Origin of the sequence: Paenibacillus sp. XY044 (genome assembly GCF_002257645.1) — a bacterium.
Lineage (GTDB): Bacteria > Bacillota > Bacilli > Paenibacillales > Paenibacillaceae > Paenibacillus_AQ.
This window is the reverse complement of the sequence record NZ_NQMO01000005.1, coordinates 346,028-461,370: the sequence shown is the minus strand read 5'-3', so window position 1 is coordinate 461,370 and position 115,343 is coordinate 346,028. Positions and strand designations below refer to the sequence as shown.

At 54.7% G+C, this 115,343-nt stretch carries 108 protein-coding genes and 1 pseudogene (2 of these 109 running past the window's edge); 72 read left to right on the top strand and 37 right to left on the bottom strand.

Annotated features, from left to right (window positions below; all coding sequences use genetic code 11):
- Positions 1-272 carry the start of an iron-siderophore ABC transporter substrate-binding protein gene (locus tag CJP46_RS21935; protein WP_094597756.1) on the bottom strand. 823 nt of this gene lie to the left of the window's left edge, so 272 of the gene's 1,095 nt are visible here — the first part of the coding sequence; the start codon lies at positions 270-272; the stop codon falls past the left edge of the window.
- Between the two features lie 170 nt (positions 273-442).
- Positions 443-1,186, bottom strand: coding sequence for an SDR family oxidoreductase (locus CJP46_RS21930; RefSeq protein ID WP_094597755.1), 744 nt, complete (start codon positions 1,184-1,186; stop codon positions 443-445).
- Positions 1,187-1,384: 198 nt separating this feature from the next.
- Between CJP46_RS21930 and CJP46_RS21925 the strand changes: the two genes are divergently transcribed.
- Entirely contained in the window at positions 1,385-1,975 is a 591-nt protein-coding gene (locus CJP46_RS21925; protein WP_094597754.1) for a TetR/AcrR family transcriptional regulator, read from the top strand.
- Between the two features lie 93 nt (positions 1,976-2,068).
- Here the strand turns inward: CJP46_RS21925 and CJP46_RS21920 are convergent, their stop codons facing one another.
- The 3 genes from CJP46_RS21920 to CJP46_RS21910 all read right to left on the bottom strand — a co-directional run bounded on the left by CJP46_RS21920 (position 2,069) and on the right by CJP46_RS21910 (position 3,781).
- On the bottom strand, positions 2,069-2,461 hold the full coding sequence (locus CJP46_RS21920; protein WP_094597753.1) for a Dabb family protein: 393 nt from the start codon (positions 2,459-2,461) through the stop codon (positions 2,069-2,071).
- Between the two features lie 303 nt (positions 2,462-2,764).
- The gene (locus CJP46_RS21915; protein WP_076172322.1) at positions 2,765-3,121 is read right to left on the bottom strand and encodes a hypothetical protein; all 357 of its coding nucleotides are present in this window, start codon (positions 3,119-3,121) and stop codon (positions 2,765-2,767) included.
- Between the two features lie 69 nt (positions 3,122-3,190).
- The gene (locus CJP46_RS21910; protein WP_094597752.1) at positions 3,191-3,781 is read right to left on the bottom strand and encodes an NAD(P)H oxidoreductase; all 591 of its coding nucleotides are present in this window, start codon (positions 3,779-3,781) and stop codon (positions 3,191-3,193) included.
- A gap of 170 nt (positions 3,782-3,951) precedes the next feature.
- On the opposite strand from CJP46_RS21910, the gene CJP46_RS21905 reads away from it, so the two are divergent.
- Positions 3,952-4,308 (top strand): winged helix-turn-helix transcriptional regulator, encoded by a 357-nt coding sequence (locus CJP46_RS21905; RefSeq protein ID WP_094597751.1) that lies wholly within the window; start codon positions 3,952-3,954, stop codon positions 4,306-4,308.
- Positions 4,309-4,652: 344 nt separating this feature from the next.
- The gene (locus CJP46_RS21900; protein WP_094597750.1) at positions 4,653-5,009 is read left to right on the top strand and encodes a winged helix-turn-helix transcriptional regulator; all 357 of its coding nucleotides are present in this window, start codon (positions 4,653-4,655) and stop codon (positions 5,007-5,009) included.
- A gap of 76 nt (positions 5,010-5,085) precedes the next feature.
- On the opposite strand, the gene CJP46_RS21895 is transcribed toward CJP46_RS21900, so the two are convergent.
- Positions 5,086-5,577, bottom strand: coding sequence for a pyridoxamine 5'-phosphate oxidase family protein (locus CJP46_RS21895; RefSeq protein ID WP_094597749.1), 492 nt, complete (start codon positions 5,575-5,577; stop codon positions 5,086-5,088).
- A gap of 200 nt (positions 5,578-5,777) precedes the next feature.
- On the opposite strand from CJP46_RS21895, the gene CJP46_RS21890 reads away from it, so the two are divergent.
- The 3 genes from CJP46_RS21890 (at position 5,778) to CJP46_RS21880 (ending at position 8,920) form a co-directional block, all read left to right on the top strand.
- Positions 5,778-6,347: a cysteine hydrolase family protein gene (locus tag CJP46_RS21890; RefSeq protein ID WP_094597748.1), complete on the top strand. Its 570-nt coding sequence runs from the start codon at positions 5,778-5,780 to the stop codon at positions 6,345-6,347.
- 233 nt (positions 6,348-6,580) lie between these two features.
- Positions 6,581-8,089, top strand: coding sequence for a malate dehydrogenase (quinone) (gene mqo / locus CJP46_RS21885; RefSeq protein ID WP_094597747.1), 1,509 nt, complete (start codon positions 6,581-6,583; stop codon positions 8,087-8,089).
- A gap of 132 nt (positions 8,090-8,221) precedes the next feature.
- Positions 8,222-8,920: a Dph6-related ATP pyrophosphatase gene (locus CJP46_RS21880; protein WP_094597746.1), complete on the top strand. Its 699-nt coding sequence runs from the start codon at positions 8,222-8,224 to the stop codon at positions 8,918-8,920.
- A 17-nt stretch (positions 8,921-8,937) separates the two neighbouring features.
- Here CJP46_RS21880 and CJP46_RS21875 read toward each other — a convergent pair whose 3' ends face one another.
- The gene (locus CJP46_RS21875) at positions 8,938-9,318 is read right to left on the bottom strand and encodes a hypothetical protein (RefSeq protein WP_256992458.1); all 381 of its coding nucleotides are present in this window, start codon (positions 9,316-9,318) and stop codon (positions 8,938-8,940) included.
- Positions 9,319-9,469: 151 nt separating this feature from the next.
- Here CJP46_RS21875 and CJP46_RS21870 point away from each other — a divergent pair, with 151 nt between their 5' ends.
- From CJP46_RS21870 to CJP46_RS21855, 4 genes are all read left to right on the top strand, one after another.
- Positions 9,470-10,549 carry an ankyrin repeat domain-containing protein gene (locus tag CJP46_RS21870; protein WP_094597745.1) on the top strand — a complete coding sequence of 360 codons (1,080 nt, stop codon included), beginning with the start codon at positions 9,470-9,472 and terminating at the stop codon, positions 10,547-10,549.
- 11 nt (positions 10,550-10,560) lie between these two features.
- Entirely contained in the window at positions 10,561-10,761 is a 201-nt protein-coding gene (locus CJP46_RS21865) for a hypothetical protein (protein ID WP_094597744.1), read from the top strand.
- 192 nt (positions 10,762-10,953) lie between these two features.
- The gene (locus CJP46_RS21860; protein ID WP_094597743.1) at positions 10,954-11,454 is read left to right on the top strand and encodes a DinB family protein; all 501 of its coding nucleotides are present in this window, start codon (positions 10,954-10,956) and stop codon (positions 11,452-11,454) included.
- A gap of 223 nt (positions 11,455-11,677) precedes the next feature.
- Complete coding sequence (locus tag CJP46_RS21855) at positions 11,678-12,703, top strand: SMI1/KNR4 family protein (protein WP_094597742.1); 1,026 nt, start codon at positions 11,678-11,680, stop codon at positions 12,701-12,703.
- A gap of 188 nt (positions 12,704-12,891) precedes the next feature.
- Here the strand turns inward: CJP46_RS21855 and tatC are convergent, their stop codons facing one another.
- Together tatC and CJP46_RS21845 are read right to left on the bottom strand one after the other, a co-directional pair.
- Positions 12,892-13,662 carry a twin-arginine translocase subunit TatC gene (tatC, locus tag CJP46_RS21850; RefSeq protein ID WP_094597741.1) on the bottom strand — a complete coding sequence of 257 codons (771 nt, stop codon included), beginning with the start codon at positions 13,660-13,662 and terminating at the stop codon, positions 12,892-12,894.
- A gap of 32 nt (positions 13,663-13,694) precedes the next feature.
- The gene (locus CJP46_RS21845) at positions 13,695-13,946 is read right to left on the bottom strand and encodes a MerR family transcriptional regulator (protein ID WP_094597740.1); all 252 of its coding nucleotides are present in this window, start codon (positions 13,944-13,946) and stop codon (positions 13,695-13,697) included.
- A gap of 283 nt (positions 13,947-14,229) precedes the next feature.
- Here CJP46_RS21845 and CJP46_RS21840 point away from each other — a divergent pair, with 283 nt between their 5' ends.
- The 4 genes from CJP46_RS21840 to CJP46_RS21825 all read left to right on the top strand — a co-directional run bounded on the left by CJP46_RS21840 (position 14,230) and on the right by CJP46_RS21825 (position 18,431).
- Positions 14,230-15,834 (top strand): flavin monoamine oxidase family protein, encoded by a 1,605-nt coding sequence (locus CJP46_RS21840; RefSeq protein WP_094597739.1) that lies wholly within the window; start codon positions 14,230-14,232, stop codon positions 15,832-15,834.
- Positions 15,835-15,860: 26 nt separating this feature from the next.
- Complete coding sequence (locus CJP46_RS21835) at positions 15,861-16,412, top strand: RidA family protein (protein ID WP_094597738.1); 552 nt, start codon at positions 15,861-15,863, stop codon at positions 16,410-16,412.
- A gap of 69 nt (positions 16,413-16,481) precedes the next feature.
- Positions 16,482-16,691, top strand: a complete 210-nt coding sequence (locus CJP46_RS21830; protein ID WP_094597737.1) for a twin-arginine translocase TatA/TatE family subunit — start codon at positions 16,482-16,484, stop codon at positions 16,689-16,691.
- Between the two features lie 261 nt (positions 16,692-16,952).
- Entirely contained in the window at positions 16,953-18,431 is a 1,479-nt protein-coding gene (locus CJP46_RS21825; protein WP_094597736.1) for a protein adenylyltransferase SelO, read from the top strand.
- 142 nt (positions 18,432-18,573) lie between these two features.
- Here CJP46_RS21825 and CJP46_RS21820 read toward each other — a convergent pair whose 3' ends face one another.
- The 4 genes from CJP46_RS21820 to CJP46_RS21805 all read right to left on the bottom strand — a co-directional run bounded on the left by CJP46_RS21820 (position 18,574) and on the right by CJP46_RS21805 (position 23,093).
- Positions 18,574-19,923, bottom strand: a complete 1,350-nt coding sequence (locus tag CJP46_RS21820) for a glycoside hydrolase family 5 protein (RefSeq protein ID WP_179281263.1) — start codon at positions 19,921-19,923, stop codon at positions 18,574-18,576.
- 24 nt (positions 19,924-19,947) lie between these two features.
- Complete coding sequence (locus CJP46_RS21815) at positions 19,948-20,793, bottom strand: carbohydrate ABC transporter permease (RefSeq protein ID WP_094597734.1); 846 nt, start codon at positions 20,791-20,793, stop codon at positions 19,948-19,950.
- An 18-nt stretch (positions 20,794-20,811) separates the two neighbouring features.
- The gene (locus CJP46_RS21810) at positions 20,812-21,702 is read right to left on the bottom strand and encodes a carbohydrate ABC transporter permease (protein ID WP_094597733.1); all 891 of its coding nucleotides are present in this window, start codon (positions 21,700-21,702) and stop codon (positions 20,812-20,814) included.
- A 92-nt stretch (positions 21,703-21,794) separates the two neighbouring features.
- Complete coding sequence (locus CJP46_RS21805; protein WP_094597732.1) at positions 21,795-23,093, bottom strand: ABC transporter substrate-binding protein; 1,299 nt, start codon at positions 23,091-23,093, stop codon at positions 21,795-21,797.
- Positions 23,094-23,442: 349 nt separating this feature from the next.
- Here CJP46_RS21805 and CJP46_RS21800 point away from each other — a divergent pair, with 349 nt between their 5' ends.
- The 3 genes from CJP46_RS21800 to CJP46_RS21790 all read left to right on the top strand — a co-directional run bounded on the left by CJP46_RS21800 (position 23,443) and on the right by CJP46_RS21790 (position 26,092).
- Entirely contained in the window at positions 23,443-24,990 is a 1,548-nt protein-coding gene (locus CJP46_RS21800) for a sensor histidine kinase (protein WP_094597731.1), read from the top strand.
- Complete coding sequence (locus CJP46_RS21795; RefSeq protein ID WP_094597730.1) at positions 24,983-25,705, top strand: response regulator transcription factor; 723 nt, start codon at positions 24,983-24,985, stop codon at positions 25,703-25,705. Before CJP46_RS21800 ends, CJP46_RS21795 begins: the two co-directional genes overlap by 8 nt.
- A 99-nt stretch (positions 25,706-25,804) precedes the next feature.
- On the top strand, positions 25,805-26,092 hold the full coding sequence (locus CJP46_RS21790; RefSeq protein WP_094597729.1) for an alpha/beta-type small acid-soluble spore protein: 288 nt from the start codon (positions 25,805-25,807) through the stop codon (positions 26,090-26,092).
- A 275-nt stretch (positions 26,093-26,367) separates the two neighbouring features.
- On the opposite strand, the gene CJP46_RS21785 is transcribed toward CJP46_RS21790, so the two are convergent.
- Positions 26,368-27,762, bottom strand: coding sequence for a sensor histidine kinase (locus tag CJP46_RS21785; RefSeq protein WP_094597728.1), 1,395 nt, complete (start codon positions 27,760-27,762; stop codon positions 26,368-26,370).
- Positions 27,762-28,439 carry a response regulator transcription factor gene (locus tag CJP46_RS21780; RefSeq protein ID WP_094597727.1) on the bottom strand — a complete coding sequence of 226 codons (678 nt, stop codon included), beginning with the start codon at positions 28,437-28,439 and terminating at the stop codon, positions 27,762-27,764. The genes CJP46_RS21785 and CJP46_RS21780 overlap by 1 nt, the downstream gene beginning before the upstream one ends.
- A gap of 298 nt (positions 28,440-28,737) precedes the next feature.
- On the opposite strand from CJP46_RS21780, the gene CJP46_RS21775 reads away from it, so the two are divergent.
- The 8 genes from CJP46_RS21775 (at position 28,738) to CJP46_RS21740 (ending at position 38,575) form a co-directional block, all read left to right on the top strand.
- Positions 28,738-29,487: a polyphosphate polymerase domain-containing protein gene (locus CJP46_RS21775; RefSeq protein ID WP_094597726.1), complete on the top strand. Its 750-nt coding sequence runs from the start codon at positions 28,738-28,740 to the stop codon at positions 29,485-29,487.
- Positions 29,484-30,164: a DUF4956 domain-containing protein gene (locus CJP46_RS21770; protein ID WP_094597725.1), complete on the top strand. Its 681-nt coding sequence runs from the start codon at positions 29,484-29,486 to the stop codon at positions 30,162-30,164. The genes CJP46_RS21775 and CJP46_RS21770 overlap by 4 nt, the downstream gene beginning before the upstream one ends.
- Before the next feature lie 19 nt (positions 30,165-30,183).
- Entirely contained in the window at positions 30,184-32,724 is a 2,541-nt protein-coding gene (locus CJP46_RS21765) for a carbohydrate-binding domain-containing protein (RefSeq protein ID WP_094597724.1), read from the top strand.
- A 197-nt stretch (positions 32,725-32,921) separates the two neighbouring features.
- Positions 32,922-33,587 (top strand): YdeI/OmpD-associated family protein, encoded by a 666-nt coding sequence (locus CJP46_RS21760; protein ID WP_094597723.1) that lies wholly within the window; start codon positions 32,922-32,924, stop codon positions 33,585-33,587.
- 14 nt (positions 33,588-33,601) lie between these two features.
- A complete protein-coding gene (locus tag CJP46_RS21755; protein ID WP_094597722.1) occupies positions 33,602-33,967 on the top strand; it encodes an MmcQ/YjbR family DNA-binding protein in 366 nt (121 codons plus the stop codon).
- Between the two features lie 133 nt (positions 33,968-34,100).
- A complete protein-coding gene (locus CJP46_RS21750) occupies positions 34,101-35,876 on the top strand; it encodes a stalk domain-containing protein (protein ID WP_094597721.1) in 1,776 nt (591 codons plus the stop codon).
- A 69-nt stretch (positions 35,877-35,945) separates the two neighbouring features.
- Entirely contained in the window at positions 35,946-36,371 is a 426-nt protein-coding gene (locus CJP46_RS21745) for a DUF1801 domain-containing protein (RefSeq protein ID WP_094597720.1), read from the top strand.
- A gap of 167 nt (positions 36,372-36,538) precedes the next feature.
- Positions 36,539-38,575, top strand: a complete 2,037-nt coding sequence (locus CJP46_RS21740; protein ID WP_373558027.1) for a bifunctional diguanylate cyclase/phosphodiesterase — start codon at positions 36,539-36,541, stop codon at positions 38,573-38,575.
- Between the two features lie 78 nt (positions 38,576-38,653).
- On the opposite strand, the gene CJP46_RS21735 is transcribed toward CJP46_RS21740, so the two are convergent.
- The 3 genes from CJP46_RS21735 to CJP46_RS21725 all read right to left on the bottom strand — a co-directional run bounded on the left by CJP46_RS21735 (position 38,654) and on the right by CJP46_RS21725 (position 44,676).
- A complete protein-coding gene (locus CJP46_RS21735) occupies positions 38,654-43,126 on the bottom strand; it encodes an S-layer homology domain-containing protein (protein ID WP_094597718.1) in 4,473 nt (1,490 codons plus the stop codon).
- Positions 43,127-43,379: 253 nt separating this feature from the next.
- Complete coding sequence (locus CJP46_RS21730) at positions 43,380-43,619, bottom strand: hypothetical protein (RefSeq protein WP_094597717.1); 240 nt, start codon at positions 43,617-43,619, stop codon at positions 43,380-43,382.
- A gap of 286 nt (positions 43,620-43,905) precedes the next feature.
- Entirely contained in the window at positions 43,906-44,676 is a 771-nt protein-coding gene (locus tag CJP46_RS21725; protein ID WP_256992456.1) for an ArsR/SmtB family transcription factor, read from the bottom strand.
- 192 nt (positions 44,677-44,868) lie between these two features.
- Here CJP46_RS21725 and CJP46_RS21720 point away from each other — a divergent pair, with 192 nt between their 5' ends.
- The 12 genes from CJP46_RS21720 to CJP46_RS21665 all read left to right on the top strand — a co-directional run bounded on the left by CJP46_RS21720 (position 44,869) and on the right by CJP46_RS21665 (position 58,161).
- On the top strand, positions 44,869-45,420 hold the full coding sequence (locus tag CJP46_RS21720) for an NADPH-dependent FMN reductase (protein WP_094597715.1): 552 nt from the start codon (positions 44,869-44,871) through the stop codon (positions 45,418-45,420).
- A gap of 115 nt (positions 45,421-45,535) precedes the next feature.
- On the top strand, positions 45,536-45,886 hold the full coding sequence (locus CJP46_RS21715) for an ester cyclase (RefSeq protein WP_094597714.1): 351 nt from the start codon (positions 45,536-45,538) through the stop codon (positions 45,884-45,886).
- 48 nt (positions 45,887-45,934) lie between these two features.
- Positions 45,935-46,336 carry an ester cyclase gene (locus CJP46_RS21710; RefSeq protein ID WP_094597713.1) on the top strand — a complete coding sequence of 134 codons (402 nt, stop codon included), beginning with the start codon at positions 45,935-45,937 and terminating at the stop codon, positions 46,334-46,336.
- A gap of 225 nt (positions 46,337-46,561) precedes the next feature.
- Complete coding sequence (locus CJP46_RS21705; RefSeq protein ID WP_094597712.1) at positions 46,562-47,053, top strand: GNAT family N-acetyltransferase; 492 nt, start codon at positions 46,562-46,564, stop codon at positions 47,051-47,053.
- 109 nt (positions 47,054-47,162) lie between these two features.
- On the top strand, positions 47,163-48,854 hold the full coding sequence (locus CJP46_RS21700) for a sigma-54-dependent transcriptional regulator (protein WP_094597711.1): 1,692 nt from the start codon (positions 47,163-47,165) through the stop codon (positions 48,852-48,854).
- Positions 48,855-49,022: 168 nt separating this feature from the next.
- Positions 49,023-49,985, top strand: a complete 963-nt coding sequence (locus CJP46_RS21695; protein WP_094597710.1) for a 2-keto-3-deoxygluconate permease — start codon at positions 49,023-49,025, stop codon at positions 49,983-49,985.
- Between the two features lie 39 nt (positions 49,986-50,024).
- Positions 50,025-51,329 carry a four-carbon acid sugar kinase family protein gene (locus CJP46_RS21690; RefSeq protein ID WP_094597709.1) on the top strand — a complete coding sequence of 435 codons (1,305 nt, stop codon included), beginning with the start codon at positions 50,025-50,027 and terminating at the stop codon, positions 51,327-51,329.
- Positions 51,326-52,330 (top strand): 4-hydroxythreonine-4-phosphate dehydrogenase PdxA, encoded by a 1,005-nt coding sequence (gene pdxA, locus CJP46_RS21685; protein ID WP_094597708.1) that lies wholly within the window; start codon positions 51,326-51,328, stop codon positions 52,328-52,330. The genes CJP46_RS21690 and pdxA overlap by 4 nt, the downstream gene beginning before the upstream one ends.
- A 316-nt stretch (positions 52,331-52,646) precedes the next feature.
- A complete protein-coding gene (locus tag CJP46_RS21680) occupies positions 52,647-53,636 on the top strand; it encodes a substrate-binding domain-containing protein (RefSeq protein WP_094597707.1) in 990 nt (329 codons plus the stop codon).
- Positions 53,633-55,114, top strand: coding sequence for a sensor histidine kinase (locus CJP46_RS21675; protein WP_094597706.1), 1,482 nt, complete (start codon positions 53,633-53,635; stop codon positions 55,112-55,114). Before CJP46_RS21680 ends, CJP46_RS21675 begins: the two co-directional genes overlap by 4 nt.
- Positions 55,089-56,438 carry an AraC family transcriptional regulator gene (locus CJP46_RS21670; protein ID WP_179281262.1) on the top strand — a complete coding sequence of 450 codons (1,350 nt, stop codon included), beginning with the start codon at positions 55,089-55,091 and terminating at the stop codon, positions 56,436-56,438. Before CJP46_RS21675 ends, CJP46_RS21670 begins: the two co-directional genes overlap by 26 nt.
- Before the next feature lie 325 nt (positions 56,439-56,763).
- Positions 56,764-58,161, top strand: a complete 1,398-nt coding sequence (locus CJP46_RS21665) for a sugar porter family MFS transporter (RefSeq protein ID WP_094597704.1) — start codon at positions 56,764-56,766, stop codon at positions 58,159-58,161.
- A gap of 117 nt (positions 58,162-58,278) precedes the next feature.
- Here the strand turns inward: CJP46_RS21665 and CJP46_RS21660 are convergent, their stop codons facing one another.
- The gene (locus tag CJP46_RS21660) at positions 58,279-59,316 is read right to left on the bottom strand and encodes a stalk domain-containing protein (RefSeq protein WP_094597868.1); all 1,038 of its coding nucleotides are present in this window, start codon (positions 59,314-59,316) and stop codon (positions 58,279-58,281) included.
- Between the two features lie 373 nt (positions 59,317-59,689).
- On the opposite strand from CJP46_RS21660, the gene CJP46_RS21655 reads away from it, so the two are divergent.
- A complete protein-coding gene (locus tag CJP46_RS21655) occupies positions 59,690-61,597 on the top strand; it encodes a CotH kinase family protein (protein WP_094597703.1) in 1,908 nt (635 codons plus the stop codon).
- A gap of 116 nt (positions 61,598-61,713) precedes the next feature.
- On the opposite strand, the gene CJP46_RS21650 is transcribed toward CJP46_RS21655, so the two are convergent.
- Positions 61,714-62,424 carry a zf-HC2 domain-containing protein gene (locus CJP46_RS21650; protein ID WP_094597702.1) on the bottom strand — a complete coding sequence of 237 codons (711 nt, stop codon included), beginning with the start codon at positions 62,422-62,424 and terminating at the stop codon, positions 61,714-61,716.
- Positions 62,421-62,909, bottom strand: coding sequence for an RNA polymerase sigma factor (locus CJP46_RS21645; RefSeq protein ID WP_094597701.1), 489 nt, complete (start codon positions 62,907-62,909; stop codon positions 62,421-62,423). The genes CJP46_RS21650 and CJP46_RS21645 overlap by 4 nt, the downstream gene beginning before the upstream one ends.
- A 191-nt stretch (positions 62,910-63,100) precedes the next feature.
- On the opposite strand from CJP46_RS21645, the gene CJP46_RS21640 reads away from it, so the two are divergent.
- The 4 genes from CJP46_RS21640 (at position 63,101) to CJP46_RS21625 (ending at position 66,504) form a co-directional block, all read left to right on the top strand.
- Positions 63,101-64,051 carry a bile acid:sodium symporter family protein gene (locus CJP46_RS21640; protein ID WP_094597700.1) on the top strand — a complete coding sequence of 317 codons (951 nt, stop codon included), beginning with the start codon at positions 63,101-63,103 and terminating at the stop codon, positions 64,049-64,051.
- Between the two features lie 175 nt (positions 64,052-64,226).
- Entirely contained in the window at positions 64,227-64,541 is a 315-nt protein-coding gene (locus CJP46_RS21635) for a DUF6944 family repetitive protein (RefSeq protein WP_256992455.1), read from the top strand.
- 115 nt (positions 64,542-64,656) lie between these two features.
- Positions 64,657-65,400 (top strand): hypothetical protein, encoded by a 744-nt coding sequence (locus tag CJP46_RS21630; RefSeq protein WP_094597698.1) that lies wholly within the window; start codon positions 64,657-64,659, stop codon positions 65,398-65,400.
- A gap of 87 nt (positions 65,401-65,487) precedes the next feature.
- The gene (locus CJP46_RS21625) at positions 65,488-66,504 is read left to right on the top strand and encodes an SDR family oxidoreductase (RefSeq protein ID WP_094597697.1); all 1,017 of its coding nucleotides are present in this window, start codon (positions 65,488-65,490) and stop codon (positions 66,502-66,504) included.
- A 206-nt stretch (positions 66,505-66,710) separates the two neighbouring features.
- Here CJP46_RS21625 and CJP46_RS21620 read toward each other — a convergent pair whose 3' ends face one another.
- A complete protein-coding gene (locus CJP46_RS21620) occupies positions 66,711-67,148 on the bottom strand; it encodes a MarR family winged helix-turn-helix transcriptional regulator (RefSeq protein WP_094597696.1) in 438 nt (145 codons plus the stop codon).
- Between the two features lie 121 nt (positions 67,149-67,269).
- Between CJP46_RS21620 and CJP46_RS21615 the strand changes: the two genes are divergently transcribed.
- On the top strand, positions 67,270-67,857 hold the full coding sequence (locus tag CJP46_RS21615; RefSeq protein WP_094597695.1) for an NAD(P)H-dependent oxidoreductase: 588 nt from the start codon (positions 67,270-67,272) through the stop codon (positions 67,855-67,857).
- Positions 67,858-68,013: 156 nt separating this feature from the next.
- Entirely contained in the window at positions 68,014-69,069 is a 1,056-nt protein-coding gene (locus CJP46_RS21610; RefSeq protein ID WP_094597694.1) for an LLM class flavin-dependent oxidoreductase, read from the top strand.
- Between the two features lie 212 nt (positions 69,070-69,281).
- Here CJP46_RS21610 and CJP46_RS21605 read toward each other — a convergent pair whose 3' ends face one another.
- The 3 genes from CJP46_RS21605 to CJP46_RS21595 are packed head-to-tail and all read right to left on the bottom strand — an operon-like array spanning position 69,282 to position 73,614.
- The gene (locus CJP46_RS21605; RefSeq protein ID WP_094597693.1) at positions 69,282-72,905 is read right to left on the bottom strand and encodes a CheR family methyltransferase; all 3,624 of its coding nucleotides are present in this window, start codon (positions 72,903-72,905) and stop codon (positions 69,282-69,284) included.
- Between the two features lie 38 nt (positions 72,906-72,943).
- Positions 72,944-73,312, bottom strand: a complete 369-nt coding sequence (locus CJP46_RS21600; RefSeq protein WP_094597692.1) for a hypothetical protein — start codon at positions 73,310-73,312, stop codon at positions 72,944-72,946.
- Complete coding sequence (locus CJP46_RS21595; RefSeq protein WP_094597691.1) at positions 73,309-73,614, bottom strand: antibiotic biosynthesis monooxygenase family protein; 306 nt, start codon at positions 73,612-73,614, stop codon at positions 73,309-73,311. Before CJP46_RS21595 ends, CJP46_RS21600 begins: the two co-directional genes overlap by 4 nt.
- A gap of 253 nt (positions 73,615-73,867) precedes the next feature.
- On the opposite strand from CJP46_RS21595, the gene CJP46_RS21590 reads away from it, so the two are divergent.
- The 17 genes from CJP46_RS21590 (at position 73,868) to CJP46_RS21510 (ending at position 93,228) form a co-directional block, all read left to right on the top strand.
- Entirely contained in the window at positions 73,868-74,527 is a 660-nt protein-coding gene (locus CJP46_RS21590) for a cobalamin B12-binding domain-containing protein (protein WP_094597690.1), read from the top strand.
- 9 nt (positions 74,528-74,536) lie between these two features.
- Positions 74,537-75,106 (top strand): hypothetical protein, encoded by a 570-nt coding sequence (locus tag CJP46_RS21585; protein ID WP_094597689.1) that lies wholly within the window; start codon positions 74,537-74,539, stop codon positions 75,104-75,106.
- Between the two features lie 289 nt (positions 75,107-75,395).
- Positions 75,396-75,767, top strand: a complete 372-nt coding sequence (locus CJP46_RS21580) for a hypothetical protein (protein ID WP_256992454.1) — start codon at positions 75,396-75,398, stop codon at positions 75,765-75,767.
- Between the two features lie 164 nt (positions 75,768-75,931).
- A complete protein-coding gene (locus tag CJP46_RS21575; RefSeq protein ID WP_094597688.1) occupies positions 75,932-76,678 on the top strand; it encodes a class I SAM-dependent methyltransferase in 747 nt (248 codons plus the stop codon).
- Between the two features lie 17 nt (positions 76,679-76,695).
- The gene (locus CJP46_RS21570; protein ID WP_094597687.1) at positions 76,696-77,064 is read left to right on the top strand and encodes a hypothetical protein; all 369 of its coding nucleotides are present in this window, start codon (positions 76,696-76,698) and stop codon (positions 77,062-77,064) included.
- Positions 77,065-77,192: 128 nt separating this feature from the next.
- Entirely contained in the window at positions 77,193-77,975 is a 783-nt protein-coding gene (locus CJP46_RS21565; RefSeq protein ID WP_094597686.1) for a GNAT family N-acetyltransferase, read from the top strand.
- 201 nt (positions 77,976-78,176) lie between these two features.
- Complete coding sequence (locus CJP46_RS21560) at positions 78,177-78,638, top strand: acyl-CoA thioesterase (RefSeq protein WP_094597685.1); 462 nt, start codon at positions 78,177-78,179, stop codon at positions 78,636-78,638.
- 57 nt (positions 78,639-78,695) lie between these two features.
- A complete protein-coding gene (fabF, locus tag CJP46_RS21555) occupies positions 78,696-79,934 on the top strand; it encodes a beta-ketoacyl-ACP synthase II (protein WP_094597684.1) in 1,239 nt (412 codons plus the stop codon).
- 82 nt (positions 79,935-80,016) lie between these two features.
- A complete protein-coding gene (locus CJP46_RS21550; protein WP_256992453.1) occupies positions 80,017-81,690 on the top strand; it encodes a class I adenylate-forming enzyme family protein in 1,674 nt (557 codons plus the stop codon).
- Positions 81,691-82,007: 317 nt separating this feature from the next.
- Complete coding sequence (locus tag CJP46_RS21545) at positions 82,008-83,603, top strand: PTS sugar transporter (RefSeq protein ID WP_094597683.1); 1,596 nt, start codon at positions 82,008-82,010, stop codon at positions 83,601-83,603.
- A gap of 224 nt (positions 83,604-83,827) precedes the next feature.
- Positions 83,828-84,718 (top strand): LysR family transcriptional regulator, encoded by an 891-nt coding sequence (locus CJP46_RS21540; protein ID WP_094597682.1) that lies wholly within the window; start codon positions 83,828-83,830, stop codon positions 84,716-84,718.
- A gap of 222 nt (positions 84,719-84,940) precedes the next feature.
- The gene (locus tag CJP46_RS21535) at positions 84,941-86,137 is read left to right on the top strand and encodes a M20 family metallopeptidase (protein ID WP_094597681.1); all 1,197 of its coding nucleotides are present in this window, start codon (positions 84,941-84,943) and stop codon (positions 86,135-86,137) included.
- A gap of 4 nt (positions 86,138-86,141) precedes the next feature.
- On the top strand, positions 86,142-87,548 hold the full coding sequence (locus CJP46_RS21530) for a YfcC family protein (protein ID WP_094597680.1): 1,407 nt from the start codon (positions 86,142-86,144) through the stop codon (positions 87,546-87,548).
- Between the two features lie 213 nt (positions 87,549-87,761).
- Positions 87,762-88,652 (top strand): DMT family transporter, encoded by an 891-nt coding sequence (locus CJP46_RS21525; RefSeq protein WP_094597679.1) that lies wholly within the window; start codon positions 87,762-87,764, stop codon positions 88,650-88,652.
- A gap of 86 nt (positions 88,653-88,738) precedes the next feature.
- A complete protein-coding gene (locus CJP46_RS21520; RefSeq protein ID WP_094597678.1) occupies positions 88,739-89,713 on the top strand; it encodes an aldo/keto reductase in 975 nt (324 codons plus the stop codon).
- 76 nt (positions 89,714-89,789) lie between these two features.
- Positions 89,790-91,208 carry a hypothetical protein gene (locus tag CJP46_RS21515; protein WP_094597677.1) on the top strand — a complete coding sequence of 473 codons (1,419 nt, stop codon included), beginning with the start codon at positions 89,790-89,792 and terminating at the stop codon, positions 91,206-91,208.
- A 193-nt stretch (positions 91,209-91,401) separates the two neighbouring features.
- Positions 91,402-93,228, top strand: a complete 1,827-nt coding sequence (locus tag CJP46_RS21510) for an APC family permease (RefSeq protein WP_094597676.1) — start codon at positions 91,402-91,404, stop codon at positions 93,226-93,228.
- 86 nt (positions 93,229-93,314) lie between these two features.
- Here CJP46_RS21510 and CJP46_RS21505 read toward each other — a convergent pair whose 3' ends face one another.
- Positions 93,315-94,850: an ABC-F family ATP-binding cassette domain-containing protein gene (locus CJP46_RS21505; RefSeq protein WP_094597675.1), complete on the bottom strand. Its 1,536-nt coding sequence runs from the start codon at positions 94,848-94,850 to the stop codon at positions 93,315-93,317.
- 766 nt (positions 94,851-95,616) lie between these two features.
- On the opposite strand from CJP46_RS21505, the gene CJP46_RS21500 reads away from it, so the two are divergent.
- Positions 95,617-96,264, top strand: a complete 648-nt coding sequence (locus CJP46_RS21500; protein ID WP_094597674.1) for a FusB/FusC family EF-G-binding protein — start codon at positions 95,617-95,619, stop codon at positions 96,262-96,264.
- A gap of 122 nt (positions 96,265-96,386) precedes the next feature.
- Here the strand turns inward: CJP46_RS21500 and CJP46_RS21495 are convergent, their stop codons facing one another.
- On the bottom strand, positions 96,387-96,926 hold the full coding sequence (locus CJP46_RS21495) for an NAD(P)H-dependent oxidoreductase (RefSeq protein WP_094597673.1): 540 nt from the start codon (positions 96,924-96,926) through the stop codon (positions 96,387-96,389).
- A 262-nt stretch (positions 96,927-97,188) separates the two neighbouring features.
- Here CJP46_RS21495 and CJP46_RS21490 point away from each other — a divergent pair, with 262 nt between their 5' ends.
- Positions 97,189-97,566, top strand: a complete 378-nt coding sequence (locus CJP46_RS21490) for a winged helix-turn-helix transcriptional regulator (protein WP_094597672.1) — start codon at positions 97,189-97,191, stop codon at positions 97,564-97,566.
- A gap of 39 nt (positions 97,567-97,605) precedes the next feature.
- Here CJP46_RS21490 and CJP46_RS21485 read toward each other — a convergent pair whose 3' ends face one another.
- From CJP46_RS21485 to CJP46_RS21460, 5 genes are all read right to left on the bottom strand, one after another.
- On the bottom strand, positions 97,606-98,499 hold the full coding sequence (locus CJP46_RS21485; RefSeq protein ID WP_373558026.1) for a helix-turn-helix domain-containing protein: 894 nt from the start codon (positions 98,497-98,499) through the stop codon (positions 97,606-97,608).
- 215 nt (positions 98,500-98,714) lie between these two features.
- Positions 98,715-99,134 (bottom strand): hypothetical protein, encoded by a 420-nt coding sequence (locus tag CJP46_RS21480; protein ID WP_094597670.1) that lies wholly within the window; start codon positions 99,132-99,134, stop codon positions 98,715-98,717.
- A 302-nt stretch (positions 99,135-99,436) separates the two neighbouring features.
- The gene (locus tag CJP46_RS21470; RefSeq protein WP_179281261.1) at positions 99,437-100,600 is read right to left on the bottom strand and encodes a winged helix DNA-binding domain-containing protein; all 1,164 of its coding nucleotides are present in this window, start codon (positions 100,598-100,600) and stop codon (positions 99,437-99,439) included.
- Between the two features lie 99 nt (positions 100,601-100,699).
- Entirely contained in the window at positions 100,700-101,131 is a 432-nt protein-coding gene (locus CJP46_RS21465) for a hypothetical protein (protein ID WP_143813010.1), read from the bottom strand.
- A gap of 71 nt (positions 101,132-101,202) precedes the next feature.
- Positions 101,203-101,931 carry a hypothetical protein gene (locus CJP46_RS21460; protein WP_094597667.1) on the bottom strand — a complete coding sequence of 243 codons (729 nt, stop codon included), beginning with the start codon at positions 101,929-101,931 and terminating at the stop codon, positions 101,203-101,205.
- A gap of 317 nt (positions 101,932-102,248) precedes the next feature.
- Between CJP46_RS21460 and CJP46_RS21455 the strand changes: the two genes are divergently transcribed.
- The gene (locus tag CJP46_RS21455) at positions 102,249-102,662 is read left to right on the top strand and encodes a MerR family transcriptional regulator (protein ID WP_094597666.1); all 414 of its coding nucleotides are present in this window, start codon (positions 102,249-102,251) and stop codon (positions 102,660-102,662) included.
- Positions 102,663-102,766: 104 nt separating this feature from the next.
- Here the strand turns inward: CJP46_RS21455 and CJP46_RS21450 are convergent, their stop codons facing one another.
- Together CJP46_RS21450 and CJP46_RS21445 are read right to left on the bottom strand one after the other, a co-directional pair.
- Entirely contained in the window at positions 102,767-103,684 is a 918-nt protein-coding gene (locus CJP46_RS21450; protein ID WP_094597665.1) for an NAD(P)-dependent oxidoreductase, read from the bottom strand.
- Between the two features lie 60 nt (positions 103,685-103,744).
- Positions 103,745-104,674, bottom strand: coding sequence for an NAD(P)-dependent oxidoreductase (locus CJP46_RS21445; protein ID WP_094597664.1), 930 nt, complete (start codon positions 104,672-104,674; stop codon positions 103,745-103,747).
- Between the two features lie 267 nt (positions 104,675-104,941).
- On the opposite strand from CJP46_RS21445, the gene CJP46_RS21440 reads away from it, so the two are divergent.
- The 3 genes and pseudogenes from CJP46_RS21440 to CJP46_RS21430 all read left to right on the top strand — a co-directional run bounded on the left by CJP46_RS21440 (position 104,942) and on the right by CJP46_RS21430 (position 107,357).
- On the top strand, positions 104,942-105,547 hold the full coding sequence (locus CJP46_RS21440; protein ID WP_094597663.1) for a TetR/AcrR family transcriptional regulator: 606 nt from the start codon (positions 104,942-104,944) through the stop codon (positions 105,545-105,547).
- Positions 105,548-105,633: 86 nt separating this feature from the next.
- Positions 105,634-106,104 carry an SRPBCC family protein gene (locus tag CJP46_RS21435; RefSeq protein WP_094597662.1) on the top strand — a complete coding sequence of 157 codons (471 nt, stop codon included), beginning with the start codon at positions 105,634-105,636 and terminating at the stop codon, positions 106,102-106,104.
- 132 nt (positions 106,105-106,236) lie between these two features.
- Positions 106,237-107,357, top strand: a pseudogene (locus CJP46_RS21430) (DNA alkylation repair protein).
- Between the two features lie 86 nt (positions 107,358-107,443).
- On the opposite strand, the gene CJP46_RS21425 reads toward CJP46_RS21430, so the two are convergent.
- A complete protein-coding gene (locus CJP46_RS21425) occupies positions 107,444-108,532 on the bottom strand; it encodes a bifunctional transcriptional activator/DNA repair enzyme AdaA (protein WP_094597661.1) in 1,089 nt (362 codons plus the stop codon).
- 331 nt (positions 108,533-108,863) lie between these two features.
- On the opposite strand from CJP46_RS21425, the gene rlmN reads away from it, so the two are divergent.
- Complete coding sequence (gene rlmN, locus CJP46_RS21420; protein WP_094597660.1) at positions 108,864-109,961, top strand: dual-specificity RNA methyltransferase RlmN; 1,098 nt, start codon at positions 108,864-108,866, stop codon at positions 109,959-109,961.
- Between the two features lie 133 nt (positions 109,962-110,094).
- On the opposite strand, the gene CJP46_RS21415 is transcribed toward rlmN, so the two are convergent.
- Both CJP46_RS21415 and CJP46_RS21410 read right to left on the bottom strand, forming a co-directional pair.
- Complete coding sequence (locus CJP46_RS21415; RefSeq protein WP_094597659.1) at positions 110,095-110,460, bottom strand: DUF423 domain-containing protein; 366 nt, start codon at positions 110,458-110,460, stop codon at positions 110,095-110,097.
- Positions 110,461-110,545: 85 nt separating this feature from the next.
- Positions 110,546-111,175, bottom strand: coding sequence for a hypothetical protein (locus CJP46_RS21410; protein WP_256992452.1), 630 nt, complete (start codon positions 111,173-111,175; stop codon positions 110,546-110,548).
- Positions 111,176-111,587: 412 nt separating this feature from the next.
- On the opposite strand from CJP46_RS21410, the gene CJP46_RS21405 reads away from it, so the two are divergent.
- From CJP46_RS21405 to hxlA, 4 genes are all read left to right on the top strand, one after another.
- On the top strand, positions 111,588-112,562 hold the full coding sequence (locus CJP46_RS21405; protein WP_094597658.1) for an AAA family ATPase: 975 nt from the start codon (positions 111,588-111,590) through the stop codon (positions 112,560-112,562).
- 5 nt (positions 112,563-112,567) lie between these two features.
- Entirely contained in the window at positions 112,568-113,659 is a 1,092-nt protein-coding gene (locus tag CJP46_RS21400; protein ID WP_256992451.1) for a DUF58 domain-containing protein, read from the top strand.
- Positions 113,656-114,930 (top strand): DUF4129 domain-containing protein, encoded by a 1,275-nt coding sequence (locus tag CJP46_RS21395; protein WP_094597656.1) that lies wholly within the window; start codon positions 113,656-113,658, stop codon positions 114,928-114,930. Before CJP46_RS21400 ends, CJP46_RS21395 begins: the two co-directional genes overlap by 4 nt.
- 205 nt (positions 114,931-115,135) lie before the next feature.
- Positions 115,136-115,343, top strand: partial view of a 3-hexulose-6-phosphate synthase gene (gene hxlA / locus CJP46_RS21390; protein WP_094597655.1) — the start only. It continues 425 nt past the right edge of the window; only the first 208 of its 633 coding nucleotides appear in the window; the start codon lies at positions 115,136-115,138; its stop codon lies beyond the right edge, outside the window.

Here is a 115,343-nt window from a genome sequence, read left to right as displayed (position 1 = left end):
TCCTGGTTCCCCCATTGAATGGTAACGACTCTTTCAGGCTTTTTCTCAATATTTGTTTCTCCAAAAGCATGCTTGATCACGATTGGATACTGCGTATCTGCATCTTGGGAAGCCGTGGTTTCGGTTGTGGCCGTTTCGGTGCTTGCCGAATCACCCTCAGTTGGTGTAGATGCAGAGGAACCGGATGGCTGACTGGAGCAGCCAACAAGTGCTAATATGAGCACCATTGAGACTAGTAATGTGGTTAATGAGAACCTTCGTTTTGAATTCATGTGCAGACCCTTCCTTGTTATAAGATATATGATGACTATTCCGATATGATAATGATTATCATTGTCATACAATATATAGTTGGTTTGGCGGGTTGTCAATGAAAAATTTGTAAATGGAGAACAAAAAAGACCGCCCTCTGTCATGCATTGCATGCGAGGACGGTCCGTTTTCAGATTTCTTGCATGGTTGGCCGAATCGTGATTTCGTTTACAGCGGCATCGTCAGGCTCGTTGATGGCGTAGGCAACGGCTCTGGCGACGCTGTCTGGTGACAGTGCCATCCCGCTCCCTGGCGCAACGGCATCTTGGTACTCGGGTGGAAGAACACTGATCGCCGTTTCCGTCGCCACCATCCCTGGAGAGATGTTGGTGGTCCGGATGCGCGAAGTCGGTGATTCCTCCTGACGCAGTCCTTCAGTGATCGCCCGCACGGCATGCTTAGTGGCGCTGTACACGGCCGTTACCGGAACGACCTTGTGCCCCATAAGCGAAGAAATGTTGACGATATGCCCCGCTTGCTGCTCCCTCATCGCTGGCAAAGCCGCGGCGATGCCGTACAATACTCCCTTGATGTTCACGTCGATCATGCGGTCCCAATCGTCGATCTTCAATTCGTTCAACCAGGAATTGGGCATAATACCGGCATTGTTGACCAGCACGTCGATCCGCCCGTATTTTTGCAGTGCAGCCTGCGCTAATTCCTGCATCCCACGCGCTGAGCTCACGTCGGTCGGCAGGACAATCGCTTCTCCACCGCTCTTTATGATATTGTCGGCAAGAGATTGCAGCCGATCTTCCCTTCTGGCAGCCAATACGAGCTTGGCTCCGTGCTGGGCGAGCAGTTTCGCTGTCGCTTCACCGATTCCACCGGTCGCTCCGGTCAAAATAACTATTTTCGATTTTATATTTTCCATGGGTCATCGTCTCCCAATAATAATTTATTGTATCGTGCTGTCGACAGCATTTCACTACACGTGTTGTTTATTTAACGTCCGTTGATTAATATTATATAGAGAGAAGGAATGGATTCAATCGTTAAATCACTAGGATCCGTATGATACGCGACATTCATATTAATATTGTCAATTAACTATAGGGAGTGTAACCGATCCATGGAGGCTAAAGTCAAAAAAGACCGGCGCATTACAAGAACAAAGGAAGCCATCAATCGAGCGTTCGTGGAACTGTTCGCAGAGAAGGCGTTCGATCGGATTACCATAAACGATATTGCCGAACGGGCAAACATCAACCGGGCAACGGTGTATCTTCATTATGCAGATAAATACGATCTGCTCGACAAATGTATCGAAGATCATTTGAACCAAATGGTTACGGCTTGCTCGCTCAACAAGTCTTTCCAGCAAAAAGTAACGGATCTATTCGAAGCAACGGAAGCGTTGAAATCGCTGTTCGCTTATTTCGAGGATCATTTTCTGTTTTTCTCTTCCATGCTATCCAGTCAAAATACGGTCGCGTTTCGCGAATGTATGCTGGGGATTACGAAGACCTTGATCCAGAAGCAGATCGATATGGAGGGAGCCAACCGAGGCATGGATCCGGAAGTCACGCTTCAGTTTACGGCTTCGGCATTCGTTGGAACGGTAGAATGGTGGATTGCGAATCAGATGCCGCATACGCCCGCAATGATGGCGGAGCAAGCCATGAAGCTGCTCAAGCGTCACGACATTTATTGTACGGTTTAAAGTGAAAAAATCCCGGTTAAGGGATCTTTGGGTGGTTCACGAGTTGATTCGTTTTACGGCTGTTGTTAGCTTGCTGCTGGAGAGCGTTCTCGCTCACGCCTGATCCGTTTTGCCAATCCGGTCAAACAACGCCATCCACTCGGGATCAACCGCAGCGTTTCGGCAGGCAGCGATTTTTACCAACATATCGGGATCGGGATCATCCAAAACCGTCATTTGGGACAGTTTGGCCAGTAAAGGGATGAACTGAAAATCCCCTTCGCGATGGGCAGGCTCGCGAAAATACCGGTCGAGCGCCGTCAGGTCGGGGATACCGACACAATATGCATGCGTGAATCCTTCCTGAGGATCGCCGAAATATCGGCCGATGGAATAAAACGCGACCGATTCCGCCTTGGCTGTACGCTCGATGATGGAGAGAACCCGTTGTATTTCCGCTTCATTGACACCATCCTTGAATTGTAACCGCAAAATGCTTGTGATCATCTCTGTCCCTCCGAATATCGTTTAATTAATAACGCTCGTCGTTTAATTAGAAACGCTCTAAGATTAACACTGCGTTTCAACGACATTGTATCAATCTCACTTACTGAATGTAAGTAGTCAAATTACTTGGATATAATCATCTATTATGGATCAGCTTACTTTAATAAAGTTAAAGTAACTTGAAATCATGCGGACCTTAGATGAGGCGCCCTGGATAAAAAAAGCCCCATCCGGCCAATGGCCAGAAAGGGCTGAATTCCGCTTTCCCAAACTTCGTTCGACTCACAATCGCAACCTGTAAAATCAACGCTTGAGGGTCATACGCCAGCTGTCTGAGCGGCTGAGCTCCGTGGAGGTTCTCGAGGTATTCACGGCGCTCACCAAGAGGAAAATGATTTGATCTTCACCGGTGTTGTTGTTAAATAACACTTTGTTTGGCGTTAAATCCCCGGCACCGCCACGGGCAACAAATTTTCCCGGGGACGGCTGGGCCTCTATTTTAATCGCAAAGGCTTCATTGTTAAATAAGAAATTGAGGTTATTTAATACCAATTTTCTTCCCTTTTTCACTCGGATGACGATTTGCTGCAGCAGCAGCGTCTTCCGCGGCCCTACTTTAACCGGCGTTTTTCCGCCTACGATCCCGCTAAGTTGAATCATGTTCTCACCCCTCTAATGAAATTCCTACACTATATTCATAGAGGATGAGCTTGGACACGGCACATGGGATTATTTCGCGGCCTCTGAAACGTTGTCGTAATGCAGTCCCAATTGATAAGCTCGCGTCAGGAGATTATCGAAAATATCCGGCCTGGAATCCAGGGTATCGTATAGGATCTCAACACGGCTGTTAGAGATACCGCAGTAATCGGCTATGCCGACGTTTAGAAGCTGGGAGAGCATTGTATCGTACTGCCTCTTCTCAAAATGCTCTTTCGGGGCTGCCGCCAAACCAAGCCATAGGGCTTGTTGATGATGCAGGTGACTTGCGCCATAGGCATATCCGTTGTTCCATACCCGGTCGATATATCCTTTTAGCATGGCAGGCAGGCTGTACCACCATATCGGGAAAATAAAGGCGAGCGCGTCGTGCTGCTTCATCCGTGCGATTTCTGCCTCCACTTCAGACGAATAGACTTTATGATCCGATGACCAATCCGGCTCGTCCGCTTCCCACAACACGGGATTGAAGCCCCTGCGATGCAGATCCAGCACCTCGGTCTCATGCCCTGCGTCGGCAAGTCCCTGAATAAACCGGTCCGTCACGGAAAAGGTTAAGGAGTTCACCCGTGGGTGCGATACGACCGTCAAAATTTTCATTGATGTCACCTTCCCTACTCAAATTTCAATGCGAAGTGAGGTACGATAAAATTATCGGGTATGCTGAGATAAATAGGAAGTACTTACTTTATTGTGATATAAACACTCCGAAGTGATATACTCACCCAAAAGTAACTGTTCATTCGAATCGACGAGAGGATGGTGATTCCATGGAGATCCAAACAACCCGGACGTTTAACATTCCCGCGGAAGCGACGCTTCAGGTGATCGGGGGAAAGTGGAAGCTGTTGATTTTATGCCATCTGGACTGTGGGGACGGACCGCAAAGAACAAGCGAATTAAAAAAGGCGATTCCCGAGATTACGCAAAAAATGCTGATCCAGCAGCTCAAGGAGCTGGAGGAAGACGGCATCGTGACGAGAACGTCTTACAATCAGGTTCCGCCGAAAGTAGTCTATGAAATGAGCGAGTTGGGAAAGTCGCTGAAATCGATATTAGATCAATTGGATGAGTGGGGCGAGAAATATATGAGCCACCGTGAATGGAAGTCTTCCTGTGCGGAATGAGGATAATCCTAGGCCAATGCCGGCTTACAAATACATCTCCCGGGAGGTTTTCTACACGAAGGCGGGGCATAACCTCCTGCGAAACACATCAGCCTGAGCGTATCCGTTCCAACCGTTCGGAGCCTGAAGGGTGGTCTACGATGTACCGCCAGCTTCCGTCGGTTTGTCGTCTTATCACTTCGGACGTATGTCCTTCCATTTGGGCCAGATTACCGTCTCCATCCCGTGTATGAAGGATGAAATGTGCACGCAGCAAAGCGATATTTTCGAATGGGATGCAGTAAATATTGAAGTACGCAGAAATAGATGACTTAGTCATAAAAAACGGACCAGGGGAGGAAAAGATGCCTTATCAGGATGGAACATTTGGTTGTCCGGTAGATGTAGGGCTGCAGCTGATCAACGGAAAATGGAAACCGAAGATTATCTACGAGCTGCTTCAGCAAACGTGCCGTTTCGGCGAGCTCCACCGGCGAATTCCCGGCGTTTCCAGGCATGTGCTGACGACACAGCTTCGGGAGTTGGAAGACGGCGGCATCGTACAGCGAAATGCATTTTTGACCGTGCCGCCGAAAGTCGAATACTCGCTAACGGAGTTCGGTCAACGTTTGGAGCCCATTTTGGAGCAGATCATGAAAGTGGGAGAGCACTATATTTCACGGCAAAAACAGGAGACGGCAGGCGACCCCGAACTGAGTTGAGTCATGTCGATGTAAGTGCACTGTGGTCTGAAAATAAAAACGGACGCTGGTCTTCAACCGGCATCCGTTTTTTATCCTATTCCAAATCCACGATCCGATTGATATTCGTGCCTTCACCGCTTTTGCCCAGCAGCCTGCGGAACAAGAACTTGGCCATCTTGAACTTGTTGCCGGCATCCCAGTACTCGGCGGTTTCTGCATTGACCTTGATGAGAACGAGGTTCGGATCGTCGTAGGTCGTTTCCAGCAGTTCCTCGTAAACGGGGTTCCATAATTCTTTCAGTTTTTCGGGGCTTTGGACCAGCTCAGCTTCCCCGCGGATGGAGACGAAGGACTTGCCGGCATAGGCCACGTTGACCTGCCGGTTTCGCAGCAACTCATGGAACTTTTCGGTATCTTTCTTGGTCAGGAACCATAAGTCACCATCGAACTCAATGTCCTGGGTCTTCATGGGACGTGATACCAGCCCTTCATCCGAAACGGTCGTCAGCATCGCCGTGTCGATGCCCTTCATCAATTCGCGTACTTTCTCGATCGCTTCTTGGTTGTCCGAAGTTGGATTTGTCATGTCAGCTCACCTTTTTCATAATATATTTTCCTTATTATTACACTCGTTACGGTTCGGCAAACCACGGGATGGGCGAATCTATAATTGTGAGAGAAGTGATCCGCGTCAGATTGAATCACCCCTGGGACAAGCCTATACTTAAATATATACATATCGTTTTCCAGCTCGCTAAGATCATATACAAAGGAGCCCAGATTCCTATGCAAAATTCAGAGAGCCAAACTGCCCTGTTGGTCATGGACATGCAGAACAGCATCGTGCCGCGGTACGTGAACGACGAGACAGCATTGCAGCCGTTTCAGACGGCCATCGAAGCCGCGCGAAGTCATGATATTCCCGTGATTTATGTGCGGGTTGCGTTTCGCCCGGGTTACCCCGAGATCAGCCCTAGAAACAAAATGTTCGGTGGCATGGCCAGCCGGGCCGGATCTGCGCCCATGGAAGGAGCTACGGAAATATACGAATCGGTCAAGCCTCTCCCGGACGAGCCTGTTGTGACCAAGGTGCGGGTGAGCGCGTTTGCCGGGAGCGACCTGGAGGTCATCCTGCGCGCGAAGCGGATCGATACGCTCGTTCTCAGCGGGATCGCGACAAGCGGCGTTGTGCTGTCAACGCTGCGGGAAGCAGCCGATAAGGATTTTGTCCTTAAGGTGCTTTCCGACGCCTGTATCGATGCGGACCCCGAAGTTCATCGCGTCTTGACGGAGAAGGTATTTCCGAAGCAGGCCGAGGTGCTTACCGCCGATGAGTGGGTGAACTCTTTAAATTAGGACTAAACCAAAACCAAAGCCGCAATGCCGGTATGCTGCGGGCGATGGCTTTGGTTTTTTGTCTATTTCCGAGTTGTACGCACGACAATCATTTAACAGACCAAAGAATAGTGCTATACTATAAATTAAGTAATCATTCATCAGAAAAGGTGGATAACCGGGTCGCACTCTGGCTTGCCTCTTGAGAGCGCCTACATCTTTTCTTCAAATACTAGCGTGTAAGGACGGTAATTATGAGCAACAGACAAACCGAAACAGACGTTATCTTAATTGGTGCCGGAATCATGAGTGCGACTCTGGGGACACTGTTGAAAGAATTAGTGCCGAACTGGAAAATTACAGTGTTTGAGAAGCTGGCAAGCCCGGGAGAGGAAAGCTCGAACGAATGGAACAACGCAGGAACGGGGCACGCCGCCCTATGTGAGCTGAACTACACGTCCGAGAAACCGGATGGTTCCATAGATATCAGCAAAGCGATTAGCGTGAACGAGCAATTTCAGGTTTCCATGCAGTTTTGGTCTTATCTCGTGAAAAGCAATTTGATTCGCAATCCTCAGGACTTTATTATGCCTCTCCCCCATATGAGTATGGTGCAGGGGAAAGAAGATGTTGTGTTTTTGAAGAAGCGTTTTGAGACGATGTCCAAGAACCCGCTGTTTCAAGGGATGGAATTTTCCGATGATCCGAAGAAATTAATGGAGTGGATTCCGCTCATTATGCAAGACCGGACCTCGGATGAACCGATCGCAGCCACCAAAATGGACACGGGAACGGACGTCAACTTTGGCGCTTTAACGCGCATGCTGTTTGAACATTTGAAAAACAAAAACGTCGGTATCCATTACAAGCACAGCGTAGACGATATCAAGCGCACCAGCGATGGCGCGTGGGATTTGAAAATACGCAATTTGAGCAGCGGCAGCGTCGAACGCCATACGGCGAAGTTCGTCTTTATCGGCGGTGGCGGCGGAAGCCTTCCGCTCCTTCAGAAATCAGGCATTCCGGAAGGAAAGCATATCGGCGGGTTCCCGATCAGCGGGCTCTTCATGGTGTGCAACAATCCGGATGTGGTGGCTCAGCATCATGCCAAAGTGTACGGCAAGGCTAAGGTGGGGGCGCCGCCGATGTCGGTTCCGCACTTGGATACCCGGTTTATCGACAATCAGAAGTCGCTGCTCTTCGGACCGTTTGCTGGCTTTTCGCCGAAGTTCCTTAAGACCGGCTCCATGTTCGACTTGCTTGGTTCGGTTAAGCCGAACAATGTGCTCACGATGCTGGCGGCAGGCGCTAAAAACTTGTCGCTGACCAAGTATCTGATCCAGCAGGTGATGCTGTCGAAGGATAAGCGTATGGAAGAGCTGCGTGAGTTCATTCCGAACGCCAAGAGCGAAGATTGGGATATGCTGGTGGCCGGTCAGCGCGTGCAGGTCATCAAAGATACGGTTGCCGGCGGCAAAGGTACGCTTCAGTTCGGTACGGAAGTCGTTACCGCCGCGGACGGATCCGTCGCTGCTTTGCTTGGGGCTTCTCCGGGGGCCTCAACCGCCGTTTCCGTCATGCTCGAGGTCATCGAAAAATGCTTCCCTCAGCATGCGAAGGCGTGGGAGCCGAAGATCCGGGAAATGATACCATCCTATGGCGCGCCTTTAATGAAAAATCCGGGGCTGATCCGCGAAATTCATACGTCGACCGCACGGACGCTCGGCCTCAATCGAGGACTGCATTCGGCCAACGTGATGTAACTTATATACCTCCATATATCGTGATAGCGGCCTTCGTCCTAAAGTTTTATGGGGCGGAGGCCTTTTTGTTCCATCGAGGTTAATTGGATAGGCGGTTATGAAATCCGGGAGAGAAGGGTGAGGAAGAAACGAATGGATTGGAAAAATGGTGCCGATGGTCAAACCTTTATTGCCTCTTTTAGCGGAGGGAAGGACAGTGTCCTGGCTTTGTATAAAGCGATGCAGGTTGGAGAAGCGATCGGGCTGATCGCGATGCTGGAAGAGGAAGGAAAACGCTCTAGATCCCATGGCATGCCGCCTGAGCTGATCTGCGCCCAAGCCGATTCGATCGGTTTGCCGCTGCATACCGGGGCAGCCAGTTGGGCGGAGTATGAGTCCGTCTTCACCGGATTGCTGAAGCAGGCCAAGATGCTCGGCGCCGAGGCGTTAGTGACCGGGGACTTGGATGTGCCTGCTCACGGATGCTGGCATGATAAGGTCACGAAAAACGCCGGCCTTAAGCTGGGGATGCCCCTATGGGAGACAGATCATGCGGATGCCGTCAGGGAATTTATCGACCTGGGATTCGTCACGGTTCTGGTCACGGTTAATCTTTCGTTAGGGATGAAGGAAGAGGATTTGGGGAGGGTTCTGACCCGAGCGTATGTGGAAGAGCTCCTCGCCCGCGGCATCGATCCCTGCGGAGAAGGCGGCGAGTTCCATACGACGGTGATCGACGGCCCTCTTTTTCAGCGCCCGATTTCCATTCGTAAAGGCGAGATCGTCAGAGACGGCGACTATGCCTTTTTGCCCTTGGAACTGGATGTTGCAGCGGTTCATCGCCAAATATGAGCGGCCCAGTCGGCGCTTCAAGGGATGTAGGCACCGACGACCTCGAACTTTGGTTCGCCTGCGATCGTCATATACTTCACATCAACGACGCAGCCTTTTTGAAAAGAAGGGATATTCACGATCGGGATGAAGGTCTTCACCACGGTACGAAGAATCTCACCATCCGGTTTGGTCACGGTTAGATCAAGCAGGACCTCCGGCTGATCGTCGAGCTGCGCATTCGTTTGCTGGATGGAATGGATGACGGCTTGCGCGGATGTACCGTCCGTAAGAATGGCTTTTCGCTGCGAGAGCCGTTTGCGCTGGCCTCTCAGCGATTTGATGGTAAAGGCGATCGTCAATGACGCTGTGAACAACGAGAAGATGATGATAATCATAACAACCGTAGTCAATGGCATGCACCTCGCTTCCATTTTAACTCCAATACAGATAAATCATCCCAAGTATTAAGCTTAATGGACCAGAGGTGCTTTCGTCTATGGAATTCGTAAATAAATCATCGGCACTATCGTGTTGATGCATGAACTTCCGAACAGGAGAGAAGAATCCATGATCCAATTGAAAGATATCGGGAAATTCAAGGAGCTGCCGGAAATCGCGATGCACATATATCAAGGGAATATTCCAGCTTTACAGGATGCCCTTGCGGCAGGTTGGGAAATGGAGGAGGACATCGCGCTTAGCCAATATACCGCCTTAAGCCCGCTTGATCTCGCTCTGATCGTGGAACGGATGGAAGTGGTTAAGCTGCTGATAGAGCACGGCGTCAATCTTAATGCCAAACAAAATCCGGCTTTTTTACGGGCCGTCCGCTATGGCAGGGAAGAGATGGTACGCTATATCGCCGCACAGGGCGCCAAGCTGGACATGCTTAATCGGGTGGGCTCCGGCGCGTATTCGCAGGCTTACTATGGCGACAAAAACAATATCCCGCTCATTCAGGAGCTGGGGCTCGACATCAAGCTGCACGGCGGGGCCGTACTGCGTCAGGCGGTGTCCGATCATGACTATAAGACTCTCGATTATTTGCTCGATCAGGGGGTGGACATTAACTACAACCAGCCGGATCAAGTCTACCCTTACGAAGCAACGCCGTTAACCGTGGCCGCTCGCATGGGGAATTCGGGTATGGTCAAGTATTTGGTAGAACGGGGCGCGGATGTGACGTTAGCGGAGAAGGACGGCGACCGGCCGTATACGATTGCGGTCAGCCAAAAGAACGCAGTCCTGGCGGACTATTTGAAATCGCTGGAACCGCCGGGATTTCATGATCTAGCGAATAAGAAACATGAGCTCAGAGCCTATAAATTGCCAGAGGAGTTGGTCATTTTGTTGACCGGTGGCAACCTGCGCCTTGAGCTGGCCCCCAATGAATACGCTATCCGGCATATCGATTTCTTCGCATTGACCGACACGATTCCGATGAAGATCGGGCGGCTGAAGCTGCTGCGCCTGTCGGCTGACATAGACAACTACTCGGATCTTCAGCTCGTATGGAATCCGAAGAAAAAGGGATGGATCGGCTGCTATGACGTCGAGCATGAGAATTATTCGGACTTGTGCGGTTTAGGAGAGTTTCTCGAGCAGCCCGAAACGTATCTGATTCGTTTTCTGGAGGGAGAGCTGTAGAAACGAGTCCGGTGCCTGAGGATGGTTCGGATGAAATAGGCAAAGCCATGACGACCCTGCGGAAACCGGACCTGTATGATCTGTTCACGCTCCATGCCAAGGCCCGAGGGGAGCTGACCGAGACCCCGGGGCAGGCCGATGCGGTGTTCTCCGTGGAGCAAGGGCTGACGCCTTACGATATCGAGGAAATTATGGCGGAATTTATGGTGTAAAAAATATTGAAGCGAGAAACCGACACATGATCGCTATGAGTCGGTTTTTTTGCATTCCTAATTTTTTATGGATAAGCCTATAACTATGACAAACCCTGTCACCAATATGCGATATGATGGATGTATGAAAGGCCGAAAGGAAGCAGAGGCTGGTCGTAGGGAGTTTGATCAACTTAAAGGAGGAAGTATGTTATGTATGTGACGGTTCAAGATTTTATTATGGAATGGAACAAGGAAGCCGAATTGACGCAGGGGATCCTGGATGCCCTGACGGATGAATCACTGGGGCAGCAGGTCTATCCGGAAGGACGCACTTTGGGCAGAATCGCTTGGCACTTCGTCTCGAATGTCCCCGACTATTTGAATGAATTCGGCGTTGCGATGGACAAGGTTGCGAATCCGGGTGAAGTCCCTTCCGCCAAGGAAATTGCGGATACTTTCCGGACGGTCAGCTCGGAGACCGCCAAGGCACTGGAAGAGCAGTGGACCGACGAGTCGCTTAGCAAGGTGCAGAACGCTTTTGGACGAATGGAATCCAATGCATCCATCCTGATGGGGCTTATCAAGCATATTGCTCATCACCGGGGCCAGGCGACGGTTCTGATGCGCCAAGCGGGACTGGGCATACCGGCCGTCTACGGTCCATCGAAGGAAGGCTGGATCAAGTTGGGGGTACAGCAACCACCGCTGTAAAAGATTGTAGAGCAGTGACGCCAGTGAAGACTGCAACAGGCTGTGTGAAGCGTCCCGGCTGCAGCCTTCTTTTTATTCAAAAGGGCACATCCACAACAGCGCGCCGTCTTAGACGTACCATTCATAAATGCAATGCTGCTCCCTGATGCGGTCGTGGCCTGGAGAACCTCCTTCGGAAAATGCTATAATCACACCAAGAAGGATAATGCTGGGGGGCAAGAGGATGAGCGAGGATTTGTTGGAACAGTTGGAAACATGGCATGAAGAGGATGATTACGAACGGATCGTGGAGGCCGTGACGGAAATTCCCGCCGAGGAAAGGAATTACGAGCTGGTCAGCCATTTGGGCCGGGCGCTGAACAATCTGGAGCGCTACGAGGAGGCGGTGCAGCAGTTTCTGACCGTTGCCGAAGAAGGAGCGGATGATCCGCTCTGGCATTACCGGATTGGACTGGCCTACTATTACCTGGAACAGTACGATGACGCCGAGCGGGAGTTTACCCGTGCCGATGAGCTGGAGCCGGGGGATGAGGATACGTTGGAGTTCCTGGAATGGATTCGCGCCAAGAAGGCTGGGGAGTTCGAGGAAGAGACGGATGAAGACGTGGAATCCGACGATTCGGCGGACGACAGCGACTCGGATGACGCCGAGGAAACAGAAGAAACGGGCGGTGCTGCGGCGGTCGTGGCTTCCGTGGATGTCATCCCATCCAGTGAAACCGATTTAGGCGAAGGGTATGACTCGCCAAACATTGGTTTCGATATCAACAACTTCTGGAATGACGCCGATCCCGATTCGGAATCGTACGTTTCGGCACCGCCAACGGATGATCTGATCGATTCCGTGCAGGAGGAACTGGTGTTCAAGCTGCCGGCGTTTTATGTGCAGATGATGAAAATACATAACGGGGGCATCCCCCGCAGCCGGTACTTCCCGCTGGGGGAAGCCGCTGATGGAGCACCAAGCGGGGTCCGGATTACCGGCATGCTCGGCATCGGCCGGGACAAGCCCAAGTCGCTCTGCGGCGCCTCCGGCAGCCGGTCCATTATCGAGAACGGAGGTTATCCGGAATTCGGCGTCGTCATTTGCGATGGCCCACAGGAATCCGGCGTGGTTATGCTGGATTACCGCGGCTCCGGCAACGACGGGGAGCCTGAGGTAGTGCATGTGGATCAGGCAAACGGGCGTCGGATTACCCGGCTGGCGCCGGATTTTGAAACCTTCGTCCGTGGATTGGTCAACGCCTAAAGCCCTAACAAGGCGAAACCATAAAAACGTGAGCGGGAGATAGAATCCCTGCAATATCGCCAGAAAATCATGAGGAAGCTGCTCCCTCTCAGGGAGACAGCTTCCTTTTTGCGTTCATGTGAGGAACTTTCCCCTAGAATGGGCACTGCAGCTGCAATCCCATACACTTGCACTTCCATTTCTGCAGTTTAGGTTGCCGAATAGGTGCGATCCGCGCCAGTAAGCTCTAAGGCCTCCTTGGCGCGCTGCTTCTTGCGATGGACCCAGCCCGCCAGCCAGGCGCTGATTTCGTACAATGCGATCAAGGGGATGGCCACCATCAGATGGGAGACGAGGTCGGGCGGCGAGATCAGCGCAGCCACGGCGACCAGAATGACGTAGGCGTAACGCCTCATCCCTTTTAGAACCGAAGGGCTTAAGATTCCGATCCGGGCCAGAAACATGACGATCACGGGCAGCTCGAAGGCGATGGCGAGCGGAATCATGATATTGAACATAAATCCGAAGTACTGAGAGACGCCATAGGTCTCCACAAGGCCGATCTGGCGGTTGATGCCGGCCGTAAAGCGCAGGCTCATCGGAAAGACGACGAAATACGCAAAGGCCACACCCACCAGAAAGCAGGCGGCGGAGAACGGGATGTAGCGGACTGCGGCCTTCTGCTCGCCAGGCTTGAGCCCCTGGCTGACGAACCGCCAGATTTGAAGCATCCCGAAAGGCACGGTCGGCAGCAGCGAAAGCACCATGGCAATGCTCATATAGATTCGCAGTCCGTCCCATGGTGAGAAGACGTTCCATGCGACCTGGAGCGGGGAATGCGTCCGCAGCAGCGTCAGGATATGGGGGGCTGCTACCAGGCCGGCTGCCATACTGACGATGAATACGGCGGCGATCCGAAGGATCCGTTTTCTAAGCTCGGCGATATGGCCAAGCAGGGTCATCGTATTTTTCGCTTCCATTGGCGAATGTCACTCCTCCCAAGTCATGTCCGTTACCGGAAGACCGGCGTGCAGCGCGGCGTTTTCGATTTTTTCATTTCCTTCAGCTCCAGCGTATTAAATCCCTCCTGCATTTTTTGATGTATGTCCTGTATGGCCTTCACGTCTTCAAAAGAATAACGGCGGTTACCTCCTTTCGTCCGCTCCGGGAAGATCAGTTTCCGTTCCTCGTAATACCGGATCTGGCGTTCCGACAAGCCGGTCAGCTCGCAGACGACCCCAATGCTCATCACCTTGCTCTCCATACTTTTTACCTCCTGTGCAAGTATAGTTAACCCCGGGCTATTTGCGGAAATGGCCAGGATTGAAACCTAAAGAGAAGATAAACGGAAGAGAAGAGATACACCTTTCGGAATCTTATGGAAGGAATTATGACATGATTTTAAGGAAATCCCTTTGAAAAAGCAATCGGTTTTTTAAAAATAAAAAAACACTGTCAGAAATCCTTACACAAAATCACCGAAAATCAAAGTTCTTTGCTAAGATCGCCTCAAGAGGTTCCAATCCACTAGTGAAGGAGTGATCGAGGTGACGATGAAGGAGCAACCGAAAGAGATGACCCGCAGACAATTTCTGTCGACTGTCGGCAAGGTGGGGGGATCCGTAGCCGTCTTCAGTCTGATGGGAACGATGGGTCTGCTGTCGCCGGAGACGTTGAAGGCCGCCGAATATGAACCGCCGGGGCCGAATGATCTGCACTTAAGCGGACGGGGCGGCAAAAAAATCATTATTCTCGGCGCCGGGATCGCCGGCATGACGGCAGCGTACGAACTGGGATTGGCCGGGTACGACTGCACGATTCTTGAGGCGAAAAGCCGAGCAGGCGGCCGATGCTGGACCATCCGCGGAGGCACGTCGGAAGCAGAAATCGGCTCGGACATCCAAACGTCCCGCTTCGATAAGGGTTTGTATTTCAATGCGGGCCCGATGCGCATACCGCAATTCCATGTCACCTTGGAATACTGCCGGAAATTCGGCGTTGCGATCGAACCGTTCAACAACGTGAACGAGAGCGGCTATTACTACAATGAAAACGTAGGCGCTTTGTCCGGCCAGAAGGTGCCGAAGCGGGCCGCCAAAGCGGATGTGCGCGGCTACGTCGCGGAAATGCTCGCGAAGGCGGTCGACCAGGACGCGCTCGATCTCCCGCTTACGGCCGAGGAGAAGACGAAGCTCGTCGATTACTTAAAGGTAGAGGGCGACCTAAACCCCGATTTGTTCTACAAAGGCTCGCAGCGCGGCGGCTACAAGGATGAGCCGGGAAGCCGCCTTGATGCCGGGGTGCTCCGCGATCCGTTCGACCTGAAGGCGATCATCAACTCCGGATTCGGCAAGTACTTCAGCAATGAGTACGAATATGACCAGCAGATGATGATGTTCCACCCGATCGGCGGGATGGACGCCATTGCGAAGGCGTTCGAGAAGCGGGTCGGCCAGCGGATCAAATACCGGGCCGAGGTCAAGGAGATCCGCCAGTCCTCGACCGGCGTGCGGGTCGTATACACCGACATGTCCTCCGGCCGGGAGCAGGAGGTCAAAGGAGATTACTGCATATGCACGATTCCGTTATCGGTGCTGAAGAAGATCCCGGCCGATTTTTCCCCCGAAATGTCCAAGGCGATTCAGAGCATAAACTACGCATCGGCCGGGAAGATCGGGCTGCAGTTCAAGCGGCGCTTCTGGGAAGAGGATGAGCACCTGTACGGGGGCAGCAGCTTGACGAATATGGACATTACGCAGATCTATTACCCGCCGACCGATTATTTCGGGAAAAAGGGAGTCCTGCTCGGCTACTATGCCTACGGCGGCGTTGCCGACAAGCTCGGAGCCATGTCGTACGCGGAGCGGGAGAAACTCGCGCTGGCACAGGGAGCCAAGATTCACCCGCAGTATCCGAAAGAGTTCGAATCCTCCTATTCGATCAACTGGAAAACGGTCAAGTACCAGGAGGGTGGCTGGGTTTCGTACTCGGCGAACGACCGCAAAACCTACTACCCTACCCTTTGTAAGCCTGACAACCGGATATACCTGGCAGGTGAGCATATCAGCTATATTACGGCCTGGCAGGCCGGTGCGATCGAGTCCGCCCGCGAGGCGGTCACCGATATTCATCAGCGCGTGATGAAATCATAAATCCATAAGAGAAGGAGCTTGATTCCATGATGAAAAAAGCGAAAGCGGCGCTGCTGATGACGGTTCTGCTTGGCACAGTCAGCGTCACGGCTTATGCTGACAGCGCCGCCCATACCCCGGCGAAACCGACCAAGACGGCGCCAGCACCTTTATTTTACGGCAGCCCGTCGTCGTCCATTTCCAGCGGTGTGGTCGTTCCCGAAGGCGCATCGTATCTGTTCACGAGCGGCACCGTCCCGCCTGTGCTGAACAAGGACGGCAAGACGGTCTACGAACGCTACGGGGATACGAAAACGCAGGGCATCGGCATTTTGAAGGAAATCGAGAAGCAGCTGAAGGAGCAGGGCCTTGGCCTGAAGGACGTCGTTTACCTGCGGGTATACATTGCTCCTGACGCCCAGAAGGGCGGCACGTTCGATTACACGGGATGGTTCGATGCCTATGCGCAGTTTTTCAATACGGAGGCCAATCCGGTGAAGCCGGCCCGCTCTACGGTAGGCGTGGCAAGCCTGGTGAGCTCCGACTGGCTGATCGAAATCGAAGCGGTGGCCGTGAAGCCGGATTCCAAGAAGAAGTAAGGCCGGGAGCGCTGACTTTGATATGATAAATGGTTTTTACCATGATAAGTGAGAAGGAGCTGATTGGTTATGTTTCAAAACGTGGGATTTGCCGGGTTGATGATGATTCTGGTCGTCGTGCTGATTTTGTTCGGACCTTCCAAGCTGCCGGAACTGGGTCGTGCCGTAGGACGCACGCTCTCCGAATTCAAATCTTCCGCCAGGGACCTGGTCGGCGAGGACAAAGAGGAAGACAAAGAGCGTGAGCGAGAGTCCGGTGTCATTAAACTCAAAGGATAACGTATAATGGAGTCAGCCCCGCCATTCTGCACGAATGGCGGGGTTTGTTTGTGCGCAGTCTGACAGAACGGCCGCATGGCCTCTTCCGCTGTGTTCTTTTATAATAGAATGATCAGCCGTGGTTCGGCCGCCGCTGCCCTGAGCCGTATAATAAATTCCGTACGGCACAGGCTATGAAGCAGTGGAACCGGCCTTGGTCGGAAGAAAACAGGTTGCCATGATACGAAGAAGATTTCATTAGGATTTAAAAAGGAGACCTTTATGACAGATACACAAGGAAAGCTGGAGGCGGGATGGCATTTTGACAACAGCTACGCCGGACTGCCGGATCTGTTTTATACCCGGCAGGATCCGGTGCCGGTGCGCTCGCCGCGGATCGTCGTATTTAACGAGCCGCTCGCCGCGTCGCTGGGCTTGAACGCTCAGGTGCTCATGAGCGATGAAGGGGCGGCGGAACTGGCGGGAAATCGCGTTCCGGAAGGGGCGCAGCCACTCGCTCAGGCATACGCCGGTCATCAATTCGGCCATCTCACGATGCTGGGCGACGGGCGGGCGATCCTGCTGGGGGAGCAGATCTCTCCGCAGGGTGAGCGAATAGATATTCAGCTGAAAGGAGCGGGCCGCACGCCATACTCCCGGGGAGGCGACGGACGGGCGGCCCTGGGGCCGATGCTGCGCGAGTACATCATCAGCGAGGCTATGCATGGCCTCGGCATTCCCACGACGCGCAGCCTGGCGGTGACGGCGACCGGCCAGCCGATCACCCGCGAGAAGGAACTGCCGGGCGCGATTGTGACCCGCGTGGCGGCCAGCCATATCCGCGTCGGCACGTTTCAGTTCGCGCGGGGAGCGGGCACGACAGATGACCTGCGGGCTTTGGCCGATTATACTCTGCAGAGGCATTATCCGGACGCTGATCTTGCCTCCGGCGAGAACCGCTACCTCGTGCTGTTGCAGGAAGTAATCAAGCGTCAGGCCGCCCTGATCGCCAAATGGCAGCTGGTCGGATTCGTTCACGGCGTCATGAATACGGACAACATGACCCTCAGCGGGGAAACGATCGACTATGGTCCGTGCGCCTTTATGGACACCTACGATCCGGCCACCGTATTCAGCTCCATCGACTCGCAAGGCCGGTATGCCTACGGCAACCAGCCGTACATCGGCTCCTGGAATCTCGCCAGATTGGCCGAAGCCTTGCTGCCGCTGCTGCATGAGGACGAGGAGCAGGCCGTTAAACTGGCGGAGAACGCGGTCGGGACTTTTGCCGGGCTGTTTAATGATCACTGGCTTGCCGGGATGAGGGCGAAGCTCGGGATCTTCCAGGAAGAGCCGGAGGACGAGGCGCTCATCGAGGAGCTTCTGGAGATGATGAAGACCCACCGCGCTGACTATACCAATACGTTTCTTGCTTTAACGTTTGACCGGTTGGAGGGGACGCGGCTGCATGGCACCGAAGAATTCGAGGCCTGGCATGGGCGCTGGCAGGCAAGGCTTGACCGGCAGTCCGAAACCCAAGAGGCTGCACATCAGTTGATGCGGGACAGCAATCCGGCGGTCATCCCGCGGAACCACCGGGTGGAGGAAGCGCTGGAGGCGGCGGAGCAGGACGGCGATTACGAAGTGATGCACCAGCTGCTGCAGGTTCTTGCCGATCCTTACGCGCATACGCCGGAACAAGCTGAGTATGCCGTCGTACCGGAGCCATCGTGCCGTTATCGGACCTATTGCGGCACCTAAACCCGATAACCTTCTACAGGGGGCATCCAATCTCCATACCTTACAGAGAAGGTCAGCCGAAGCTCCCTTCCCATCCATCGAAAAAGACCGCAGCTTCCATGGCTGCGGTCTTTTTTACGTTCATTCACTTGTTCAATTGAACTTATTCCTCACTGCCCGTGTACTTTCGGATCACGGCCGACAGCTCGTCCCACTGCTCGCATTGGTCCCAGTGGAAGGACTCAGGAAGCCGGTACGCTTCTTCCCAAGGCAGCTCACGCAGGAACGGCTTCAGGTTCTGCTCGACGCAAATGACCTGCATGATTGTCCGCATGCGGAACTGCAGCGGATAGCGCTCTTCCTTGGAGATCGGCTTGAAGTGCGTTTCGGCCATGTAATCGACGAGTGCTTCGCCTTTTTCCTGCTCCTGATGCTGGTTCCACACCTCTTTGATCCGTCCGGTGAGCTGACGCCACGGCGTATCTTCCCGGGGATACACGATACCCATCGTGGCCGCGTCCTTATAAGTCCACAGCGCCCAGGAGACGTCGCTCTCCTCGCACAGGTCGAGCATGTCCTCGATAATCGTCATCTCAAAGTCGATCGATTCTTGGCTGAACACGAGTCCGAGCTCGCCGCACCAGAGCGGGCGTTTGTATTTGTCCCGAATGCTGACCAATTGGCCGAAGGCATCCTTGAAGATTTCCCGGCGGCGGGTACGGTCCATTTCCGGCGTGAGCACAGCGGGCTCATCCACGAACGGATAGAAGTGGAACTCATAGGCCACCTGCGGGTCGTCTACCGGATCCAGCATCGAGAAGTCGGTGGTGAATTTGTTGCCTTCGATGAAAATAATATGGTGCGGGTCCACCTTGCGGATCTCCGCGATGACTTTGTGGTAAAACTCGTTGAACACTTCGGCGTTCGTGACGAGCGACGGCTCGTTGACGATGTCGTAGGCTGCCACCCAAGGCTGGTCCTTGTAGTAGTCGGCGATATGCCCCCAGAGCCCGATCACGGTGTCGCGCAGCGCTCCGTATTCCCAGAACAGCGGCAGGCCGGAGTTCGTATCGCAGTGCCAGTCCGGATTCTGCCCGCCGGGAACGGAGTGAAGGTCGAGGATCGCGTAAATTTCGTATTTTTCGCATAAGGACACGATGTGATCCAGGTACTTAAAGCGGTTTTTATATTCGCCGGGGTGCTGGTCATCGATAAAATATTTGTAGTTAAACGGAATGCGCAGTGAGTTGACGCCAAGCTTTTTCAAGAACTGAAAGTCTTGTTCGTCCACGAACTCCAGCAGGAATCGGTCGAAGAACCTGTCGCTGCGCTCTTTGCCGTACACTTCCGCAAAGGCCTGCTTGATCATCGTGTCCGTTCCCGGCAGTCCGATCATGAAATGCTCCAGGTTCATCCATGAGCCGAGTCCAAATCCGCGGAACAAGATCTTTTCCCCATCAACCGTAAAATCCTGACCCTTCACTTGTACAAAATGCTTCAAATTTGTTGCCATAATACCTCTCCTTTGCTGCATTTACTAGTTTTTCATGCCGGTCGTGGCCACGCCCTGAATAAAGAACCTCTCGCCGATCAGGAATACGATAATCATTGGCAGCGTGGACAACAACGTTCCGGCCATCAGCAGGCCGTAATCCATCGTATGTTCGGTCTGGAATGCTTTCAGCCCGAGCTGCAGCGTTTTTAAGGTGTCGTCGTTCAAATAGATCAGCGGCGCCAGATAGTCGTTCCACATATACGTAAAGGTGAAGATCGCCAGTGTGGATACCCCGGGTGCCGCCAGCGGCATGATGATCCGCCAAAAGATACGCCATTCGTTAAATCCGTCCACCCGCGCGGCTTCGTTCAGCTCGATCGGCAGCGTCAGAAAGAACTGCCGCAGCAAGAAGATGCCGAATCCGCTGAAGAGCTGGATTAGAATGTAGCCGATATGGGTGTTGTACAAGCCCAAATGGCTGACGATCGAAAACTGCGGAACCATGATCGAATGCCAAGGCATCATCAGGTTCGTCATGAACAAAATGAACACGACGCCTTTGAAAGGCACCTTCAGCTTGGCGAACGCATAAGCCGCCATGGAGCAGATGATCACCTGCACCACCGTGATGATCACGGACAGCTTCAGCGTGTTCAGAAAATACCGGGCAAACGGGATCGTCTCCCACACTTGCTTGTAATTGTCTAAATATAACGAATGGGGAATCCAGTTCGTCGGGTTTTTGAACAGGTCCACATCCGTGCGAAGCGAAGTCGATATCATCCATAAGAAGGGGAAAAGGGTGATGATCGAAGCGACGACCAACAAGACCAGCAGAAGCGTATGCAGCAGCTTGTCTCTTCTGGTACTTCCGACGGCATTCAACATGTGCACTCTCCTCCCATCTTAGTAAGTGACCCACTTCTTCTCCAGTTTGAACTGGATCAGCGAAATAATCATGATGATGATGAACAAGACCATCGACATGGCGGAAGCGTAGCCCATCCGGTAGTTGATGAACGCTTCTTGGTAAATCCGGAACACGAGTACGTTGGTGGATCGTCCCGGACCGCCGTCGGTCATGACCGAGACGAGGTCGAAGACCTGAAAGGAATTGATGATGGTCAGCACAAGCACCATGAATAAGGTAGGCGACAATCCGGGCAGCGTAACGTAGAGGAAGCGCTGGAATTTGCCGGCGCCGTCCAGTTTGGCCGACTCATACAAATATTCCGGGACGCCCTGAATGCCCGCAAGCAAAATGATCATATAATAGCCGAAGCTTTTCCACACTGCGACGAGCACGATGGCGAGCAGCGCCCAGTGGGAAGACATCAGCCACTGCGGCGGATTGGCGATGCCGACCGCTTTCAGGATCTGGTTGATCGGACCGGACATCGGGTTGAACAGCAGTCCCCAGACGATGGCGATCGACACCATCGAGGTGATCTGCGGGAGATAAAAGGCCATCCGCAGGTACCGCTTCAGGCGCAGCACGTTGTTCAGGGCAATGGCCGAGAAGAGAGCCAGCGCCATCGTGAGCGGCACGAACAGGACGGTATAGATCAGATTGTTTTTCAGCGAAATAAGGAAATAGTCGTCCTTCATCAGCTTCTGGTAGTTGTCCAGGCCGATCAAGTGGGGCTTGATATTAAATCCGCCGTAATCGGTAAAGCTCATATACAAACCGTAAAGCAGCGGAAGGAAAATAAAAATGGCAAAAAGCACGAAGGCCGGAAGGATGAACAAGGTTCCTGGCACATAGGTTTTCCACTGTAAAAGACGTCTGTTTGTCACGTTCCATCAACTCCCTTTTCGTGACGTCTGTCATCATTGAAAGACCTTCTGCCGCCTTAAAACCGCGCGGCAGAAGGTCGCATGCAGCTTACTTATTTGTTCAGAACCGACTGGCGCTGGGACATAAAGTTTTGAATCGTCTTATCGGCATCCTGCTCGTGGAACAGGAACAGATCCCGCTGTTCGCCGTATACGCGGTTCACTTCTTCGATCTGTCCTACCGGCTGGTTCTCCGCTACAGCCTTCGCTTCGAAGAAGAAGCCGCTGCCCTGGATGCCCGTCCCGTTCAGGAAGGAATCCTTGGTCTTGTCGCTGGAGAAAGCAGGCAGCACGCCGGAGTCGGCGATGATCGATTCGCCTTCCTGGCCGGTGACGAACTGCACGAACTTGAAGGCGGCGTCTTGATTGCCGCTGGCCGGGTTGATACCCATAAAGGTGCTGACGCCGCCGACGGTGACCGGATCCTTGACACCGTCCGGCTGCGGAAGCGGAGCCATGTCGAAGTCGATATCCGTTTTGCCGGCAGCGATGTCCGCTTTTAGCATGCTGATCGTCCATTCGCCGTTGACCATCATGGCCACGTTGCCGCTTTCAAACTGCTTGATCCAGTCGATGCTTTCCGCTTTCATTTGTTTGTAGCTCATGTGGGACTTGTCCTGCTCATACAGGCGGTCCTGGAATTTCAGCCAATCGCCGACTTTGTCCAGGTTGTCGTCCAGCAGGGTCGTTCCTTGCTGCAGTGCTCCGAGCGGAGCCGTGATCCAGTCGGCATAATAGCCGCCCCACTGCTTGCTTGAACCGTCTCCCTTGGTCAGGCTTTTAGCCAAATCCGCGTATTCATTCCAAGTCATTTGCTTGGGAGGTTCAATGCCTTCTTTTTCAAAAATGGCCTTGTTGTAGAACAGCGCATATTCGGAGGTACGGTAAGGCAGGGCGTAATACTTCCCTTGGGTGAGCACCTGGGTGATGTCCTGGAAGCTCGGGCCGTAGGCGCCAACATCCAGGTTCGCCTGCTTAATTGGGTCGGACAGGTCGACCAGCTGGTTCCGGGATGCGTACAGCCCAAGGCTGCTCGTACCGTTGATGCTGTAGACGTCCATTTTTGAACCGCCGGACAGGTTGTTCATGATTTTGGTATTGTATTCGTCGGAGTTGTTGCTGATCGTGTTCATTTTGACCTCAATGTCCGGATTTTTGGCATTGAAGGCATCCACGACCTTGCGCATGTAGTTTTCTTCATCCGTCCATGTGTAATATTGCAAGACGACCTTACCCTGGTCGCCGCCGCCGCTGCTGCCTTGATCGCCGGCATTATTGGAGCTGCAGCCGACCGCAGTCAAGGTGAGCGCCGTGACGAGAAGCATGCCGATGAAGCTGTGCTTTTTCCTCAAAATGAACCCCTCCTGTATCTCGTTGTGCTTTTAATATTAGATCGTATCAGGCAGCCGGGTAAGGTTGAACTTTTATCATCGGCCGGGGATGAGCCCTTTCAGGTGCCCGGAAGTCAGGTGTTCGGGAGAAGAACCGGGGCAGACCGGATGAGCCGGAAAGGAGCAAGAGCGGCAGAGGTTGCATAAAATTTCAACCTTTACAAGAGGAACGGCGTGCCTTAAAATTTGTTAAATTTAGAGGTTATATAGAATGAACTAAAGTTTCTACTTGTCATTCCATGATCCACGGGGAATAATCGTAACAAAGTTGGGGTTTTCATAAATTCAATCTATATAGGATGGAGTCATCATGTTTATCTTCCTGGTGTTTATCCTTTTTATCGCTATAGCCATCTTCTGTCTCACGCAGCAAAAATATACGAAAGCCACGCTGTTCATGCTGGTGATGGGGCTGTCCTATCTGCTCGTCGTTTCCGGCATCATCATCTACATGTCCAAGGATGCGTATTACTATTACAGCCTGTACAGCTATTTCGGGATCAGCCAAAAGTTCCAAAACCAGCTGATGTTTCTGCCGGTTTCCCGGATGGTGCTGATTCGGATGTCCGTTTTTTTTACGATGACATTCCTGTATACGGGGCTGTGCTCGGCCATCTATTTTGCGTTCACCGTGCCGCGGAAGCGAAGCCGCCTGATCCTGCCGCTGTTGGCCGTACCGTGCATCATTCAGGTGATCGCGTATGATCCGGGCTTTTATACATGGCTTTACTACAAGCTGTATCCGGCCTATACCTCATCCCAGGACCTGATCTCCGCGTACGAGACGTTTCACCGGGTGACTTCAGTCGTGAACGCGCTGTACATCGCCGCGGGAATTCTGCTGCTGGTGTATGCGTTTTTTGATGCGCCGAAGGTTCGCCAAATCCGCAGCAACATCCTGATGATCCTGATCGGCTATGTATCGGTTCAGGTGACGTATTATTACATCAATTTCTGGGCTCCGGACATGCTGATCATTGTATCCAAAGCAGCTCACTTCATCCGGTACAAGCCGATCAACCTGGTCGGCAACCCGTCCATCTATATTCTTCTGCCCTACATCGCGGGGTTCTGCCTGTTCGTCAGCCTGTATGGCATCTACAAGTATGCCCGGATCCAGAACAGCATCCGCAATCAGGAATCGTTCATTTCCCGCAACATCGATTCCGCCGTGCTGACGTCGCGGGTGTTCAGCCATTATATGAAAAACGAGCTCCTGGCCATCATGGCGCAGACGGAGTTTTTGGAGGAGATGTGCGAGAAGTCGCCCGAGGTGGTGGGGGAGATCAAAGTCATCGAACAGCGCTGCCGCAGCATCTATGATAGACTGGACGTAATCCACCAGAAGACGGTCAAGTCCAAACTGGACCTTGAACCCGTCGCCATCGACGAGCTGATCGGAAAGGTGCTGAGCGATATGAGCCTGGAGCTGAAGGCCGTGCAGGTGGACTACGCGAGAAATCAGCGGAAGCTCATGGTGATGGCGGATCCGTATTATTTTTCTCAGGCTGTGGAAAATATCGTATCCAATGCGATCGATGCGCTGGAGCACATTCCGGAGAAATCGAGAAGAATCGAGATCGAAACGCATGTAAAACATAAATGGGTGGAGCTGGTCATCCGCGATAACGGTGTCGGCTTTCCTGAAGAGGATGCGGCAAACATCTTTCAGCCGTTTTATTCGTCCAAGCCTACGTCCACCAACTGGGGCATGGGCTTGTCGTTATGCCGGGCCATTATTACGACGCACGGGGGCAAAATCGGAGCTGTCAGCAAACCGGGAGAGGGCAGCACGTTTCATATCATCATGCCTCTGCTTTCGATAGCAAAGACGGAAGGGGGAAGACCGCATGAGTAATCCTGTCATCAAGGTGCTGATCGTCGAAGACGATAACCTGATCGCCAAACGCTATCAGATGATTCTGACGAAGGATCCGGAGATCGAGTGCGTCGGCAGGGCCGCCAGCGGCTACGAAGGGACGATGTTGGCAGCGCTTACGAAGCCGGATATCATCCTGATGGACATTGAACTTGAGGATAAGCAGGCGGGTTTGCGCGCCTCGTCGGAAATTTTGAATTACATGCCGAACGTCAAAATCGTCATGCTGACCGTAAATGAGACCGACGACACCGTGTTCCGGGCGTTCGAGATCGGGGTAACGAACTATTTGCTGAAGAACATGCCGGCCGAGGAGATTCTGAGCGCCATCAAAGACGCGTATTACGATATGCCGTCGCTGCATGCCAATATTGCCGGGAAAATCACCCGGGAGTTTAAACGGATCAAGTCGACGGAGGACAGCCTGATTCATAACTTTCATATTCTGACGAAGCTGACGCCGACCGAAATCGAGGTGCTGGATTTGCTCCTGCAGGACTACACCCGCCAGGAAATCTGCAAAGCGCGGCAGGTGGAGCCGTCCACGTTAAAGTCGCAGATCAACAGCATTTTGAAAAAGTTCAACAAAACCAGCATGCAGGAGGTCATCCCTATGCTGCGCGAGCTGCATATTCCGCAAATTTTGGCCCAGCGTAAAGGAGGCATTCCGTTCCAGGATAAACCCCATATATAAGCCTTAATACAGGAGGCAGGATCAGGCAGCATTTATAAAGGATGGCCCTTGCCGTCTCCGGGCATGTTAAGGGAAAACCGATGGGGAGATGAAGCAGGAATGTCCAGAAGAAACCGAAAATACGCGGTGCCTGGTGTGGCCAGGGGAATGCAGAATTTTAAAGCGGAAGTCATGCGGCGCGAGGGGTATGACGTGGACCCGAACCGGCCGGATGACGTGAAATACGAAGTCGCCAAAGAGCTCGGCGTGCCGCTCAGTCCGGACGGTAACGGCGAGCTGACGACGGAATCCGTCGGCCATGTCGGCGGTAAAATCGGCGGATCGATGGTCCGCGAAATGATCCGGCTGGCCCAGCAGCAGCTGGCGGAGCAGGACGGGCAGAAGTAACAAGCTTAGGCTGTGGTATGACGGCTTCTCTTGCGATAAAGGAAGCCTGAGTCTCTGAAGCTTATCTTCTCTTATATCTAAAAAAGGAGGCACCCCAAAGGGTGCCTTTATGCTATTCACTACCGTTTATAGCCCGGCCATGTGCCGGTCCCTTGTGAATTCAAAGTAAACCAAACCCTGCTGCAGCTCTGGTAACCGGACAAAATGCAGTTTGTCCAATAAGCGGACGGACCGTTCATTATTCGGCTCGACGGTGGCGTGGCCGGCAAAAGGGCTTACCCCAGCTGCACATCAAACGTCGTTTTCTCGTTCGGCACGCTTTTCACGGATATTTTCCCTTTATGCTGCTCAATGATCGATTTGGCGATCGCCAGGCCAAGGCCGTATCCGCCGTGCCTACGGGAGCGGGAGGCGTCGACGCGGTAGAAGCGGTCAAAGATGCTGTCCAGATGCTCCGGGGCGATGCCCTCGCCCGTGTTCGTCACCCTCAGCAGCTGATGGTTATGCTGTTTCTTCAAACTTAGATGGATCGAGCCCCGGGGATTGGTATATTTGACGGCGTTGTCCAGCAGGATCATGACGACCTGCTTGATCTGCTCGCTGCTGCCGGTCAGGGTCAGATGCGGCTCGATATCATAGGTGAAGGACAGCTCCTTTTCGAAAATAACGGCTTCCATCGTAAGGATGACGCTTTCGACTGCCTCGCTGAGGTCAAACGGCACGAAGATCATATGGCCCCGCGCATCGTCCATCTGAGTCAGGTACAAGAGATCGTTCGTGAGCGTCTTCATGCGCTCGGTCTCTGATTTAATATGCTGCAGCCATTTCGACTGCGACCGGATCGACTCGTCGCTGTTGGCCAGAAGGACGTCGGCATTCGTGTTGATGACCGCAAGCGGCGTCTTCAGCTCATGCGAAGCGTCCGCGATAAACTGCTTCTGCTTGTCGAAGGCTTCGCGGACCGGTTCGATGGACCGGTTGGCGAAATATCGGCTCGTCAGATAGATGACAGCCAGCATGACCAGCGCCACGATGGAAAAGGTGTAGATCAGGGTGGTGATGATTTTCAGCTGGGCCGTCACGTCGAGGAACACGATGGAGTAGCCGCTCGGAGTCTGCTGAACGCTGTAAGCCCAGCGCGTTCCCTCCAGTGTGAACTGGGCGTTGCGGACGGGCTTTGAAGCCGCCTCCTCCTTGGCCGTCTCATAGAACGTATCCTCCATATCAAACCGGGTGTTCTTGGACAGGAGGTTCCATTCCCGGTCCGTCTTCAGCTCGAAGGATACCGACAGTTCCGGCGGCGGCGTCTGTCCGCCGTCCCGGGGACGGCGCGGATCCATATCTCCCGAGCCGGACGGCTCCTCGCCGATGCCTGCAGAAGCCTGGCTCTGGGCGACGGTGTTGCCAGTGCCGGACAAGCTGCCCGTCTTCCCGCCGCTGCCGGTCTGCGCCATCGAGGCCCCGCCCTGCCCGGAGCCCTTCCCCGGGCTTTGCTTCCCGGGCACTCCATCCTTATGGTAAAACTCCGAGACACGCTCCAGTTCCATGCCGATGTCGCGGCGCACGTTTTGATAGGTAATCACGTAAATCGTTGCAAAGGCGACCAGCATGATGATGGTGATGATGACCATGTTCATCAGCAGAAACCGGTTGCGCAGCTTCTTGAACATTAAGAAGTCGCCTCCAATACATAGCCGACGCCACGGATCGTGCTGATCCGCACCGAGGCGTTCAGGAACGTGATCTTTTTCCGCAGAAATGAAATATACACTTCCACGTTGTTGTGCTCCGCATCGGAGTCAAATCCCCACAGCTTCTCAATCATCTGCTCCTTGGATGTGACCGCCGATTTCCGCAGCATCAGCAGCTCGAGCAGCTCGCATTCTTTCAAAATCAGCTTCAGCTCCTTGCCGTTGCAGCTCAGCTTCAGCGTGGATGTATTCAGCTCGATATCCCCGAATTTCAGGCCGTCTTCGGGGACGACTTCCCCTTTGCGGCGCAGCGCCGCCCGGATCCGGGCAAGCAGCTCGCCCGTCGAAAACGGCTTGGCGACATAGTCGTCGGCCCCGCAGTCCAGCCCCGAAATCGTATCCGAAATTTCCCCCTTGGCGGTAAGCATGATAACCGGCGTCGCGATGCCTTCGGCCCGGATCGTCTTCAGCAGCGTGATTCCATCCATCCCCGGCAGCATAATGTCGAGCAGCAGCAGATCGTAGATCCCGCTGAGGGCGTTATCCAGACCCGTCTGGCCGTCATGGACGGCATCGACGGAGTAATGGTTTTTTTTCAAAATCTGGGTTAGGGCCTCGGCCAGGTTGACCTCATCTTCCACAATTAATATCCGCATGATCGTAATCTCCTTCATACCTTCTGGCGAAGCGTTATTGTCTCACTATTATAAGAAGCGAACCTTTAATCAACCTTTAACGCCTTGAACGGCGGCCCCTTGGGCTGCGGTTGGGGTGGCTTAAGCCCTGACCCGCGCTTGTTCCCTATTGTACAATGGTGCACTTGTTTTGTAATCGGAATGTAAACGGAATGTTATCGCAATGTTTAAGATTCGTTAAAGGTTAAGCCATTAAGCTACAAACATGAAGGGCGATGAGCCCGGGTGAACCTGCATAAACGAAAGGAGCGAAATGACAATGGCTATTGAAGTGTTTAACCGGTATGAGAACAAGTATCTGATGGACACCAAGGCTTTTTACAACATTTACAACGATCTGATGGCATATATGGAACCGGATGAAAACAACAAGGACAACAAGTTCTACACCATCAGCAACCTGTACTACGACACGGAGCATCATACGCTCATCCGTACGAGTTTGGCCAAGCCCAAGTACCGGGAAAAGCTGCGGATCCGGTCGTACGGCGTGCCGGAGAGCGACGCCAAAGTGTATCTGGAGCTGAAGAAAAAGGTGTTCGGCCTGGTGAACAAAAGAAGAACCTCGCTCAAGCTTCATGAGGCATATGATTTCGTTCGGACCGGGGTTCCGCCGGAATTCCGGAAGGGCATGAACCGCCAGGTGGTCAGCGAAATCGAGTATTTTCTGAGCCGGTACGAGCTGAAACCGATGGTGTATCTGGCATACGACCGCATCGCCTTGTTTTGCAAGGGAAACCGGGATCTGCGGATCACCTTCGACACCAACATCCGCTCGCGGCGCTGCGACCTTGCGCTTGAGGCCGGAGATTACGGCGATCAGCTGATGGAGCGGGGGCAGTGGCTGATGGAGGTCAAGGCCGAGAAGACCGTTCCGGTCTGGCTGTCCAAAATGCTCTCCGAGCATCAGATGTACCGTACAAGCTTCTCCAAATACGGGAACGAGTATAAAAAATCGATACGGCATGCAAATGCACCAGTTGTGGAAAGGGAGAGAGTTGTTTTATGATCGATTCCATTTTGAATTCGTCCGCTGCGGACACGACATTATCGTTATCCCATGCGCTTCTGACGCTGGCTATCGCCATCGTGCTGGGTGCCATTATCAGCTTCACTTACATGAAAACACAGCCTGCCTATTCGCCGAGCTTCACCTTGACGATGATGGTGCTGCCGGCGATCGTAGCCATCATTATTATGCTGATCGGCAGCAATATCGCCCGGGCGTTCAGCCTGGCCGGCGCCTTCTCGATCATTCGCTTCCGGAGCGCGCCGGGAGACTCGAAGGACATTTCTTATGTTCTGTTCTCCATGGCGGCTGGTTTGTCGGCCGGCGTTGGCGCTTTTGGCTATGCCGTGTTGTTCACGATCATCCTCTGCGCACTGATGTACGTGCTCAAGCTGGTCAAGTTCGGCACACGCAAAGACGCGATCAAAACGCTCAAGGTGACGATTCCGGAGAATCTCGGTTACGAAGAGGCGTTTGAGGAGATTTTCCGCATGCACAACGTCGAATACGAGTTGAAAAAGGTCAAAACCACGGAGCTAGGCAGCCTCTATGAGGTGGTGTACTCCGTGAAAATGGGGCCGCAGACGAACCAGAAGGAATTTCTGGACGCCATCCGGACCCGCAACGGCAATCTGGATATTACGCTGACGATGAACCCTGCGGTGCAGGAATATTAAATGAAACGAGGTTGATACGATGAAACATTCCTATAAAACGAAATTTGCCGCGATTCTGATCCTGTCGGCCATGCTGGCCTCCGGGTGCACGACGAATGCGGCGAGCAATACGACGACTGCGGCGGACGGCGCGGCGACCGAGGCGACGGAAACAACAACGGTAGATGCGAGCGAAGCGAACGCGAAGCTGGCCAGCCTGAAAATCAAGGACTTGGTGGAGTATGACGACGACGATACCACGGTGGATTGGTCAGCCGGTGATTCCACGGTCATCAAGCTGAATGGCACGGACGCGACCGTAGCCGGGGCGGGCGCAAAGTCCAGCGGGGGCGATGTTACGATATCCTCGGCCGGAACGTATGTGATCAGCGGCAAGCTGCAAGGAGGCAGCATCGTGGTCGATGCGGGCGAAGACGACGTCGTGCATCTGGTTCTGAACGATGCGCAAATCGCGAGCTCGGACGGCCCGGCCATCCAGGTTAAGAAAGCCGGCAAAACGGTGCTGACGCTGCCGAAAGGGACGCAGAACACGCTGTCGGACGGCACGAAGTATGCGGATACGTCCGATGAGGCGCCGACGGCAGCCCTGTTCAGCCAGGACGATCTGACGATTAACGGCACTGGCCAGCTGACCGTGCAAGGGAATTATAAGGATGGCATCACCAGCAAGGACGATCTGAAAATCGTCAGCGGCACGCTGAGCATCAACGCGGCGGATGACGGCATTATCGGCCGCGATCTGGCCGCCGTCAAAGCGGGCACGATTACCGTCAACGCCGGTGGAGACGGCTTCAAGACGACCTATGATGGGGACAAGGACAAAGGGTACCTGCTTATTGAGGACGGCACGTTCCATGTTGAATCCGGAAGCGACGGCTTTCAGGCGGCGGCATCTCTGCTGATCGCCGGCGGTACCTATGATGTGGTGAGCGGCGGCGGCAGCGAGAACGCCGAACCGCATGAGGAGGAAATGCCGATGCAGCGCCCTGATTTCGGCGGCCAGTCCGGAGCGGACGGACAGGGAGGTAAGTCCGGTGCCCAAGGCACAGACAGCGGCGCGGCTGCGGATTCGACGAGCGGCGACGCGGCATCGGCTAAGGATTCCGCATCCCAGGTGAAAGATGACGCCGCTGCGGGTACGAACAGCAGCAGTGGAACAGACGCGGATGCGGCACAGACGGAAGATGAAGAAAGCGAGTCCACGAGCTCGAAAGGACTCAAGGCGGAAGCGGGCATTGCCGTTTCGGGCGGCACGTTCGCGATCGACTCGGCGGACGATACGGTGCACAGCAATGGCAGCATCCTTGTTTCCGGCGGGCAGCTGGATCTCGCGACCGGCGATGACGGCATTCACGGCGACGTATCGATCGTCATTTCCGGCGGCAAAGTGAACATCAAGAACAGCTACGAAGGCATTGAGGCCGCGGATATCAACATCGCCGGCGGCGAGGTGAACGTCGTCGCCAGCGATGATGGCGTGAATGCTTCCGACGGAAGCGGCAGCTCAGAAGGGCCGGGCGGCATGTTCGGCGGACAGCCGCCGGCAGGCATGCCAGGACAGGCGCCGGATCAAGCGACCGGCAGCCAAGGGCAGACGGGCGACCAAGCGCAGTCCGGATCGTCTGCGCAAACAGGCAGCAGCTCGCAGTCTGGTACGGACTCGGCGCAGTCCAATACTCAAGCGAATGCCGGTGACCAGGCGGCGCAGAACGGCTCGGCCGACCAAAACGGCGCCCAGCAGCGTCCGGACGGCCAAGGCATGTCTGGCGGCCCGAGTGGAGGCGCCGGCACTGCGCAGCTGACGATCAGCGGCGGCTACCTGACGGTGAATGCGCAAGGCGACGGCCTGGATTCCAACGGCTCCATCACGATGACCGGAGGCACTGCGATCGTGAACGGTCCGACATCGGGCGGCAACGGCGCCCTTGACTATGACGGCACGTTCGAGCAGTCCGGCGGTCTGCTGGTTGCCGCAGGAAGCGCCGGCATGGCCCAAGCGCCATCGGAAAGCTCGTCGCAGCGCTCGGTGCTCATGACGTTCCCGAGCACAGTCAAGGCGGGCACGCTCGTGACAATGACCGACAGCGCAGGTACACCGGTCTTGAGCTTCGCACCGGCTAAAGACATCCAGACCATCGTCATTTCCACGCCGGATCTGAAGTCCGGAGAGACATACGCCTTCTATACAGGCGGCACGTCGACAGGCACGCTGAAGGACGGCTTGTACACAGGCGGCAAGCTGAACGGCGGTACGAAGGTCGTCAGCTTCAAACTCGGTGACACGGTCACTTATGTGAACGAGTCCGGCGTGACCACCGGCGGCGGTGGATTTGGCGGCGGATTTGGCGGCGGCCGGGGGCCGGGCGGCAGAGGAGGAGCGAACGGTAACGGATCGGGAGCGAGCGGCCAAAGCGGTACCTCCGGCACCAGTGGAGGCGGCAGCGCATCCGGTAACTCCAGCGACAGCACGTCCGGCAGCGGAACAAGCAGTACCGGACAGTCCGGCACGTCGGGCTCCGGCAGCTCGGATGCTGCTGATACAAGCACATCCTCGATCTAATGACCGGCACGAAAGTGTGCAGAATAAGCGGTGTTACGCATGATTCTCGAAGAGCCCCCATTCCTATGGGGGCTCTTTTCGTCGTGCTGTGAGTGGACGCTGCTGAAGGGAGGTTGCTTTTTCTCCGAATGTTCGCTTTACTATATACGAAAAAAGTACAGAATATTAGATAGATTAACTTATGGAGGTTCTTGGGGATGGCAAAAACGATCGTAGAAAAGTTGAACCTGCAAAAATATAACAAGACGGCGGTACTGTATCCGCCGGAAGGGGAGGAACTGCTGGCCGGTCTGGAATCGTACGATACCGAGCTGAAAGACGGCGGATACGACCTGATTTTCGCCTTTGTGCTCGACATGGAGTCTCTGCAGGAGCTTGTACGGACGGTGATTGACGACAAGCATCTGAACGAAGGGGGATATTTGTACGCGGCGTATCCCAAAAAGGGAAACAAGGTGTACTCCACCTATATTCACAGGGATGAGCTGCTGGAAGGGCTAGGCGCAGATCAGGATGGATATATCGGGACAAGCAGCATCAAGTTTGCACGCATGGTCGGATTGAACGACGTGTTTACGGTCGTCGGCTTAAAAGCAGAGGGGCGAAGCAAAAAGCAGCCTTCGTCCAAACCGAGCCAATCGGTCGGCGATTATGAGACCTTGATTCCGGAGGTGGAGAAAGACCTGCAGGATGCTCCGGAAGTGCTTGCCTTCTACCAGTCCCTCACGCCGGGATACCGCAGGGATTGGGCCCGGTACATTTACAGTGCGGTACAGGAAGAGACCCGGGCGAAACGTCGCGAGGACATGAAAACAGCGCTGGCGGCGGGCTATAAAACGATGGACTTGTATCGGAGAAGATAGGGAGGTAGGCTGTCATGAAAACAAAGCAGGGCTTGGACATGCTGGAGCGGGTACGGGGCATCTGCCGTCCGCTGCCGGAGGTGGAGGAGATCATCGACGGCTTTGGCCACAACGTCATGAAGGTCAGGGGGAAAACTTTCGTCATGATGGGGGAGAACGAGGGCATTCCGAGCCTTTCGTTCAAATCGACCAAGGAAGAGCAGTTCCTGCTGCTGCAGCAGGAAGGCTACGTCAAAACGCCTTATATCGGGCACCACGGCTGGGTTTCGTGTGATAAATCATCCGTCCCGGACTGGGATGAGTTGGCCGTGCTGATCAAGGAGGCATATCTGCTTGCGGCGCCCAAACGGCTGGTGAAGCAGGTCATGGAAGGTGCATGATTTTGGAGTTTAGCACAAAACTAGAAACATATTCCTTTCCCCGGACGTCTATAATCTAGGCGGTCCCTGGCAGATCGATTAAGCCGGGTTCGTCTGAGATGAGACTACATTCTGAGGGTAAGGAGAATTTTCGATGTCGACAAAATTGAAGTTCACGAGTTTGCTGCTGTCTGCGGCGTTGGTATGCGGGGCGGTCCCGGCTTATGCGGCAGAGAAGGCGGCGCCTAAGCCTTTAAGCCAGACCTTCGACCAGATGGTCATCATCCCTTATGATTATCACGGAAAAGCTTTTGTTAACGGGGAAAAGACTAATCTTTACGGTGATTATGACATCGTCCAGCGCAGCGGAAGGGTCATGGTACCGATCCGCCTAATGGGAACCCTGGCTTCGCAGTTCCGTTCTCAGGGTTCGTGGCAAACGATTTGGGAGGCGCAAAATCCGGATGACGTTACGTTTGTGAACTATGGGCTTAAAAAAACGATCAAGTTCAAAGTGAACAGCACCACGATGCTGGTGAATAACGAGTCCAAAAAGATGGACGTCGCTCCACAAAAAATCGGCGGCCGCGTCGTTCTGCCTCTAAGAAGCGCAGCGGAGGCACTCGGCAAAAATATCCAGTGGCTGGACGGTCTGATCGTGATGGGAGACGAAGTCGTTGACGAGAAGAGCGCCGAAACGCTGGCCGTCAAAGACCGTATCCTGACCCAGCTGAAGGACACCCGGAAGCCGGTGGCGGACGAAAAGATACTGACGCCGATCACCAAATACGGAGACGCGCTGTACTATTACAAGCAGATCTATCAAAGCAGCGGCACGTTAGAGCGTTTATATCGGAAGGCCGACGGCAAAAAGGAAGTTCAGGTTGACATTCCGGGTGAGCCGGCACTGCACAGCGGGAAGGTCATCGGACATGACCTGTATATCGCATCCACGGTGAACAATCAGGGCGTACTGTATGCTATGGACCTTACCAACAATAAAGTTCGGAAGGTGAGCTCGCTCACGGATTGGAAGCCGTCGGACGGCTGGCTGCAGAGTGTCTCGATGATTGACAATGAGCTGTACGTGAACCTTCATAGCGGCGATCTTACGATGGGATCGGAGACATTGTACCGAGTCCTAAATGGCGCCCTGAAAGAGGTAACAGGTGCCAAAAGCATGATCGGTCCTGTCAAGTCGGGCGATTTCCTGTATCATGCCGATTTTAACATTATGGGCAAAACGGTCGATAATCTGAACCGGGTTAATCTCAAGACCGGAGACTTCAAGGCGATCGGTCAGGACGACTTCGTCTATGCCATCAACCGGAAGCAGCATGACGGGGGCGGGACCAGCTATGGCGTTAATGACGCCATTTACGTCAAAGGCGGCTTTGTGTACGTGCTCGGTTACAAAGACAGCGATCCGAAGGATGAGGGCTCGGTGTACAAAGTCAACCCGTCTGACCAGACGCAGGTGAAGCTCACTCCCGCCGCCGGTCCGTTCTGGATGGTGGATAACCAGATTTATTACGTCGACGGCGCAACTGGTTATTTGGCCAAGACCGACGTGAATGGAGCGCAGCCCAAAACCCTGATTTCCAGAAAGGTGCTTAATACCCAGCTCTTGAACGGAAGCTTGTATTATACCTCGAACGCCGCTGGCAGCTCCTCCGATCCGGGTGTTCTGTACCAATATGACTTGTCGAGCGGCAAGGAAACCCAGCGCAGCGACAAGCCGGTGAGCTCGTACTACATCGGAAAGACGGGGATTTACTACCTGTCGGAAGGCTATGATCCAGGTATATACAAGATTGACGCGAAGGGGAACACCCGTCTGGTATCCGACCTGATCCAAACGGCAAAGCTCACGGATGAAGGCTTGGTTTACACCTTGACCTACAAGGAAGGGGTTTATTCGGTGAAATAAGCCGACCCCGTTGGTCTGCCCGGGTAAACGGGCAGGCCATTTTATTTACCTGCAAAAGGAGTGACGACCATGTATGAGCTGAAAACGAAAGAAACCGATGACAGCGTCCTCGCGTTCATCGAACAGGTGGAGCATCCCGGGAAGAAACAGGATGCGTACTGGCTGCTGGACATTTTTACGGAAACAACAGGGTATCCGGCGAAAATGTGGGGGCCGAGCATCATCGGCTTCGGTTCGTACCATTACAAGTATGCGTCAGGGCATGAAGGGGACGCGCCGCTCGTGGGCTTTTCACCCCGCAAAGCCAAGATCAGCCTCTATTTCGCGCCTGGAGAAGAACAGCGTGAAGCCCTCCTGAAGGACTTTGGCAAGCATACGTCAGGCAAAGGCTGCGTCTATATCAACAAGGTTGCGGATATCGATGCAGAAGTGCTGAAGGCGCTGATCCGGCAGTCGGTAAAACATCTGCAAGAGACGTATCCGGACGGGAAGTGACGGCAGGTTATCGGGGTCATGTAAACATATCATTCAGGCGGTAAAACGAATGCAAAGAGTGGCGAAAAATAGCGGATTTTGCTAAAATACTTCTTTCGTTTTGAAGGGGCGGTCCTTTATACTTGCTCTATGAGCTTTTCTGCGTTGACAACAAGGAGTGAGCCCCCATCGTCCTGTTAGATGAATCATATAATTTATGGATTGTTATGCTCTCGTTTATTATCGCCGTATTTGCGTCCTATTCGGCCCTTAACCTGGCGGCCAAAATATCAAGGTCCCGGGGCAGGACGCAAAAATGGTGGCTGGTTGCCGGCTCATGCGTCATGGGCAGCGGGGTATGGTCCATGCATTTCGTCGGCATGCTCGCCTTTCATTTGAACGTGCCCGTGAACTACGATATTCCGATTACGCTGTTATCGATGCTGTGCAGCATTGTGGCGTCTTTTATTGCTTTTCAAATACTGCTGTCCAAAGGCGTGAACTGGGGCAAGTTTGCTTTGAGCGGGTTTTGCATGGGCAGCGGCATTGTGGCGATGCATTATACCGGGATGGCCGCGATGCGTCTTCCTGCCGAGATTATCTACGACAGATCTTATTGGCTGCTCTCAGCATGCATTGCGCTGGCGGCTTCTTACGTCGCACTGCTTCTATTCCTCCGCTTTCGCGATCATGCTGAAGTCAGCTGGTGGAAGTGGGCTTCGGCTCTGCTGATGGGGCTGGCCATTTGCGGGATGCATTTTACCGGCATGAAGGCCGCCGATTTCTGGTGCGTGAACCCGAATGCGATGGCCTCTACCGATGCCGGAGAGATGAACCTATTGCTGCTGGCCGGCGTGACGCTGACGACGTTCTTCATCCTGATGGTTTCATGGGGAGCGATGTTATTCGATCGTCATGTGCTGGAGAAAATGGCGTACAGCGACCCGCTAACCGGGCTGCCTAACCGGCATGACCTAAATCGGCTGCTTGGCGAAGGCGTCGACACCTCGAAAGAAACCGCCGTATTGTTTATCGACCTGGACCGCTTTAAAACGATCAACGATACGCTGGGTCATGACATCGGCGACATGCTGGTTCAGGAGGTGGGAAGACGTCTGAAGGGGCACCTGCAGCAAGGCCAGATGGTGTTTCGCTTAGGCGGCGATGAATTTCTGGTGGTTGCGGATGGCTGCGGCCAAACCAGGGCTGAGGAGCTCGCGGCCGGCATTTTGGATATCATCACCAGGCCATTTGTTCTGCAGGGCAATGAGCTGTACATTACGGCCAGCATCGGCATCAGTCTGGCTCCGAAGCATGGAGCGGACCGGGCGTCGCTGCTGAAGACGTCGGATACAGCCATGTACAATGCCAAGAATGCCGGCAAGAACCGGTACTGCGTATTTGACGACGAAATGGACAAAAGGCTGCTGCGCCGCCTGGAGCTGGAAAAGGATATGCGTGGAGCGTCGGAACGCAAGGAGTTCTATGTCGTGTATCAGCCGAAGTGGGATGCCCAGACGGATACTCCCGTCGGACTCGAGGCGCTGATGCGCTGGCCGCACCCCAAATTCGGCGTCGTCTCACCGGACGAATTCATCCCGATTGCGGAAGAAACCGGACTGATCATCCCGATGACCCGTTGGATACTGGAAGAGGCTTGCCGCCAAAACAAGGTGTGGCTCGACAAAGACATGCCCTCGATGATCGTGTCGGTCAACGTGTCCGTCCGTTTGTTTGAAAGCCAACATCTTCTTTACATGGTGGAACATGCACTTCGCGCGACGGGGCTTCCTGCCCGGTACCTGGAGCTGGAGATCACCGAATCGACGATGCTGTACGATGTACCCGATATGATACGGCAGCTGAATGAGCTGCGTGAGATTGGGGTGAAGATATCGATGGACGATTTCGGATCGGGGTACTCCTCGCTCGGGTCCCTGGATCAAATCCCGATCGATACGATCAAGATCGACCAGCTGTTTATCCGGGAAAGCGATTCTCCCTCCAAACGGGCGATCGTGGGCGCCATTATCGATATGGCGCTCAAGCTTCATCTTGAGCTGGTGGCTGAGGGTGTGGAGACGAGAGAACAGATCGATTTTCTCCGTGCATCCGGGTGCAATGTAATGCAGGGATATTTCTACGGCAAACCGATGAATATCGATCAGATGGATGAGTGGCTGCTGCAGAATGCGGGCAAGCCGATCGGAGAGACAATGGTTTGAATATAATGAAAAAAGGATGCCAGTGCTAGCTGGCATCTTTTTTATTTTGCTGAGTACTCGGATGTTTCTTGATGCTGACTACTTAACGTCATCCTCAAGGATGGCTTGCCAAACCTCGGAACCTTCATCGCTGCGTGTGGACACGTGGGAAACCGTCGCTTCCTGCACGTCGCCGAAGGCCCAGAAGCTCTTGTCCACATCCGGGAATACCGGATCCAAGCCGGTCAGAGGTCCGCGGTATAACGCTCTGTTCATCAGGGTCACCGCTTCCGCCCGGGTGATCTGGTTGTTCGGCCGGAACTTGCCGTCCGGATAACCGGAGAGGAGATTGTTCCGGTACAGTGCTTCGATGGCATTCGCTGCCCAATTTCCGTCCAGATCCGTGAAATGACGGTTAACGGCCGGAGCATTGTCTATCTTCAGGAATCTGGAAAGCACGGAAGCCAGCTCACCGCGGGTAACCGGGGCATCCGGACGGAATGTGTTGTCCGCATAGCCGTTGAAATACCCTTGGGACGTTGCCACTTGAATGTAGCCCGCTGCCCAGTGCCCTTCGCGGATATCCTTAAACGTCGATGTACCTGTTGGTGTTTCGCCCGACAAACGAGCGACGATGGCTGCCAGCTCGGCCCTGCTCAAAGAACCGGCCGAATGGAATTTGCCGTCTGGATAGCCGAGAATATAACGCTGATGCTTCAATTGTCCGAAACGGTCGGAGAAAACTTGGACATAGACGGAAGCATTTTTGCTGGTGCCTCCCGCCAGAAGCTGGCCATCCAGCTTATAGGTGGCCTGTTCGGCTTGGATCAGTCCCCATTTCACTTCAATTTTGAAGCTTCCGGTACCACCGGCGGGTAAGCTGGAGACGTTCCAGGATACGGTTCTGCCTTCGACCGTACCGCCACCTGCATTAACAAGTTCCGTTCCTTCTGGTAGGGTGACCTTAACGACCGCACCGTTCACGGCAGAGCTGGTCCGGTTGTTGTAATCGATCGTAATGGTCGATGTCGCGCCTTCCTTTACCTGATTTTTGTCGATCGACAAATTCAGGGCTAGATCCCCTTGAGGGGCAGGGGCCGATGCGCTTGTACTTCCGCTGCCTGAGCTGCTCTTAGGCAGCGACTGCATGGCAAAGTCAAAAGCGACGATGCTTTGTCCGACATGAATAATGCCGTCTTTAATGTAGCTGTCGGCTCCGTCCGCATTTGGCTTGGTCTGACGAGTATCGTAGGTGTAATATCCTGCTTTTTTCGCAATGATGTAGTAGTCGCCTTCAGGATAGACCATCCACGCGTATTCGCCTGCTGCATCCGTATCCTGCGGATTGGCGTTTTCGTTAGGAGCAAATCCTGGAAGACCCGGCAGGGAAACGAGAGCATTCGGCGTGCGTCCCTTTTGCTTGTTGAGGTCTGTATCTGCCCAATACAGCTGAACGTCAACGCCGCTCAATACGGATCCGTTGGACGAGTCGGTGACGACACCGTAAGGATCAATCAAGGAATAGACAATGCTGGTTTGTCCATCTTCGGTGAAATTGATGTTCACAATGGAAGAAGGTCCCGCAAGCGTCTCTCCACCTGATGTAGTAAGCTGATACGTCACTTCGTATTTGCCTTTAGGAACATTGTCCAACGAGAACGTTCCGTCTTCGTTGATTGGGAGCTGTTGCTCGAAATTGCTGCCGTCCAGGCCTTTTAGAACAGCAAAGGCTGTTCCATTACCGAATAGAGCTCCTACGGTAGGATTAGAAGAACTGCCGGCAGGCGGAGCGATGAACAGCTGTCCGTTCAGCGCGTTGACGGGCTTAATGATTTCTCCCGTCTGAATGGTGCCGATCGTAACTCCCTTGGTTTGGGTCAAGACGGCTTGTTGACCGCCTACTTGAACCGGAGTTTGAATGTCCAGGACGTATTTATAATCCCCGCGAGGGACCGGAATTTGGTATGAACCGTCTTCGCCAGTCGTTACCTCGGTGGAATAATCAATGATGCCGTCATTATTGAAATCGGATTTCACGATAATGGTTGCACCTGCGACCGGTTTGCCGCTGACTTGGTCGATAATGATTCCGTCAATGGCAGCCGGATAATAATCGATGCCAATGCTGGCTTGGGCATTCGGGTTGTCATTGCCATCCTTCGTTTGGACCGTAACCGTGTGGTGAATCGGCGTCGTGCCGGACAAGGCCTCAGGAGTATATTCCCAAACGGCTGAGCCCTTTTCGTCCGTGACCTTTTGGATGCTATCCCCGCTGTCAAGGGTAAACGTCACCGGCACGTTAGCCGCAGGATTTCCTTGGTCATCGGTTACCTTGGCTGTAACGGTCACCGGAGTTTTGCCATCGGCGAGCACGCTGTCAGGTGTTACGGTGAGTTCCACCTTGTACTGCTGTTCTTGATCCCGATCCCGAACATATACAGTTTCGGTAACCGTCTTTCCGTCATAGGATGCGGTAATCTGTGCCACACCCGGCGATACGGCAGTAACTTTGCCGTTGGCATCCACAGTTGCCACATCCGGATTGGAGGACGTATACGTTGCTGCGCCGGTTACATCATGGATGCTTTCATCGGCTGCCGTTACCGCGGTCACTTTGGGCGTATGCTGTTCTCCTGGTTGAAGTGTCACGCTGGATGGATCGATCAACAGGTCGCGCAGGCTGGATGCTATCGTCGTTACACTCACAGGTGCAGACGGATCCGATTCGATGCCGTTGCTGACCGATGTGATCTTGTAGGATTGTGTGGTCTCCGGTTTCAATCCTGTCAGGGCGAAATGGAGATCCGTCAGATCCTTGGCAACGGGGTTGCCTGCATCATCATACAGGTTATACTTTTCGGCACCCGGAACAGCACTCCAGGTCAGTTCGGCACTGGTTGAGGTTTCGTTGCCGACTTGCAAAGTAGGTGGGTCAATCGTTACCTTAATCGTTGCCTCGGCGGTTTTATCGTTATATACCGCTTTAATAACTGTGGTGCCTGCACCTACGGCGGTAATTAATCCGTTCTCATCGATGGTCGCTACGTTGGGGTCCGTAATGCTAATAACCGTATTCGGATCCAGCGTCACGTCGGTTGCGTCTTCGCCAGAGTATACCGATGTAACGACGGTTTGATGCGTTTCTGTCAGTTTTAACTCATACAATTGCTGATCCAGCCGGAGACCAAAGTCGACAGGAAGCTCAACTTCATTGGAAGGGGGAGATTCCATGGTACCTTCACCGGTCTCTACCACAGCCGTTACCGTGAACCGGGCGGGATCCTCTGGCGTTACGCCGCTAACCTCGTACTGTGTGCCTGTTACATCGGATGCGAGTAAAACTCCATCCTTGTAAACATTGTAGTGGGTAGCACCTGGAACGGTATCCCACTTCAGAATGTTACCTGTTTCAGGTGTATCTCCTCTGGTTAGAGTCGGAGCCGTCGGAATTGCGGCCTCTGCATAAGCTCCTCCTACGGTTACGACCTTAATGATTCCTGTTGGGGGCGCGGAATCTAGATCCCAAGTGGTTTCCGCCTGGCCACTTTCGTCAGCGACGAATTGCGTCTCGGCGAGTACTCCACTAAGGGTTGAAAAAGTGAGGGGGGCCTTTGGCACCGGGTTACCGTCTGGATCTAGTGCGGTGCCGATCACGGTATATATACCGGATTCGCCGGTTGGAACGGCTTTGATCTTAACGCTTGTCGGCGCTTGTTTATATACGTAGCTTGGGTTTGCAGTATCGATGGGTTCCGGCGTATTCGTGAAATACCAGGAAACGATATCATGCGTCTCCATGGATCCGCCGGTAGCTGAAGTAAAGCCGGCGTAAACGCCAGGTAATCCTTTGAAAATATTATCTAAATCAATATTGGATGTTTGCAGAACGGGGGTCTCCGGGCGATTCTCATTTTGGCTGAGGTAGACCTTGACGACTTTGTTCTCACCATCGTAATCGATCCAGGAATATAAGTCTTCTCCGCCCGATAAGCTAATATCGTTCAGGTTGGTTGTATACCAGGTAGGATTAGTATTGTTTACGTCACCATTCATAGCTAATCCAATATAGTTTGCCGAAGGATCGTTGACCGGGCTGGCATTTTTGTAAGTATCATATTTCACGGCAAAACTCGGGGTAATTCCCCCGTATCCAATACCCTGGCCGACACTCCCGGCATTGTTGGATTGGGCTTGAACTGTGAACGTAATTCCATCTGCGGGTGAACTTTTCCGGTTATCCCCATTGAGGCGGAATTTAAAGAAGGTGCTGAAGGAATAATGGTTACCCGCTGCGATTAGTTTTTTATTAAATGCGGTACCGAATTGATTTCCCTGAGCCTCTGTCAGGCGTAGGATTTGGCGGTCCCTGGTGTCCGTTACAATGCGGGACTGACCGTTCAACGCGAACAAGCCGACCTGCTTGGAGTTGCTGAAATTATCAATCTTGTACGTTACCCATCTGTCCTCGGAGCCAGTGGGGTCGGCGTAGACGGCACCTGTCATTGGCTGAAGCGTTGCGATCAGTATACAGATGACGAGAAGAAGCGGTTTGAATTTGATAGAGCGCATCATGTTGTTCTTTTTGACCTCCTTAGGTGTGTGAATGCTGTGTCGTTGGTACTAAATAACTAAAAGTTAGATAAGACCAAATTCCTAATTTTCGACACATAATGACACTCTACTAGAGTCATCTGAACAGATTCTGAACAATCCAAAGGGAATTCCTCAGCAAAAAAACCTCTGCGTAAAAAGCAGAGGTTAAATGATGCGACTTTAATTTAACGCCTCACAAATTTACGGAGGAGGCTTATCAAGTGCTATCAGACTATTCCCATGGATCTCCGGAGGGGTTGTAGAGGTTAGGATCTGTATGGGTATTTGGTTCATTCCGTTGGTTCTGGATCAAGGATTTCAGCTCCCGGACCTCCCGGCGTAGATGCCGCAGCTCGGTACGCATATTGGATTTGTCCACGGCCAGCCGGACCAGTAAAAAGAAGATCAGCGCAAAAACCCCCCACATCACCAGAACAGCCACCAGGCCCCCCATGCCAATAGCGCTCATCATAGCATTCAACTCCCTTCTCAATCACTTTTGGTCATCTGCTACATAAGCAGGTGCAATCAATCAACCTCTTAAGACGTTTGCTGCCATCTTTTTATAACAACGCCTTGAAAGGCATAAAAGTTATCAATGTTCTGATAAGACCAGCTATGAGCCTGCATTACAAAGCTTGTCGATAAAACCGTACGAAAAAACCCACTCGCGGGCAGTCGCGACTGGGCTTGAAATACTTTAAAGTGCGCATGGGATACACGGTATCCGGGCTGCCTTTTTCACCGATTTCTGAAAATCAGATATCCTCCAGCGTAGTCCCCGTTTCCAGGAAGGTTTTCATTCCTGAAAGGACGAGCGGCAGGCCGTTCTCCAGCACGCCCGCGGTAGAGAGCGCCTGTTCAAATTCGTCATGGACCGCCGTGACGAGCGTGACGCCGGGGATTTCCGCATGCGGGGCGATCTCCCACGTGACGCGGGAAGCCGTATCGTTCTCCGTGCCGGGGAGATTTATAAACTGCCAGCTCACGGACAGCTTATGCGGACGGTCCAGCTCAAGGATGATTCCCTCGACCTTCTTTTCCCCCTCCGGCCCCAGCAGCTCAAAGGAAGAGCCGATTTCCCAGGTGGAATGAATGGCACAGTTGAACCAAAACTTTGTCGTTTTGGCCGGGTCGGTCATCGCCTGCCACACCTGCTCGGGACTTGATTTGATGGCGATCCGGTTGACATGCTTCGGTTTGGTTTCCATTTGCGTCTCACGCTCCAATTCGAATTGAAGTGATGTTAATCCCGCCGCCCAAGGTTCGGCGTATTTGCTGACCCATCGCTCGTATATTTGGCGGATGGGTACGGCATTGAGGTAGTGCAGCTTTTCCCGGCCGACCTTTCTTGTTGTAATGAGTCCGGCTTCCTCCAGCAGATTCAGATGCTTCATTACGCCGAACCGGGACATGTCAAGCGGGGCGCACAAGTCGTTCAGCGTCCGTCCGTCGTGCGCCTGCAGCAGGTCCAGAAGGGTGCGGCGTGTAGGGTCGGCGAGCGCTTTAAATACTAGATTGTCCTCCAATCGTAACACCTCCTTTACCACATGCATAGAAAAAAGCGGAACAATGCCCTTGACATGTTACTATATAGTAACGTATTATAATCTCATCAAGAGTGACAATATAGTCACATATTATCATACCCCGTTTCGTTTGTCAGCCGGCGGCCGTCAGGACCGGATGCAGCGCAGGGGAATCCAAAGGAGATGTAAGAGATGAAAGTAACATTAATTGCCGGAAGCAACCATGAAGGATCCGTGAGCACCAAGCTCCTTCGTTATCTGAAGAGCCTGCTGGGCAGCAGCGGAATTACGGTTTCGTTCGTGGATATGAGGGAGCTTCAGCTGCCGCTGTATTCGCCGGTAGCGGGACCAAATCCGGGTGCCGTACGGCTGCAAAATGAGATCATTGCGGCGGATGCGCTGGTTTTGGCAACACCGGAATATCACGGCTCCATCTCGGGCGTGCTGAAAAATGCCCTGGATTATTTGACGCCGGGACATGTGGAAGGAAAGCCGGTTCTTTCCGTAAGCTCGGCAGGAGGGCCGCTTGGTATCAGTTCGCTGACGCATCTGCAGACGATCGTCCGGAACCTGCATGGCGTTAATTGCCCGGAATGGATTTCCGTGGGGTACGGATCGAATGAGTTTGGTCCGGATGGCGTGCCTTTGGATGCTGGAGTGAGAGAACGGGCCGCCGCGGTTCTTGGGCAATTCATAAAGGTGACCCGGCTGCTTTCAACCGAGGCGGCAGCAGTAATCGGATAGTCGGCGTATTTTTTTGTACAATATGTGACTAAATGGTAACATAATAAAATCAATCATGAAGCGGATGTACGCCGAAGGATTTGAAATATGACAAACAAAAAGGAGATGGACCGATATGAACACAACGCGGCAGCAGCAAGTAGAAGCGGCAGTAAAGTGGATTGAAGAGGCATGGAATGAAGGGACGTTGAGCCAAACGGGGCAAGGATTCATCGGTCAACTGGAAGAGGCCTTTACGGACCGTCAATACGAAGTGGATGACGTGATCGTCCAGGGAGAGAAGATCATCGCAAGAGTCCTCATCACGGGCAAGCATACCGGATCGTTTGCCGGTAATCCCGCCACGGGGAAAGCGGTCCGCATCACGCAGTTCCACGAGTTCACGTTTCAAGAGGGGCGGATCACTCATCGTTTCGGCTGGTTTGACACCGGTACGCTGCTCCCCCAGCTGCAAGCGGGTGCCTGAGGTCACCTGGAACGATACGGCCAATATAAATTAGAGGAGATGGACGATATGACAACGACCGAGCAAAAAAACACCGAGGTGATTGAGGCCTTTATTCAGGCGTTCTGGAACGCAAACGATCTGAATGCGGCGGATACCTTCACGACAGAGGACTATCGGGAGCTCAGCTATCAATCGAAAGAAGGGCTGAAGCAGTTTGCTGCAAAAATTTTGGAAGCTTTTCCGGATAAGCAGTATACGGTAGAAGAAATCATCGCCGAGGGCGACAAGGTTCTCGTTCGGATGACGGTCCGGGGCACCCATCTGGGTGTGTTCTTCGGCACCGCACCGACCGGACGCACGATGAATGTGACGCTGTACCGCCAGTACCGTCTTACGGACGGCAAAATCGCCGAACACCGCGGCTGGATCGACATGGTGACGATGAGGAGCCAGATTCAAGCGGGATAACCCCGAACGCGATTGGAGCCGAAAATTCAGCGCCATCGCTCACTCCATTGCCTATGCTATATCCAAGCCGCCGTAAACGGCGTCAATGAAATCGTTGTAAGGCCCACCAGACAGGAATTATAATACGAATAACCACGGCTCACCTGTCGTCAGGTGGGCTTTGCGCTTAAGAGGGATCTGGACCGCAAAATCGGTCTTTATCAAAAATGCCCAAAGGAGACCTCAATGAAAAACACCATAGATAACGTCCGGCTGGCCTTATATCACCCAGAACACGAAGCTGCGCTCGAAGCTTTTACGCTGCCGAAGGAGCAGCATGAATTCACCGCACTGCCTGGCGAAGTCATACAGAAGGCACTGGAGCGGAAGGAGCGGCATCCGATCGTCATTTTGGGGGAAGAAGGGCCGGTTGGCTTTTTCGTTCTCGATACAGGGGAAGACCGGAGGCAGTACTCGGACAACCCGAATGCTTTGCTGCTGCGGGCGTTCTCCATCGATCACAAGCACCAGGGGCATGGGTACGCCACGAAGTCTCTGCTCGGACTGAAGGAGTTTGTCAAAAAGCATTTCCGTACGGCCGATGAAGTGGTCCTTGCGGTCAATATGAGAAACGCAGCCGCCCGGCATGTCTATCTCAAAGCGGGGTTCCGTGACGAGGGACGTACCCGAATGGGTCCGGCGGGTCCGCAGCACATTCTGGTGCTAGGGGTATCATAGCGAGAGCTCCCCTTCCCCAAACCCCCGACAGACGAGACAAAAATTGCATACCACCCGATTATATGCTATGACTGAACTACAATCATAAAGGATATAGGTGTGGGATTAGATGAAAATAAAAGCCCTATTTGTAGCTCCATATGCAGCCATGGAAAACTTGATCGAGACGTGCCGTTCGGAAGAGAAAGATTTGGACCTTCAGATCCGGGTCGGAAATCTTCAAGAGGGGGTCGCCATCGCCAAGCAGGCGGAAGCCGAAGGGGTCGATGTCATCATCAGCCGCGGCGGAACGGCCAAGCTGATCGGAGAGGCCGTCGATATCCCCGTCGTCGACGTTCACGTGTCCGGCTATGACATGCTGCGGGTGCTGACGCTGGCGAACGATTTTCCGCGAAAAAAAGCGATTGTCGGGTTTCCCGCCATCACCCTCGGTGCCAAGGCCATCATCGATTTGCTGGAAATTCCGATCGATATTTTCACGATCCATGACGAAGACGAGACGGAGAGCCTGCTCAGAAGGCTCAAGGAGGAAGGCTACCAGCTGATCATGGGGGATGTGGTGACCTTCGAGACGGCGTCCCGCCTGGGACTTGTGGGCATCCTGATCCAGTCTGGGCGGGAAGCGATCTTTGACGCCTTTCAGGAAGCGAAGACCGTCTCCCGGTGGATGATGAAGAACCGGCAGGAAATCGACAGGCTCAAAGCTGTGCTGCACGTCACGGCAGGGGATGTGATGGTTTTGGCGGAGAACGGACAGGTTGCGTACGAGCAGTGGAAGCATTTCGATTCCCGTCCCGTCCCGAATTTCGGCGTGGATCCGCACGCTTTCCGGGAGACGGCGGCCCGGGAGATCAGCCATGCGAGCGATGCGGAAGGCCGGCCGCTGAAGATCGTCAAAACCCGGGTAAAGGTGGAAGAAGGGGCTTATTTGGTATGCGAATTTTCGCGTGTTCATATGGATTCGCCGGCCGAGGCATATTTACAGGTGAAGACGGGCACACCGCCGCTGATCATTCATCAGAGCGAAGCGATGGATTCTTGCTTGTCGATGATCGATCGCTGCCTTTCCGCAGCCCGGTTTGTTCTGATCGGGCCGAAGGGTGCCGGCAAGGAGTCGATCGCGCGCTATATTCATGACCGTAAGTTCCGCGGGGAAGGCCTATTCGCCTCCGTCCAGGCGGCCGATATGCTGGCCCTTGGTCCCGACGAAGTGGACGCGGAGATCAAAACGCTGTATATCCACGCGCTTGATATGATGGATAGCGGCCTGAAGGCCGAACTGTGGCGGAGGATGGAGGCTTTTCAGGGAAGGGGAATCACCCTGATCCTCTCGATGATTGAAGAGCAGCATTTATGGGGAGCCTATGAGGACGGCATCGTCCGGATTCATATTCCTGCACTGGCGGAACGCAAAGAGGATATCCGGGAGCTGGTTACCTCGTTTTTGCTGTACTTTAACCAAACGGAAGGCACCTCGGCCATTAAGATGACGGAAAAGGGGCTTGCCCTGTTAATGGATTACAGCTGGCCGGGCAACGTATCGGAACTGCGGGCGCTGCTTCAGGAGGCGGTGCTTTTGGAGAAAGGGTACGTTATCGAGCATGCCTTGATTGAACAGCTGCTGCAGCGAAAAGGCACGGCTAACGGAGTGAGCGGCGGGGATCTGCTGAACGGCACCCTGGAACAGATCGAGAAGGCGATCATTGAGAAGGTGCTGGAGCAGGAGGGTTTTAACCAGACCAAGGCGGCGAAACGGCTGAACATCAATCGGTCGACATTATGGAGAAAGTTGAAGGAATAAACCCAGTATTGTTTAAATATGCAACACTTTTGGTTAAATGATATTTATTTAGCTAAGAAGTGTTGCATTATTTTTTGTAAACGTTTATTATAATCGATGTAATCGTTTTTTGTAATCGCTTTTACAAAACAAACTGTTTAAATTTACAACACGGGAGATGACACAGCCATGAAGATTAAGGCAGCCATTGATAAAGTCCCCGGAGGGATGATGTTGATCCCTTTGCTGATCGGCGCCCTGATTCGTACGTTCTTTCCGCAAATGTTCGATATGCCGGAATTTAAGAGCTCGTTTACAGGCGGCCTGTTGACAGGTACATCCGCGCTGCTTGCCGCCTTTTATATTTGCTTGGGGTCGACGATTCGGTTTCAGGCAACCGGTTACATTTTGAAGAAAGGCGTCAGCCTTTGGGTGGGTAAAATCGGTACCACCTTCCTGATCGCCCTGCTGATCAAAGCGATTTTCCCGGACCAGAACAATCTGTTCCTGGGACTGTCGGCTCTGGCCATCATTGCGGCGTTCTCCGACACCAACGGCGGCCTGTACATGGCGCTGATGGGTCAACTCGGCAAGAAAAAAGAAGACGTCGCCGCGTATTCGATCATGTCGCTGGAATCCGGCCCGTTCTTTACGATGCTCATTCTGGGCGTCGCCGGCCTGGCCAGCTTTCCGATTATGGCGTTTGTCTTTGCCCTTCTGCCGCTTTTGCTCGGCATGCTCCTCGGGAACCTCGACGAGAAGATGCGCGAGTTCCTAAGCAAGGGACAGGATGTCATCATTCCGCTCTTCTCGCTCGCGATCGGCGCAGGCATTAACTTGACCAACGTTGTTAAAGCCGGATTATCCGGCGTCATTCTTGGGATTGGTGTCGTCGTGATCACCGGCGTCGTCCTGTTCCTGATCGACCGCCTGACCGGTGGCGACGGCGTTGCCGGGATTGCGGCTTCGTCGACGGCAGGCAACGCTTCGGCGGTACCGATGGCGGTTGCCGCAGTGTACACCGGCTACAGCAGCATTGCTGCGGATGCAACGCTTCAAGTAACGGCATGCGTCATTGTGACGGCGATTCTGACCCCCCTTCTGACGACCTGGTTCGCAAGACGGGCGCAGCGGCGGAGTTCACAAGCGTAAGTGGCATGGAAAAGGATTCAAGTAAGGGAGTCGTTCATTATGCAGCATATGTACATTATCGCAGATGATTTGACGGGAGCTAACGATGCCGGCGTGCAGCTGTCCAAGATCGGGATCACGTCCACCGTGTATCTTGATTCCTTGGCGGCTCCGGCCAAGCCAGACGGGGATGTTGCCATTATCGATACGGACACCCGGGCAGCCGGTGAACAGGAAGCTTACGACAAGGTATTGCAAGCGAGCACTTTGTTTTTTCAGCAAGGGTATCATCAAGTATATAAAAAAATGGACTCGACCTTACGGGGAAACGTGGCTGCCGAACTGGCAGCCGTCGTTTCCGTTCATCAGCCGGAAGTGGTCGTGATTGCCCCGGCATATCCGAAGATGAACCGTCAAACCCTTGACGGTTATCAGCATGTCCATGGGCAGCGCGTCTCCGAGACCGAATTCGGGCGCGATCCCAAAACGCCGGTCAAGGACAGCTTCATCGAGAATTTGTTCCGGCCGTATGCAGGTCAGCAGAGCATCGTCCTGATCGACCTTACGCAGCTGCACGGGCCGGCGGAACGGCTGGTGCAGACGATCGAGGAACATGCCGCATCGGGACGGACCTGGTTTATATGTGACGCGGCGACGGATGATGATTTGAAAGAGATCGCCGAGGTTTTTGTCCGGGCGGGCAAAAAGACGGTATGGGCCGGATCGGCCGGCCTGATCGAATATTTGCCGGAGACGCTCCAGCTTGAGCGGACCGAAGATTGTCTGGAGGACCGGCTTCGGGTCGCCAAGACGCTGACCGTGTCCGCGAGCTTGTCGCAGGTGACCAAGCAGCAGCTGGAGAACGTGCGGTCGCTGCCGGACACCTGTTTCGTGGAGATGGACCCGGTGGACCTGATCAAGCGCACCTATGCCCTGCCGGACGTCATGGCGGCCGTAGCTAAGGAAGCGGACAAGAGGCATTTTGTATTGTTTGTCGATTCGTCTGTCAACAATAGAGAGGCGACGAAGCAACTGGAAGCCGAGCTTTCGATCGGGAAAACCGAAATCGGCGAGACGATTTCCAGGGAACTCGGGGCGATTGCCCGGGAGATTTTAGGCGCATACGAGGACATTAACGGCCTGGTTCTGACCGGCGGCGATACCGCCAAGGCGGTATGCAACCAGCTGAACATGAACCAGATGCAGCTGTGCACCGAGGTGGAGGCCGGGCTTCCGCTCGGAATACTGCGCGGCGGGGCGGATACAAGAGAGTTTTGGGCCGTGACGAAAGCTGGAGGATTCGGTAACGAGCATTCGCTGAAGAATGCGTTGATCTATATGAGTGGAGAGGATGATTGGAAATGAGCGACACCAAAGCGGTCATTGGAATTACGATGGGGGACGGAGCCGGGGTTGGCCCCGAAATTATTTTGAAAAGCCTGCAAAACCAGGAGATTTACGACCTGTGCCATCCGCTGGTGATCGGGGATGCCAAAATCCTGAATCGGGCCAAGGCATATGTAAACAGCAGCCTGAACGTCGAAGCGGTAACCGAGGATCAGCTCAGCGGTCTGACCTATGAGCACGGTACAGTCTACTGCCTTGATCTGAACCTGCTTAGCGGGGATCTTCCGCTTGGACAGGTGTCGGCTGAGGCCGGCCACGCAGCGTTCGAGTATTTGGCTAAAGCGATCGATTTGGCGAAGAAGCAGCAGATCGACGCGATTTGCACCGCTCCGCTGAACAAGGAAGCCCTGCATAAAGGCGGCCACAAATACCCGGGACATACGGAAATTTTGGCCGATCTGACGGGAACGAGCGAGTTTTCCATGATGCTCTCCGCGCCGAACCTCAAGGTCATCCACGTCACGACGCACGTCGGTCTGATCGACGCCGTGAAGATGATCAATCCGGAACGCGTATATCGCGTCATCCAATTGGCGCATGAAACGCTGAAGAAGTCGGGCATCCCGCAGCCGCGCATCGCCGTCTGCGGCATCAATCCGCATGCGGGCGAGAACGGCCTGTTCGGCTACGGCGAAGAAGAGGAGAAGGTTGTGCCCGCTGTGAAACGCGCCCAGGACGAAGGCATCGACGTCGTCGGACCGCTGCCTGCCGACACGCTGTTCTTCCGCACCGTCCGCGGCGACTTCGACATCGTCGTAGCCATGTATCACGACCAGGGACATGGGCCGGTCAAGGTGCTCGGCCTCGACGCGGGCGTGAACATTACCGTCGGTCTGCCGATCATTCGTACGAGCGTAGACCACGGAACCGCCTTTGACATAGCGGGCAAAGGAATCGTGGAAGAGAAGAGCATGATGGAAGCGATCCGCCAGGCAATTGAGCTGGCGCCAAAGAAATAATCATTTGTGGTTGAGAAGAAGATGGCTCCCTTAACGGGAGCCATCTTTTTTTATTCGCCAGGTTCGCGCCCCATCGTTCAGAAAATATTCAGAAACCATTCAGCTACTTTTCATCCAAATGCTATACTGTTCTAATGGGGAAGCCCTCTGAACTACCATCATAACGTTGATAGATGCGGCCGGTTTTTCGCATACTAAATAGACGCCAAACGTTCAACGCAAAACTTTAGTTCAATCTATATCATAGGCAGCATTTACGGTAGAAGCACGCCGATTTCTGTGGATACATCTCATTTGGACGAAGGAGGGGACGTTCATGCTCAAACGAATCTGGCCCTTCGGCTTGATTGTCCTTGTTCTGATTTTTGCGTATATTTTGGTCCGATTCATTCTTTCTTCCATGACTGTCGGCGACTTGGTCGGGCAGATCCGGCTCCAGCGGGCCGATGATCCGTCCATCAAACATGTCGTGCTGATCGCCCAGGAGCTCGACAACCCGTTCTGGCGGGAAATGGAGCAGGGGGCCGTGGAAGCGGCAGACAAGCTGGGGATACGGATTGATTATACCGGCCCGATCCGGATTAATCCCACCGAGCAGATGAGGCTGCTGGAAAAAGCAATCTCATCCAGGCCCGACGGCATCCTCGTGCAGGGAATCGTGGATCGGGACTACGATGCGCTGATTCAAAGAGCCGCCGGACAAGGGATTCCCGTGATCACCGTTGACGCGGACGAACCGGGCAGCTCCCGCCTGGCGTATGTGGGGACCGATAACCTAGGGGCGGGAAAACGAATGGGCGACTTGGTGCTGAAGGAGGCGGCCGGCAAAAGGAAGATCGGCGTCATGATCGGAAGTGAACGGGCCGAAAATATGCAGCTGCGCCTGGCGGGGTTCCGTCAGGTGATTTCCGCTGCTCCCGGCTTCGCCATCGTGGATGTCCGCTCGTCCAACATCTCGCGGATCGGGGCGGCCAAGCAGGCCGAGGCGATCCTGAAGCAGCACCCGGACATCCAGACGATCGTTGGCTTCAGCTCCCTTGACGCGGCCGGAATCGTGGAGGGTATTCAAGCAGCGGGCAGGACGGGAATCCGCGTATACGGCTTTGACGACCTGACCATGACCCGGCAGGGGATCGAGCAGGGGGAAATCGCGGCGTCCATTGTGCAATCGCCGAAAGAAATGGGGGCCCGGTCGATCGGTCTCCTGAACGAGTACTTCCTCGGCCAATCGTTTGCCGCCGAGCATTTTATCCCAACGAGCGTTATGGACAAGGCTGCGCTGAACGCGGAGGTGGACGGCCGATGAACATGCGCCGAATGCTGCTGATTGTCATCCCCGCCTTGTTTGTCCTGACGAACGCGGTATCGTTTTTTATTTTTCAAAGCGGACGAACCGTTCAGCAGAGCTATAATATGATGCTGGACCGGGTATTACTATACAAACAAATCGATGCGGAGACCCGCAGCAATTTAAGCGCCGTCAATGTGTATTTGACGGACCGGAGCGAGCGAAGCCGGCAAATCTATCAGGAGCATCAGAGCCAGCTCAAGAAGCTGCAGGCGGAATTGAACGCTCAGGACGCCATCCCGTCCACGGAATTGAGCGTGCGAAGCTACCGGAACCTGCTGGAGACGTTTATTTCGCAGGAATCCGGCATCCTGCAGGCATTAAACGGCAAGACGCCGCTGGCGTATGCGAATTCCTATGCGGCAGCGGAGAAGACGGCCGGTTTCATTCAGGAGGAGGCGTACCAGCTGATCGACCAGGAGCTGAGCTATTACCAGCCGCTCTACCGTAGCATACTGGCACAGACCGACCGTATGAACCAGTGGGGCGTCGCCTTGTTTATATTCAGCACGCTGATCAGCGTGCTGCTGGCCTACTGGATTTCCCTCCGCATCACCAGTCCGATCCGGCAGCTGGCCTGGACGGCCCAGCAAATTTCGAACGGCAACCTGGGGGTTAAGCCGCCGGAGATGAAGAGCCGCGATGAGTTTCGGATTCTGTCCGAAGCTTTCGTGCAGATGCAGGACAATTTGAAATCGCTCATCCGCAAGGAAAAAGAGGGGTTGGAGAAGGACCGGCTCGTCAAGGAATTGGAACTTGCGGTACTGCAAAATCAGATCAATCCCCACTTTCTGTTCAATTCCTTGAACGTGCTGTCCAAGCTGGCGCTGATCGAAGGAGCGGAGAAGACGAGCGATCTTACGGTAACGATGTCCAATCTGCTCCGTTATAACCTGCGCCAACTGGACCGGCCGGTGCCGCTCCGCGACGAGGTGGAGCACGCGAAGGAGTACTTCACGATTCAGCAGGCCCGTTTTCGCGACCGCATCCGGTTCGTCACCGCTATCGACGAGAAGGCTCTGGACGTGCTCGTGCCGGTGCTGACGCTGCAGCCGCTGCTGGAAAACGTGTTTGTGCACGGCATTGAAGGCATGGAAGAGGGAGCCGAGGTGCGGCTTGCGATCTCTTCCCAGCCGGGCGGGACACGGGTTGCCATTTCAGATAACGGGATCGGGATGAGCGAAGAGACCCGGCGGTCGCTGCTGCATACCGATGTGCCGCGGCTGGAAAGCCAGGGAGACGGGGAAGCCCGGCATGCCACCGGGCACTCGACGGGCCTCGGAACCCGCAACGTGTTTAAGCGCCTGGAGCTGTTTTATGATAGGAAGGACTTGATCGACATTGACAGCGAGCCCGGGAAGGGGACGACGGTCCTCTTGAACATCCCTGCCGCACGAAAGGAGGATGGCCATGTATCGTCTGCTGATCGCGGATGATGAAGCACTGGAGCGGGAAGGCATCGAATGGATTGTGAATCGGATGATGCCAGATACGTTTGAAACGATCCATGCGGAGAACGGCCGGATGGCCATACAGAAGGCGGAGGAGCATCGCCCGCACATCGTCATGATGGACGTGAGAATGCCGGGCATTCAGGGGCTGGAAGCGCTGAAGGAAATTAAAGCCCAGAATCCGCAGGCCAAAATGGTACTCATCACCGCTTATGAAAATTTTGAATATGCCAAGCAGGCGATCTCCCTCGGCGTGCACGAATATTTGGTCAAGCCGGCCAAAAGGGAGCAGATCGTTTCGGTGCTGAGCCGCCTCGTGCAGGAGCTGGAGGAGGAGCAGCATAAGCGGGATGAGGAGCTCGCGGTGCGCGAGCAATTTTTTCAGCTGCTGCCGCTGGCTGAGACGGAAATCGCGCTGCATCTGATGTCGGGCCATGTCAATGAGACGGAGACGGGCCATCTGGCCGATATTTTGCAGCTCCCGGTCGACAAAGGCTGCTCCCTGGTGCTTGGACTGTCCGAAGTAGGGGACGCCAAGAAAAAGGTGTACGACGCCGTGAAAACGGCTGCGCATACAGCGCCCAAGGACAGCTACGGCACGGTCGTCAGCTCGCTCATTCACAGCCATATGGCCTTGTTTCTGCTGGGAACGAGGCAGACCGGGGACACGGCGCTGGCTGAAGGCGCCAGCGAGCTCGGCACAAGGTTGGCGGATGTTCTTCGGGAGCAGTGCGGGACGGCCGTCCCGGTCGGCATCGGTACCGTCCGGAATCGGTCGGAAGGCATCAAACGGTCTTATTATGAGGCGGTATTCGCCTCCAGGTTCGATCCGGAAGGGAGCGGCATCTGCCGCTTCGAAGACCTGATTCAGGTTTCGGGCGCCGACAAGGTTCATGCGGAGAGGCTGATCAACGGATCCGGCGATGCCGGAGAGAGCGCCTACGTTGAGCTGGCGATCCGCCAAATCCGCGACGAGCGGGAGCAGCGGACCACCAACATGCTGGACCGGGCGGTAATGTATATCCGGAGCAAGTTTCAGGAGGAGCTGTCGCTCGAGGATGTGGCGGAGTATGTCCATTTGAATCCGTACTATTTCAGCAAGGTATTCAAACAGCAGACCGGGGAAACGTTTATCGACTATGTGACCCGGCTGCGGATCGACAAAGCCAAGGAACTGATGAAGGACGGCCGGTACAGCATGAAAGAAGTCTGTTACCAGGTCGGATACAAGGATCCGAACTACTTTAGCCGGGTATTCAAAAAAGTGACGGGTCTCACGCCGTCCGATTATAGAGTGCAGCACCAATAAGAGCAAAGTCCATGCCGTATACTGGCATGGACTTATTTGTGATGAATAGCGAATTTGTGCTAGTCCGAACCTCAAAGGCGGCGGACGGAGCGATTTTATGCTGATCTACCGCAAATAAGTGAAGGGAATCGAAAGCGGATGCAAGCGACCCCCATGTTACAATGGATGTAGGTTATTAGTGATGATTTCTTGGACTTCATCAATCCAAATAGATTGAACTAAAGAAGTTTTGCACTGAACTTTAGCTCATTCTATCTAAATAGATTGAACTAGAATCGAACTTTAGTTCATTCTATCCAAATTAATGACATGGAAGGGATAATATATGAGCTCAATTACATTGGAACACGGCAGCGAGCAGGATAGCCAGAAGATCAGCATGAAGTTCGTGACGCTGGTGTCCATCGTAGCCGCTTTGGGCGGGCTGCTGTTTGGTTTTGATACAGCCGTCGTATCGGGCGCCGTCGGTTTCATGGAAAAGCGCTTTAACCTAAATGATTTCCAGACGGGGTGGGCAGTTTCCAGCTTGATCATCGGCTGTATTCCCGGGGCGCTGTTCTCCGGAATGTTAAGTGACAAGTTCGGCCGGAAAAAGGTCATCATTGCGGCAGCGCTTCTCTTTATCATCGGATCGATCGGTTCGGCCATTCCGAATACGTTCAGCGGGTTTATTATCGCCCGGATGATCGGCGGTCTTGGCATCGGCATTACCTCCACCTTGTGTCCACTGTATAATGCGGAGATCGCACCAGCCAAATATCGCGGCCGCCTCGTCGCATTAAACCAGCTGGCAACGGTTACAGGCATCTCGCTTGTGTACTTCGTCAACCTGTGGATCGCCGGACTCGGCGACGACGCCTGGGACATATCGAGTGCCTGGCGCTGGATGTTTGGCTTCGGCGTCATTCCCGGCGCATTGTTCCTTGTGCTGCTGTTCTTCGTACCGGAAAGCCCAAGATGGCTGATCAAGCAAGGACGCGCAGCCGCAGCGCTGCCGATTCTGCTCAAGATTCACGGCGAAGAGCTGGCGAAACAGGAAGTTCGCGATATCAAGGAATCCTTTGATCAGGAGAAAGGATCGTTCCGCCAGCTGTTCAGCCGGGGGCTTCGCATGGCGTTGATCGTCGGCGTCGGTCTGGCGGTTCTGCAGCAGGTGACCGGCATCAACGCCGTGATGTATTATGCGCCGGAGATCTTTAAAGAGACCGGTGCCGGTACGAACGCGGCGCTCATTCAGACGATCTTTGTCGGCTTGATCAACCTCTTGTTTACCATTTTGGCCATTTGGCTGATCGATAAAGTGGGACGGAAGGCGCTGCTGCTGGTCGGATCGGCCGCGATGCTGATCTCCCTGGCCGTTATCGGAACGGCATTCCAGACCGGACATACCTCCGGCCCGCTGGTTCTGATCTTTATTCTGATTTACGTCGCCGCCTTTGCGATCTCGCTCGGACCGGTGGTATGGGTTCTCATTTCGGAGATCTTCCCGAACCGGGTCCGCGGCATCGCGACGGCGATTGCCTCGATGGCTTTGTGGATCGCCGACTACGTCGTATCCCAAGCCTTCCCGCCGATGCTGTCTTCGGCAGGTCCGGCGGCCACCTTCTGGATCTTCGGCGTGATGTCGCTGATTTGCCTCGTGTTTACATGGCGCGCGGTGCCGGAAACCAAAGGAAAGTCACTGGAGGAAATGGAATCCATGTGGGCGCAGAAAAACGCGTAATACGGCATGCAAAAAGGGGATGTTCCCGGGTCGATGAACCTGGAAACATCCCCTTTTTTGTTTTGGATACGGCAGGTATGGAGCGATGTTATCTCCTGGTTCCAGCCGACGATCGGGTTACAGAATCCGGCGCGCGGTGACGAAATGCTTTTTCCACTGGCTGTCAAAGGCTTCGACGTGAACGCCGAGCTCCTTGGAGTACGTGTGCAGAATCTGGTTATTCCCCATATAGATGCCGACATGGCCGATATCCAGCCCACGGGCGCTGAAGAACAGCAGGTCCCCTTTGCTAAGGTCGCTTAAGGGAACTTCCTTGCCGACCTTAGCCTGGTCGTAGGACACGCGGGGCAGCTCGACGGACAGCGTATCCTCGTAAACCCGCTTGACGAAGGAAGAACAGTCGAATGTCTTCGTCTGATCCGAGGAGGCGCCGAACTCGTACGGCGTGCCAAGAAACTTCTTGCCGTAAGCGATCAGCTCGTCCGCCTGCATGTCGGCCAGCGAAGTGCTGGCGTAGTCGGTATATTTCGGTTTGGCCGATATGTATCCCGTTTGATGGTTTTCGGTTTCCACCTCCAGCCAGAGGGCGTTCACCTCGCGGATGACATGCACCTTCTGTCCGGTTGGAATCATTCCGAGTGATGTCGCATCGCTCGATGAATCCGGCTTGCTCCGCAGGTTCACGCCCCAGCGGATGGAGGTTTCAAGCGTAATCTTGGACGTAATCCGGATGGTGCGCGCATCCGGCTGCCAGGCGACCTCGCTGCCCAGCGTTTCGCTCACAAAACGCAGCGGTACGAGGGAGTATCCGTCCGAGATTTGGCCGGGCACCGTCACCGCAAGGGCTTGTCCGTTCAGACTCGCGGTATGCTCGCCGATCCGGTAGATCAGCGTGGTGGCTCCCTTGGTGGCCTTCAGCGTTTTTGTGGCGTTGTTCCAGGCGAGCTTGGCCCCTTGGCGCTCAAACAGGCCGCGCATCGGCACGAGTACCGTACCGCCGACATTCAGCGGCTGCACTTCGGTCTGCAGCTGCTGGCCGTCCAGATAGACGGCGATCGGCTTGGCGGCTGGCGGGGCGGTGTCTGCATAAGCCGACGTGCTTCCGATCATGGCGGCGGCCAAGCCGGCAAGAACCGCTCCTTTTTTTCTCATCATGTCATCATCACCTTGCTTTAACAGAATTGACGGTTCGTGGGTGATGAACCGCATAGGGCAGGGGCTCCCGGCGGATATCTTTACCAACAAGTCCCTGTATAGTTGGACGAGGGGGAGGCGGATTGGTTTTGTTCTTCAGGATTGGTAAATTCATGAAATGGATCTTCCCGGATCGTTTTATTCGATTGCCGTATAGAATGAACTCAAGAAATGAATGATAAAGTGCCGTATTGGACCGTTCTACCAGGAGATTCAATGCAAAACTCTAGCTCCATCTATATGTCATTTAAGATTTACTAAAGGTTCGTCCACTATCTTGGTTCCATAAGCATCCGTTGCTTAACCCAGAAACCAAGAAGGAGGATTCAGTCATTTGAATAGCCTACTACGAAAATTTGCAGTGACGGCCCTGTCCGTGACGATGGTGACATCGTCATACGGCCTGCCCGGAAGTTCGGGTGCTGCCTATGCAGCAGCGGAAGGGACTGGAGTTGCGCAGGCGTATGAGTCGTTGTTCCAGACGGATAACGTGATTGATGTAAAAGTTACGATTGATGACGCGGACTGGAAGAGCATGCTCGAAAGCCCCCTCGATAAAGATTACAAGAAAGTCAGCGTGGAAGTGGACGGTCACAAGCTGGACAACGTCGGGTTCTCCACCAAAGGTAATCTAACGCTAAAGGCGGTAGCCTCCATGGATGATTCCGACCGTTACAGCTTCAGGCTGAAGTTTGACAAATACGACAAAACACAAACGCTGCTCGGTTTGGACAAAATGGTCTTGAACAACAACTACGCCGATCCATCGTATATGCGGGAAGTTCTTCATTATGAAGCGCTGCGCAGCATTGGCATGGATGTGCCGATGACAAATTACGTCAACCTGTATGTTAACGGTGAACTGGTTGGCTTCTATACCGGTATCGAAGCGGTAGATGACAGCTACTTGGAGCGCAACTACGGGGATGATTATAAGGACGGCGTCCTCTATGATACCGAGGAGAAGAGTTACCTCCAATATGAAGAAGGCAGCGATTACAGCACAATCACGGAAGATTTGGGTACGGACGATAACAAAACCAAACTCAAAAACTTCATCAAAACGCTGAATGATATGCCAGAAGGAGAAAAAGGCGATATCGAGAGCGTGCTGGATGTGGATTCGGCGCTCCAATATATTGCAGGCAACGTGGTCTTCGGAAACTATGACAGTTATAACGGAGACAAAGGGCATAATTACATGCTCTATAGCGATGCAAATGGCAAGTTCACCGTGGTACCATGGGACTTTAACATGTCCTTCAACGGGTACTCGGGTGGCGGAGGACGTGGAACCGGTACAGCGGGATCGACAACAACCAATACGAATGCTACCAATGTATCCATAGATCAGCCTGTTCTGGGTATTAGCATGGAGAGTGTCCCTATGATCAACAATCTGCTTAAAGTGCCGGAGTATAAGGAAAAATACTTAAGCTACGTTAATGAGTTGACGGACTACCTGGAAGGCATCCAGGACCGGATCACCGGACTTGCTAATGTCATTCGTCCTGATGTGGAAGCAGACCCAACCAAGTTCTACACGACAGAGCAGTTTGAATCTAACATTGCTTATTCGGCGAATGGTGATGCAGCTGGCGGTATGGGGGAAGGCATGACCCCGCCGGATGGAACAACACCACAGGCGAGGCCGGAAGGCACGGTGGGAACAGGTGCAACAGATACAACAGCCGAAACGGGTAATACCCAACGCCCGGGCGGCAACTTCGGCGGTGGACAGGGCATGGGTTCCATGGCTGCAGGTTCACTGACGACTTTTGCCTTGAATCGACTGGCCAACCTCCAGGAACAACTTGGACGTGAAGTGACGCCTTTGCCTGAGACCTCAGAAAATACAAGTACGGATACATCGTCAGGAACGACGGACAAAACGATCTCTGTAACGCTGGATGGCCGGACTATTGCGTTTCCGGATCAAGATCCGCTGCAGGAAAGCGGACGGGTGATGGTACCGGTTAACGCTATCCTTGAAGCATTGGGTGCGGAAGTGACTTGGGACAAAACAGCCAAGACGGTAACAGCTGTCCTGAATGACCGGAAATTCGTGCTGAAGATCGGCAGCAGCACAGCAACCGTGAACGGGACGCCGCTGGAGATTGACGCACCGGCCATCATCAAGAGCAGCCGCACCCTTGTGCCCGTCCGCTTCATTTCGGAAGGATTGGGACTGACAGTAGACTGGAATCAATCCGCTGCCCAAGTACGCCTTACAAGTAAATAAACCAGCTCGATCCCTTGCGAGACGTAAGGAGAAAGAGAAAAAGGGGTTCGATGTCTCCATCGAATCCCTTTTTTGTGCTGGCGAGGCGCTCATGCGTCCACGACGCACGGGCAGAATCAGCCGTCCGAAGCAAGCTGGTACTCAGCCGCATCGCTGGCGGGTGGCAGCGTCATGCCCTTTTTCCAAATGAGAATATGGTCCTCCGGGGTGCCCAAATAGATCGCCTGGATCTCGGCTCCGGTGCCGCCAGGGTTGTGATTGGCATTTTGCTCGTCGACGTTGATCCAGTAATACGTATTCGCCAGGCCGATATCGGCAAAGGCCTTCGATTTGATGACAGGGCGAAGGGGAGTCATGTAGAAGTTTCCATTCTGATCGAGTTTATAGCTGACCTGCTTCACGTTATAGCCATCCGTCATTTTGACGTGGTACGCGATGTTTCCGTTTGTCATCCGGCCAACATCGGTAACCTCGATTACTTTGGTGGGTACGCTCCGGATATTCCAACCGGTTAATAACAGGTAGCCTCCGAACAGCATTCCGCAAACGACGGTTGCGATGGCTATTCCCTTGATAAAAGAGACAGCCTTGGAGCGGCTCCAGTACGCGGCGATCCGGCGCAGGCTGTTAGCCTCAGTTTGTTGCTCACGGGTGGGCTCCGGACCCAGCATCAGCCCATCCTTCATTTTTTCTAACACGGACCGGCAATCCGGGCATAGCCCAATATGGCCTTCGACCAGCTCGCGGGTATCCGGACTGCACACATCGTCGTGATATAACGGCAGCAAGTCTTGAATCACATGGCATGATATAAAAGGTTTGTTCATTGTTCCTCCTCCTGATAGCGCTCCTGAATTTTCTGCTTCGCCCGGTGAAAAGTCACTCGGGCCCAGCTCTCCGTTTTGCCGAATAGGCGGCAAATGTCCGCAAAGGATAACTCACCGAATACCCTGAGCGTAAATACTTCTTTATAGGGCTCCCCGAGTTCGTGCAAAATGCGGTGAATCCGCAGTGCTTCCGATTGGAGGACAATCTTGTGTTCCACATTCAGCTGGCTGACGGGGTCTGTCTCCGGTTCAGCACGAGGATACCGCTTTTGCCCTTCCCAATACGAGAAATATGTATTCTTCGCGATTTGGCACAGCCAAACGCTGATCTTGCAGGTTCCCTGAAAGGAGTTGATCCGCTTGAGCGCTTTATAGAACGTCTCCTGGGTGATCTCTTCGGCAATGTGCTCATCCCGACTGAGCGAGAGCACAAACCGGTATACTTCCTGAAAATATTGATCGTAGATTTGTTGGACATCCTCCACCGATTCACCTCCTTGTCTTTTATAAGACCTCGATGGAGAGGATTCGTTACACGCTTTTCAAAAAAATGATTGTACTTGTGCCCAGTACATTCCTGCAACAGTAACCCTCTCCAATTCTCCAGAGTTCATAGACGATTCACAGGTTTTGTCGTAGAATGATTTCTATTACACAAGAAGTGAGGTTCGGAGAGATGAATGCTGTTGCAAAAGTGAGCAAAGTTGTGGGTGGCACGTTTTCGATTTGGGTCATTCTGTTTGCATGTCTGGGCTTTTTTTTACCTGATGTCTTTACCCCGTTAAAGGGCTACATTTCTATCTTTTTGGGAATTGTGATGTTCGGCATGGGGTTGACTTTATCCTCCGCCGACTTTCGCGAAGTTTTCCGCAGGCCGCTCGAAGTGCTGATCGGCGTGGTCGGGCATTTCATCATTATGCCACTCCTGGCCTATGTCCTGGCCCTGGTGCTGAACTTGCCGCCGGATATCGCCGTAGGCGTCATCCTCGTCGGATGCTGCCCGAGCGGCACCTCGTCCAATGTCATGACGCTGCTGGCGAAGGGGGACGTTGCGCTGGGGGTATCCATCGCTTCCGTGTCCACCATTATCGCACCGTTGGCCACGCCGGCGCTGATCAGTTTGCTGGCCGGCCGCTGGATGCCGGTCGATGCCGGGGCGCTCATCAAGGACATTCTGATGGTGGTCATTCTGCCGATCGTGCTCGGGGTAATCGTCAAGTCCTTGTTTAAAAAGCAGGCCGAAGCCAGCGTTCAGGCGCTCCCGCTCGTCTCCACCCTGGCGATTGTGCTGATTGTGGCGATCGTCGTCGCCGGCAGCCGCACCAAAATTATCGAAAGCGGTTTGCTTATTTTTGCGGTCGTCATTCTTCACAATCTGCTCGGGTACGCCCTCGGCTATTTGTTTGCCAAGCTCTTCCGCATGAATCTTGGCAAGCGTAAGGCGGTTTTATTTGAGACCGGTATGCAGAATTCGGGTCTGGGCGCGACGCTCGCTGCCGCTCACTTCAACCCGGTCGCCGCCGTGCCGAGTGCGATATTCAGCGTGTGGCACAACATTTCCGGATCGCTCCTTGCCACCTGGTTCGCCCGGCGCTACGAGAAGGCGGAGATGGATAAGAACCGGTAAGGCAATATTGAAATCATAACCTTTGTGGGGGGCTTGTCCATATGACAAGCCTCTTTTTGCATGGGAATCAGACAGGCGCCGCACCAGGGAGGGCATACACCATCAGCGGGCCATGCTAGTGAAGCGTATGTTATAGCAGAAGATGTCTCGTAGATTTTAGATTGAAAGAAGGGATATGATGCGGTCAAAGCAAAGAAAGATTCAGGAGCAGCTTGCGGCGTTTGCTTGGCTGCAGGCATGGGGGACCAACGTCGCGGCGATAGGCCAGACGAAAATGCTCTCATCCCGCAAAAAGCAGCAGCAGGAGGGAGAGAAGCTATCGCTCATCGGGAATGCGATGCAGGCGATCGCCAATGCCGCGCAGGCTGAGTTAACCGCCAGGCTGCGGAGCTCGGCTTCGAGCAAGGAAGTGAACGATCTGATGGTCACTGGTAACCTGCTGCAATCCCTGGGGAACTCGCTGGAAGTGATCGCAGGGGATGGGTCCTAACCGGCGGGGCAAGGATAAGAATAACTGGCCGGGGAGCTGCTCTAATACCAGGCAGCAGCGGGTATGCACTGCAGGAGACAAGATTCCCGCGTTTAGCACGACAGGAGAGATGATATTGCTGTTATCAAGCGCCTTGAACACGTACCGCGGCGCCATCATGTCACTGCCGGCAGACCGGCGGCTTACCCGGGAGGATCTGCTGATCCCGGAGCTGCGTATATCGGCAAGCGGCCTTGTAGAGACATTTTACGCTCCGCACAATGATTATGTTCACTCATCGGCGTGCCTATTTATCGTAGGCTTGACCCCGGGTTTTACACAGATGAGAACCGCTTATGAAGCGGCACGGCATGCGATGGATCAAGGGATGGGCGATGAGGCGGTGTGCCGGAAAGCGAAAGAGGCGGCCAGTTTTGCCGGAAGTCTGCGGGCGAACTTGATTTCCATGATGGACGAGTTAGGGTTGCCGGGTTATTTGGGGATCGGCTCGAGTGAAGCTTTGTTCGGCGGAGAGCGGGAGCTGCTGCATACCAGCTCGGTGCTCCGCTATCCCGTTTTCGTCAACCGGGCCAATTACAACGGCAGCCGTCCGGGTCTGCCGGGAACCCCAAGTCTTAGGGACACCGCGCTAAATGGCATGGCCGAAGAGTTGAGCATCTTCCGAGACCGCCCCTTCCTCATTCCACTCGGAACCACCGTGGAAAGCGTACTTCGCCTTTTGGACGAGCAGGGAATGCTGGACGCCGGGCAGTGCTTGTGGGGATTTCCGCACCCATCGGGGGCCAACGGCCATCGGCACAAACAGTTTGCCGCCCGGAAAGCAGAGATGAAAAAGACCCTGCATCGTTACTTCTCTTGATTGTCTGGCGGGCGTTCCCGTGTTATCGTAAGGATGGGCTTAAGGAATCCAAAAGTTTCTAGACCATCTTGATGGAGGTGTCTTTTTATGAAAGCGCTATTTATTGGAGGAACGGGAACGATCAGTACTGCTATTACGAAGCAGCTGCTGGCGCAGGGATGCGAGCTGTATCTGCTGAACCGCGGACACCGGAATGATGCCCTGCCGGAAGGGGCTCATATCATTCAGGCCGATATTAACGACGAGGAGCAGGTGGCTGGTCTGATCGCCGATCTCCATTTTGACGTCGTGGCTGACTTTATCGCCTTCGTGCCGGAGCATTTGGAGAGGGATTACCGTCTGTTCAAGGACCGTACGAAGCAGTTTATGTTCATCAGCTCGGCTTCGGCTTACCAGTCGCCTTTATCCGATTACATCATCACCGAGGGAACTCCGCTGTCCAATCCATATTGGGAGTATTCCCGGAACAAGATCGCCTGCGAGGATTACTTAATGAAGCAGTACCGTGAGAATGGCTTTCCGGTCACCATCGTAAGGCCAAGCCATACGTACGACGAGCGCTCGATACCGCTGGGCGTGCACGGCAGCAAAGGCAGCTGGCAAGTGGCGAAGCGGATGCTGGAGAACAAGCCCGTCATTATTCACGGTGACGGTACGTCGCTGTGGACCATGACGCATAACCGGGATTTTGCCAAAGGCTTTATCGGCCTGATGGGCAACATTCATGCGATCGGTGAATCCGTGCATATTACATCCGATGAATCGGTTACCTGGAACCAGATTTACGAGATCATCGCTGACGCTCTGGGCGTGAAGCTGAACGCGGTTCATGTCGCATCCGAGTTCCTCGATGCCTCCAGCAAGGAGGATTTTAGGGGCAGCCTGCTGGGAGACAAGGCGAATACAGTCGTCTTTAACAATGCCAAATTGAAAAGGCTTGTTCCCGATTTTGTGGCGACCACGCGGGTCGATCAAGGCATTAAGGAGACGGTACAGTACATTCTGGCCCATCCGGAGCACCAGACCGAGGATCCTGAATTCGACAGCTGGTGTGACAAGGTGGTCCAAGCTCTGCAGGAAGCGGCTGAGCGGATTAACGGGTAAGTGGGCAGCAGGTAAAGCTGCCGATGATATATACTTCGTTTATTAAAAGGTGCCTGGAGACAGGCGCCTTTTTTTGCGTTCATTTATAGATCGTTGCCTTGCCCGTAACAATTACACGCGCCGGTACGCGGACCCTGACCATAAGGAAACAGGCCTCCTAGTCTGGATAGGAGAGCCTGCTTTTGGGCTGATGGCCGTTCACACCATTATTTATCCGTAAAAAATACCCGGGAGTGCAGCACATCCATCGCATGCACGATCTCCTGCACATCCTGCTTGGAAGCATCCTGCAGCCGGGCCAGGAACCGCCCTCCGATGTGGCCGAAGGCTTCTTTCATCACACGCTCCCCTTCGCCAGTCAGGCGAACGTACTGTTTGCGCCGGTCTTTGGGGTCATCGTATTTTTCGCACAGCTGCTTATCACATAGCTTTTTGATCTCCCGGCTCGTATTGGGCATGGACATCTGCTGGCAGTCACTGATTTTGCTCAAGGTTACCGGCTGGCTCACGGCGATGTATTCGAGCATGCTGTATTGTACGGGTGTAATGCCCTCAGGTTTGATGCCTTGGGTCATTTCATGCTTGACCTGATGCACGGCTGCCGTAAAGGCAATCAACTTGTCAAAAAGCGTATTGTGGTCCATGACGTCACCTCTTCCCCACGAACATATCAAAATTATTATCAATAAACAATTATCATTTGACAACTAAATATTCGGCGTGGTAGGATTTGGTTATCAAATGATAAGTAAATGAGGTGGCACGATGAAGGTACTGGTCATTTACACGCATCCGAATCATCAAAGTTTGAGTTACTCGTTTTTGCAGAAAGTATTGGAAGGCGGCCGTGAAAATCCGGCGTTTTCGCAAATCCAGACGCTGGATCTGTATGAAGAGAGCTTTAATCCGGTTCTCTTCTTCAATGAGACCAAGCGGAGACGGGATATGCATAAGGACCCTGCACTGCAGAGGTACCGGGAGATGCTGCTGTGGGCGGATAAAATCGTTCTGGTTTATCCGATTTGGTGGGGCCGGCCGCCGGCCATGCTGCTGGGTTTTATCGACCAGATGTTTGCTTCGGGCTTTGCTTACAGGGATAAGGGCGGATTGCTGCCGGAGGGACTGCTGAAGGGCCGATCGGTGGTATGCATCTCTTCCATGAAAGGGCCGGCGTTATATCCTCTATTTTGGCTGAATAACGCACACAAAGTGCTGATGCGGAAGGCGCTGTTCCGGTATGTGGGCATCAAGCGGGTCAAATTTTTTGAGTTCGGGAATATGGAAAGTCCCAAGGCCAGGCATGAGGCGAAGCTGGACCGGGTGTATCGGTACTTTAGAACCGTCGCACGGTGACCGGGCTGGTGCAGGACGGCGAATCGGCGATTTTTGTGGGAGGGCTTGAAATGGGATCCAAAATAGTTCAATATAAAGATATACGCAATTAAGAAAAATGGACTCGCTGCGGCGGTCGGTTTGAGTATACAAAACTATTGAAAACTAGGGGATCCCATGGAAATAGGCATCAGTACCTTTGTGGAAACGACACCTGACGTAGAGACGGGTGAGGTCATCAGCCACGCGCAGCGTCTGCGCGAAGTGGTCGAGGAAATTGTGCTCGCCGACCAGGTAGGGCTGGACGTATTCGGGGTAGGCGAACATCATCGAAAAGACTATGCGGCATCCTCGCCGGCGCTCGTGCTGGCGGCGGCTGCGCCGCAGACCCGGCGAATCCGGCTCAGCAGCGCGGTCACGGTGCTGTCATCGGCCGACCCGGTCCGGGTTTTTCAGGATTTTGCCACGCTCGATGGAATTTCGAACGGACGCGCCGAAATTATGGCGGGCCGAGGGTCCTTTATCGAATCGTTCCCCCTGTTCGGATACGATCTGAACGATTACGATGAGCTGTTTGACGAGAAGCTGGAGCTGCTGCTCAAAATCCGGGCTTCCGAAAAGGTGACCTGGGAGGGCCGCCACCGCCCGGCGATTCATAACCTGGGCGTGTATCCGCGCCCGGTTCAGGATCCGCTGCCCGTCTGGATCGGCAGCGGAGGGAACCAGGAGTCGGTCATCCGTGCCGGCCTGCTGGGCCTGCCGCTGGTGCTGGCCATTATCGGAGGCAGACCGACGCAATTTGCGCCGCTGGTGGACCTGTATAAGCGGGCGGCTGCCCACGCGGGCCACGATGTGTCGAAGCTGGCGGTGGGTTCCCATTCGCACGGCTTTATCGCCGAGAATACGGAGAAGGCCGCCGACCTGTTCTTCCCTTCCACCCAGTACAGCATGAACGTGCTTGGACGGGAGCGGGGCTGGGGCCAGTATGACCGCAACAGCTTCGACAACGCCCGCAGCTTCGAAGGCGCTCTGTACGTCGGCGATCCCGAGACGGTCGCCCGGAAGATCATTCATCTTCGCAAGAACGTAGGCGTCACGCGTTTTATGCTGCATGTGCCGGTCGGCTCCATGCCGCATCATCTCGTGATGAGAGCCATCGAGCTGCTCGGAACCGAGGTGGCGCCGCTCGTGCGCGAGGAGATCGCGAAGTGGGAAGAGGCGGGAGAGGCTTGAAGCCGCAGACTAAAGCGATGGCAGTGCTCGGGCATGCGGTAGGTGAAGGCCAGGAAGCTTTCGCAGACATAACAAGCACAAAAAAGAGGGGGATATCCCCCTCTTTTTTAGTATGCTCGAGTCGCGGCATACCGGTGTGAAGGCAGGCCGCGCTCTATTCACCGCTCTACCAATGAAAACTATACCGGATCGCCGCCAATCCCATGCTCCACCTACGCCACGCCCGGAATCGTGATTGTGACCGTTGTTCCTTCGCCTTCAGCGCTTTCAAAACGGATCGATCCCTGGTGATTCTCGATGATTTTATAGCTGACCATCAGGCCGAGGCCCGTACCCCTATCCTTTGTGGAATAGAACGGCTCTCCCAGCTTCGCCAGCTTGCTCTCCGGAATGCCGGAGCCGTTGTCGGCAAACTGGACGACAATGTTGTGGTTGTCGCACAGGCTGGCCTGGATATTCACCTCGCCGCCGCGCGGCATGGCTTCGATCGCATTTTTCAGCACGTTGATGAACACCTGCTTGAGCTGGTTCTCGACGCAGACCACCCGCATGCCCGGCTTCAGGTCGATGTTCATCTCCACATTGTTCATGTTGGCCTGCGACTCCAGCAGCATGATGACGTCATGCAGAATAGGCTCCAGGTCCATTTGGACAAAATCGACCGCCTGCGGCTTTGCCAGCACCAACAGTTCGCTGACGATCTGCTCGATGCGGTTCAGCTCGTTCAGCATGATGCCGATATACGAGTCGTTGCCCGTCCCCTTGTTGGACATCAGCTTGGTGAAGCCCTTCAGTGCGGTCAGCGGGTTGCGGATTTCATGGGCGATGCCTGCAGCGAGCTGGCCGACGGCCGACAGCATTTCGGTCTTGCGGAGCATTTCTTCCGCCTGCTTGCGTTCACTGATATCTTCGGACAGCTTCACGAAGTGGATGATTTCCCCCTTCTTGTCCTTGATCGGAATGAGCTTCACCGATTCCCAGTACAATTCTCCGTTCTTCTTGGTGCTGGTCAGCTCGCCTTTCCAGATGCCGCAGCTTTTGGCCGTCTCCATGATCTGATCCACCGTGGGACTGCTTTCGGACGTCTGGCAGAATTCCTTCAAGCTGTTCCCCCGCGTCTCAAACAGGCTGAACCCGGTAATTTCGGTGAACTTCGGATTCACGTACTCGATGGAGCCGCCGACGTCGGTAATGACGGTAATACTCGGGCTTTGTTCGACGGCATAGCTGAGCTTCGTCAGCTCTTCATTGACCGCCTTAAGATCCGTGATGTTCACGAACGTGAGCACGACCCCGCTGATAAAATTCTGCTCCGTCCGGTACGGCAGGATGCGCATGCTGTACCAGGTGCCATCCTGACTCTGGATCTCTTTCTCGAAAGGGACGAGCGTTTGCAATACCTGCTTCGCATCGGCTACCAGCGTATCGTATTTAAAATGGTGGGAGATGTGCTCGATCGGCCTGCCGTAGTCGACCTCCAGCAGGTTGATCTCCTTCGTGATGGCCGGAGTAAACCGGCGGATGCACATCCGTTTGTCCAGAAAAATGGTGCCGATGCGCGTGCTGACCAAAAAATTGTTCATGTCGTTGTTCACGTCGGTGAGTTCCTGGATTTTAAACTGGTATTCCGTGTTGACGGTCACCAGCTCCTCATTCACCGACTGCAGCTCTTCATTGGCACTCTGCAGCTCCTCGTTTGCGGCGACCAGCTCTTCGTTCGTCGCCTGCAGCTCCTCGTTGGACGTCTCGAGCTCTTCGACGGTGGCCTGAAGGGATTCCTCCGCCATCAGGAGAGCCTGCTCCAGCTCGATAATCCGGGAACTGACGTTGTGGTCGATTTCGAACGGTTCCAAGACCATTTGCGCCGCAGCTTCCGGCTCCTCGGGGCCCATGAACAGGATAAGCACGTATTTATCGAAGGCTTTGTTCTTCAGCGAAAACGGCCGAATGTGCAGGTCCACCATTCTTTCGCCGGCGTTAGTGTCGATGCTGAGCGAGTGATACACAACGCCGCTCCGCTCCTGCCGAACCTTCTGGACGGCGGCCGATACTGCGACGGTTACGTTCGGGTCGATCATTTTGTACAAATTCCAGCTGGGTTTACCCTGGGCAAGCATGAGATAATCGTTGATCGCTCCGTTCAGGTGAATGACGTCGTTGTTCTGGTCCACGATCAGGCCGGGAGGAATGTGCTCCTCGACCAGAGCCCCCTGCAGATCGTCTAGACGTTTGGGCGATGCCGAGTCGCGGACGGCGGCCGGAGGAGGCGCGGTTTTGCGGTAGGACTGGGTTTGCGAAACCCGGCCCTCGAGCGAAAACAGCCGTGTTTCCGCTTCGACTTTTCCGTTTTTGTGCGAGAAAATGTTCCAGCGCCGGTCCACAAAATCGAACTGTCCGGCAAAGCGCCCGATCGTTTCGCTGGGCCCGAGAAACAGGAAGCCGTCCGGATTCAGGGCAAAATGAAACAGGGACAGCACCTTCTGCTGCATTTCCGGCTGCAGGTAGATCAGCATGTTCCGGCAGGTGATTAGGTCGAGATTCCGGAACGGAGGGTCCTTGATGATGTTTTGCGGAGCGAACACGACCATCTTGCGGATGTCTTTGCTCACCTGGAACATATCGTCGTCTTTAATAAAGAAGCGCTCTTGGTCCTCGTCCGAAAGGTGGCTGATGTTGCTCTGCGTATAGATGCCTTGGCTGGCGTATTCGATAGATTCCTTGTCCAGATCCGTGGCGAAAATTTTAATCAGGTAGGGCTCTTCCAGCGTATCCGCATATTTGCGCAGCAGCATTGCAATTGAGTAGGCTTCCTCGCCCGTCGAGCACCCCGCCACCCACACGCGGATTTCCTTGGAGAGGCTTTTGCGCTCGAAGATTTCCGGTAGCACCTTGTCATATATGGTCTGGAACGCTTCGGGATCCCTGAAAAAATTGGTGACGCCGATCAGAAGATCCTTCCGCAGCGCCTGCAGCTCCTCGCGGTGTTCTTCCAGGTAGGTCATGTAAGCCGCCATAGACGGGGCGTTATGGATGGCCATCCGCCGTTCGATCCGCCGCAGCACGCTGTTTCGTTTGTAATAGGTAAAATCCACGCCGCAGTCCTGGCGGATTTTCTCAAAAATGAGCTGAATATATTGCTCGGTCGTAATGCTCTCACGGACCGTTGTCATGCTCTCGTATTCTGCGCCATGCAAGTGCTGCATCAGCCTTTCTGTCATTTCTTTCGGGGCGAGCACCACGTCCGCGTTGCCGGACAGCCTCGCGCTGCTGGGCATCCCGTCAAATTTAGCCGATTGACTGTCCTGTACAATGACGAGTCCCCCGGCCTCCTTAATGTCATGTATTCCCCGTGAACCGTCAGTGCCGGTCCCGGACATAATCACGGCTACGGCTTTGGGGCCATAAGCCATGGCAAGTGAGCGGAAAAACATATCGATCGGCAGATGCAGCGCTGTAGGCGGAATGGAATCGGTCAGCTGCAGACGTCCTTCCAGAACGGTGAGAATTTTACGGGGAGGGGTCAAATAGATATGATTCGCGTTGATCTTCATATTGTGCTTAGCTTCGCGAATGGGCATGGAAGTATACTTGCGCAAGATCTCGTCCATCAGGCTTTTATAATCCGGAGAAAGGTGCTGAACGACAATGAAGGCCATCCCTGTGTCTGTCGGCATTTGGTCAAAGAAAACCTCCAATGCTTCCAGTCCGCCGGCTGATGCGCCCAGACCCACCACAAAGCTGGGGGCCAGTTCCTGTGTATCCTTAGCCACGAGCGTCAGTTCTTGTGTCGATACCGGTGCTGCAGCTTGCAGCTCATTACGTCCATTCCCGTTCATCCGCGTCTACCCCTTCCGTTATCATTCTTGAAAAGCAATCAATCGTGATCTGCCTCAAGCCGCTGTATCGCATCGGTCAGGTACTGGCCGAAGGCCCGCTTGGTGGGCTCGTCCAATTCATCCACTGTGGAAAGGGACTGCTGAAGATATCGAAAATTATCCGTCAGCGTACGCGTTTCCATGCCGTAGGTGTTCAGAATCCCTTTCAGCCAAACGGCATAATCGCTAAATACCCGTGAATTATCAAGTTCGAGTGCCGTTTCCAGATGACGCATGTGGTGAGCATTATCATCTTTGCATTTTTGCACTCCTTTCTCGCCGTACCGGTCCATGAGCGACGGGTCGGCTTCGTAAATCAGCTCCGTCACCCGATCGATCAATCGTTCGTATGTGCCGGCTTGTCTCATCGGGCGACCACCTTGTACTTGCTGACCTTCGGGACGATCGCTGCCAGCTCTTGGTCCGGATACTGCTTCTCCAGTTCATGGACCCGCTTGAAATCTTCTCCCCTGGCCCAGCGGAGATAGTCCTCCTTGGTTTCCCAGGTAATTTGTACCGTCAGCTCATGCGGCTTGTGTTCATTCTGCAGCAGCATGAAGGAGTGAAAACCCGGAGCTTGATCAACTAATTTGGATCTGTGGTTATAAATATGGATAACTTCGTCGGCCTTGTCGGCGGGTACAACGACAGTCGAATGAACGATATACATGCATGGTCCTCCTTGCCTCTTGAATGAGGGCTATTTATATTATAATAAAGATCATGGGTATAATCTCCCAAAGTTCTCAAGTCTTTCATTTTTTTATTTGTGTCCATGGTAGAGGAACAGACCCTAGGTCGTCAAATTCGACAAAGACCGGGTTGAATCTACATTTCCTTCTGTTCGTATGGATGGTAGTATATAATGTTAATATATATTACGTGATATATCCTTGCCTGACGGAAAAGGAGGCTGCTGCTGTATGAATATGGGTTTTGAACAGCTCGCTGAACAAATGATCCGCGGAATGACTGAAGCATGCTGGGTTAGCCTTATGGAGCAAGTCGAATCCGGCAGGAACAGCCTGTATATCTACGAGCAGTGGCTGGGACCGGCCATGCGATACGTCGGATCGCTGTGGGAGCAAAATTTGATTACGGTGGCCGATGAGCACCTGGCCTCAGGAGTCTGCGATATATTGTTGACCCGGTATGCCGCTCTGGTGAAGCCGGATCAGACCAACGGGAAAAGAGGCATGTTTCTGTGTGTGGAGGAGGAAGCGCATTATTTCGGACTGAAAATGGTGTCCACCCTCTTTGAAGAGCGCGGGTTCGACGCCCGGTTTTACGGCCCGAACCTGCCGCTGGAGGGTGCCCTTCTTAGCGCCATGCGCTGGAAACCCGATGTAATCGGCCTTTCGGTCTCCATCGTGTATCATTTACCCAAATTAAGACAGTACGTAAACGCGCTGGCGAGCCTGCCTAGCAGGCCCACGGTTATCATTGGCGGCCGTGTGATCGAACCGTACGGAATCGAACGGGGCTTGGCGGATCAGGCCGTGTTTGTGCCCACTTTGCTCGAATTAAACGATTGGATCGATTCCTATTTATTAGCTGATGCCGAGCAGCAGATCGTGAGGTAATGAAAGTCCATGGACATGACGCGAATGCCGGTCCCTTATTTTTGCATTGACAGGGATTATTATATTTTAACCGCCTCCAGTCAGGCCGAGGCGATGTTCGCCGGAAACGGATCGTTGCTCGATCTGATCGACGAAGGTTCGGTGGACAAGGCGACGACCTACATTTCCCCTTCCCATGCCAATGTGATGGTTGAGCTGATTATGAAGACCCGTACCACCCCGCTTGCTCTTGTTGACGTCTATCAATCCTGGGACGAGGAGGGGACGGGCCATATCGTGTGCATCTGTCAGAGCCGGCAGTTCCAGATCGTGACGGACCAGCTCCATAGGCTGCACGAAGATTTAAAGGAGCCTGCGCGGAACCGTCCGGCGGAAATGGCCCGGACAGCCGGGGGCCCCGTGATGATGCGCATCCGCGAGCTCTCCGCCGCGCTTACGACCATCCGCGAGCTGGTGGATCTGCTGTATCCCAGCCTGCTGGAGATGAACCAAACCGTCTATGCGGACATTATTAAGGAACAAATCGACCGGGCGCTGCGGGATGCAGCTGCAGGTTATCCGCAGACCGGCAAGAGATAGCAGCAGAGGCCCAGGCCGCAATTGTGCGGTGTTACGGCAACCGGTCTACGCATATGAAGAGCCGCCCGAATGGGCGGTTTTCAGCATGTTGAGAAGCCCCGTCTTTAGGAGACGCGGGTTTCTTTTTCGTATCAGAACATGGGTGGCGTGCGAAAAACAGGCCCTAATCCTGAGGATTTTGGATTCGCGGCTTTTCTGGCGAGACTTCCATATAAATGGTCATATTTCCCTTTCGCTTTCGGATGCAGGTGAATAGGATATAGGAATGAAGCGGGAAGGAGGAGTAAGCATGATGCTGATCCAATCACCATCGGCTGAGAGATGCAGATCGCATGTCGGCAAGCACGTTTGTGTTGTTCTTAGGGATGGTACGCAAGTATATGGCACAATTACGGGAGTTTCGGATCAAGGTCTGGAGCTCGGCAACGCAGCTCCCCGTGCGAACATTTTGTCCACGAATCCCGGAAAAGCCAGCAAGCAGTTAAGCGAGCTGCAGCAAAAAGCCAAGACATCCAGCTATCCGGGATACGGTGGATACGGTGGATACGGTGGATATGGTCCTTACGGCGGCGGCTATGGCTACGGTTACCCACCCGGATACGGGGCTTTAGCCTGGACTTCCATTGCTTTATTATTCCTGATACCGTTCCTCTTCATCTAAATAGAATAGACGTGTTATATACTGGCGCTCCGCTGGATGTGAATTGATCTCTGCAGACGAAAGGAATGCAGAGGTCTTTTTTTAAAAAAGGAAAACGGGAGATCTGTCCGTCCGCCATGGCGGGCTGAGGACCGGGACGGAATGCCTGATGGAGGCGAATAACGTTGAAATACTTTGATATGCTGGCTGCGCTGGGAGAAGGCGCTGCTCATCCAGGCGGCTTTGACAGCACCTTGGCACTCCTTGAGCGGGATGCCATACCGACCGGCGCAAATATTTTGGAGGTGGGCTGCGGAACCGGGAGAACGGCCTGCCACTTAGCGAAAATGGGTTACCGGGTAACCGCCGTCGATGTGCACCAGGGCATGATTGAGAAAGCCCGCCGGCGTTCCGAAGCCATGGAGGTGGAGGTGGATTTCCGGATTGCGGATGCCGCCTCACTTCCGTTTGAAGCCGGCGGGTTCGATGTCGTTTTTGTCGAATCGGTTACCGTATTTGTGGACATTCCGGCTGCCTTGAAGGAGTATCACCGCGTGCTTAAGAACGGCGGGCTGTTATATGACCGGGAAATGGTCAGAAAGCAGGCCCGTCCGGGGCTGATGGAAGCGACGCAGGAGCTCTACGGCACCCGGGACATTCCCTCCTTGGAAGAATGGGAGCAGCTATTGAAGCAGGCGGGTTTCCACAGTTTGGACGCGCGGCTTCCTTCGGACCGTCTGGCTTCGCTGCAGGAGCAGGGAGTGAGCATATCCTTTGATCCATACCAGATGTTCGATCTGGAGTGGTTGGATGATCCGGCAGCGCTGCAGCTGCTGCAGAGGAATCATCAGTTCTACGACGAGTTCGGCGACGCGTTGTCCTATGCGGTATGGATCGGAGAAAAGGGATTGGTGGACGGATCAGATAGCTGAAAAGCGAGGTGAGTATCATGAAGCAGGAATTTGTTGTTGATCCCAGACAAGCCGCCCAGTTGGTGGGGCAGCCGGTTTGGGTCGTGCTCAAGGATGGCACGCAGTATGTGGGCTACGTAACGGGCATTGAGGACGGTCAATTTGTTCTGTCTGCGGCCAGAGGACGGTCGAAGATGACAGGCGCGTCTACGCGGGAGAAGGAAGTGCAGGTATCCGGCATCTTCAGCGCTTTGTTTGGCGGCGGCAGTCAGGGAAGCGGGCAGCGTCAGACACAAGGTCAACCCGGAGGGATCATGGGCATGTTCGGCCAGATCATTCCGAATATTCGGGTTGGCATGAATGTGCTGAAAATGATTATGCCTTTGATGGGGGCTTTTAAAATCTGACGGGGCAACCTGTGGGCTCTCTGGAACAAAAAGGTCGTTCCCTAGGGAATGGCCTTTTTTGTAGTTTCAGCCAGAGGAGGGCCGATGTAAAATGGAGGAAATGGATTGTTGGGAAGGGTGTTTCTAGCATGATCACCAGAGTGTGTGGGATCGAAGAAGTACGAGAGCTGCTGCAGGAATACATAGAAGGGCTGTCTTCGCCGTTTGATACCTTTCTGGAACAGTATATCCTGGCGTCACAATTTTACATCATTCTGTCTGAAGACGCTCTGATAGGATATTACGCCGTTTATGATCACCGGCTGCTGACGCAGTTTTACCTTCGCCGGCCTCACCAGAGGCATGCGCAGGTCCTGCTGCACCGGGTGGTGGAAGAGCATCATGTGAGTGAGGTGTTCGTGTCGACGGGAGACGAGCTGCTGCTCAGCTTGGCACTGGATCGGGACATGGCTATCGCCAAACAGGCCTATTTCTTCCAGGACAGCGAGATGGGCCTGACGAGTGGTCCAGGTTCCGACCCGAACGTGTTACGTCCCGCAGTGCCTGCCGATCTGGAGGATATCCAGCGGGTAAGCGGAGACTTTCTGGGTTCTTGCGCATTGCGAATACAAAAAGGGGAGCTCTTTACCTGTTATCGGGACAGTGAGCTGCTCGGGATCGGCATTGTGGAACGCTCGGCCTTGATCGACGGCACCGCCAGTATCGGCATGTTTACGAACGAATCGTATCGGCACCAGGGAGTAGGGCGAAGGATTATTTTGGGGCTGAAAGCATGGTGCTATGCCCAGGGGATCCGGCCGATCAGCGGCTGCTGGTATTACAACGAGGCGTCCAAGAGGACGCTGGAAAGCGCAGGGATGGTGACCCGGACCCGGCTGCTGAGGATGGAAGTGGCGGGGCAGGAGGGATAAGAAGAGAAAGGGCCAAGATGTTGGCCGTTTGAAAACATCCCGGCAGGGCAATCCTTGAATGAACAACGGATTCAGGGTGGACTGGAATCGCAGGGAAAGAGTGGGCCACCTTATAAAAGTTAGCAAATTACTTTTTATTTTTGATAATCGGAGTATAATGTTCAGTGTGAAAAATAGCACGAGCGAAAGGAGGGAGCGAACTTGGCAGATTCTTTTCCCAGCAATGACATGGACATGATTGTGACCTGGGGGGACTGCGACGCGGCGGGAATCTCCTATTACGCCAAAGCTTTTGACTGGTTCACGAACGGGCGCATGAGATTCATGCACGTATACGGATTTCCTTACATGGAAACCTTTCATGGTAAAGGCATTTCGCTGGTTTGCTTGAAAGCGGATTGCGATTATAAGAAAATGCTCCGCCCGGAGGAGCCCGTCACGGTCCGCACGTCGCTGACAGCCCTGTCGAGGAGCCGGATGACGTTCACCTATCAGGTGCTGAAGCAGGACGGAAAGCTGGCGTGCGAGGGGACGACGTCCCACACGTATGTGGATGACCAAGGTCTTCCGTTTAATGTGGAGAAGCGTTACCCGGAGCTATGGAAGCAGATCAGCAGTACATGGAGCGGCGCGTTGGCAAGCAAGCCATCGGCCCAAGCATAATCTACAAGCAAGGACGATATATTTTGCGGCAAAAAATAGAGAGGAGGTGCTTTCTGAGTGAAGGAGCGCGTAGTGATCACAGGTATGGGGGCCGTAACCCCGATCGGCATCGGCGTGCCGGCCTACTGGGACAATCTCTTGCAGGGACAAAGCGGGATCGGAAGCATTACGCGGTTTGATGCCTCGGAGCTGCCGGTCAAGATCGCGGCGGAAGTCAAAGCGTTTAACCCTACGGACTACATACCGAAAAAGTTAGCCGGACAGACCGATATTTTCATGCAGTTTGCCTTGGTTGCGGCCCAAGAAGCGCTGGCGGACAGCAAGCTGGACGTCAAGCCCGAGCGGGTGGCCATCGTACTGGGAACGGCGCTGGGAGGCATCACGACGGCAGCAGCGGCGCAGGAGCAGATGACCGGAACGGGAAGCACCCGCGTGAGCCCGTATTTGGTTCCCAAAATCCTCGGCAACATTGCGGCCGCCCAAATTTCGATCGCACATGGCTTCAAAGGCCCGAGCTATACGGTTAATACGGCCTGCTCTTCCGGAGCGGATGCCGTCGGCATGGCATCGATGCTCCTGCAATCCGGACAAGCCGATGCGGTCGTTGCCATCGGCGCGGAGTCCATCCTGTGCGGCCTGATGGACGCCGGTCTGGCTTCAGCCCGGGCACTGTCGACCCGGAATGACGATCCGGCCAAAGCGAGCCGGCCGTTTGACCGCGGCCGCGACGGATTTGTGATGGGCGAAGGAGCCGGGGCGGTCATTCTGGAGAGGCTCGAATCGGCCGAGAGCCGGGGTGCCGATATTAAGGCCGAGCTGCTCGGCTACGCCAATTGCTCGGACGCCTATCACGTAACTTCGCCGGAACCGGAGGGAACCGGTGAAGTGCGGTGCATGGCACAGGCCTTGGCAGAGACCGGACTGGCTCCGTCCGACGTGGATTACATTAACGCGCACGGAACGTCCACCCCGCTGGGTGACCGGATCGAAACCAAATCCCTGAAAGCCGTATTCGGCGAAGGGGTAGGCCGGATCCCAGTCAGCTCCACCAAAGGGGCGACCGGCCACTTGATGGGTGCGGGCGGCGTCACGGAGCTGATTACCTGCATTCAGGCGATCCGCGAAGGGATCGTTCCGCCGACGCTCAATCACGAGCAGCCGGATCCGGAATGCGATCTGGATTATGTGCCGAATGAGGCGAGAGCGGCGAAGGTCCGCATCGCGATGTCCAATTCTTTTGGCTTCGGCGGGCAGAATACGTCCCTGATCGTAGGGAAATACGAAGGAACCAATTAACGAAGCGGACGGGCGAGAGACCTGGTTCCGCTTTTCGAAGTCTTGTAAATAATCGATTTTAAATATGAAGGAAGGAAGTTAGATGGGTACCATGGAACAACAATTTACCTATGATGTTCGGATGTTTAAAGATACATTTGAAAATGATTTTACGTATATTAACGGATTTATGCGGAACGTGCACCGGTTTGCCGGGCGTCCGGCCTTGACCGATCCGGTGCGGGAGCGCACCTGGACTTACGCTGAGCTGAACGGGGAAGTAAACCGCCTCTCGCATGCCCTGCTCGGAGACGGGGTCGGCAAAAATGAAGTCATCGTGTATCAGCTGCTCAACTCCGCCGAATTTGTGTTCAGCTACCTGGCTCCGCAGAAAATCGGCGCGATCAACTGCCCGATCAACTTCAAGCTCTCCCCCGGAGAAACCGCGTTCATCCTCGATGACAGCAAGCCAGCCGTCTACATCTACGATGCGGAAATCAAGGAAACAGCCGAGCAGGCGCTGGCCATGGCCAAACACCGCCCCCGCCGGATCGTGATGGTCGATATGAACGGCAATCAAGAAGCACCTGCGGACCACATTAGCTACAGCGATTATGTGCAGGATAAGCCGGAGCACAACCCGGACATCGAGCGGCCATCCCACATCTACGATGAAATTACGCGCCTGTATACCTCGGGAACCACCGGCCAGCCGAAAGGGGTTCCGATCAACAACATCAACGACATCCTTTCCGCCCACGACGTGGCAATGCACTTTCCTCTCAACCCTACCGACAAAACGATGAATATGAGCCCTTGGTTCCATCGCGGAGGCATTCATTCCGGAGGACCGACGCCATCCCTGTATGTGGGGGCCGAAATCGTCATTCTTCGATACTTCCATCCGAAAACATGCCTGGAACTAGCCGAGAAATACAATTTGACCTTCCTGATCGGCGCTCCGCCTATGCTCAAAATGCTCTATGACGCCCAAAAGAAAAACCCTGTGGACCTGTCCACATTAAAAGGTATCGTGACCATGGGTGCGCCGCTGGAGCGGGAGGATTGCATTAAATTCCAGGAGACGCTGACCCCGAATATTTTCAACGGCTACGGCACTTCGGAAGCGTTCTGGAACACGTTCCTTCGCCCTTATGATCTGCCGGAAATGGCGGGGTCGGCCGGACGTTCCTGCACCGACGACGATGTCGCGGTGGTCAAGGTTTACCCGGACAGACGGGCGGAACCGAATGATGTTGTGGCGCACGACGGCAGCGAGGTGGGCGAAATCATCGTCAAGTCGCCGGGCAAATCCACGTATGCCTATGTGAACAACCCGAATGAGAGCGAGCGGGTCTTTTATAAAGGCTGGGTGTATATCGGGGATATGGGAACCTGGGACGAAAACGAGTTCGTGACCGTGGTCGGCCGCAAAAATGATATGATCGTCTCCTCGGGTGAAAATATCCACCCGGTGCAAATCGAGGAGATTTTGAACCAGCACCCGAAAGTGAAGGAGTCGGTCGTCGTCGGTGCGCCGGACGAGCTCCGCGGCGAATCGATCGTGGCTTACGTGATCAAGGAGGATCCGGAGCTGACGGCCAAGGAACTGAACAAATACTGCAGGGATCACCCGATGCTGGCCAATTACAAGAAACCGCGCTTCTACCGGTTTATTGACGAGCTGCCGTACACAGCGACCGGCAAGAAGAAGCATTTTGTCGTGAAGCAAATGGCAGTGGAGGATCAGCAGAAGGGATTGTTTGAAAGACAATAAAAACTGGCGAAAACCGCTGTTTATGGGTTGAAAAAACAGAAAAGATTCGACGAAAGGGCACCCTGAGGGGTGCCCTTTTTTGATGCCGCCGCCGGCCTGGCGAAGGAGAAGGTGCAGGGACAGTTAGAGATACCGCCGAAGGTGGGAACCGGAATGAGGAACCGTCGGAGATGGCTTCGCCCTGGACGTTGGCGGTACCGCAGAAAAGAAGCCTATTTTCTATAGGTAAAACGGTTGTCGGCCCATCCTTTTACTCTTATAATATGGTAATACGGTAATCAGATAAAGAACGAAAGCCATACAACAAGGAGAACGAGATGAAGCGAATAGCGATTGCAGGCAGCAGCGGAGGCAACCTGTTTAACCTCGGCGGCAAGGATCCCGAAAAACTGATCGGGGAGATCAAGGCGCAGTGTCAGAGCGCGGGCGTGGACATCGGCCTCGTGCAGTTCATCGCCGCGTCCGAATCGATGGATATCGCCAAGGACCACACTGCCGCCGTGCTGTACGGATGGGATGAGGGTGAGCAGCGTCTGGCGAAGCGGTTCGAAGGGACGCTGAAGGATACGAATGAAGCGTCCGCGGAAGCAGATGCGGAGCTGGCGGAACGGATCCGGTCCGGCGGCATCGACGGGCTGATCGTGATGAGCGCCGATCCGCAAGGATCCAACCGGCAGGCGGTACAAGCCGCGGCCGAGGCGGGCATTCCCGTCGTGGGAACCGGCGGAACATCGATGGCGATGATCAGCTCCAAGGGGGCGAACGTCATCGCCACGTCCGGAACGACGGGGACGACGAACCGGACGAGAGCCGTTTCGTTTATGACGTCCCTGTGCAAATACTGGGGGATCAAATACATCCCGGTGCTCGGAAGCGCCGGGGCTAAGTCCGCCGTATCCGCGGGCAACCCGCTGCGGCGGATCAATTTGAAGGGCATCATGCAGTCCTCGCTGCCGGGTTTTATCGCCATGGCGATCGTACTGGCGATCAGCCAGATCCCGGCGCTGAAAGGTCTCAGCGAGGTGTTCGATCTGATGCTCAAGGCGCTGCCGGTCGTACTGGCGGTTGTGGCGGCCAAGCAGATATCCGACATGGACGAGGTGTCCATCGTCGCAGGCGTCATCGCCGGGGTGCTGTCGGTGAACGGCGGCATTATCGGGGGCATTATCGGGGGCATCGGTGCCGGCCTGCTGGTGCAGTATTTATTTGTCAAATGCGTGCAGTGGAAGTTTCCGATGACGACCGTCAACATCGTGGCCGGAGGATTGGCGGGCCTCATATCCGGATTGATCATGTATTATTTGGTTGCTCCGTTTGCCCTGCAGCTCGGCGAGTTCATTAAATACATCATCAATCAGGCGATTTCGTTTAATCCGATCATCGCGGGTGTGGTCGCTGGCCTTCTGATCTGGCCGGCGATTATCGGCGGCGTGTATCATGCGGCGATTCTGCCGATTGTCCTGCTCGAAATGGAGAAGACCGGCAACAGCTTCCTGGGGGCGATCGACATGGTCGGCCTCGTGATGGTATCCGCGGGAATCACCCTGGCCAACATCATCGCTCCGCGGGACCGGGGAGAAGCGGCGGTGGCCGCGCCGGGCTTTCTGATCAACATGGGCTTCGGCACCTTTGTCGAAGCGGCATACCCGTTTATGTTCTCGAACAAGGTCGTCTTCGCGGGCGCTATTGGGGCGGCAGGTGTTGGCGGGGGACTGGTAGGATTGTTTAACGTCCGCGGAACGGCATACGTTCCGTCCTTTATGGGACCGTTTCTGTCGAACAACGTAATCGGCTTTGCCGCGGCCATGCTGGTGGCGCTGATTTTGGCGATGCTGGTGACGCTCGTGGCGAACAAGGCGTGGAGAGCGGGCCGAAAGTCTGAACAAAAGGCGGAAATAGAGGCGTCAGCCTAAAATTCACCATCCTTGCGCAGTACATGCGATGCAATTTAGATAAAGCGAAGAAATATGAGGTTTGAGCATAGAAGGGCCCGGGAAGCAAAGCTTCCGGGGCCCTTTTCGGCCACATCGGACAACCGCATCCATTTATTCCAAGGTGACATGGGGACGGTCCGCCGCAATGCGGTGTGGTATGATAAACAAAATAACAACGGACCCGTGGAAAGGAGGCCACTCACATGAACGAAAAGGACGCGGCCATCCTCCAGCACCTCGTCGAAGAGCAGAGCTTGACCAAGGCCGCAGAACGCCTGTACATGACGCAGCCGGCGCTGACGTACCGGATTCAGCTGCTGGAGCGGGAATTCGGCGTGCCTCTGATCGTCAAACACGCCAAGGGCACGTACTTGACGCCGGAGGGTGAGGCGCTGGCCGCCTATGCGAAGAAGACGCAGGACGAGCTGAACCATATGAAGGATTATCTCCTGAACATGCGGAGCCGGGTGAAGGGGACGCTCCGGCTCGGGGTCGCCAGTTATTATGGCCTCTACAAGCTCCCGCCGCTGCTCAAGAAATTCAAGGACCTTTACCCCGAGGTGCAGTTCAGCGTCACCTGTGCGCTCAGCCCGGAAATTCTCGACTCGCTGATGGAGCAGGAGATCCATGTCGGTATCGTTCGCGGCGATTATCCCTGGGTGGAATCCCGGTTCCTGCTGCATGACGAGCCGATTTGCCTGATCTCCAAGGATCCGATCGATTTGGCCATCCTGCCGGAGCTGCCGCATATCCACTACAGCGAGCCGAAGGCCAAGGCCGCCCGCCAGGTGTCCTCCCATTTTGGGCAGACGATCCGGGCCTGGTGGCACGAGCATTATGACACGCCGCCCACCATCGCCATGCAGGTGGATGCGTATGAGACATGCAAGGAGATGGTCAAGCACGGGCTGGGCTATTCCATCGTGCCGGGCGTGTTCGTCTCACCGGAGGACGGCTTGTACACGCTGGAGCTTAAGTTAAAGAACGGTGAGCCGATCCGGCGCAACACCTGGATGCTGTACCGGGAGCCATCGCTCGAGCTGGCCATCGTGGACCGGTTCGTCGATTTTATGAAAACGGAACATCCGTCATAACGAAGTCCTGCCTGGGTATCAGGCGGGGCTTCTTTTTATCCAATCTGAATGAAACGAAGCACCTACATAAAAATTCTTTAGGTCCAGCGCGAAAAAATCTTAATTGTACATCTTCCTGCGCCTGCCCTTATTATTTAATACATATTAGTGCATAAATATACGGAGTTATGCCGTGCTCAGTGACGGCTTCATGAATCATTCATATCGATAGGTGGGATAGCAATGAGTGCACAGCAAGGAACAGAACCAAAGCAGCAGCTGATTCAGGCGGTTGACGCACGTGACGCCATGCTGCGGGAGATTTCGCGGAAGATCCATGCCAATCCGGAGCTCAGCTTCCATGAGCATCAGGCACAGCAGTGGTTGACCGAGCCGCTCGTCGAAGCAGGATTTACCGTGGAAAAGGGCCTCTCCGGACTGGTAACCTCCTTCCGGGCTACCTGGGAAGGGACATCCGGCGGACCGACGATCGCCCTGCTCGCCGAATATGACGCGCTTCCGGGCATCGGTCATGCCTGCGGACACAATCTGATCGGGACGGCCGCCGTCGGTGCGGCTTTGGCGCTCAAGGACGCGTGCCCGGAGCTGTCGGGTACAATCGTGGTGCTGGGCACCCCGGCCGAAGAAGAAGGCGGCGGCAAAATTATCATGTGCCAAGACGGCGTCTTCGACGACGTCGATGCGGCCATGATGGTGCACCCGCAGAACAAAACGATGGTGCTGCGCGGAGCGCTCGCCTGCGTGGATGCGACCTTTACCTTCCACGGGAAGCAGGCGCATGCCTCTTCTTCGCCGGAGAAGGGCATCAGCGCGCTGGATGCGCTGGTTAACGCATATGTGGCGATCAACTCGCTGCGGCAGTTTCTCAAAGAGGACGTGCGGATTCACGGCATCATTACAAAGGGCGGGGATGCGCCAAACGTCGTGCCGGAACTGACCGAGGCGGTGTTCATCCTTAGGGCATCCACCGTTCAGGAGCTGGAGACGGTTAGAGAAAAAGTATACCGCGCCGTCAGATGCGCGGCCGAAGGCGTCGGTGCTACCGTGGACATCACCGAGGGCCTGATTTATGCGGAGCGCAACAACAACAAGGCGCTGGCCGGGTTGATCGCCCGCAATCTGGAGGATCTCGGCATTGAAGTGAACGACCCGCCGGAGAAAGGCGGAGTCGGTTCGTCGGACATCGGCAACGTCAGCCAGATGACCGCCGCGATTCACCCGTATATCCGGCTCGGAGACGCCACGACGCATACGCCGGAATTCGCTGCGCTGGCCGGTTCGGAGGAAGGCATGATCGAGCTGAACCGTGCGGCCAAAGCGCTGGCGCTGACGGCTTACGACCTGTGTGCCGACAGAGAAGCGCTGCGCGAGGTCCGCGACGAGTTTGAACAATGGAAAGCGCAGAGAAACGAGGGATAGACCGATGAACACCGCAAAAGCTGCACCCCGCAAATGGTTTAAAATGCCTCATACGTATGTCATTTTGATTTTTCTGGTGCTGGTGGCCACGGCGCTCACTTACGTCATTCCGGCCGGCGAGTTCGACCGGGCCGAAGACCAGGCGACGGGCAAATCTCTGGTCGTTCCCGGTTCCTACCATCAGGTGGAAGCCAGTCCGGTCAGTATTGTCAGCATTCCGAAGGCGATTGTGCACGGGCTGATCGACTCGGCGGACGTCGTCTTCTTTATCCTGATCATCGGCGGCACCTTCGAAATTATATCCTCCACCGGGACGATCGAAGCCATTACCGGCCGGGTCGCCAAAAGGTTTTCGAACAAGGGTCGCTGGGTCATTCCGATTTTTATTACGCTCTTCTCGGTCGCCGGCTTCACGATGGGAATGTCGACCGAGGTCATGGTCTTCGTGCCGATCGGCATCGCCATCGCCCGGGCGCTCGGGTTTGATGCTCTGACGGGCACCGCGATGATTTCCCTCGGCGCCTCGTGCGGGTTCACCGCGGGTATTCTGAACCCGTTCAATGTGGGCCTGGCACAGGCTATCGCCCAGGTACCGATGTTTTCGGGCGCTTGGCTGCGGATCATTCTGCTCGTATGCCTGATTACGGTCACCAGTCTATATATCGTCCGGTATGCCGGTAAAGTAAGAAAAAATCCGGAGCGAAGCCTTGTCCAGGATCTGGAGAAGGATGCGGACAAGCAGGAGCTCGACTTCTCCATGCTGCCTCCGATGCAGCTCAAGCATTATTTGACCATCGCCACCGTCGTGATCGGGTTCGCTTCCTTGATCTGGGGCGTATCGAAAAAGGATTGGTGGATGGAGGAGCTCGCCGCACTGTTTCTCACCATGGGCATCGTGTCCGGCTTCTGCGCCGGGTACGGTCCGAGCCGGATTGCTTCGGAATTCGTCAAAGGCGCCAAGTCGATTACGTACGGCGCGCTGATCATCGGTTTTGCCCGGGGCATCATGGTCGTGCTGGACCAGGGCGACGTCATCGATTCGATCGTGAACGGGTTGGCCGTTGTGGTCGGCGAGCTGCCGGGATCGGTCCAAGTGCTTGGCATGTACGTGTTCCAGAACGTGATGAACGTCTTTATTACGTCCGGAACCGGGATGGCGGTAACGACCATGCCGATCATGGTGCCGCTGTCGGATATTCTGGGCGTCACCCGTCAAACGACGGTGCTCGCCTTCCAGCTTGGGGACGGAATCACCAACATGATTCTGCCGACATCCTCGGCACTGATGGGAAGCTTGGCCGTATCCGGCATCGCGTACCAGAAGTGGGTCAAATTTTTCTGGCCGCTGATGTGCATGTGGATTGCCATCGGGGCGGTCCTGATCGTGATCGCCAACATGATAAAATATTAGCCTTGCACCGGCGGGCAGCCGGATCGCACAGGGCAAATCGGGCAAGAATCCAATCGTACCGCCGTGTAAACCGCATGGCAGTACGATTTTTCTTTCTTCCCAAGGGTCCGAAATTGGACTAACATGAAAGGTAGCTGTAATCGCCGCAGGCAGGGTTCACCGGATTGCACCCTGCGGGCGGGGGTTTCAATCTCAGACATCCGGGGTGTGAACATGAATGGTTTGATCGGTCTTCTATGTTTAATATGGGGCTTCAATTGGGTATTTATGAAGCTGGCTAACGGCGTGTTTCCGCCGGTACTTTTTGCAGGCTACCGCTTTGCGCTCGGGGCGCTTGTGCTCCTGGCAGTTTGTTATTTCCGCAAGGTGCCGCTGCCCCGTTGGAAGGATTTGAAGTGGTATATCATATGCGGCATTTTGCAGACGATGTATTTTAACCTGGCGATCCAGATTTCACTGGAGGATTTAAGCGCCGGCCTGACATCGGTCCTCACGTACAGCATGCCGCTCTGGCTGACGCTGATGGCCCACTTTTGGCTTCCCGGGGAAAAGCTGCGTTTGCGCAAGGTCGCCGGCATTATGATCGGGATCGTCGGGCTCTTCATCGCCATGGATGCCCACTGGGGAGGGAGCACGGGAGCGCTGCTGCTCGCGGTGTCCTCAGGTCTTTCCTGGGCCTTGTCCAACCTGCTTATCAAGCGCAAGCTCTCGCAATGTGACATGCTCCAGTTTACGACCTGGCAGATGGTGGCTGGCGCGGCAGGGCTGCTGCTGTACTCGGCGATCTTCGAGCACGGGACAAGCCACTGGGGCGTCATGCCGGCCGTGTACGTCGTGTTCTCGGGCGTGGTCGGCTCAGCGCTGGCGTTTGTGATGTGGTCCTACATTTTGTCCAAGGTGGAGGCCAGCAAGGCCTCGATTTCGCTGCTGCTGGTGCCTGTCGTCGGTGTTGTCTGCGGATGCCTCTTCCTGAAAGAAAGCCTGAACCCCGTCGTGGCGGTCGGCATTGTGCTTGTGCTGCTGGGGATCTGGCTCGTGAACGGGGGAGGGAAGCCGAAGGCGGAAGTATCGGCGGACGGCCTGAACTTGGGAAGCAAAAAGTGATTCTTGGCTGAATGATCTTGGGTTGTACATGCGCTTTATGGCGTGCCCGTTGGTTTTGCACTTTATCGTAAAGGGGAAATGAACAGATGAAATACCGTTACCTTGGCAATACCGGACTGGAAGTATCCGTCCTGGGACTTGGCACAAACGCCTTCGGGAAGCGGGCGGATCAGGATACCTCCATCCGGATCATCCACCACGCGCTAGCAAGCGGGGTGAACTTTATCGATACCGCCAACATTTATGCCGGAACTGAGTCGGAGCGTATCATCGGACTGGCGCTGGAAGGCAGACGCCAGGAGGCAGTGCTTGCCACCAAAGCAGGATTGGTTATGGGGCATGGCCCTAACGGCCGCGGGTCATCGCGATATCATCTGATGCAGGAGCTGGAAAACAGCCTGAGACGGCTTCGCACGGATTACGTCGATCTGTACCAGATCCATACGTTTGACCCGCATACCCCGCTGGAAGAAACGCTCCGGACGCTGGACGATATGGTCCGCTCCGGCAAAGTCCGGTATATCGGGGCGTCCAATTATGCCGCGTGGGAGCTGATGAAGGCGATTGGCATCAGCGAAGCCAAAGGGCTGAACCGGTTCGTGTCGTCACAGGTCAGCTACTCGCTTGCGGACCGGACGCCTGAGCGGGAGCTGGTTCCGATGTGCCTGGATCAGGGCGTCGGCATCATCCCTTATTTTCCGCTGGCCGGGGGCATCCTCACCGGGAAGTATACGCTTGCGAACCGGGCGCCGCAGCAATCACGGGCGGATACCGATCCGAACTTCAGCCGGTTTATCATTGACCGCAACATCCGGCTCGGCCAAGAGGTTGGAGGGCTGGCCGCCGATCTGGAATTAACGCCAAGCAGCTTGTCACTGGCTTGGTTGATGGACCGTCCGGCCGTTTCGACCGTCATCGTCGGGGCGACGCGCACGGGCCAGCTGGATGACAACCTGCGCAGCGTAGAAATGACGCTGAACGCGGAAACGGTCCAGGAGCTGGATCGGATCAGCGAGCCGTTCCGAAGCGGCGAGCCGTTTGCCACCTACCGTTTGTCCTAAACCATAGACATGAACACATGCCCAGGCCCCCGCATAGCATATAGCACAAATGCAGCAGGGGAAGGGTGTGACCGATATGGTCATTCATTTAACGGCCTTACACTATGTGTACTTGGCGTTTATCGTGTTTATTATGGCGCTGCTGATCAAGCGACGGGACACGACGATGATCTGCGTGGCAGGCATTTTCGTGCTCGGATGGATGGCGACCGAAACGCTCAGCGGCTCGGTGTCGGGCGTCTTTAATTCTTTTATTTATGCAACCAAAGAGCTGATGGGCACCATCATGATCATTTCGATTATCGTGGCGATGAGCCGGGTCTTGATCCGCACCGGCATTAACGAGACGATGGTCGCGCCGCTGACGCGGTTTATCCGGACACCGGCGGTCGCCTTCTGGGGGATCGGGCTGATCATGCTGGTGACGTCCTTGTTTTTCTGGCCGTCGCCTGCGGTAGCACTGATCGGAGCGGTGCTGCTCCCGGTCGCAACCCGCGTCGGACTGCCCGCTCTGGGCGCGGCGATGGCGATGAACCTGTTCGGACACGGCATCGCGCTCTCCGGGGATTATATTATCCAGGGCGCGCCCAAGCTGACCGCCGACGCGGCGGGCCTCCATGTATCGCAGGTGATGGAGGCGAGCGTTCCGCTCGTCATCGTGATGGGCCTCGTGACGACCGTGACGGCTTATTGGATGATGCGCCGGGACATGAAGAACGGCACGTGGCGGGACGGTTTGGTCGCCGGATCCGGCGGGGCGGGTTCCCTTACGGGCGAAGGCGGGGGAGCGGTAGAGTCAGCGGCGCCACTTTCACCCCGTGTGAGAGTGTGGCTTGCCGTCATCATTCCGGTGTTGTTCCTGATTGACGTGGCCGCCATGTTTGTGCTGAAGCTGCAGGGCGGCGACGCCACGGCGCTCGTTGGCGGAACGGCGGTGCTGATCCTGATCGCTGTGACGCTGCTTGCGCACCGCAACCGCGGGCTGGAGAAGGTGACCTCATACCTGATCGAAGGCTTCACGTTCGGATTTAAAGTATTCGGTCCGGTCATTCCGATCGCCGCCTTTTTCTATCTCGGCGATGCGGCGTTTACCGACCTCTTCGGCAAGGTGCTGCCGGAATCCTCGAACGGCATCGTCAACGACCTGGGCGCCGCGCTGGCGCATGTGGTGCCGCTGAACGGAGCCGTAGGCGCCGTCACGCTCACGATCACCGGAGCGATTACCGGGCTTGACGGCTCCGGTTTCTCCGGCATCTCACTGGCCGGCTCGATCGCCCATCTGTTCGCGGCGGCCACGCATGCCAGTGCGGCTACGCTCACGGCTCTCGGACAGGTGGCGGCGATCTGGGTCGGTGGCGGCACGCTGATCCCCTGGGCGCTGATTCCCGCCGCGGCCATTTGCGGCGTAAGCCCATTCGAGCTGGCCAGACGGAATTTGAAGCCCGTACTGATCGGGCTGGCGGTGACCACCGCCGTAGCGATCTTTTTGGTATAGCATATATTATCCCTGCGTTCCCATCCGTTTGACACAAGGACCCTCCTCAGGTCGGGAGGGTTTTTTGCATTTTTCATGCCCTGAAGCGATTTAAATGTTGAGGAGGGGATTCCTAGATATACCCGGAGTTGTTTGGCTGGGAAAGGGATACCCTAAAGAAGCCATACTATCGACAGAGATCGAGGTGCTATTCATGTTATCAGCCGTCAAGAGATTTTTGATCGGCCGCCCGCTCAAGTCCGGCCAATTGGGTGAACAAAAACTGAATAAAACCAAGGCGCTGGCCATTTTGTCCTCTGATGCGCTGTCATCCGTCGCTTACGGTCCCGAGCAAATTTTGCTCGTGCTGGTGACGGTCAGTACAGTGGCCTTCTGGTACACGATTCCGATCGGTATCGGGATTCTAGTCTTGCTGCTGGCCCTCATTTTATCGTACAGGCAGGTTATTTTTGCTTATCCGTACGGGGGCGGAGCGTATGTCGTCTCCAAGAAAAACCTGGGGATCAACCCGGGCCTGATAGCCGGCGGTTCGCTGCTGGTCGATTATATTCTGACGGTGGCGGTTAGCGTGTCGTCGGGAACGGATGCCATTACGTCGGCGATTCCCAGCCTGCACCCGTACAATGTGGTCATCGCCTGTGCGTTGGTCGTCGTGATTACGATTGTAAACCTCCGAGGGATTACCGAATCGGCCTCGATCTTGGCATACCCGGTCTACCTGTTCGTGCTGGCGCTGTTCATTCTGATCGGAGTGGGCTTGTATAAAATCGCAACCGGACAGGTATCCCCCGCCTTGCACGCGCCGATCGGCACGCCGGTGGCCGGGATTACCCTATTTCTGCTGCTGCGGGCTTTTGCCTCGGGGAGCTCGGCGCTGACCGGGGTGGAGGCCATCTCCAACGCCATTCCTAACTTTCGCGACCCGGCGCCGAATAACGCCTCAAGGACCTTGATGGCGATGGGTGGGCTCTTGGCGATCCTGTTCGCCGGCATCGTCTTTCTTGCTTACTATTACGGCATCGCGCCGAATGCAAAAGAAACCGTCGTATCCCAAATCGCCTCGACCACCTTTGGGCGGAACTTCCTGTATTATTTTATCCAGGCGACAACCGCTATTATTCTCGTTCTTGCGGCGAATACCGGCTACTCCGCCTTTCCGCTGCTCGCCGTCAATCTGGCCAAAGATAAATATATCGCTCGGATGTTTACCGTTCGCGGTGACAGGCTCGGTTATTCCAACGGCATCATGTTTCTGGCCACGGCGTCGATCATTCTGATCATCGCCTTCAAGGGACGCACGGAGCACTTGATCCCTTTATATGCGGTCGGGGTGTTCATTCCGTTTACGCTGGCCCAGACGGGGATGCTGGTCAAATGGATCCGTGAAAAGCCGAAAGGCTGGATAATCAAGCTGATCATCAACTTTGTAGGGGCACTCATCAGCTTCACGGTCATGATGATTTTCTTCATTACCAAGTTTGGACAGGTATGGCCGGTGCTGATCTTTTTGCCGCTGATCGTATATATTTTTCATGCGGTCAAAAGGCATTACGAGGCCGTCGGGGACCAGCTGCGGATTACGACCTGTGAGCCGGCCGTCCCCGTCGAAGGGAATGTGATGATCGTGCCTGTTGCCGGAATTACCCATGTGGTGGAGAACTCGCTCAATTATGCCAAATCGCTGTCGCCCGACCAGATCATCGCCGTATACGTAGCCTATGACCGCGACTCGGAGCACAAAATGGAGGAGAAATGGAAGCAGTGGCAGCCGGATGTCCGGCTGGTGACGCTGTTGTCGCCTTACCGGAGCATTATCCAGCCGCTCACGAAATTTGTGGATACCGTTGAATACAAGGCTTCGGAATCGAACTACCGGGTGACGGTGCTCATTCCGCAGTTTATCCCCAAGAAGAGCTGGCACAACATTCTGCATAATCAGTCGAGCTTGCTGATCCGTGCCTTCTTGCTCTACCGGAAAAATATTATCGTCACCACGGTGCCTTACCATTTGAAAAAATAGCCGGTTCACCAGAAAAAGAAGCTGCCGCCCGGGATCTTCCGGTATCGGCAGCTTCTTGCTCTGCGCGTTGCGTTGCAGCTATCGTCTTACTTCCAATCCTGTACCCGCCAGATGTCCGTGACCCAGTCTTCGTAGAAGGCGGGTTCGTGGGACACCAGCAGCACGGTGCCGGGGTAGGAGGCCAGCGCCTTCCGCAGGGAATCCTTTGCGCGGATGTCCAAATGGTTTGTCGGCTCATCCAGCACAAGCAGATTGCTCCGGGTGAGCATCAGCTCGGCGAGCCGTACCTTGGCCTGCTCCCCGCCGCTCAGCGTCCGCAGGGGCTTGCGAATATGCTCGGCGCTTAGTCCGGCCATGGCCAGCGTGCGGCGGATCTCCTTCTCCGTCAAATCCGGGCGCAGCGACCAGACGTACTGAAGCGGCGTGTCCGAAGAGGGCTGGTCTTCCTGCTGGTAATAGGCGGTCTGGACCGTGTTCTGAACGGTCACGGCGCCGCCCAGCGCGTTGATGCCGCCGAGCAGGGTTTTCAGCAGCGTGGACTTGCCGGCGCCATTCTCCCCAATGATGGCGATTTTGTCGCCGCCCTTGACGGTGAGATCCAGCGGCCGGAACAGCGGTACCCCGTACCCCGCCTGAAGCCGTTTGGCTTCGATCAGCACCGAGCCGCCGATGTTTCCTTCCGTCCGGAACTCAAAGCGTGGCGCCGGTCCGTCTACCGGCTTCTCCACCCGCTCGATGCGGCTCAGCATTTTTTCGCGGCTCTTGGCCTGCTTCGCCTTGCGGACCCGGTTGATGTTAATAAACGATTCCAACCGCTCGATCTCCCGGGTCTGCCGCTCATAGGTTACCTGCTGCTGCTTCTGGGCAAGCGCGTACTGTTTCTGAAACGCGGCATAGCTGCCCGTATAGCGCTTCAGGGTCTGATGGGCCAGATGAAAAATCACGTTCGTGATTTCGTTCAGGAAATGCTCATCATGCGACACGACGATGAAGGCGTAGGGGTACTTTTTCAGGTAGCCGGTCAGCCACTCGATATGCACCGCGTCCAAGTAGTTGGTCGGCTCGTCGAGCAGCAGCACATCGGGTTCCTCCAGCAGCAGCTTGGCGAGAAGAAGCTTCGTCTTCTGTCCACCGCTTAAGCGGCTGACGTCCGTGTCCAGGCCGATCTCGGCCAGGCCCAGCCCACGGGCCACATCCTCGATCTTAGCGGAAATGGCGTAGAAGCCGGCCTGATCCAGCCCGTCCTGCAGTTCGCCGTAACGCCTTAGCAGCGCATCCAGCTCTTCTTCTGCCTCCCCGAACCGGGCCGCGATATCATTCATTTGGCGTTCCATGTCAAACAAGTGCTGAAAGGCCCGCTCCAGAAACTGCAGGACCGTCATCCCCTCCTGAAGCGAAATGTGCTGCTCCAGGAAGCCGACCCGCGCCCGCGGCGACCACTCGATCCGGCCTTCCTCCGGCAGTAGGCTCCCGGTCAGCAGGCGGAACAGCGTCGACTTGCCGGCGCCGTTCATGCCGACTAGTCCGGCATGCTCGCCCGGCAGCAGGCGAAATTCAATATGGCGAAACGTGATTTGGTCTCCGTACATATGCGTAAGATTAGTGACATTTAATATGCTCATGGTTCTCTCTCCTTAGGTTTCATGGATTGCGGACAAATGAAGCCATCAGGAGGACAGCGAAATGATGTAACTATCCGGTTGTATGCAAGATACCCCAGCCAATTGGGTCCGTTCCCCCGGTGTTTCAGGTTGTGGGGCCGCCCCAATATGCAAAAAAGCGGGTAAGGTGGACACACCTTACCCGCTAACGCTCAAAGCTGGAAAGGATGTGGAAATCATATCGACTGTTCTCGAGATGGCTAAAAAAGGGCAGACTTCTCCCGTGTCAAGCCAAATCTCTTCTAAGAACAGTAGACAAAATTTCCATTACCTTTCCACCTCATTCAAGTTTATCGTTACGCCACACAGTATAAGCGAGCATTCCGGGATTTGTCAATCGGACAACTGCCGGGGTGCGGGGCTTACTTGGCGATTTTGCTAATGGCGTCTGCCATACTTTTTGCTGAATCCAGAATCAATATGCATAAGCTTAGCTCTCTACCCACCCCGCCGCAAGATAAGAGCCTTTATATGGGGGTATCTTTACAAGGCTGAAATGAGAATTTATAATGTCGATGTATGTGCAGAAGTTCGAGAGGGGAATCCATAAGTGGCAGTTGTTTGCTTGTAGCCGGCAAAAGTGCAAAAATTTCGTGATTTCGTTCACGGGATACGTATGCCCTTTTGACCTAATACAAGGAACTTCTCGCATCGTATTTTTTTCGATACCGACGGAGTGCCTTATTTGAGGTACTCCGTTTTTTGGTGATCTGAGGAGGAAAAACACATGCAAACGCCATTTATGGGGAACCACGAGTATAATTTGATCAAGCGCCTTGTGGGGCGCCTCGAATATAACATCAAGACCACAGCCGACCAGAAGGTGATCTCCGCCATCCGGCATACGACTTGGACCCGAGTCGTGGAGATGTTCCCTGCTGCGACGGAGGAGCAGAAGCGGTTCTTCGATCGCATTCCGACATTGAACCGTGCCGAGGAATTTCAGGCTTATCTGAACGAGCTGGAGCAATACGTCACGGCCTTTCCGCAGATAACGGAGCAGCAGCTGAAGAAGCTTTTTCCCAAAATTAAAAAGCTGAAGCTGCCGCCGCTGGCCGAGCTGGATTTCCGGTTCCTGACCTATATCGGCTGGACCGATATTTCAAGCAATAAACTGTTCATCGTCTATAACCTGGACGGGAAAATGACAGGCATTGAAGGACGATTTACCCCGACGAACAAGAAGGGGGTCTGCTGCCTCTGCAACAAGCATGAGGAGATTGCCTTCGTTACCGCGCAGACGAAAGCCAAAGGATCCGCGCTCGATCATTTCGGACGGGTCGGAAATTATATGTGCATCGACAGCGCCAAGTGCAACCAGAATATTACCGATGTGTTTCCATTGGAACGGTTTATGAAGGATGTCTTGAACTAACTTTGCTAACACCTGCGTGAAACGCAGGAGCTCCCGGGTTGATTCCGGGAGAATGACAGCGGGCAGGCCGAGGGGCCTTGCCCGCTTTTGTATTCCTTTTGGTTTGGGTAAAGGAAGTGGAGTTAGTGAATCAGCACAGGTGAAGGCGTCTGGATATGCTCGGCGTACCGGATGCCTTCACGCTTCAAATGCTCCTGGCTAGCCCGGTTGGCGTCGTACAGCACGAACGGGGGAAGGAAGGTGCCGTGACAGTGGGCAATCGTAAGCTGGATCGGTTTTAGCAGCTCGCTGATCGTAAACCAGTTGTCTCCTCCGGCCTGAAACGACTTATCCGTTCCGCCGGCCGTGGTGACGACGATAAATTCTTTGCCCTTTAAATGCTCGCCTCCGGGGCCGTAAGCCCAGCCGGAAGTCAGTACGTCGTCAAACCATTTTTTGAGCAGGGGCGGTGAGCTGTACCAATAAAAAGGGAATTGGAGGACGATCCGATCGTAAGCAAGCAGCAGCTGCTTTTCCCGGTTCGCATCGATCTGCCAATCGGGATACTCCTGATACAGATCGCGGACATGAATATCGGTATGCTTCGGCAGCGATTCGAGCAGCGCACGATTGGCTTTGGATTGGGTCAGATCAGGGTGGGATACGATGACCATCGTTTTCATTTCAAATCATCCTTTCGGGTGGTATGCGTTATGAATGGTGCATCTCCAGTATTGTTCAGGGCCGATGTTCTTGAAAAGTACGCATTTTTAGCATACTAAGTCCTGCAAACCGTACTTTAGAGCAGGACGGCGTATTGCCGAGTAGTACGAAAAACCATACTATGTACGATTTAGAAGAGTACTGTCACGATTCGGCGTACTCTGATACAATGGCAGCAAAGACGGGGGTGCTGCTTCAGCTGGAAAGGGGAGGGCTTACGAGATGAGTACGGAACGCGGGACGGGAAGCACCGGAGGAATCATCACGACGCTGCAGGCGATCGGGGGCAAGTGGAAGCCGCTCATTTTGTTTATTTTGCTGCATGAGGGGACGAAACGGTTTGGGGAACTGCGAAGACGGCTCCCCCATATTACACAGGGCATGTTGACCAACCAATTACGTGAGCTCGAGCAAGATGGATTGATCCACCGGAAGGTATATCAGGAGGTTCCTCCCAAGGTAGAATACTCCTTGACGGAACATGGGGAGTCGCTGAGATCCGTGCTTCACGATATGTGCAGCTGGGGTTTTGAACATATGGATTTCAAGGCGAATGCTTATAAAGAAGAACCCGTTACTGATGCGGATGGAAATATGTAAAGGAGGGCCTGAGAGCCCTCCTTTACTGCATAGTGGCTATCATTCTTCAAATGTCAGGTTGGACGGCTCGTCCCGGAGCTCGTAGACGATCTCCAAATTCGTGGCGGGTACGCTCTCGTCGACCTCTTCAAACCGGAAGCTGTCCACCCATACCTGCCCCGGTCCCATCAGCAGCACGCCGAGCGCAATCGTTGCGGCATTGCCCGGGACATCTAGGACGATGGCGTAATGGTTCCAATGCGTGTCGCCCACAATTCTGCGGTTGTTCATATTGTCAAACTGAAGCACGTCCTCGGCTTGATTATCGACCCGCATCCACAGTCCGCAGAACTCGGTCACTCCTTCCGTCCGGATAAATCCGGAGAAGCGCATTCTACGCTGTAGGTAACGATCGGCTTTGAATTGCTGCATCATGGTGGCGAACGCGCTCGGCCCTTCCGGGGTGACGGCTTTCAAATAACCCGAGGCGTTCCCCTGATGGACGTTATGGCGGTCCAGGCCGATTTCATATTGATGCGGGTGGCTGCCGCTCAGCACCCAGCCCTTCACCATCGATTCCTCAATCATGTTCGTTTCTCCTCCTTGGGCGGCATGGGCCCGGGCATGAAGGCAGAACATCTTCCGGTATCGCCCTGGCGGCATGCCGTACATCTTTTTAAAGGCGCGGGTAAACGCCTCTTGGCTCTCAAAATGGCATTGCAGCGAAATGCCGATGATCGGCTCCTCCGAGTACAGGAGCATTCGCGAGGCGAGGCACAGCCGGCGGCTTCGTAAATATTCCGCGATGCTCAGCCCAGTCTCCCTGCGAAACAGACGGTGAAAATGGAACGGCGAGAATCCGGCCTCCGCCGCGATCTGCTCGAGTGTCAGCGGTTCGTGAAGCTGTTCCTCCATGAACCGGATGCTGTGTTGAATCCGATTTGAATACACCAGCGCGCCCTCCTTTGATATCAGCATAGCAGACGGGAGAAGGTGCGTTTTGACCGTTCTTGCTAAAAATCGAAAAAGCCCGAAATGGGCTTGCTGCCATTTCGGGCTGGAACAAGGCGTGTGGAATGCGGGTGACACTGGATAGGGACAGGGTGCGAATCTGCGGCCCTAAATTCATCTAAGCGTATATTCCTATGGGAAGATGGGCTCCACTTTTACTATATTGCATTAATGACGAATTGTCCTTTGGGAGCTTTGATCTCAAAGTAGTATTGTTTATTTTGATGTAAACCACTTAAGGACCTGCCATTTCCAGGAGACACCTGAAACTCATCGATCACGATATCTCCCTGTTCATCCTTAACTCTCATAAGCACACTACCTGAACTGTTTGCATCATTTATGACGGTCTTATCCCAAAAAACACGATCAAACTGAATGGAGTTTTGACCATTAAACTTCATGCTGTGCCATTGATCGGATTCTTTTTCAACTGCTAGAACTGAGGTTATTTTAGGGGAGAAGTAATGATGAACGGTTGCTACGTTTTGATAAACCTGATAAAAACAGACTAAAATAAGAGCAAATGTAGTGAAAATAACAATTAAGCCCACTTTTCTGAGTTTAACATTAGCCATATTTTTCTCCCAACTCCTTTATTAATCGAAATATAAAAATTCCCCATTTTACAAATCCTTTCTCTTGCAGTGTATAAGTCCCACTATTCCAACGAATCTGATCAGGTCTTACGGTTTTTTCTATCGCAATTGCTATTTCACCTCCCAGGAGTTTTTTTGCTGTTATACATATAAACAAAACTAACATTGAAAAAGTTAGGGGTCTCTTCGAATAGACGAACTTATTGGATGTCAAATAGCCGTAGCGCACTTTGTTGTTCATAGAACGCACGCTACGGCGGGTAGAATATTAGATTTTGTTGTTAGAGCTCGGAAAGGTCGAAGCGGATTTCCCGGTTCGGACAATCCGCTGCGGCGAAATCCAGCAGGCGGTGGCCCTCATCGGCCAATGCCTCGCGATCGGCGGCCGATATGGGCTCAAACAGCTTGATCACGAGCTCGGCGGATTGCTTGTTCCGCTCCAGGCTCCACATGCCGCGAACGAATCCGTCCACAAGGACGGCTGCCCGGATGATGCCGTTCACCGTAAAGATGCGGCGGCGGTAGCTCTCATCCATAATCCGGGAGCGGTCGGCGAAGGAGAGAAGCATATTGTCGAATTCGCCGAGGAGGCGCGGAGGTGCGGGCGTATCCTCCGCGGGCAGGGGGGCGTCCGACAGGTCGTACAGCAGGACGCCCTCTTCATCCAGGAAGGTCCGCAGACGCGGCCCGAGCCGGCGGATGACCTCGCTCAGCCGGGTCAGTCCGGACCAGACCTGGATGTCCTTGACCGAGGCCGGCCCGAAGGCGGCCAGGTAACGCAGGACCAGCTCCTCGAGTCCGGAGCTGGAAGCTGCCGCGGGCGGGCTGCCCAGCCACGCCTCCGCGGTGGTGTGCAGGGCCTGGCCGCTGGCGCCCCACAGGCCCCTTGGGGGCACCTGCACGAGCGGCAGTAGCGTGCGCACCGTGTTCGCGAGCGCGGCCGCGCTGCGGTCCGGCCAGCGCTCTTGCAGACGGGCGCCGAGTTCGCCGTAGGCAAGCGGCCCCTCCTCTACGAGGGCCCGGCCGGCTTCTGCGACCGCGCCGGTATTCAGGCCGGCGAGCTCCTTGCCGTAGCCTCCCTTCAGACCGCGATCCAACGCGGGCTGAAGAACGGGGCGCAGCGCCAGGGCATCCTCAGCCGTCACCAGGTGGATCGTCGAGCGCATCATCACGATGCGCACGGCCTGGCGCGTTTCGATCAGCCGGGACAGCTCCTCATGCCGGAAGCTGGTCAGCCGAGCCCACAGGCCGTAATAGGGCGGGATTGGGGCTTGGGCCTGCATGCCGGCCAGATGCCGCAGCGCGTCAAGCACCGGCATCTCGGCCCGGCGCAGGAGGAGCTGCCGGTCGAGCAGTGCCCGGTTCAATGCCCGGCGGCTGAGCACCGGGGGAACATTTTTCGTAAACAAGGATTTATCGGTTGACTTGGGCATCGGCTCGGTCATGGCTGCAGCGCCTCCTCAAGGTTCATGGTCTATACGTTCTTATATCCTCAGTATAGCCATCAACGCTGACAACAATATGTCAGGGTTTGGAGAGCGCGATCAAAGGAATTTGTGATCCTCGTCCTGGAGATCGCTGTGGGTTTTCGGGACGGAAGACAAAATGCGGAGCATGGCGGAAATCCAGTAATGCAGCAGGCCGGGAACCGAGAGGAGCAGAATCAGCAGTGGTCGAGCGGGTATATTCCAATGATCCAGTAAGAACAGCAATAGGCAAGACACCAAAGCACACCATACAAGCGGCAGGACCCAAGGCTGCGGCTTCCACCAAGCCGCCGTTAACCTGGAAACGGCTTGCAGGAGCAGTGAATAGCAAAACATCGAAACGGAGGGGAGGAACAGCATGACTGTGACGATATCCTGGAATAAGGGAAACTCATGCTCCGGACCATACCTTGGCCAAGAAGCAAGCAGGCCGAAAGCGCACCAAACCAGAGACAGGCTTGTCCACAGAATATAACCAATCCGAAACATGCAGATCCCTCCCCCGAAAAAAAATTTATAAAAAGGGAGCGTACCCGTCACTGGGCCGCCCCCCCTGTGTATCAACTGGAACCATTCACGGCATTACGATGCCGTTGATTTGAGGGTGGGAGAAGTCTTTTAAAATAAGCCTCGGCTTCGGCAGCGACCTCTTCCGGACCTTTGGAGCCGTCCACTTCAAGGAGTGGCAAGGCTCGTTCTTTCGCAGATTGTCTGTACTGCTCGGCCCACAGCAGGTCCCGCTCGATGTGGTTCCGCTGGGCAAGCTCGGGGTTATCCAGCAGCTCGGCACGCCGTTTCCCCTTGAGGCGTCGATGATGGGAATCCCGTTTGAATGATTCGCTCGGCACCATCCATATGGCTTGCCGGGAATTCATTAACAAAGGAAGGATTACTTCCGGAAAAAAGCCGGGCCCCTCTGCGATGATCGGACGATCCGTGGACATGGCATGCAAATCTTCAATGACCAAATGGATCCGCTCCAACCAAACCAATTTTCCACTCGCCGCCATTTCTTCGGGCGTGCACGACAGCCATAGCCATTCCTGAAACGCCTTCTCATCCAAATCCGCGAGTTTGGTTCCTAACGCGAACAATGCGGGATGCCGCTCAGGATCCGCGCGACGGATATGATCCATTTCTTGCCGGTCGAAGTGGTATACCTGTAATTGGTATTTTGATCCAAGCAGGTCTGCAATCGTCGTTTTACCACAATCCGGAGGGCCCCCGATCCATAGAACATGCGACAAGCCCGTCATTTTCTCATGAGCAAAAGGAGCGATGATCTTCACCTCTTCTTTCTTGGAAAGTTATCCGGTCGAATGGAGCGAATGCTATTCTACATTTAGTAACGTCCAATTATTGGTATTTTTGGGGCGGATGCCTCAACATTAACACGTTATTGGGGAGCGATGCAAAAGCAGCGGAGTTAAATATTAGCGCTCCTTCAAACCGGGGTTATTACCGATTAAGGCTGAGATAACGTAATAACAAACGGATTTATAGTATATCGTGGCGCAGGGGCCAGGCCGCTGTCTACGTAATGAACGATACGGTATAATGGGGAAATAATGGGAAAGAGACACGATACAGAAAGGAGCCAGCCATTGTGAAAATAGGTCAGCTTTCCAAAGCAACCGGCGTCAGCCCACGATCGATCAGGTATTACGAGAAGAAAAAGCTGCTTACGGCAAAGCGTTTGGACAATGAATACCGGGAGTTCGACGAGGTTGACATCAAGCGGATCCGAACGATCCAGATTTATTTGGAGCTAGGGATGTCGACGAAGGAAATCCTCGAGATCTTGAAGTGCCACGACGATATCAACGCTTATACTGACAGCGACGGATTTTGTGAGGAAATGCTCGAAGCCTACGAGGATAAACGCGAAGAAATTTCCGGGCAAATTCAATCGCTCATGGCAGTCCAGCAGCGGCTGGATCAACGCATCGAACAAATGAGAGAGCAGCGGGTCTTAGTCGATAAGGAAAGCAGCGCTTTCGAAAAAACCAGCACACTTTAATAAGGCGCCGATAAGATTAGCGGAAAAATCATTGCGAGAGGCCCGGTCCACCAGGTGGACCGGGCTATTCGGCCAGGTTCGGACGCTTGCCGAGGCTGACATCTTCACCTTTGCCTTTTTTGCAGCATTTCGGTAAGAAAAGAAAACCCGTCAGCGCCATGCCCGTCCTCGATCGCGCGCAGGACGATATCGTTAGCTGCCGTTAGTACGCTGGTATCGATTCCATGGGGATGTGCAGTTTCAATAATGTGCTTCATGCCTGCGGCTGCCGAAAGCAGATTGGAGCCGTGCCCGGGATATTGCCCGTTGTCGACCTGCTCAGCCAGTCCGGCCATAATATTCGGGAGGATGCTGCTAATCCCTTGAGCAAACGGAAGGAGTTCCTTCGCGCTGATGCTCTCCGCTTTCGCCAAGGTCAGGGCATGAATATATCCGCTTATGGACGTCCAGTAGATATCCAGAAGCGACACATCGTAGGCCGCGGCACGGCCGGGATCTTCCCCGAGATACGAAGAAGTGCCCCCGATGCTTGCCAAGGTATGGCGATGGGCTTGATAGACAACCTCCGACCCGCTGTATAGGACCACGGCCGAGTTCTGGCCGATCGTCGTCGTCGGTGTCATAATCGCTCCGTCGAGGTAGTGAATCCCGTATTCTGCCGCCCATTCGGCGGTTTGGCGTGCGCGAAACGGTGCGTCGGCGGTCAGATTCACCAAGGTGCGCCCCCTCAGCGCGTCGCTCAGCGGGCGGATGATCGCGTGCACGGCGTCATAATCAAGGACGCACACGATGACCAGCGGACTGGCAGCGGCGGCTTCAGCGGCCGTCCCGGCAAGACTCGCGCCTTGTGCGACGAGCGAACCGGCTTTGTCGGCGGACCGGTTCCAAACCGTGGTCGGATGCCCGGCCAGTAGGAAGGCTTCAGCCAGCGCGCGTCCCATGGGACCCAGACCGAGAACCGTCACTGGTGCGCGGGTTTCTTCGACGGGAGAGTTATGCTGAATTGGGTTATTGGTTGTCATTGGTATTCCCCCCTTTTTCATATTCGCATTCCATTTCGATTGCGGTGATACAACAGCCGTTCAGTCCGATGGTCGATTTCGGATCAGCTCGATGATCCTGGTGAGGCCGTCGGTACCGTATCCTTCCGCTACTCCCCGGTCGATCAGGGCTTGCATCGGCGTAATAAGCTCCGGACTGATGCCCAGCTCTCCGGAGGCTTCGATGAAATTGACGAATCCCGTCTGGTTGATATAGAGGCTGGATACATCCGTTCGATGATCGTTGGCATCAACCGCCTGTGCCATACGGGGCATGGAGGCCGACATGGCCTGAAGCCAGGGAACCACAAGCGGCGTGAACGATTCGGCTTGGATTCCTGCCGAGCGGACCATGGCAACGGCATGGAAGAAGCCGCCGTACATCCCGTACATGGCGCTCAGCAGCGCCAAGTCGTAGAGAGGGGCGAGTCCGGGATCGTCGCCGAGGTACTGCGTGCTCCCCAGTTTTTCCAAAGCAGGCTGCCAGGCTTCGAAAGCACTAGACGAACCGCTGTACAGGACAAGCGCCCCGGAGGATCCGATCATTTGTGGCACAGCCATGATGCCGCCGTCCAAATATTCAGCGCCGTGCTCGGCTGCCCATGCGGCCGTCTGCCGGGCTTGTGCCGGCGATCCGTTGGTGAGGTTCACCACCACCCGTCCGGCCAGCACGTCTCCCGCCTGCTCGAAGATCTCTTGCACGGCTGCATAATCCAGTACGCAGATTAGAATCAGTGGACTGGCCGCGATGGCTTCAGCCGCCGTGCCGGTGGCCACCGCGCCTTGCGCCGCGAGCTTTTCGGCTTTGCCTGGCGTGCGGTTCCAGACGGTGGTCAGGCGTCCCTCCTTCAGGAAGGCTTGGGCCAGAGCCGACCCCATCATGCCTAGTCCGATGACGCTCACCGGTAAAAGATGTCCCTCAGCTTGCTTCCATTCCCGCCCTAGCGGAATCTCTTGTTTATTTTCCTTCATAGGGTGTTCTCATCTCCTTTCCTACCCATCTTAAAAGGTTGACACAGTGTCAAAGTCAATGCGTATTTTTCGCAGTTTATAGATGCAAGGCCCCGGTTTGTGCTGCAAGGGCGTTTTGATAGCGGGCGGTTTCAAACCGATGAAGTTTGCGTTCGGATTGATGCCCAGTTATTGACAATGCAATCATAAAAGTTCTACAATAAAGCCAATGGAATGTTAGTGATCACTAACATTGTCTGGATGACTACACCAAAGGATGTTGGCACAATGATGGAACCAACGGCAAACCGTGACAGGCTGATGCTGACCGCGATTGACCTGATGGCCGAGAAGGGGTACCAGGGAGTATCCACGAAGGAAATTGCCGCAGCGGCGGGTGTGAGCGAGATGACGCTATTCCGCCAATTCGGCTCCAAGCTGCAGCTGCTGGAACAGGCGATCGACCGTTTTCATTACGCGGGCGAGATGGAGGAGCTGTTTTCCACCCGCTTGACATGGAACTTGCGTGAGGATCTCCTGCAAATTACCCGTACCTACCATGACATCATGAATCGGAACCGGAAACTGGTGCTGGTCATGCTGCGCAGCGCGGAGCTGTCCGATCAGCGCGACCGGGCCCAGCATCATCCGCGGCAGCTGAAGAAGCTGCTGACGGCGTACTTCCAGGAAATGCACCGGCAGGGGAAAGTGAAGGCCATAGAGGCCGAGGCGCAGGTCATGGCGTTCATGTGGATGAATTACGGTGCCTTCGTTTCCCGTCTGCACAACGCGGATTTGATTACAGACATGTCCCATGAGCAGTTTCTGCAGACGAGCATCGAATTGTTCGTCGATGCCCTGACTCCGGTGGACGAACGGATTAGAGACCGGTAGAGAAGAGGGAATGGGCGGCGGCGCCGGATGCTCGATTGGCCGGGACAGGCCAAGCAGCCATTTTAACATTGCGAGGAGCGGTGACAATGAGTAAAGCAACAAGCAAGCTGGCGATACCAGGCGCGAATGAAGCAGCGAAACCCGTGGGTCTGACCGCCGCTGCCGGGTTTCAGGTCGGCGTCCGGAGAACGTTCCCGGTATCACGGGAGGCGGCTTGGTCGCTTCTGACTTCCCCCGAGGGCATGATGGTATGGCTCGGGGAACTCCCGTCGCTTGATTTCAAGCCGGGATCGACGTATACGTCCAAGGAAGGAAATCACGGCGAGATCCGGGTCGTCAAGACCGGGGAGCAAATCCGCATGACCTGGCAGCGGCCCGGCTGGAACCATCCTTCCACCGTCCAGATCCGCCTGCTGGTGGCCAAAACCGGGACGACGATCAGCTTCCATCAGGAGAAGCTGACGGATATCTGGCAGCGTGAGCAGATGAAGGCATATTGGGAAGAGGCCGCGGACCGAATCCGGCAGCAGCTGGCTGCAGGCGAATCGCAAACGTGATCAATGAATAATGGTTCGCCGCTTGAATCACTTGAATGAATAAGGGAGCCGCTAGGCCTGTAAGACGACCTGGAGAGTTAATTTTCTCCTCCGCCGCGGTCTACTATAAAAACTTCAGGAGGAGATCTGCTGATGGCTGAACTGAAGGCAGTATACAACGAGGAATTTTTACGCGGATTTGGGGCAAGGGTTCATTCGGCCCACGCCGCATTTGATACAGACAAATTTGTTCGTGACGTCATGGACGGCACGTGGGAGGAGCTTGAGCTGAAAGCCCGCATGCGGCGGATCAGCGAAACGCTGGGAGCTCATTTGCCTGCCCGGTATGAAGAGGCGCTGGAGGTGCTTTTCACGATCGACGAGCATTGTGCTGGGTTTCCGTACCTGTTCTTTCCCGATTTTGTGGAAGTGTTCGGGCAGGCACCGGAGCACTGGGACCTTTCGATGAAGGCGCTCGAGCGCTTTACGTCCAAATCGTCGGCGGAGTTTGCCGTCAGGCCTTTTCTGCTGCGGGATCCGGTGCGGATGATGGTTCAGATGAATGCATGGGCACAGCATCCGGACGAGCATGTGCGGCGTCTTGCCAGCGAAGGCAGCCGGCCACGGCTGCCGTGGGGACAGGCGCTGCCGATGTTCAAGAAGGATCCGGCGCCGGTGCTGCCCGTACTGGAGCTGCTGAAGCAGGACCCTTCGCTTTATGTCCGCAAGAGCGTCGCCAACAACCTGAACGATATTGGAAGGATCACCCGGACGTGGTGCTGGAGACGGCGCGGCGCTGGAAGGGTGCCCACCCGCATACCGACTGGATCATCCGTCACGGCTGCCGGACCTTGATCAAGAAGTCTCATCCGGAAGCGATGGATCTGTTTGGCTATGCGGAGTCGTCGGAAGAGGAGCCGCTGGCGGCCGCTGCTTCGCTGACGATAGAGCCGTCCGAGGTAGCGGTTGGCGGCAGCACCGAGCTGAGCTATGAGATCCGCGTGCGGGACGGGCAGCCGGCCCATATCCGGGTGGAATACGGGATCGATTTCGTCAAAGCCCGGGGCAAAATATCGCGCAAAGCGTTTCTGCTATCTGACAAAACCGTACCCGGAGGCTCCCGCCTTTCAGGGACGCGTAAACATTCCTGGGCCGATCTGACGACGCGCCGCCATTATCCGGGCGAGCACCGGATCGTGCTGCTGGTCAACGGCCGGGAGGCGGCTTCCGCCAGCCTCATGCTTACGGGCAGCGGCGGGGAGCAGCACGCATAGGCGAAGCATGCGCCGAAAATATAAACAGGAGTACCCGAGCGGTCTTTGGACCTGCAGGGAACTCCTGTTTTCGTTATCGGCGCGTTTTAATTTATAATGGAACGCTCAGAAACAGCATTGCTGCTGGTTTTCCTATACTTCTTCTCGTGCTGAAGCAGCCAGCTTTTACGCGTCAGCCCGCCGCCGTAACCGCCCAGGTCGCCGCTCGCGTTAATGACGCGGTGGCAGGGAATGACGATGGCGAGCTGATTGGCGCCGTTGGCTTGGGCCGCGGCCCGGAAGGCCTTCGGCCTGCCCAGAGCTCCGGCCAGCTCGGAATAGGAACGGGTCTCACCCGGCGGGATTTGCACGAGCTGCTCCCAGACCGACCTCTGAAAAGGGGAGCCGATCAAATGCAGCGGTGTGGCGAAGACGGACAGGCTCCCGTCAAAATAAGCCGTCAGCTCCTGCTCAATGGAGCGGATGGGAGCGGTGACGCCCGGGATGATCGCCGATTTTGTCCGCTGACGGAGCCGCTCCACTTCGCGCTCGAGTCCCCGCCGATCCACAAACTCCAGCAGATACAGCGCCTCCTCGTCGGCGATGGCGACCATCGGGCCGAGACGCGTATCGATCCATGCCGCGCGCAGGACGCGGCTGTCTGCGGATTTCGCCGGCGCTGCCCCCATGATGCGGGAGAAGGCGTCCCGGAATCCGCTTCCGGATTCGTATCCGCTCGACAGCTGAGCGTCAATCACCGCCTGCCCGGACCGGATCTGCTTGAATGCGAGCCCCATACGCCGGGCGCGGGCATATTCTACAAAGGTCATGCCGAACCTTTTTTTGAACTGCCTCCGCGCCGTCGAGGCATCGATGTCGAGCGCCTCAAAGTCCTGCTCCTTCCACCTCTTTTCCGGGTTGGCCTCGACGGCTTCGACGAGCTTCTGGACGACGGGGGAAACGTGATTGGGATGGGACAGCGGGCGGCAGCGCTGGCAGGGCCGGAAGGAAGCGAGCAGCGCCTCCTGCGCGGTCTCGTAAAACTCGCAGTTTTCAAACTTGGGCTTTCTGGCCGGGCACGTCGGACGGCAGAACACCCCTGTCGTTTTGACCCCGACATAGAATATCCCTTCGTACTCCGATTTTTTATCGAGCAGCGCCTGATAGTACTCCATTTTATGTTCAGCCGTAATCATGACCGGCCTCCTCTTCTTCAGCATCCTTTTTTCTTATTATAGTCCAGTCCTGCGGATGCCCGCCGCCGAAAATCGCGCACTCATTTTTTTCTAGGACCGTTCTTCATCAACAGGACGCCGTGAGTGCCAGCCAGCAGCCTCCCCCGCGGCCAAATTCCCGCTGCATCCCTTGTTTTAACAAAAAAAATTTGGGACAATAATAGACAGATTGCCTTCCGGATCTGGTAAAGTAGAGATATATGGAATGAACTAAAGAAATGAATGTTATTGGGCAAACTTTAGTTCAATCTATAGAGCATGCATTTTAACGCTTTTGAAAAGAGGAAAAACAATGAACAAACCATCCATTTATGGATTAACCTTCGATCAGCTGACTGCATGGCTGCTTGAATATGGACATAAACCATTCCGCGCCTCCCAGGTGTGGGACTATTTATATGTACAACGGGTCACCGACTTTGCCGACATGACGGATGCCAATCCGGACTGCGTGAAGCTGCTTGCGGAGCACTACGTCATCCAGACGCTCGAAGAGCATGTGAAGCAGGAGTCGGCCGACGGCACGGTCAAGTTCTTGTTCCGATTGCAGGACGGCAATCTGATTGAAACGGTGCTGATGCGCCATAAGTTCGGCCTTTCCGTCTGCGTAACGACCCAGGTCGGCTGCAACATCGGCTGCAGCTTCTGCGCGAGCGGACTGCTGAAGAAAAGCCGGGACCTGTCCGCCGGGGAAGTCGTGGAGCAGCTCATGAAGGCGCAGCTGTTCCTGGATCAGAACAAGCCGGGCGACCTCGTCAGCCATATTGTGGTGATGGGCATCGGGGAGCCGTTTGATAATTTTGAGAACATGGTCGACTTCATCAATGTGGTCAAGGACCGCAAAGGGCTGGCGATTGCCGGGCGCCATATTACCGTATCGACCAGCGGGCTGGCTCCGAAGATCATGGAATTTGCCGACCGCGATTTGAAGGTGAATCTGGCGATTTCGCTGCATGCGCCGAACAATGAGCTGAGAACCCGGATTATGAAGATCAATCGGGCTTATCCGATTGAGGAAGTCTTGGAGGCCATGGATTACTATCTGACCAAAACGAAGCGCAGGGTGACGCTCGAGTACATTTTGCTCAAGGACGTCAATGACGGCAGGGAACACGCAGCTGAATTGGCGGAGCTGATCGGTGACCGCAAACAGCTGGTCAATGTCAATCTGATCCCGTACAACCCGGTCGATGAGCACAGCCAGTATCAGAGAAGCGCGCAGGAGTCGATCCTGGCTTTCTATGATACGCTCAAAAAGAACCGGGTCAGCGTCAGCGTCCGGCTGGAGCATGGAACCGATATCGACGCGGCCTGCGGACAGCTTCGCAGCAAACAAATCCGCAAGGAAAACGGCAGAGGCACGAACCAGGCCAGCGCGGTAAACGGTTGATGCCGACATCCCGTTTATAGGGGATCAACTCAACACGCCATTCAGCATGAATAAACACGAAAAAGCCTGCAGATTTGCAGGCTTTTGTCATGTCTAGGGGCATCCTACGCGAATCATCCCTATCCTCAATCGGTTATCCGGCCACAGCCACGATGAATACGACCCATCCCGCCAAAAAGGCCACCCCGCCGATCGGCGTAATCGCTCCCAGCTTGCGGATGCCGGTCACGCTCAGCGCGTACAGGCTCCCTGAGAACAACACGATGCCCGCAAACAGCAGCCATCCAGCGAGCTGGAAGGTGCCCGAATGTTCAGCGGATGAGGCGAATAGACCGATCAGCAGCAGGCCAAGTCCGTGAGCCAGATGGTATTGGACTCCCGTCTGATAGGTTTTCTGCCGGTTGTCGTCGAGTCTTTCTTTCAGGGCATGCGCCCCAAATGCGCCGATGGCGACGGCCAGAAACATCATGATTCCGCCCAGAATCAGCAGCGTGTTCACATCAATCACCTCTAAGCGCCATCATAAGGTCTTGCGCCGCGGCCGTCAACGATTTGGATCGGGGGTGCGCCAATGATCCTTTTTCTTAATAATGCCGGCGGATATGGTGACTCCGTTTTTTCTTCTTCACAAACTTGTTCATACCGCTAGCCCCGGGTCCGCCGCCGACCGAGTCCTGCTGTCTGGTGCAGGGGCTGTCGATGGTGGAGTTCGTACCGCTCGTGCTGTGTTTGCCGGAACCGCTGGCAATTTGGGTGGCGGCAGCCTCCTCGCTTCCTTCCGGCATTTGAACCCGCTGGTGATTCAGAACAAAGATGGCTTCCTTCTTCCGGCGGCGCGAGCGTTTCCGCTTACCGCGGCAGGCGTGAGCGGACTCGCGGAGGATGCTGATGTTATCGGCGGTGCCGCCGGCTCCGACGCTGACCTGCTGGTCCGTATTCGGAGAACCGATGGCCGCGTTGCTTCCCGACGCGCTGCTGTGGCCTGCGCCGCTGGCAATCTGCGTCGTATTCGGGGCGTTGGTGAACTGATCGTTGATGACGAACACGAACTTATCGAACCTACGGAGTGGAACCTTGGTGGTCAGCCGTTTTTCGCCTCGGACGATGCTGACGATGAGCTTGCCCTGTGACCGTGAACGGGAGTGATTCTTCAGTCGTCTTGCCATATGCCGGCGGGCATAGCCGCAGCCGTAGCTTTTAAGATACCTCCTCATATCAACCATCCTTTGTTTATGGTATGGTTCATCCTAGTGATGTTAGCTGGATTTTGTGAGGGACAACTGTCTCGTAGGGGCAAAAAATAGGGCGTTTCATATAGAATGAACTAAGGAAATGAATGTTATAGGCCTCTATTGGGCCGTTACAACAGGAAGGTTAAATGCAAAACTTTAGTTCAATCTATTTAGCCGGATTTTGCGCCCGGTAGGTGATTAATGATCCTGTCGGTGATAAAATATAGCAAAACCGTCCGGCAATAGAGAACGGCCTGCCGGAAGATCTATCGATGTACGGTTCCGGCATAACAGTCCAGTCTGCCGGGGGCAGCAAAGACACTTGTAAACGCTTTAATCATAAACCGGAGATTGCTTGAGCACAGGCAATCATCCAGGAGAGGATGGGAATGCAATGCAGGTGAATCAAGTTCGCGAGTTGGCTGTGAAACTGAAAGAAAATATCGGGAGAGTCATTGTCGGCAAAGAGGAAGAAGTAGAGCTGCTGCTGACGGCCTTGCTGGCGTCGGGGCATGTGCTCCTAGAGGATGTACCGGGGACCGGTAAGACGCTGCTGGCCAAAAGCCTGGCGGCGTCCTTGTCGCTAAGCTTTCAACGGATCCAGTTTACCCCCGATCTTCTGCCGTCGGATTTGACGGGCATTCATTTCTACAACCAGAAGGACGGGGAGTTTCAGTTTCGTCCGGGTCCACTGTTCTCGCGGATCGTGCTCGCGGATGAAATTAACCGGGCCACGCCAAGGACCCAGTCCAGCCTGCTGGAATGTATGGAGGAGCGGCAGGTCAGCATCGACGGGGAAACGATGGCGCTGGAGCGGCCGTTTATGGTGCTCGCAACCCAGAACCCGGTCGACAATCAGGGCACATTTCCGCTGCCTGAAGCCCAAATGGACCGCTTTATGATCCGCATGAAGCTGGGTTATCCATCCGCAGCGGAAGGCAAAGAGATTTTGAAGCGGACGCAGGGTTCGTCCGGCTTAACCGCAGAGCGGGCCGAGCGCACCGCAACGGCCGGCGAAGTACTGGAGGCCCAGCAGCTGTGTACGCAGGTGGAAGTGAGCGAGGACTTGCTGGGGTACATCGTATCCCTGGCGGAAGCTACTCGCGTCCATGCGGAAGTTGCCCTTGGCATCAGCCCCCGCGGAACCCAGGCGCTGCTGCGTGCGGCGCAGGCTTATGCCGCGCTGAATGGACGGGAGTACGTACTGCCCGACGACATCAAGCATCTGCTGGTTCCGGTCTGCGCCCACAGGCTGGTGCTCAAGAAGCGCTACGGCGGGCAGCATGAGGCAGCCCTGCGCATTCTGCTTGAGGTGCTGGACCACATCGCAGTTCCCAGCGAAGCGGGACTGGAAAGCGGCGTGAGATAATGGCGATGCTGTGGCTGCTTCTGGCCTGCGGCGGCGTATTGGTGCTGCAGGGCCTGTTCCTGGGCAGAGGATCGCTGCGGAAACTGACGTACGAGCGCCATTTCAGCACGGAAACTTGTTACGTGGGGGACCGGATCGAAATGGTCGAAGTGATCGAAAACGGCAAAATGTTTCCGGTGCCCTGGCTGCGCCTGGAAGCGATGCTTCCCTCGTCCCTGATGTTCAAGCGCAGCCGGGAAACCTCCATCAGCGAGGGGAACATTTATCAGAATCATACGAGCTTGTTCATGCTTCGTCCCCGAACCCGGATTACCCGGACGCATCAAATCCAGTGCACCCGCCGGGGGATCTACCGGATGGATTCGGCCACGATGACCGGCGGGGACCTGTTCGCCGTCTACACCCCGTCACGGCAAATTTCGCTCAGCAAACGGCTCGTCGTCTACCCGGAGCTGCTGGGTGATGACCAGCTGCCGTCTTCCTGGAAAACATGGCAGGGGGAGCTCGCCGTACGGCGCTGGGTCGTAGAGGACCCGTTCCTCATTACCGGAATCCGGGAATACGCTGCGGGAGATCCGATGAACCGGATCCACTGGAAAGCTACCGCCAGAACGGGGGAGCTTCAGGTGCACAAGCACGGTTATACCGCCGATCCACGGGTCATGATTTGCCTGAACATCGAAGTGTCCGAGCAAATGTGGAACGTGGTGACCCGGCCGGAGACGGTCGAGGATGCGCTGTCCTATGCGGCCACCTGTACCGCCTCGCTGATCCACCAGGGCATGGCCGCCGGCTTCACCCATAATGCTTCGGTCAACCCGGAGAGCCAGGCCATGCTCCGGCTCGACCCGGATTACGGCACGGCCCATTTAGAGAACGTGCTGGAGGCGATGGCTGGCGTGGATATGAAGACGCGGATGTCGTTCCACGAATTGCTGCGCTTGGAAGCGGAGCGGGAGCAGGAAGAGACGGTCGATTATTTGCTCATTACGGCACATCTGTCTGAAGCGGTCCGCGAAAGCATCCGCGGACTCGAGAGTAAAGGCCACCGCGTATCGGTCGCGGAATGGACGGATGCGAGGGAGGCGGCGGTATGATGCGTCAGCAAGTGCAAGCCCGTTACCGGGGAGTCGTGGATGCGCTGTATTTCTCGCTGCTCGAGTCTGCTTCGCTGTACCCTGTAGCCGTGCTGCTCGCGGTATATGCGCTGCCGCTCCATCCGCTGCTCATCTGGCTGCTCGCGGGAGCCGTACACGCGGCAGGCGTGTTGGCCGGCAGGGAGCAGTCCCGCCGCGGAGGCGGCCGCCTGGGGACGCCGATCCTGCTGGCGGCCGCAGTGCTGCTGCCCCTGGCCGTCTTCGGCCTGCGGCTCGCCGCGGCGGTAGCGGCTTTGGCTCTGCTTGCAGCCGCCATCCGCGGGCTGATCGCCGGCCGCAAGCAGTGGTGGAAGACGGCGGTCCAGCGGCTGCCGCTGATCGGCCTTGGCGCCTCGCTTGTGCTGTATATTACGGCCGGCCAGGTCAGCGCCCTTCATCCGCACCGCACGTCAATGTACGTGATGGCCATGATCACGCTGTTTGCCCTGCTGCTGCGCATGAACGGCGAGCGGGTACGGGACGCCTCGCATGCCGAGCAGGCCGACCGCCAGCTGTTCGGCCGGATTCTAACGGCAAACCGCTCGATGACGTGGATCGTAATTGTCCTCATCGCCCTGCTCAGCGGATGGAAGGGCCTTGGGGCGATCTTCCTGCTCCTGAGGGACGGCATCCGGTCCCTGCTTCAAGGATTAGGGGGAGACGGTCAGCCTGCGGAACAGCCTCCGCAAGCACCGGCCGAGCCCATGACGCCTGATCTGGCCGGATTGGATCAAGGTCCGGTGCAGCACCCGATGTGGCTGAAAATCACAGGGTATGTCATCTTGGGCATTCTTTGTCTGATCGCTCTCATTTTGCTGGGGATGCTGCTGTATAAGCTGTTCCGGCGCTGGCTTCCGGAACGCATCCGGAACTGGGTACGGCACCTTGCTTACCGGCTCGGATTGCTGCGCCAGATCCGGCGGATTTCCGAAGAGACGGCGGACTTCGTGGATGAGGTCGAGAGAATCGACCGCGTCTCCGCCAAACCCCGCCGATTCCGCCGCTTCCGCAAGGAACAAGACATCAGCGGCAGCGATCCGCGTCAGGCTTACGAGAGCCTGATCCGCCGTGCGGTCAAGAAAGGATTCGCGTTCCGGGCGAGCCGTACTCCTGCAGAGAACGGCGCCGAACTTTCGGGGGGCGAGGGCCTCACTGGCCTGACGCCGGAAGCGGTCCATACGCTCATCGATCGGTATAATGCCGTTCGGTACGGCGGGAAAAGGGATCAGTAAAAAGCTCTGCTCCGCCAGCATGCTGCAGTCCATTTTGATTGGGAAGGTCCCCTAACGGGGGCCTTTTTTGGCTTCATAAGGCTTCCAATAGTTACGCCGAGGTAACTTCATTACGATAAAGTGCCTACTTACGCAAGAGAAATAGAGGAACTACAATGGGGTTGTGGTTCACGAACTAAATTGATCATAAAGGAGACATCACACTATGGAACTTCAATTGGCACTTGATCTTGTCGACATTCCCGGAGCCAAGGAAATCGTAAACGAGGTTGCTGAATATATAGACATCGTGGAAATCGGAACCCCGATTGTCATCAATGAGGGGCTTCGGGCGGTGAAAGAACTGAAAGAGGCCTTCCCCTCCCTGCGCGTACTGGCTGATCTGAAAATCATGGACGCCGGCGGCTACGAAG

What these genes read in the sequence shown, in the direction of transcription:
- CJP46_RS21860 (WP_094597743.1), top strand. Translation starts at nt 10,954, where the DNA reads ATGTATGTGACGGTTCAAGATTTTATTATGGAATGGAACAAGGAAGCC.
- CJP46_RS21590 (WP_094597690.1), top strand. Translation starts at nt 73,868, where the DNA reads ATGAATATGGGTTTTGAACAGCTCGCTGAACAAATGATCCGCGGAATG.
- CJP46_RS21465 (WP_143813010.1), bottom strand. Translation starts at nt 101,131, where the DNA reads ATGTTTCGGATTGGTTATATTCTGTGGACAAGCCTGTCTCTGGTTTGG.
- CJP46_RS21490 (WP_094597672.1), top strand. Translation starts at nt 97,189, where the DNA reads ATGAGTACGGAACGCGGGACGGGAAGCACCGGAGGAATCATCACGACG.
- rlmN (WP_094597660.1), top strand. Translation starts at nt 108,864, where the DNA reads ATGAACAAACCATCCATTTATGGATTAACCTTCGATCAGCTGACTGCA.
- CJP46_RS21700 (WP_094597711.1), top strand. Translation starts at nt 47,163, where the DNA reads ATGAAAATAAAAGCCCTATTTGTAGCTCCATATGCAGCCATGGAAAAC.
- CJP46_RS21765 (WP_094597724.1), top strand. Translation starts at nt 30,184, where the DNA reads ATGAAACATTCCTATAAAACGAAATTTGCCGCGATTCTGATCCTGTCG.
- CJP46_RS21835 (WP_094597738.1), top strand. Translation starts at nt 15,861, where the DNA reads ATGATGAAAAAAGCGAAAGCGGCGCTGCTGATGACGGTTCTGCTTGGC.
- CJP46_RS21405 (WP_094597658.1), top strand. Translation starts at nt 111,588, where the DNA reads ATGCAGGTGAATCAAGTTCGCGAGTTGGCTGTGAAACTGAAAGAAAAT.
- CJP46_RS21855 (WP_094597742.1), top strand. Translation starts at nt 11,678, where the DNA reads ATGAGCGAGGATTTGTTGGAACAGTTGGAAACATGGCATGAAGAGGAT.
- CJP46_RS21730 (WP_094597717.1), bottom strand. Translation starts at nt 43,619, where the DNA reads ATGATGAGCGCTATTGGCATGGGGGGCCTGGTGGCTGTTCTGGTGATG.
- CJP46_RS21705 (WP_094597712.1), top strand. Translation starts at nt 46,562, where the DNA reads ATGAAAAACACCATAGATAACGTCCGGCTGGCCTTATATCACCCAGAA.
- CJP46_RS21425 (WP_094597661.1), bottom strand. Translation starts at nt 108,532, where the DNA reads ATGATTACGGCTGAACATAAAATGGAGTACTATCAGGCGCTGCTCGAT.
- CJP46_RS21830 (WP_094597737.1), top strand. Translation starts at nt 16,482, where the DNA reads ATGTTTCAAAACGTGGGATTTGCCGGGTTGATGATGATTCTGGTCGTC.
- CJP46_RS21675 (WP_094597706.1), top strand. Translation starts at nt 53,633, where the DNA reads ATGAACATGCGCCGAATGCTGCTGATTGTCATCCCCGCCTTGTTTGTC.
- CJP46_RS21735 (WP_094597718.1), bottom strand. Translation starts at nt 43,126, where the DNA reads ATGATGCGCTCTATCAAATTCAAACCGCTTCTTCTCGTCATCTGTATA.
- CJP46_RS21585 (WP_094597689.1), top strand. Translation starts at nt 74,537, where the DNA reads ATGGACATGACGCGAATGCCGGTCCCTTATTTTTGCATTGACAGGGAT.
- CJP46_RS21400 (WP_256992451.1), top strand. Translation starts at nt 112,568, where the DNA reads ATGCTGTGGCTGCTTCTGGCCTGCGGCGGCGTATTGGTGCTGCAGGGC.
- CJP46_RS21650 (WP_094597702.1), bottom strand. Translation starts at nt 62,424, where the DNA reads ATGAACAAACCTTTTATATCATGCCATGTGATTCAAGACTTGCTGCCG.
- CJP46_RS21635 (WP_256992455.1), top strand. Translation starts at nt 64,227, where the DNA reads ATGATGCGGTCAAAGCAAAGAAAGATTCAGGAGCAGCTTGCGGCGTTT.
- CJP46_RS21610 (WP_094597694.1), top strand. Translation starts at nt 68,014, where the DNA reads ATGGAAATAGGCATCAGTACCTTTGTGGAAACGACACCTGACGTAGAG.
- CJP46_RS21825 (WP_094597736.1), top strand. Translation starts at nt 16,953, where the DNA reads ATGACAGATACACAAGGAAAGCTGGAGGCGGGATGGCATTTTGACAAC.
- tatC (WP_094597741.1), bottom strand. Translation starts at nt 13,662, where the DNA reads ATGGAAGCGAAAAATACGATGACCCTGCTTGGCCATATCGCCGAGCTT.
- CJP46_RS21410 (WP_256992452.1), bottom strand. Translation starts at nt 111,175, where the DNA reads ATGAGGAGGTATCTTAAAAGCTACGGCTGCGGCTATGCCCGCCGGCAT.
- CJP46_RS21895 (WP_094597749.1), bottom strand. Translation starts at nt 5,577, where the DNA reads ATGACAAATCCAACTTCGGACAACCAAGAAGCGATCGAGAAAGTACGC.
- CJP46_RS21615 (WP_094597695.1), top strand. Translation starts at nt 67,270, where the DNA reads ATGAAGGTACTGGTCATTTACACGCATCCGAATCATCAAAGTTTGAGT.
- pdxA (WP_094597708.1), top strand. Translation starts at nt 51,326, where the DNA reads ATGAGCGACACCAAAGCGGTCATTGGAATTACGATGGGGGACGGAGCC.
- CJP46_RS21515 (WP_094597677.1), top strand. Translation starts at nt 89,790, where the DNA reads ATGGTCATTCATTTAACGGCCTTACACTATGTGTACTTGGCGTTTATC.
- CJP46_RS21480 (WP_094597670.1), bottom strand. Translation starts at nt 99,134, where the DNA reads ATGGCTAATGTTAAACTCAGAAAAGTGGGCTTAATTGTTATTTTCACT.
- mqo (WP_094597747.1), top strand. Translation starts at nt 6,581, where the DNA reads ATGAGCAACAGACAAACCGAAACAGACGTTATCTTAATTGGTGCCGGA.
- CJP46_RS21580 (WP_256992454.1), top strand. Translation starts at nt 75,396, where the DNA reads ATGATGCTGATCCAATCACCATCGGCTGAGAGATGCAGATCGCATGTC.
- CJP46_RS21870 (WP_094597745.1), top strand. Translation starts at nt 9,470, where the DNA reads ATGATCCAATTGAAAGATATCGGGAAATTCAAGGAGCTGCCGGAAATC.
- CJP46_RS21680 (WP_094597707.1), top strand. Translation starts at nt 52,647, where the DNA reads ATGCTCAAACGAATCTGGCCCTTCGGCTTGATTGTCCTTGTTCTGATT.
- CJP46_RS21905 (WP_094597751.1), top strand. Translation starts at nt 3,952, where the DNA reads ATGGAGATCCAAACAACCCGGACGTTTAACATTCCCGCGGAAGCGACG.
- CJP46_RS21625 (WP_094597697.1), top strand. Translation starts at nt 65,488, where the DNA reads ATGAAAGCGCTATTTATTGGAGGAACGGGAACGATCAGTACTGCTATT.
- CJP46_RS21605 (WP_094597693.1), bottom strand. Translation starts at nt 72,905, where the DNA reads ATGAACGGGAATGGACGTAATGAGCTGCAAGCTGCAGCACCGGTATCG.
- CJP46_RS21640 (WP_094597700.1), top strand. Translation starts at nt 63,101, where the DNA reads ATGAATGCTGTTGCAAAAGTGAGCAAAGTTGTGGGTGGCACGTTTTCG.
- CJP46_RS21890 (WP_094597748.1), top strand. Translation starts at nt 5,778, where the DNA reads ATGCAAAATTCAGAGAGCCAAACTGCCCTGTTGGTCATGGACATGCAG.
- CJP46_RS21510 (WP_094597676.1), top strand. Translation starts at nt 91,402, where the DNA reads ATGTTATCAGCCGTCAAGAGATTTTTGATCGGCCGCCCGCTCAAGTCC.
- CJP46_RS21760 (WP_094597723.1), top strand. Translation starts at nt 32,922, where the DNA reads ATGGCAAAAACGATCGTAGAAAAGTTGAACCTGCAAAAATATAACAAG.
- CJP46_RS21670 (WP_179281262.1), top strand. Translation starts at nt 55,089, where the DNA reads ATGTATCGTCTGCTGATCGCGGATGATGAAGCACTGGAGCGGGAAGGC.
- CJP46_RS21520 (WP_094597678.1), top strand. Translation starts at nt 88,739, where the DNA reads ATGAAATACCGTTACCTTGGCAATACCGGACTGGAAGTATCCGTCCTG.
- CJP46_RS21780 (WP_094597727.1), bottom strand. Translation starts at nt 28,439, where the DNA reads ATGCGGATATTAATTGTGGAAGATGAGGTCAACCTGGCCGAGGCCCTA.
- CJP46_RS21720 (WP_094597715.1), top strand. Translation starts at nt 44,869, where the DNA reads ATGAAAGTAACATTAATTGCCGGAAGCAACCATGAAGGATCCGTGAGC.
- CJP46_RS21565 (WP_094597686.1), top strand. Translation starts at nt 77,193, where the DNA reads ATGATCACCAGAGTGTGTGGGATCGAAGAAGTACGAGAGCTGCTGCAG.
- CJP46_RS21815 (WP_094597734.1), bottom strand. Translation starts at nt 20,793, where the DNA reads ATGTTGAATGCCGTCGGAAGTACCAGAAGAGACAAGCTGCTGCATACG.
- CJP46_RS21745 (WP_094597720.1), top strand. Translation starts at nt 35,946, where the DNA reads ATGTATGAGCTGAAAACGAAAGAAACCGATGACAGCGTCCTCGCGTTC.
- CJP46_RS21440 (WP_094597663.1), top strand. Translation starts at nt 104,942, where the DNA reads ATGATGGAACCAACGGCAAACCGTGACAGGCTGATGCTGACCGCGATT.
- CJP46_RS21435 (WP_094597662.1), top strand. Translation starts at nt 105,634, where the DNA reads ATGAGTAAAGCAACAAGCAAGCTGGCGATACCAGGCGCGAATGAAGCA.
- CJP46_RS21500 (WP_094597674.1), top strand. Translation starts at nt 95,617, where the DNA reads ATGCAAACGCCATTTATGGGGAACCACGAGTATAATTTGATCAAGCGC.
- CJP46_RS21800 (WP_094597731.1), top strand. Translation starts at nt 23,443, where the DNA reads ATGTTTATCTTCCTGGTGTTTATCCTTTTTATCGCTATAGCCATCTTC.
- CJP46_RS21755 (WP_094597722.1), top strand. Translation starts at nt 33,602, where the DNA reads ATGAAAACAAAGCAGGGCTTGGACATGCTGGAGCGGGTACGGGGCATC.
- CJP46_RS21505 (WP_094597675.1), bottom strand. Translation starts at nt 94,850, where the DNA reads ATGAGCATATTAAATGTCACTAATCTTACGCATATGTACGGAGACCAA.
- CJP46_RS21915 (WP_076172322.1), bottom strand. Translation starts at nt 3,121, where the DNA reads ATGATTCAACTTAGCGGGATCGTAGGCGGAAAAACGCCGGTTAAAGTA.
- CJP46_RS21795 (WP_094597730.1), top strand. Translation starts at nt 24,983, where the DNA reads ATGAGTAATCCTGTCATCAAGGTGCTGATCGTCGAAGACGATAACCTG.
- CJP46_RS21900 (WP_094597750.1), top strand. Translation starts at nt 4,653, where the DNA reads ATGCCTTATCAGGATGGAACATTTGGTTGTCCGGTAGATGTAGGGCTG.
- CJP46_RS21820 (WP_179281263.1), bottom strand. Translation starts at nt 19,923, where the DNA reads ATGGCAACAAATTTGAAGCATTTTGTACAAGTGAAGGGTCAGGATTTT.
- CJP46_RS21660 (WP_094597868.1), bottom strand. Translation starts at nt 59,316, where the DNA reads ATGATGAGAAAAAAAGGAGCGGTTCTTGCCGGCTTGGCCGCCGCCATG.
- CJP46_RS21715 (WP_094597714.1), top strand. Translation starts at nt 45,536, where the DNA reads ATGAACACAACGCGGCAGCAGCAAGTAGAAGCGGCAGTAAAGTGGATT.
- CJP46_RS21595 (WP_094597691.1), bottom strand. Translation starts at nt 73,614, where the DNA reads ATGTATATCGTTCATTCGACTGTCGTTGTACCCGCCGACAAGGCCGAC.
- CJP46_RS21930 (WP_094597755.1), bottom strand. Translation starts at nt 1,186, where the DNA reads ATGGAAAATATAAAATCGAAAATAGTTATTTTGACCGGAGCGACCGGT.
- CJP46_RS21395 (WP_094597656.1), top strand. Translation starts at nt 113,656, where the DNA reads ATGATGCGTCAGCAAGTGCAAGCCCGTTACCGGGGAGTCGTGGATGCG.
- CJP46_RS21550 (WP_256992453.1), top strand. Translation starts at nt 80,017, where the DNA reads ATGGGTACCATGGAACAACAATTTACCTATGATGTTCGGATGTTTAAA.
- CJP46_RS21910 (WP_094597752.1), bottom strand. Translation starts at nt 3,781, where the DNA reads ATGAAAATTTTGACGGTCGTATCGCACCCACGGGTGAACTCCTTAACC.
- CJP46_RS21570 (WP_094597687.1), top strand. Translation starts at nt 76,696, where the DNA reads ATGAAGCAGGAATTTGTTGTTGATCCCAGACAAGCCGCCCAGTTGGTG.
- CJP46_RS21535 (WP_094597681.1), top strand. Translation starts at nt 84,941, where the DNA reads ATGAGTGCACAGCAAGGAACAGAACCAAAGCAGCAGCTGATTCAGGCG.
- CJP46_RS21775 (WP_094597726.1), top strand. Translation starts at nt 28,738, where the DNA reads ATGGCTATTGAAGTGTTTAACCGGTATGAGAACAAGTATCTGATGGAC.
- CJP46_RS21665 (WP_094597704.1), top strand. Translation starts at nt 56,764, where the DNA reads ATGAGCTCAATTACATTGGAACACGGCAGCGAGCAGGATAGCCAGAAG.
- CJP46_RS21600 (WP_094597692.1), bottom strand. Translation starts at nt 73,312, where the DNA reads ATGAGACAAGCCGGCACATACGAACGATTGATCGATCGGGTGACGGAG.
- CJP46_RS21690 (WP_094597709.1), top strand. Translation starts at nt 50,025, where the DNA reads ATGCAGCATATGTACATTATCGCAGATGATTTGACGGGAGCTAACGAT.
- CJP46_RS21925 (WP_094597754.1), top strand. Translation starts at nt 1,385, where the DNA reads ATGGAGGCTAAAGTCAAAAAAGACCGGCGCATTACAAGAACAAAGGAA.
- CJP46_RS21880 (WP_094597746.1), top strand. Translation starts at nt 8,222, where the DNA reads ATGGATTGGAAAAATGGTGCCGATGGTCAAACCTTTATTGCCTCTTTT.
- CJP46_RS21545 (WP_094597683.1), top strand. Translation starts at nt 82,008, where the DNA reads ATGAAGCGAATAGCGATTGCAGGCAGCAGCGGAGGCAACCTGTTTAAC.
- CJP46_RS21530 (WP_094597680.1), top strand. Translation starts at nt 86,142, where the DNA reads ATGAACACCGCAAAAGCTGCACCCCGCAAATGGTTTAAAATGCCTCAT.
- CJP46_RS21470 (WP_179281261.1), bottom strand. Translation starts at nt 100,600, where the DNA reads ATGACCGAGCCGATGCCCAAGTCAACCGATAAATCCTTGTTTACGAAA.
- CJP46_RS21540 (WP_094597682.1), top strand. Translation starts at nt 83,828, where the DNA reads ATGAACGAAAAGGACGCGGCCATCCTCCAGCACCTCGTCGAAGAGCAG.
- CJP46_RS21785 (WP_094597728.1), bottom strand. Translation starts at nt 27,762, where the DNA reads ATGTTCAAGAAGCTGCGCAACCGGTTTCTGCTGATGAACATGGTCATC.
- CJP46_RS21445 (WP_094597664.1), bottom strand. Translation starts at nt 104,674, where the DNA reads ATGAAGGAAAATAAACAAGAGATTCCGCTAGGGCGGGAATGGAAGCAA.
- CJP46_RS21875 (WP_256992458.1), bottom strand. Translation starts at nt 9,318, where the DNA reads ATGCCATTGACTACGGTTGTTATGATTATCATCATCTTCTCGTTGTTC.
- CJP46_RS21920 (WP_094597753.1), bottom strand. Translation starts at nt 2,461, where the DNA reads ATGATCACAAGCATTTTGCGGTTACAATTCAAGGATGGTGTCAATGAA.
- CJP46_RS21495 (WP_094597673.1), bottom strand. Translation starts at nt 96,926, where the DNA reads ATGAAAACGATGGTCATCGTATCCCACCCTGATCTGACCCAATCCAAA.
- CJP46_RS21525 (WP_094597679.1), top strand. Translation starts at nt 87,762, where the DNA reads ATGAATGGTTTGATCGGTCTTCTATGTTTAATATGGGGCTTCAATTGG.
- CJP46_RS21620 (WP_094597696.1), bottom strand. Translation starts at nt 67,148, where the DNA reads ATGGACCACAATACGCTTTTTGACAAGTTGATTGCCTTTACGGCAGCC.
- CJP46_RS21770 (WP_094597725.1), top strand. Translation starts at nt 29,484, where the DNA reads ATGATCGATTCCATTTTGAATTCGTCCGCTGCGGACACGACATTATCG.
- CJP46_RS21790 (WP_094597729.1), top strand. Translation starts at nt 25,805, where the DNA reads ATGTCCAGAAGAAACCGAAAATACGCGGTGCCTGGTGTGGCCAGGGGA.
- CJP46_RS21450 (WP_094597665.1), bottom strand. Translation starts at nt 103,684, where the DNA reads ATGACAACCAATAACCCAATTCAGCATAACTCTCCCGTCGAAGAAACC.
- CJP46_RS21710 (WP_094597713.1), top strand. Translation starts at nt 45,935, where the DNA reads ATGACAACGACCGAGCAAAAAAACACCGAGGTGATTGAGGCCTTTATT.
- CJP46_RS21695 (WP_094597710.1), top strand. Translation starts at nt 49,023, where the DNA reads ATGAAGATTAAGGCAGCCATTGATAAAGTCCCCGGAGGGATGATGTTG.
- CJP46_RS21845 (WP_094597740.1), bottom strand. Translation starts at nt 13,946, where the DNA reads ATGGAGAGCAAGGTGATGAGCATTGGGGTCGTCTGCGAGCTGACCGGC.
- CJP46_RS21750 (WP_094597721.1), top strand. Translation starts at nt 34,101, where the DNA reads ATGTCGACAAAATTGAAGTTCACGAGTTTGCTGCTGTCTGCGGCGTTG.